The following is a 111,930-nucleotide window of genomic DNA, read 5'->3' as shown; positions in this document are numbered from 1 at the left end:
GCTCGCAACATATTCGGAACTGGCAACAAGCAGAAAGCGAAGTCCCCAAAACCTTCCAACAACAAGTCGCGAAGCGGCAAAGTTCAGAAAACAACCCTCGCGAACGTTGGGCGAGAGTTCAAACGCGATGTGGAAGAACTGTTCGGCAAACGCTCTCGTGTGAAACCCAAGGCCAGCGGAAAACGCTTAAACAAAGCCTATCGCAAAGCGTCCATTGCTCCGGTCGAATACTCCCCGCGACCGGTTGCCCGTTCGGACTATCGCACCAAGCGTTACGACGAACAAAACCCGGACAAGCGTAGATACCGCGATCCGCTTGTGGCTGCGATTACCGACCCGTATGGCTCGGACAAGTTGCGCAACCTGAACGCATCGAAAGCGGCGGCTCCGGCGTTTCGCAACGCGTCTCCCAACAGCAATGTCGGCAAGATCGCGACCTATCAGGCCGCTGCGGAAACCTACTATAACCTGCGCGGAGATCTCTATGACGCACGGCGCGAGCTACGTGATCTGAACGAAAGCTATGACGGCCGTAGCAGCGACGACATTGCGGACGACATTGCCGCGCTTGATCCCTCGGACCCCAATTACGAGGACGACCTGAACGCGCTAGAAGATGAACTGCGTGACGCCGAAACCTATGAAGAGGCACGTGACGACCTGCGCGCAGATGTCAGGGATTTGCGCCACGAAACCCGCGACGCCCTGCAGGACGCAGAGACCGCCTTCTTCGACGCGTCCAAAGGCCGGACAGTGACCAAAGGCACTTTGTCTCAGTTCCACGGTTACCTGGATCTGCCGCAGCCGCGGCATCGCTACAAGGATGGAGTAACAATCCAGCCCGTGCCCTACGATCCTGATCGTTACAGATACACCAAAGACGATGCGACCTACGAACTGTGGGATGAAAAGCGGGATGTTTATGACACCTATTCGCATCAAAAGAAGGATCGGTATCGCTATTACCGCGATCCGCTTGTGGCTGCGATTACCGACCCGTATGGCTCGGACAAGTTGCGCAATCTGAACGCATCGAAAGCGGCGGCTCCGGCGTTTCGCAACGCGTCTCCCAACAGCAATGTCGGCAAGATCGCGACCTATCAGGCCGCTGCGGAAACCTACTATGACCTGCGCGGGGATCTCTATGACGCCCGGCGCGAGCTGCGGGACCTGAATGAAAGCTACGACGGTCGTAGCAGCGACGACATTGCCGACGACATTGCCGCGCTTGATCCCTCGGACCCCAACTACGAAGACGACCTGAACGCGCTAGAAGACGAACTGCGTGACGCCGAAACCTATGAAGAGGCACGTGACGACCTGCGCGCAGATGTCAGGGATTTGAGAGTTGATGCATTGGTCGCTGAGAAAGAGGCAGAACATGCCTTTTTCGAGGCTTCAAAAGGTACCACGTTAACGAAACAGTCTCTCTCTGAATTCCATTCGAACTTGCAGCTTCCTCTGCCGGGTAGGTAGGTTCAGCATTCGGGGCATGTTTTGACCTAGGACTTAATTGCAATTGCGGCTTGCCTAGACTGGGTGAGCCGCCCATATCTATGTCATGCTTCGCTTAACTCCGATCCTTCTGGCGATTGCCTATGGCCTTGTGATGTACCGGATTTCCATCTGGCGCACCCATCGCGAGTTGGATCAGAAGTCGACCGAACTGGCTGACCCTGCCCTCAAACGGATGACGGACCGGCTGGCCGCCGCGTTAGAGATCGCGCGGGTGCCGGTCTATATCTACGAGATTGACCCGGTGAACGGCTTGGCGGCTCCGGACGGGCGGATATTCATCACACGCGGGTTTTATCGCAAGTTTCGCAACGGTGAGGTCTCGGCCGAGGAGATGGCGAGCGTGATTGCCCATGAGTTGGGTCATGTGGCCTTGGGGCATGCGAAGCGGAGGATGATTGATTTCTCAGGCCAGAACGCAATGCGGACCGCGTTGATCATGGTGTTGAACCGGTTCATTCCCTTCATCGGGGCCATGATTGCGAATGCGCTGACCTCCCTGTTGGCGTCGCGTTTGTCTCGGCAGGATGAGTATGAGGCCGACGAATATGCCGCCGCCTTGCTGACCAAGGCCGGGATTGGGATCGCGCCGCAGAAATCTCTGTTCCACAAGTTGGAAGACCTGACGCAGCAGCGTGCCGGAATTGTGCCTGCGTGGCTGATGAGCCATCCAAAGACGGATGAGCGGATTGCGGCGTTGGAGGCTTTGGAGCAGCGTTGGGCGCGTGGCTGAGGGTGTACAGCGAGAGGCCAGCCTCTCGCGCTCTCCGGGATATTTTTAGCCAGATGAAGGGGGATCCCGTTTAGGTGGTCAGGGCTTTGCCCAGGCGCGGCAGGCGGGCTTTTTTCATGAGCGCGCGTAGGGTCCATTGATCGCCCGATAGGCGGTTGGCTTCGGACAGGACCGCCTTGGCCGCGTTCGTCATGCCCGTAGGGTCGGTTTGCCAGAAGCTGTGGAGCAGATTGTCTGGGTCACGGCGCTCAAGGCCCTCTTCGGACAGGATGTTTCTGGGGAAGTCCTTGGCGTTGACGGTGACGATGACATCCGCCGAGGCCTCGATGGCCGTGGCCAGAACGTGGATATCGGCCTTGTCGGGCAGCCAGAGACGTTGTTCGATACCCATTGCTACCTTGCGTTCGGCTTTGGGCCAGTGCGCTTGGGCTAGTGCGATCTCGGCGCGGGCCTGTGCTTCGCCTTCGGGGCCGAGTTTACGGGCGGCGCGGGCCCATTCTTCGAGGATGCGCGCGGACCAGATGGGGGTGAAATGGCCCAGTTTTGCCGCGCCCAGCAGCATCTCACGCATCACCGTGGGGTAGATGACGCAGGTATCCAGAACCGCCTTCACAGCCGGTAGAATACGGCTTTGAGGTAACCGCTTTCAGCCAATTGCGGCAATTGTGGATGATCGGGTCCGGCAAAGCCTGTGTGGATCAATTGCGCCTGCCGTCCGGCCCGTCCGATCCCGCGAGAGGAGGCATCGCGGAAGCGGCCCAGATCTGCGGCATGAGAGCAGGAGCAGAGGCCCAAATAGCCGCCTTGTTTCACAAGTGGGGCGGCGAGGCGAGCGATGCGTTCATAGGCGCGCAGGCCGGCGTCGAGGGCTTGTTTCGAAGGCGCAAAGGCGGGCGGGTCGCAGATGACGACGTCGAACTGTGCGCCCTCTTCACCCAGTTGTGTCAGCACATCGAAAGCGTCGCCTTGGCGGGTCTGGAACCGGTCAGCACATCCGCTTGCTTCGGCCCCTTTTGTGGCAAGATCCAATGCAGCGGCAGACCCATCGACGGATAGTGCCCGTGCCGCCCCACCTGCCAACATGGCGAGGCCGAAGCCGCCCACATGGCTGAACACGTCCAAAACCTGAGCATCGGGATGCATCAAACGCGCGGCAAAAGCGTGGTTTGGGCGCTGGTCGTAGAACAAGCCGGTTTTCTGGCCGCCGGTCAGATCGGCCATGTAGGTCGCTCCGTTCATGGGCACAGGCAGAGGCGTGACTGGCGCGGTTCCGCGCAGAGTTTGGTTGACGTCGTCCAAACCCTCCAACCCGCGGGTCCGGCCCGAGGCGTTTTTCAGAACGGTTGCCACGCCGGTCACCTTGACCAGCGCGTCGGTTAGCACCTCCAGATGCGCCTCGGCCCAGGCGGCGTTGGGCTGGATTGCGCAGGCATCGCCAAAACGGTCAATGATCACACCGGGAAAACCATCGGCCTCGGCGTGGATCAGACGGTAGTATGGCGCGTCAAACAGGCATTCGCGCATCTCAAGCGCGCGGCGCAGGAGGGTCTCGAACCAGTCCGCGTTCAGATCGGCCTCAATATTGCGATCCAGAACGCGACACATGATTTTCGACTCCGGGTTGACCGCGACCAGAGCGATCGGCGCGCGTTTGTCATCCTCAAGCACGGCCAGCGCCCCAGCGGGGATTTTACGCGTGCGCCGGTCGGTGACGATGTCGTTGGCATAGACCCAAGGAAAACCATGACGCAGCCCGCGCGCATTGGCTTTGGGTTTCAGGCGGATACGGGGGCGGTCAGCGGCTTGGGTCATGACCGCCTCATAGTCGCGAATAGCCCGAAGGAAAACCCCCTAGCGCGGCCGAGAGCGCCAGCCGCCGCGCCGCTTGGGCGCTTGGGCGGCCTGAAGCCCTTCGGTCATCACTTGCGTCATGGGATGGTCGGCCTCCCGCGCGGAATAGGCCGCGTGCAGTTGGGCCAGAGCCTGTTTCTGATCTACGCCATCGGGCAGGCTGAGCGCCCAGTCCAGAAAGATGCTGCGGCATTCAGGCATGGCGATGCCTTCGATGTTATACGCCTCGCGGATCAGGCCCTTGGGGTCGTTTGGGTCAGTGCTGCGCGCCATCTTCATCCTCTTTGATTACGCTGCCGATGATTTCGGCGGCGGTGGAGTAGCTGTCCTGCAATGCGGATTGCAGCGATTCGACCTGTTCGTACCCGGTAGCGCGGCACAGGAAGGCCGCTCCGCCCTCGCCGATTTTGTCCGCCTCAATCACCTTGCCCGAAAGCAGCCGCGCCGCGCATTGTACCGACCAGCATAGATCGTAGCTGTCCTTCAATGTTTGTGCCTGCGCGACATCCAACAAACCGGCAGCGACCGCCCCGTCGAGGCCAGACACTACATCCCGGTTTGCGAGGCCTGCCATCAGCGCTCCGGTCTCGGCCATCAACTCGATATCCATCATCCGGCCCGGGCCGTTCTTGGCATCCCAAACGCCCGCCGGGGCCTTGGCAGCCGCCAGACGTGTTCGCATTTCAGCCACTTCGCGCAGAACTTTGTCTGCCTCCCGAGGCCGCGACAAAAGCTCGGTTCGGAAGGCTTCGATGTCCTGAGCCAAGCCCGCGTCTCCGGCGACGACATGCGCGCGAGACAGGGCGAGATGTTCCCACACCCAGGCCTCTTCCTGCTGGTAATGCGTGAAACTGGCCCAACTGGTGGCCACCGGCCCCTGATTGCCTGAGGGGCGCAGGCGCATGTCGACCTCATACAACCGCCCCTGAGACATCGGCGCCGAAAGCGCCGTGATCAGCGCCTGCGTAAACCTTGCGTAGTAGGTGCGCGTGGCCAGTGGGCGGGGACCGTCGGACATGTCCTGATCAAGCGGATCGTAGATTACGATCATATCCAGATCGGATTGCGAGTTGATCCGCCCTGCCCCCAGTGACCCCATGCCCAGAATGGCCGCTCCGCGCCCCGGTGCCGGGCCGTGTTTGTGGGCGAAGGTGTCGGTCACGTAAGGAAGGATCGCGGCGATAACGGCTTGCGCCAGCTCGGCATATTGCCGACCCGCCTGCGCCCCGTCGATCAGGCCGCGCAGGTGGTGAACGCCAATGCGGAAATGCCATTCCTTGCACCAGCGCCGCGCCAGATCCAGTTGCGTTTCATAGTCGGCTTCCTGCGCCAGTGCTTCCACCAACTCGGCTTGCAAAACCTCCATACCAGGCCAATCGCTGAAGAAACTGCCCCCAATCACCGCGTCAAACACAGAGGCGTTGCGCGACAGATGTGACGCCAGCGCATGCGAGGTGCCAACAATGTCGATCAAAAGGTCGATCAGATGTGGGTTGGCCTCAAAGAGCGAGAACAACTGAACACCCGCTGGCAGGCCTGCGAGAAAGCCATCCAAAGCCAACAGGGCCTCATCGGGTTGCGCGGTTTTGGCAAGGCGCGAGAGGAGCTCGGGCTTCAACCGGTCGAAGATACGTCGCCCGCGCTGAGACCTCAGGGCCGGATATGTGGCCCAGCGGGCGAGGATATTTTGGTCGAACGTCACCTCAGGCGCGGGCGTCGGCGTAGGCCCTGCGCCCGGTGCAAAGAAGCCTTCGGTCAGCTCATGCACTTCGGTCAGGCGGCGCATCAGGTCCTTGGTCAGATCGCTACTACTGAGACCCATCAGACAGGCGACCCGTTCGATCCCGTCTTCAGATTGAGGGACCTTGTGGGTCTGAGCGTCATGGATCATCTGAATGCGATGTTCGACCTCGCGATGCGCGCGATAGTGATCGGTCAGCTTTTCCGCAACCTCTTCCGGCACCCAGCCCTTCTGCGCCAGAGCCGCCAGCCCAGGCACCGTGCCGCGCACGCGCAGATCGGGGTCGCGCCCCCCTGCAATCAACTGCCGGGTCTGGGTGAAAAACTCGATCTCTCGGATGCCGCCCTGCCCCAGTTTCATGTCATGACCGGGGATCGAGAGGCTGCCGCCCGTTCCTTTGTTCTCGCGGATACGCAGGCGCATGTCATGGGCGTCCTGAATGGCGGCAAAGTCCAGATGCCTGCGCCAGACAAAGGGTTTCAGGGTGTCCAGAAACCGCTCTCCGGCCGCAAGATCCCCCGCGCAGGCGCGCGCTTTGATATAGGCGGCCCGCTCCCAAGTGCGGCCGAGGCTTTCATAGTAGCGCTCTGCCGCCTCCGTCGCCATGCAGACCGGGGTCACTGCGGGGTCCGGTCGCAGGCGCAGATCGGTACGGAATACATACCCGTCGGCGGTTTTGTCGCTGAGCGTGGCGCAGAAATTGCGCGTGGCTCGCACCATTCCGTGACGGGCTTCGTAGAAATCATCCGGGTCAAAGCGCGTTTCATCAAACAGAACGATCAGGTCGATGTCCGAGCTGTAGTTCAGCTCATGCGCGCCCATCTTGCCCATCGCGAGAATGACCATCCCGGCAGCGGTTTCGACATCATCCTCGGTCTTTCCAGGCAGCTTCTTGCGGCGGATCAAGGCAGCAATCTCGGCCTTTGCAGCCACATCCGCCGCCAGTGCGCCAAAATCAGTCAGCGCTGCCGTTACCTTTTCCAATGGCCAAGCACCCGCGATATCCGCCAAAGCGGTCAGAACAGCCATCCGCCGCTTGGCCAGCCTTAACCCCGGCTTGAGCTGATCAGGCGCGAGGGTACGCGCGGCCTCCATCACCTCTGCCAAGGCGTTGTCTGGCTGGTGCATGGCCTGCGGCAGCCACACTTTCTCTTGCTCGATCAGCCCCTTCAGATACGGGCTGGACCCGGCGGTTCCGGCGATCAGATCGCCTTGCTCAGTCGTCAGGTCGGCAAGCAAAGCGCGGGTTTCGTCGCCCAAGGATTGGTCGAACGCGCGCGGCAGACGGTTGATGGTCAAACTCTCAGTCATACCCGGACCCTGCGCACCGCTGGGCGGCAAGGTCAATGCGGCAGACGCATTATTCCTGTTCGACCGGAGTGTCCTGACTGAAACTGTTGATCCAAGCGCCTGCCCGACGCTCCCAAAGGGAAGATATGAGCATCGCCTCCCACTCCTCCGCGCCTGGTCGCACATAGTCAGCCCGATAGGACAGCAATACGATATCCGGGGTCAAAATCCGCAAGCGTTCTTCGCTCAACTTGAATTCCGCCATTGTCGGAGCTTCAGCGAACTGCCCGACATGGTCGTCCCGATTTGCAAAACCCGAGGGGTAGACACCCAGGAAATCAGCACTCAGAAGCGCCCTGTCAGCATGGGCATCGCCTGTCACCAAAGCAGACCATACCTGCTTTTCCAGCTCCAAGATCTCTACAAGCGTTGGCGCATTTATGTTCTCAGTCATCATGCCCGCACCCTGCTGCCCGAGGCCTGCGTCGTCAACCAAATCTGAAAATGTAAATCTTTTTCACATATACCCCTTGCAACGCCGCAAGCGCTACCCATCTAGATCATGTGAAAGGAATTTACATCAACCCCAGGAGAGACTACATGACCGCATTGTCCGAACCCGCCGCACCCGCAAATCCGGGGTGGCTCTATCGTGCCGAGGCTTGGATGGACGACAAAGGCAAAGGCGCCTGGATCGCCGCCATGGTTCTTGGGTTCATCTTCTTCTGGCCCGTGGGCCTCGCCCTTCTGGCCTATATGATCTGGAGCAAACGCATGTTCAGCAAGTCCTGCACCCGCCGCAAATCCTGGCACAGTCACATGAGCGCAATGAAGCCATCAGGCAACAGCGCCTTCGACGCCTACAAGGCCGACACCCTAGCCCGTCTGGAGCGTGAACAGCAGGATTTCGAAGCCTTCCTGCGCCGCCTGCGCGAAGCCAAGGACAAAGCCGAGTTCGACCAGTTCATGGATGAACGCGCCCGTGAAAACCACGAAGACGATGGCAAAGGCGAACCGGCCTGAATTGACTTGCCCTGTCCCGACCATTCGGGACAGGGTAGCACGACCCTCCCTTTCGGAAACCTGACCATGAACCACCTGCCCGATCCCGATACTCAACCCGAGTTCTACCAGTCCGTCGCAACCAAGCGCTTTGTCGCATGGTTGTTCGACATCGCCTTTATCTCACTTCTGTGCATCGTCCCCGTCTTCCTGACACTTGGGACCGGGCTGTTCTTCCTGCCGCTGATCTATGCCGTGATCAGCTTTGTCTACCGGGTCATCACGATCTCGAACGGGTCTGCCACGCTTGGCATGCGGTTCATGGGGATCGAGCTGCGCGACGCATTCGGCGAACGGATGGATATGGGCAAAGCGGTGGCCCACACGGCCGGATACTTCCTCAGCATGGCGTTCTTCGTGGTTCAGATCGTGTCTGTCATCATGATGCTGACCAGCGCGCGGTGCCAGGGCCTGACGGATGCCTTCCTTGGCACAGTCATGATCAACCAGCGGGCCTGAACGCAACACACTTGAATCACTTGGCGGCTTGAAAATCCGTTGCTATCATCCGGTGCGAGGCTACATGGGACCTTCATGCGACACACGCTGCCAATTGCGCCACAATTCTATGTGACGGCCCCCCAGCCCTGCCCTTACCTTGAGGGCAGGATGGAGCGCAAACTCTTCACCGCTCTGCAAGGCGCAGGCGCGGATCAGTTGAACAATTCGCTGTCCCAACAAGGGTTTCGCCGGTCGCAGAACGTTCTCTATCGACCATCCTGCACCGATTGCGCCGCCTGCCTTTCCGCCCGGATCGACGTCTCGGCCTTCCGCCCGACCAAAAGCCAGAAACGCGCGGCCAAACGCAATGGATATCTAGAGCGCCGCGCAACCTCGCCTTGGGCCACCGACGATCAGTACGAGCTGTTCCGTCGCTACCTCGATACCCGCCACGCTGATGGCGGCATGGCCGATATGGACGTTTTCGAGTTCGCCGCGATGATCGAGGAAACCCCGATCCGCAGCCGCGTTGTGGAATATGCCGATCCTGAAACCGGAAACCTGATCGCCGTCAGTCTGACCGATGTTCTGGATGACGGCCTCAGCATGGTTTATTCCTTCTACGATCCAAACCAGCCGCAGAACTCCTTAGGCACCTACATGATCCTCGACCATATCGAGATCGCGCGTGAGGCTGGCCTGCCCTATATCTACTTGGGCTATTGGGTCCCCGGCAGTCCGAAAATGGGCTACAAAGCCAAGTTTTCGGGGCTGGAGGCCTATGTTCAGGGGCGCTGGGAGAAAATCTCCAACCCCGAGGCTTTCGCAGATGCCTCGCACCACCCTCTCGCCTCGGCCCCGATAGCTGAGCAAGTGGCAAACATCCAACTGCCCGACCGCCACCCCACCAAAGGCTGATCCTTTCATGAAACAGAGCCTGCACGCTGTCACCCTTGTGGTGCCTGACTACGATGCTGCGATCAATTTCTACACTGCAACGCTGGACTTCACCCTTTCCAAAGACATTGATTTGGGAGGCGGGAAACGCTGGGTCCTCGTCACGCCGCCGGGTTCGGGCGAGGCCTCTCTATTGCTCGCCAAGGCCGACGGGGCCGAACAAGAGGCCGCTATCGGCAACCAAACCGGAGGTCGTGTTGGGTTCTTTCTGGAAACCGATGACTTCCAACGCGATCACGCAGCAATGCGGGCAAAGGGTGTCCATTTCGAAGAAGAGCTTCGTGTTGAACCCTATGGCACAGTCGCGGTTTGGCAGGACCCTTTCGGCAATCGTTGGGACCTCATCCAGTTCGCCTGATCCTGTTCATCCGGCTGAAGAGAACTCTTTTAAAGTCCGCGAAAGCGCTTCGCCTTAAACCCTAAACAAGAAAGCAAAAAGGGGGGCCGCAGGCCCCCTATTTCTTTTGGATTAGACTTAGCGGATCAATTCGGGATCAGATCCGGCACGATGGTCACAATGGTCGGGAAGAACCATAGGATCGCAATACCGACGACCTGAATGATCACGAACGGTACGACGCCGCGATAGATATGGCCCGTCGTCACCTCTTTCGGCGCAACCCCTCGCAGGTAGAACAAGGCGAACCCGAACGGAGGCGTTAGGAACGAGGTCTGCAGGTTCACCGCCACCATGATGGTCACCCATTTCGGATCGAACGACCCGCCATAGATCACCGGCCCAACAATCGGGATCACGATGTAGATGATCTCGAGGAAGTCCAGCACAAAGCCCAGAATGAACAAGACCAGCATCACGATAAGGAAGACCGTGAACTCGTTGTCAAAGCTGCGCAGGAACTGCTGGATGTAATGCTCACCCCCGAAGGAGATCACCACAAGGTTCAGCAGCTGCGACCCGATCAGGATGGTAAACACCATCGAGGTCACCTTCGCCGTCTCGCGCACCACGGGCGTCAGAACCCCGCTGGAGAAAAGGACCCAGCAGCCGAACAACAGACCGAACAGCGCGTAGAGATACGTCGCATAAGCCAGGATGAAGGCGATCCAGGTCTCAACCGGGACATTGCCCTGATTGATCCGCAGATCGAAATTCACGCCCATCAGCAGACAGATGATGACTGCAAAGGTCGACCAGATGATCACACTACCGGACCGGCCCTGATCCTGCAGCTTGCGGTAAGCAGCCAACATGATCGCACCACCGGCACCCAGTGCCGCAGCAGGTGTCGGATTGGTAACACCGCCAAGGATCGAACCCAGCACCGCGATGATCAGAACCAGCGGCGGGAACACTACTCGGATCAGATCGTTGGTGGCACAGCGGGCGGCGGCCTCTTTACAGCCGTAGATCGCGATGGCGAAGGGGATTGCCAGCAAAACGAATGTCGCCCCGGATGAGGTCGTCGGCTGGATGAAGAGAATATCCACCAACAGCATCAACAACAGGCCAATCGCCCCAACTATCAGAGGTTGCGGCGAGCGCGAAGGCGCGATGCCACGACCCAGAACCAAGGTCAGCGCCAGCAGCACCACCACAATCGAAACGCCCGTTCCGATCGGAGCCGCATTGGCGATCTTGGCGTCACGGGCTGCAGCGAGTTCCTCCTCGCTCAGGCGCTCGGCGCTGGCAACACCACCGGCGGCGTCGATTGCCTCTTGCTCGGCCACGGCCTGATCCCAGGCGGATTGGCCATGCAGCTCGATCATCGAGGCCTGACACTCAGCCGAGACATTCGTGCGCAAAGACGCACCCTGCCCCACATCCGAGAAGGCCGAGACCGAGATGTTCTGGCTGCCGATCACACCCGCGCTGCCCAGAAGCACCGCACCGACGATGATCGCAACCGGCGCACCCAGCAGCCAGGTCAGACCCTCAGAGCGGGTGATCGTCTCACCAGAGCCACCCGACAGCTCAACGGCCGGAGCCTTGTCCGGATTCAGCAGCGCATAGCCAAAGGCATAGAGCGCGTAGAGCAACGCCAGCATGATCCCCGGCAACAAAGCCGCTTGGAACAAGGTTCCAACCGAGACCACCGCAGGTTCCCCCAAAAAGGTCAGCGCATCGGTACAGCCCGCCTCGACCGCACGCTCTTCCTGTGCCGTCGAATAAAGGTCACCCGCCAGCGTACCCAGAAGAACAATCACGATCGAGGGTGGGATGATTTGCCCAAGTGTCCCCGAGGCCGCGATCACACCTGTCGCCAACTCGGGCGAGTAGTTGTTTCGCAACATCGTCGGCAGCGCCAAAAGGCCCATGGTCACCACGGTCGCACCAACAATCCCGGTCGAGGCGGCCAGAAACGCACCCACGACAACAATCGACACTGCCAGACCACCGGGCAGCGGTCCAAAGACACGCGCCATCGTTGTCAGCAGGTCATTGGCGATCTTGGAACGCTCCAGCGTGATTCCCATCAGAACGAACATCAACACGGCCAGAAGGGTTTCAATCGACTGACCGGCCAGAACCCGTTCGTTCATGCGGTTGACGATGAAGGAAACGTTCCGGTCCAGCGCGGTTTCCCAACCTGAGGGGAAGACCGGCTCGCCTATCCTTGGTAAGTCCGGGTATCGGAAAACCGAGACCGTATCGGGTTTCACCCCGGAATTCACTAGGTCTCGGTAAGCTTGTGAGCCAGTGTCAATCGCCTGGTGGATCAGCAGTCCGGCGCTGTCCAGCGCGGCGATGATCCCGAAGGAGATCACACCTGCCCCACCGATGGCGAAGGCCACCGGGAAGCCTGAAAGAATGCCTCCGAAAAGGCAAAAGAATACGATAATGAGGCCTATCTCGACGCCATCAAGTCCGAATAGCATTGTCTTGGTCTCCGTCCTTAATGTGCGCCTTCGTAGGCTTCTTCACCCTCACCAAGGCTATCCTTGTCGAGGTATTTTCCGGCGCTTTCCGGCCCTTCCACGTATTCCAGATACGACCGCCACAGGAAGGCAACCGCGTGCAGGAACACCATGCCCGCAAAGATCACGAGCAGGATTTTGAACAGGAAATACGCGTTGAAACCGTTCGGGCTGAAGCCGATGGTTTCCACGTTCCAGCGCAGGGCGCGCGACTTGGCCACCAGCCTGTCCAGCGTGTCACTGGCCGAGGGTTTCGGCACGATCAGGTGCCGCCACATGAAATACCAGCCATACATCCAGGTCAGCACGGCCATTGGCATCATGAACAGAACGGCGCCACACATATCAACGACGCGCTTGGCACGGTGGCTAATACCGGCATAGATCAGGTCAACCCGCACATGCCCGCCCTGCACGAAGGTGTAAGTGCAGCACAGGCAGACGACCATCGCGTTATAAAGCTTCAGTTCTTCGGCAAACCAGCTGATGTCCTGATTGAAGGGAATACCCAGACCAAAGGACATATCAGGCCGGGCAAAGACACGCTGCATGAACACGATAACGATCTGCTGGATCACCATCAGCAAACCCGCCCAGGCAAAGAACCGCCCGGTTGTGTTGGCGAATGCCTCGAGCCCGCGCACCATGCCCCACATCACGTTTCGGTAGTAGAGGCCGATGGCTGTCAGCACCAGAAACAGCGTGAAAACCACGAAGAAGAACTCGACCGAGCCTCCGTAGTAGACAAAGCGCATGATGGATTCTTTGTCGGACCAATCCAGCCACAGCTGCGGATGCGTGATCGCATATCCAAAATTATAGAAGGCTTCGGCAATGTTCTGAATGAACCAGATCAGTCCATTCCACAGGGCGCCGAAAAACGAGATACCGTTATCGTCCTGCATGTTGTCCCCGGGTCACGTCAGTTGCACTGCAAATTATAGCGGCATGATGGGTCCGCGCATATGCAACAAGAAAGGCTCCCCCGCGATTGCGGGGAAACCGTTTGGTCAGTTCACTTGGGATTAGCCGCGAACGCGGTCGCGCTGAGCGGTGTAGGCACCCGACGACAGGTTCAGCCAGCCCGAGGACGATGCCATCGACGCCATTGCGCTGTCGTGGATCTTCTTGAACAGCTCGTCGCCCATGTTCTCGTCCAGAACCTCTTGCGAAGCCTGACCGAACGCATCCCAAACGCTGTCTGGGAATTCCATGACCTTCACGCCACCCGACTGCAGACGCTGCAGAGCTGCACCGTTGTTGGCCAGGAACTGCGCCAGGTTCCACTGGTGCGCTTCGGCAGCTGCGATCTCGATGATCTTCTGCTGGGCCGGTGTCAGTTCGTCGAACACGTCGCGGTTGGTTGCCAGCGACAGACCTGCGCCCGGCTCGTGGAAGCCCGCGGTGTAGTAGGTCTTGGTGATTTCCTGGAAGCCCGCTTTTTCGTCCGCCCAGGGGCCGATCCACTCGGTGCCGTCAATCGCACCCGAGGACAGCGCCTGATACACTTCCGAACCCGGAATGTTCTGAACCGATGCGCCCAGTTTGCCCAGCGCCTGGCCACCCAGACCCGGCATACGGAACTTCAGACCCTGGAAATCCTCGGGGCCGTTGATCTCTTTCGAGTACCAGCCGCCTGCCTGCGCACCGGTGTTACCTGCCAGGAAGGATTTCAGACCGAAGATCGAGCCCAGCTCGTCATGCAGCTCCATGCCGCCGTCGTGGTAGTACCAGTTCACCAGTTCCTGCGCGGTCATGCCGAACGGAACAGCGGTGAAGAAGGCATAGCCCGGGTGCTGACCCACAAAGTAGTAGTCCGCCGCGTGGTACATGTCGGCCTGACCCGACGAAACGGCGTCGAACACTTCGAACGCGCCAACCAGCTCGCCTGCAGCTTTGATTTCTACGTTCAGGCTGCCATCGGACATCGCATTGATGCTGTCGGCGCAGCGCTGCGCGCTGTCGAACACGCCGGCAAGACCACGACCCCACGAGGTCACCATGGTCAGGGTCCGCTGACCCTGCGCATAAGCCGGTGCCGCCAGTGCGGTTGCCGCAGCAGCCGAGCCGCCAAGAGCAGATTTCTTCAGAAATGAACGACGATCCATATGAGTGTTCCTCCCCTTCATAAGTCATCACCCGGAGGTGTCCGGGCCTGTCGCTTTCAATGGATCGGAGCCTAGAGGCAGGGATATGAAAGGGAATACCTACTACTGCGTAGAAACCCGAATTTCTGCCCGTTTTTCGCAGATAAAACCGGCAAAAAAGCCAGCCATCCCACGTTCCCGAGGGCATTTACACCCAGAAACGCTCAATCTTTTTGCATTTTCGCCGCCGCTTGCGTATCGATTCGACCATGCAAAGACTCCGACATCTGGTTTCGCTGACTTATGCGCAGAAACTGTCTTTGGTTGCGGCCATCCCTTTGGTCGTTGCCGTCGCGGCCATTGCCTTTCTGGTCGCCTATCAGGCACGCGCAACATCCGAGCGCGAAATACAGGCGCTGGAGCTACGCCTGATCGAAGCCAAGAAGGAAGAACTGAAGAACTATGTCACACAGGCGCGCAACGGGTTTGCCTATATCTACGGGCGCGCTGAACCTGACGATGATGTCGCCAAAACGCTGGTCACGCAGATCCTTTCGGCGATGATCTACGGACAGGACGGGTTCTTCTTTGTCTATGACTATGACGGTACGAACCTGGTAAGCCCCCGCCAGACACAGTTCATCAACCGCAATTGGGACGGTCTGACCGACAGCGACGGTACTCCGGTCGTGGATGAGTTCATCCGTCTCGCACGCCAAGGTGCAGGCTGGCACAGTTTCATGTGGGAAAAGCCCTCGACCGGGGAAGAGGCGCAGATGATCGCCTATGTTGTGGGCCTGCAGGATTGGCGTTGGGCCGTGGGCACCGGTGTTTTCATCGACGACATATTGGCGACCGTCGCCAATGCCCGCGCCGAGGTCGAGGACCGGGTCCAGCGCACCTTTATGTATATCGGTGCCATCGTTGTGGCCTCGGTTCTGATCGTGTTTGCCTCGGGCATGTTGCTGAACATACGCGAGCGTCGGCTGGCGGATGCCAAGCTGAAAGAGTTGACCCAGCGGGTCTTCGACGCCCAGGAAGAAGAACGCGGCCGCGTCGCGCGCGAACTGCATGACGGGATCAGCCAGATCCTTGTCGGAGTCCGCTATGCGCTGGACAATGCGCGAAGGCGCTTGTCCCGAGGCGACGACGCGGGCGCGCAGGCCCCATTGGACAAGGGCATAGATCACCTTGGCACGGCGATCACCGAAGTGCGCCGCATCAGCCGCGACCTGCGCCCCGGCGTGCTGGATGATCTGGGCCTCGGCCCGGCCCTCAAGGCGCTGACAGATGACTTCCGCGAACGCACAGGGATCGAAACCGAGTTTTCGACCGTCGTTTTCCGCAACCGGCTGGATCAGGACAGCAAGATCGCCCTCTACCGCATCGCTCAAGAAGCTTTGACCAATATTGAGCGCCACGCAGACGCCTCGCATGTTACAATCGATCTGCGCGGGCACAAGAAAGGCGCGACCATGCGGATCACCGATGACGGGCGCGGGCTGCGCTCTGAACCGGATCAGAGCGGCACCGGCATCGGGCTACGCAACATGCAGGAACGGATCGAACAGCTTGACGGCACGTTGCGTATTCTGTCATCACGCGGCCCGCACGGGGGCACGGTGATCGAAGTCAGCCTGCCCCTCAGCCACCTGTTGCCGCCGCAGGAAGACGCAACACCGAACCGAAAGGCCGGGACATGACCATCCGAGTCCTCATTGTCGACGATCACCCCATGGTGGCCGAGGGCATCCAGTCGATCCTCGAAAGCTATGATGAGATTGAGGTCGTCGGCACTCTGGGCAGCGGTCAGGCCGCCGTTGATCACGCGGCCGAGTTGGCACCAGACGTGATCCTGATGGACCTGAACATGCCCGGCCTTGGCGGCCTGAGCGCGACCGAACTGATCCTCGAACGCCTGCCCGAAACCCGCATTTTGATCCTGTCGATGCATGACAGCCCCGAATACATCTCGACCGCTCTCAGCCATGGGGCCAAAGGATACGTGCTGAAAGACGTCCCCACGGACGAGATCAAAGAGGCGATTGATGCCGTGATGAAGGGCGAGCAATATCTATGCACCGGCGCCAGTGGGTCCTTGAAACCCAAAGGCGACAGCGCCCGCGAAGCCCTGACCGGGCGCGAACAGACCATCCTTCTGGAACTGGCGCAGGGCAAATCCAACAAGGAAGTCGCCCAAACGCTCGATATCTCGGTCCGGACGGTCGAGACCCACCGCAAGAACATCAAACGTAAACTGGGCATTTCCTCAACAGCGGGCCTCACCCGCTATGCGCTGGAACATGGCGTGTTACAGGGCACCGGCGTCGGCTTCTGAGCCTCCCGCAGCGCGGCACACGCTGCCCGGCCCAACTAGAGGAGGCGCGCCGCAGGCGCGTTGACGATGGGCGGGAGGGTTACCCGCGCGGCCTGATATCCTCGCCGAAAAAGATCAACGTCCCATCCTCGTCAATAACGTGAAATTCGCGTTGCTGATACGGCTGATCAAACGGAGGGCGCACACGTCCGTCGGGCAGATCTTCCAACCTCGGTTTGAGGCTATCATACAGCGCATCAAGCCCCTCGACATCTATGTAAAAGGACTGCTCTTCACCCAGCAGCTTGCCATCGTCTCGCGGCGGGCATTCCAGCAGCCGAATAGCCACCGGTCCGCGCGAAAGAAAAGCATAATTGTCCTGTCGAAACCCGCAGCTGAATCCCAAGCGCTCACAATAGAAATCAATCTGGTTCTGCAACGACGAACACAAAACAAATGGAGTGAGTTGCAATATACGCGCCATGCCAAAGCCCTCCCTGAATGGGCCCTAACCTACCTGTGTCGGCAACTCAGTCCAACAATTCATCAGCCCGGCGGCCCTCACGTGCGTAGTGATGCGGCAGAACCCGGCCATAGAGCTGCCGCGTCCTCTCAACCCCGCCACACATACCTTCGGTGTCCACAAACGAGAAGATGCCAACGTAGCGCTTGCGCGCGCCTTCAACCGGCGCAACTCGGTGCAGGGCATAGCGACCCTTAAAAATTTGCAGATCACCGGGCTGCAAGTCGATCCGGTGAACGGCCTGCATATTGCCGTCCAGAACAGCCCTTACCGCCGAAAAATTCTCGTCGTCTGAACTGCGCAGATCCGGGGCATATTCAAACGCACCGCCTGTTTCGGCATTCTGAATAGCCAAAGTGACAGTGTAGTTGTTGGTGTCGAAATGCCAGGGAAACCCCTGCCCCTCTTCCACGACGTTGATGATGACATCCGCCAGCGGATCATCATAGCGAAAGAACCGATCCTCAGGCTCATCCAGCGCATCGCGAATGAAGGGCAGAAAGCCGTTGAACTCGTAGATGCGCCGCAGAGGACCTGACCTAGGGAAATTGTCCGCGGGCACAAACGCATTCGACCGGTCATAGAAACGACGTACCGGATGCCCGATCCCATAGCTGGTGTCATCCTTGGTGAAATAAACATTCGTACGGTTGAAAGACCGATGAGCCTTGGGCGCGACGGCATCTGCCTCTACCAGTAACTGCTCCAACCCGCCCTTATGCACAAAGCCCGGCAGAACCGCGCATCCGTCATGTTCTAGCTCTCGGCGCAGATCACCGATCAATTGGCGGTACGCGGTCGAGTCCGGACGATCAATCGGATAGCGCCCCAAATCCACGAGTTCCTGCAGCAAGGCCGACCTCCTTATTTGCCCCTCTTAGCAATTAGCCTGCCGCAGCACATGGCGCGCTTCTGGTTCATTTCAGACATCGCGTTGGCGGATTTAGACAAGTCAGAAATCCGTCAAAACACCACGTGACCCCTTCTGCTTTACCGGAAATTCCCGACATGCGTCATTTTGCGCAACAAAATGTCGCAAAATTCATCAATCCGGTCATGAAATTCATACGATTGACTGTTGACGCTCCGTCGTGCCGAACATAATGTCCCCTGCAAGCTGATAAGGAGCCTCTGGCGATGAACACGCTAGTCGTAATCGTAGGAAACACGCGTATGGGCCGGTAACGGAAAACCACAATCGAACCCATGCGCCTCCGAAAAACTCGGGGGCTTTTTTTTGGCAAACGCAAGACACATGTCGCGAACGGAGCAAAGCAGATGACACGTGAGATGACCGGCGCAAAGATGGTGGTTCAGGCCCTCAAGGATCAGGGCGTGGACACAGTATTCGGATACCCCGGTGGCGCCGTCCTACCGATCTATGACGAGATCTTTCTGCAAAACGACATTCGCCACGTCCTGGTGCGGCATGAGCAAGGCGCGGTCCACGCGGCCGAAGGCTATGCCCGGTCGACTGGCAAACCCGGCGTTGCGCTGGTGACATCCGGCCCCGGCGCGACCAACGCGGTCACCGGTTTGACGGATGCGTTGCTGGACTCGATCCCGATTGTTGTTCTGACCGGTCAGGTTCCGACCTTCATGATCGGCTCGGACGCGTTCCAAGAGGCCGACACCGTTGGCATCACCCGCCCCTGCACCAAGCATAACTGGCTTGTGAAGGACACGGATTCTCTGTCTGAGACCATGCACGAGGCGTTCCACGTCGCCACCTCGGGCCGTCCGGGTCCGGTGCTGATCGACATTCCCAAGGACGTACAGTTTGCGTCCGGAGACTATACCGGCCCCAAGGCCTCGACCTCTCGCTATCAGCCTGTTCTGAAGGGCGATCTGGAAGAGATCACCGAACTGGTCGCCGCGATGGAAACCGCCAAGAAACCCGTTTTCTACACCGGCGGCGGCGTTATCAACTCGGGCCCCGCAGCCAGCCAATTGCTGCGTGAACTGGTGGATGCGACCGGTTTCCCGATCACTTCGACCCTGATGGGCCTTGGCGCTTATCCGGCGTCAGGTGAGAACTGGTTGGGCATGCTGGGTATGCATGGTCTCTACGAGGCCAACCTGGCGATGCATGATTGCGACCTGATGATCAACATCGGCGCGCGGTTCGACGACCGGATCACCGGGCGGATCGACGCGTTCTCGCCGAACTCAAAGAAGGCGCATATCGACATCGATCCTTCGTCGATCAATAAGGTGATCCGCGTCGACATCCCGATCGTCGGCGACGTCGCCCATGTGCTGGAAGATATCCTGAAGGTCTGGAAATCGCGCGGACGTAAGACCGATGCGGCCTCCGTCGCCAAGTGGCAGGAGCAGATTGCCGACTGGCGCAAGGTCAACTGCCTCGCCTACACCAACAGCGAGAAGACGATCAAACCGCAATACGCGCTGCAACGCCTTGAAGAGCTGACGAAAAACCACGACCGCTATATCACGACCGAGGTTGGTCAACACCAGATGTGGGCCGCGCAGTACCTTGGGTTCGAGGACCCCAACCGCTGGATGACCTCAGGCGGTCTGGGCACGATGGGTTATGGCACTCCGGCCTCAATCGGTGTGCAGATGGCCCATCCGGATGCGCTGGTGATTAACGTGGCGGGCGAGGCCTCGTGGCTGATGAACATGCAGGAAATGGGCACCGCCGTTCAGTACCGTCTGCCGGTGAAACAGTTCATTCTGAACAACGAACGCCTCGGCATGGTCCGCCAATGGCAGGAGCTGCTGCATGGTGAGCGGTACTCGCATTCGTGGTCCGAGGCCCTGCCCGATTTCGTCAAGCTCGCCGAGGCCTTCGGGGCCAAGGGCATCCTGTGCTCCGACCCAGCCGATCTGGACGACGCGATCATGGAGATGATCAACTACGACGGTCCGGTAATCTTTGATTGCCTTGTTGAAAAGCACGAGAACTGCTTCCCCATGATCCCGTCGGGCAAAGCCCATAACGAGATGCTGCTGGGCGAGGCCGAAACGCAGGGCGTGATCGACTCCAAAGGTTCGGTTCTGGTTTAACAACATTCGTCGGAATTGACCGGGCGCCCGACGCCCGATTTTCGCAAGATGATGAAAGGGACGTAAATGTCTGCCCTACATATCAAAAAAGGCTCTACCCGCCATTCGGCCTATAACCTACGCCCGACCTTTTCGGACGTGCAGGAGCGCCATACGATTGCGGTTCTGGTTGAGAACGAGCCGGGCGTTCTAGCCCGCGTGATCGGCCTGTTCTCGGGCCGTGGCTACAACATCGAAAGCCTGACCGTGGCCGAGGTCGACCACACTGGGCACCTTAGCCGCATCACCATCGTGACCACCGGCACCCCGCAGGTGATCGAACAGATCAAAACACAGCTGGGCCGTATCGTGCCGGTTCACGAGGTCCATGACCTGACTGTCGAAGGCCCCTCGGTCGAGCGGGAACTGGCGATCATCAAGGTCGTTGGCGAAGGCGACAAGCGGGTCGAGGCGCTGCGTCTGGCCGATATCTTCCGCGCCAATGTGGTCGACAGCACGTTGAACTCGTTCATATTTGAGATCACGGGCGCTCCCGACAAGATCGATGCTTTTGCTGACCTCATGCGCCCGTTGGGGCTCGTCGAAATCGCCAGAACTGGCGTTGCTGCCCTGTTGCGCGGCGACTGACAACTGCAAGGTCCCGGCAGGGCATCGCCGGGACCCTTCGCTTTTTTCGGCAAATGTCTATTTGATACTTCGCGCAAAAAAGCCTGCAAATAAACTGTAAAGGTCACCCCCAGTAGACAAATACCTATTGCCTTTACCCAACGTCGGATTAGCATCTCTGGTGCAACGCGGCGTGGGGAAACGTTGCTTTGGGGTCATCTTTACGATTTCGGTCACACATCCGGTCTGCCGATCTGCACCGCTGTTTTCACGACTGAAACCGCCGATGCAGGGGGAACCGATGCCAGAGGATACGCGCAGCCCGGACGAACTTCGCGCCATGTTCGGCGCGAACCTCAGACGCTTGGCGCGAAACTACCCTTCGATTTCTGCATTGTGCCGCGAACTAGGCATCAACCGAACGCAGTTCAACAGGTATCTTGCGGGCGAGAGCTTTCCGCGCGCGGATGTTCTGGACCGGATATGCCGCTTCTTTGATGTGGATGCCCGTATCGTTCTGACCCCGCTTGACGACATCCCGGATGCCAATACGCATCATGTGAACGCCACTCTGACGCAATTCCTCGGCTCGGGCGCTCAGGCCACCCACGACTGCACCTTTCCGCCGGGGTTTTATGCGGCGACGGACACCCGGACGTCCATTGTTTTGCACGCCAAACGGCTGCCACAATGCACGTTGATCCGTGGCTTCACACCGCGCAGCGTGATGCCCGGCAGCCCATCCATGGCACGAGAGGTGCGCGGTATAGCGAGCTGTTCCGGCGATTATGTCTACATGCTGATTTCCGGTCGTAACGGCCAAAACAGCCGGGTCTATGTGGTCAGCAAGAAAGATACCCTCTGGCAAGGTACAAGCTACACGCGCCCGGACAAAGACGACGCGCGCCCCGTGACCCTGACCCGGCTGGGGCAGGATGCAACAGATGCGCTCGGCGCCGCGCGCAAGCTGATAAAGGCCCACAGGCCCGACTAGCGCTAGCTCGGGTCATCCTCGCAGATCAGGCGATACAGGTGCCAGCTTGCGTGACCTAAAAGCGGCAGCACCAGCAGCAATCCCAGGAACCACGGCACCATCGCGACAAACGTCAGCACGGCGATGAAAATGCCCCACCCGATCATGACCGGAAAGTTGGCCTTCACGTAAGAGAAGCTCTCGATCATTGCCGTCACGAAATCCAGCTCGCGGTCCAGCAGCATCGGGATGGACAGCACGGTGATCATGTAGAGGATGGTGGCAAAGACCGCCCCGACGGCCGACCCTACGGCCAGCATCATCAACCCGTTCGACGTCAGATATACCTCGAGCGACGAAGACACGTTCGTCAGCGTCGACAGCCCCATGAACAGGGCAAAGATCATATGACCCAGAAAGAACCAGAACAGAAACATCACCACGATGATCGCGGAGATTGAGGGCAACTGGCGGCGGCTCTGTTGTAAAACGACTCCGAATATCGCCTTGAAATCAAGCTCCTCCCCCGCCTCCAAGCGACGTGAGACCTCATAAAGCCCGACCGCCGCAAACGGTCCGATCAGAGGGAACCCGATCGCGGCGAGGACCAGCCAATAGCTTGTTCCCGTCCGAAGGGTCACCCAGGCGATCGCCCAGCCCGCCAGCACATAAAACCCCGCAAATATCAAGCCGAACAGCGGCGCCCTGCGGAGGTCAACCCACGCCCGCCGCATCGCCTGTTTCAGCATCCCACTGTCAACAGGGCGCATCTGAGGCGCTCCGAAAGGTCTTTCCATCTGTTTCTCCTCCCCGTCTGGCCCTATCTCATCGCGGGTCTTTTCTGCGGCCATGTCGTTGCGTCGTGATACACGGCACCCATGGACAGTAGCCGCGCATCCGACCCCTTGGGCCCAAATAGCTGAAAGCCCATTGGCAGGCCTTCCGCTCCGAACCCGGCAGGCGCAGCCAGACAGGGCAAACCAATCAGGCTGACCGGCACCGTCACCTGCATCCAGCGATGATAGGTATCCATCGCCTGCCCCATAATCTTACGCGGATACGGCGGCTCGACATCGAACGGCCAGACCTGTGCGGCCGGCAAAACCAAAGCATCATAGTTCTGAAACAGCTCAGCCGCCCGCCGGAACCACTCCGACCGGGTAACGCTGGCCTCATGCACCTGCATCGCGGATAACGCCAAGCCCCGCTCTAACTCCCACTGTGCGCTGTCCTTCAAGGCCTCTGAATTGCCCCGCAACGGCTGCAGTCCCGCTGCCACCGCCCAGGACCGCAGGGTAACCCAACTGTCCCACATCATTTCGGCACCGAAGGGTGGAGACACATCTTCAACCACTGCGCCCTGGTCTTCGAAAACACCTAGGGCATCGCGGCAAAGGTCCAGAATCCCGTCCTCAATCGGAAACGCGCCGCCCCAATCTCCCAACCACCCAATCCGCGCCCCGCGCAGATCAGCGGCTTCAACGGGACTCACGTGCCCGGCATCTGTGACCAAAGATGACCGGGGATCAGCGCCTGAGATCACGTCGAGCAAAAGCCCCAGATCCTCAGGGCTGCGCGCCATCGGACCCAGAGTCGATAACTGATGCAGAAACCCATCTCCAACTGGTTCCGCCGGTACCCGCCCCCAACTGGGGCGAAATCCGTAAATGTTGTTCCACGCGGCCGGGTTTCGCAGGCTTCCCATCATATCCGAGCCATCGGCCAACGCGACCATCCCAGTCGCCAACGCAACCGCCGCGCCGCCAGACGACCCGCCACAGGTACGCGCGCCGTCATAGGGGTTCCGAGTCGCGCCATAGACCGGGTTGAACGTGTGCGACCCCAGCCCGAACTCGGGTGAGTTGGTCTTACCAATCAAGATCGCCCCCGCCGCGCGCATCCGCGCCGCAATCAGATCGTCCTGTTCGGGCACAAAATCGCGAAACAGCGGCGATCCCTGCGATGACACTATCCCGGCGACATTGACCAGATCCTTCACCGCAATCGGCACCCCATGCAATGGCCCCCGCTTGGGACCCGCATCCAGCGCCACCGCCTCGGCCATCAGATCATCCGCATCGCGCAGCGCCACAATCGCATTGACCGCTCCATTCACGGCCTCGATCCGCGCCAAAGTCGCAGCCATCACCTCGACCGCCGAAACAGCACTAGATGACAGCCGACCGATCAGCGCCTTTGCGGAAAGCTGAGTGACATCCATCCGGGTTGCAATCGCCTCGATCCGTTGAATTCATATCCAGCCTAGCCGCGCACCCCGACCAATAAAACCCATTGTTTAAATACATCTTTTCCCGAATGGCTAAGCACCACCCGGATCCCCTTCATCTGGCTAAAAATATCTCGGGGGAGTCGCGGCTTGCCGCGGCGGGGGCAGCGCCCCCTGCGCAGACTTAGTCGCCCTGCGCCTCGGACCGGCTTTTGCCCGCTACGTTCAACGCCAGCGTCGCCGCCATGAACCCATCCAGATCTCCGTCCAAAACACCTTTGGTATCCGAAGTCTCATGATTGGTCCGCAGATCCTTCACCATCTGATAAGGCTGCAAGACGTAAGACCGGATCTGGTTGCCCCAGCCCGCATCTCCCTTGGCCTCATGCGCCGCGTTGATATCGGCGTTCCGGCGGTCCAGCTCTTGTTGGTAGAGGCGCGATTTCAGCGCCTTCATGGCGATATCGCGGTTCTGGTGCTGCGACTTCTCGGACGACGTCACAACGATCCCGGTCGGGATGTGAGTGATCCGCACAGCCGAGTCCGTGGTGTTCACGTGCTGTCCACCCGCGCCCGAGGACCGATAGGTATCAATACGAATATCGGCTGGGTTCACCTCAATCTCGATATTGTCATCGACCACGGGGTAGACCCAGACCGAGCTGAACGAGGTATGCCGCTTGGCTGCCGAGTCATAAGGCGAGATTCGCACCAGACGATGCACGCCGCTTTCCGACTTTAGCCAGCCATAGGCATTGTGACCGGAAATCTTGTAGGCCGCCGACTTGATCCCGGCTTCTTCACCCGCTGTTTCGGATTGCAGCTCGACCGTATAGCCCTTCTTTTCCGCCCAACGCACATACATCCGCGCCAGCATCGAGGCCCAGTCGCAGCTCTCGGTCCCGCCCGCGCCCGAGTTGATCTCGAGGAAGGTATCGTTGCTGTCAGCCTCGCCATCGAGCAGAGCCTCCAGCTCTTTCTTGGCGGCTTTGTCCTTCAGAGACTTGATCGAGGCTTCGGCGTCCTGAACAACCTCTTCATCCTCTTCCATCTCGCCCAGCTCGATCAGCTCGATATTGTCGCTGAGATCAGTTTTGATGGACTCGTAGGTCTCGATCGCGTCGACCAGCATCTGCCGTTCGCGCATGAGTTTCTGTGCGTTCTCGGGGCTGTCCCACAGGTTCGGATCCTCGACCCGCGCATTGAATTCCTCAAGCCGATGGGGCGCGGTTTCATAGTCCATACGCTGCGCCAGCAGCTCTAGCGACTTTTCGATTTCCGCCACGATATTCTGGGTTTCGGCGCGCATGGTCTTGCCCCAACTTGGTCAAACAGGACTGCGTGATAGCAAGAGCAGAAGGCCACCACAAGACGGGCCAGACGGGATTGCACGTCTGGCCGTCAGAGATTTTGCAAAGCGATCAGTAAAGGCCGCCGGTACTCAAGTCCCCTTGCGAGGCTTTGGGGCCAACAGTGACGGTGCTACCTGTCGAGGTCTGGACCTGAACGCCTGCGCGTTGCGCCTCTTCGAACAGCGGAAGGTCCGATCCGATGGCAAAGCCGCCGTCATAAACGCGGTCGATAAACCCATCCACACCATCCCGGAAGAACTCGGCCACGACATATTCGCCGGATGCGTCATCAGGCAGGCGCGCGCCACTGAAACGGTCGATCTTGATGAAATGACCACCCTCGGGCACTTCGAACGGACCACCGCCGTATTTCTCAACGGCTTTTTCCATGAAGCTCTGGAAAACCGGCCCACACATGGTGCCGCCATAGGCCCCCCGGCCCATCGGGCGCGGACGGTCATAACCGATATAGCAACCGGCCACGATGTTCGAGGTGAAGCCGATGAACCAAGCATCCTTGGATTCGTTGGTCGTTCCGGTCTTGCCCGCCGTCGGCACCGGCAGGTTGACATAGCGCGACGCTGTCCCACGATCCACAACGCCCTTCATCATTGAGGTCAGCTGATAGGCGGTAATCGCATCCATGACCTGAGAGCGATTGGTTTCAATGGTCGGCGACTCGTTTGGCTCCAACCAGGTAGAGTTACAATCGAGACACTGGCGATCGTCATGGCGATAGATCGTCTTGCCAAAGCGGTCCTGAATCCGGTCGACCAGAGTAGGTTCGACCCGCTCACCGCCATTGGCGAACATCGCGTAGGCCGCAACCATTTTATACAGTGTAGTTTCCTCGGACCCCAGCGAGTTGGCCAGAAACGAACCCATCCGATCATAGACACCAAAACGTTCCGCATAGCCCGCAACAACGGGCATCGTGACCTCTTGCGCCAGACGGATGGTCATCAGGTTCCGCGACTGTTCGATTCCGGTGCGCAGTGGCGTCGGGCCGTAGAACTTGTTCGACGAGTTCTTCGGGCGCCACAAACCTTGCGGCGTGTTCACCTCAATCGGCGCGTCCACAACGATGGTCGCCGGGCTATAGCCGCTGTCCAGCGCGGCGGCGTATACGAAGGGTTTAAAGCTCGACCCCGGCTGGCGCTGCGCCTGCGTGGCGCGGTTGAACACGGTGTCCTGATACGAGAACCCGCCTTGCATCGCCAGAACGCGGCCCGAGTTCACGTCCATCGCGACAAAGCCGCCCTGCACTTCGGGCACCTGACGGGCGGACCATTGGCCCTCTTCCCCGGCCATGACAAGAATCACATCGCCGCGTTTGAAATTATCAAAGAAGTTGCCCTGCATCCATTTGATGTCAGAGCGTGGGATGGTGCCATCGGCAGGGCCATCCTCAATACCGACGGTCAATTGTTGCTCGGCCACGTCCAGCACAACGGCGGGATACCATTGGGTCGGCAGTACAACGTCACGGGGGATTTCCATCTGCGCCAGTGCATCGCGCCATTGGGCCTCATCCGCCAGCTGTTCCTCCGGGATCTCTTCGCCGGTCCCACGCCATCTGCCACGTGACAGGTCGTATTTCTGCAACGCCTCGCGCAGCGCACGCGCGGCCTCGACCTGCATTTCTTCGTCGACCGAGGCGCGAACGGTAAAGCCGCCGGTAAAGAACTCACCCTCGCCAAAGTCTTCGCTCAGCTGACGGCGGATTTCATCGGTGAAGTAATCGCGCGGCGGCAAGGCAGTGCGGAAGCTTTCGAAATCCCCGTTCTGGACCGAACGCAGAGGCATCTCGACCTCGGTTTCATAGGTCGCCTGATCGATGTATCCGTTCTGGTTCATTTCCCGCAGCACATAGTTGCGGCGAGCCAGCAGGCGTTCCTCTTGGCGGACCGGGTGGTAGTCCGACGGCGCCTTGGGCATCGCGGCCAGCATCGCGGCCTCATGCGGAGCCAGTTCCTGCAGGGTTTTGTTAAAATAGGTCTGCGCCGCAGCGGTCACGCCATAGGAATTCTGACCCAGAAAGATCTCGTTCATATAAAGCTCGAGGATCTGTTCCTTGTCGAGCGTATCCTCAAGCCGGGTGGCGAGGATGATTTCCTTGATCTTGCGCTCAGCCCGGCGGTCGCCTGACAGAAGGAAGTTCTTCATCACCTGCTGCGTGATGGTCGAGGCACCGCGAACAGTTTCACCTTTGGTGCGTACAGCTTCGACACCAGCAGCGATGATGCCGCGTGGATCATAGCCCTGATGGGTGTAGAAATTCTTGTCTTCCGCAGAAATGAAGGCCTGTTTCACCAGGTCGGGGATTTCCTCGGACGGGGTGAACAGACGACGTTCCTGAGCGAACTCGTCGATCAACTGACCCTCACCGGAATAGATCCGGCTGATCGTGGGCGGCTTGTACTGAGCCAGCGACTCGTGGCTGGGCAGGTCGCGGCCATACATCCAAAAGACCGCGCCGATCACCAGCGCAACCATGAAGATACCCAAAGTCACGAGGCTGAAAACTGCCCCGAAAATCGATAGAATGAACCGGATCACGTCACTGCCTTTTTTTCGCGCTGCCGCCTATATAGGGATGCCAAGCCCGAGGGTCAAAACCACAAGCGCATTCTAGCCGTTTTGCGTCGTCAGGTCACTGTCCAATCAAGGACCGCCTGATCACATCTTGCTGCCGCCAGTCCTCGAGCCCCTGATAAATCCCCAGCGCCATTTTGGCGCGCCATTCGGGATCTTTGATGTTTTTCAAGTCTCTGGGGCTGGAAAGAAACCCAAGTTCGACCAGAACGGACGGTATGTCTGCCGCCTTCAGCACCGAAAACGATGCGGTGCGCAGCGGTTTACGATTCATCGGCCCGCCCTGTTGCGCCATGCCATTGGCAATCGCGCCAGCAAGTGATGTGGTGCGGGGTTTGGTCTCCTGCCGCGCCATATCCAGCAGCACATCGGTGACCTGATCATCTGCCCCGTTCAGATCGACCCCAGACAAAAGATCGCCCCGATCATGGCGCTCGGCCAGTTTGACGCTGGCCACGTCCGAGGCATCCTCGGACAAGGTATAGACCGCCGCGCCGTGGGCCTGCCCGTCGGAGAGGGAATCGGCATGCAGCGAGATAAACACATCTGCACCCGCCCTGTGTGCCAGAGCGATACGACGCTCTAGTGAGACGAACTGATCCTCTACCCGCGTCAGCACCACCTCGTAACCACCTGACCTTAATAGTAATTCACGTAGTTCACGCGCGAAGGTCAGCATCATGGTTTTCTCGTCAATGCCACCGAATTCGGCGCCCGGGTCGATACCGCCATGGCCGGGGTCCAGCATCACCCGCATGACCTGCGCCACATTGCGCGGGACCTCGGACGTGGTGACGGCGGGTTCTGGAAGATCCCAGCCGTGGTTCTGCGGCACGCCAGCGGACGCGTTGAACGTGTCAAAATCGGTACCGACCAATTGAAGGGTCAACAGCGCCGCGCCCGAGGCCTCATCCAAACGCAACTCGGCCGTGTCCACCGCCATCGGTGCGCCCAGTTCCAGCACCATACGGGACCAGCCGGGGACATAGGCCCCGAACTGCACGCCGCTTATCCGGTCGGTTTGCAGAAATTCTTCGGCGTTGAGGCCAGTCCAGTCGACCTCCTGAAAGTCGAGAACCATGCGGTAGGGATCGCGCAGCGTGAAAATGCGGTAAGGCACACCCTGACTGACGCCAAGGTCGACCTGAACCGCCGTGCGACCGGAATCGATGATGCGGCTTTGGTCCGGCTGCACGCGCGCCAACGCAGTGAAGTCCTGCGCCAATGCGGCACCGGACAGCGCCCAGATCAGCGCGATGCAATAGAAAATCCTGCTCATGGCCTCAAGTTTTCCCGAGATCGTTTGAGCGTGACCCTAGCGCATCCGCCCCCTCTTGTGAACGCTTTACACCGGCTGCAACGCGCCGCGTTCGGCCATGAAGCTGCGCAGACGCTCTAACCCGTCCTGAATATCGGCAGTGGCCCTTGCGTAGGAGAATCGCAGGGTCGTATGTCCGCGCTCAGGATCGAAGTCCAAACCTGGCGTGACGGCGACACCGGCCTTTTCCAGAATCTCGGCTGCAAAGGCGCGGCTGTCATCTGTCAGGTCAGAGACATCGGCATAGACGTAGAATGCCCCGTCAGGTGGCGCGATATTCGTGAAACCGGCTTTTGGCAGCCCTACAAGCATCAGCTCGCGGTTGCGGCGGTAGACGTCGAGATTGGCCTGCAGCTCCTCGTCGCAATCCATCGCGGCCAAGGCGGCCACCTGGCTGGCATGGGGCGCGCAGATAAACATGTTCTGGGCAATCCGTTCAACCACGCGAACCTGATCCTCGGGCACGACCATCCAACCGACCCGCCAACCGGTCATCGAGAAATACTTCGAGAACGAGTTGATCACATAGCACTCATCCGTCAGCTCCAGCGCAGTGACGGCTTTGGCCTCATATTCCAGCCCGTGGTAGATCTCATCACTGATGAACGAGGCACCCTGCCGCTGCGCGGCGTCGATCAACGCGCCCATCGACGCGTGATCCAACATAGTGCCGGTCGGATTGGCGGGGGACGCGACCATCAGGCCCTGAAGATCAAGCCCGGCAAAATCCGAAGGCACCGGTTGCAGCCGATTCTCGGGCAAGGTCGGCAGGTCGACGGGCACCAGCCCAAGCGCCTTGAGGATCTGACGGTAGGACGGATAGCCCGGCGCGCCGATCCCCACGCGATCCCCGCTGTCGAACAGCGCGGTAAAGGCCAGCAAAAACCCGCCGGAAGACCCCGGTGTCACCACCACCCGTTCGGGGTTCAGATCGACATTGTACCACTCGCCATACATCTGCGCGATCCGCTGGCGCAGAGCGGGCAGCCCAAGCGCGACGGTATAACCTAACGGGCCTTGCTCCATTGCCTTGGCGAGGGCTTCGGTCGCTCCTTTCGGGGCGCCGGTTCCGGGCTGGCCGACCTCCATATGAATGATGTGGCGTCCGGCCTCTTCGGCTTTGCGCGCGGCCTCCATCACGTCCATCACAATAAACGGATCGACCCCGGACCGGGTTGAGTTTCTCATGCCCATCTCCCATGTTGCAGCCATGGCTTTTGAACGCGTATCCCGGCTGGCGTCAATCCCGGCCCTGATACTTGCGGCTGTCCTCTGGCTGACGGCGGCAGCGCAGAGCCACGCCCAAAGCCTGATCCGCGACCCCGATATCGAGTTCGGCCTGCGCGAACTGGCCTTTCCGGTGCTGCGCGCAGCCGGGCTAAGCACCAATCAGGTGCGTATTCTTGTAGTCAACGACAACACCTTCAACGCCTTCGTGATCGACTACAACGCGATCTACCTGAACTACGGCCTGATCCTGTCGGTCGACAGCCCCGAAATGCTGCAAGCCGTCATCGCCCACGAGGCCGCCCATATCGCCAACGGTCATCTGGCCCGCCGTCACCAAAACCTACAAGACGCACAGCGTAAGGCGAGCCTTGGCACGGCGCTTGCTCTGATCGCAGCCGCGGCGGGCGGAGGGGAAGCCGCTGCCGGGATTGCAGCCGGGACGCAAGGCGCGGCCATTCGCGGCTTTTTGGGGCACACACGGGCCGAGGAAGCCTCAGCCGATCGCAGCGCGGCCAGCTATCTGCGGTGGGCCGGAATCTCACCCAAGGGGATGGTCGCGATCCACCGCAAATTCGCAGGTCAGGAGTTGCTGAGCACGGCCAATCAAGACCCCTATATGCGCTCGCACCCCACCAGCCGGGACCGCTTGCGCGCGGCTGAGGCGTTTCTGGACGAGTTCGGCGATCAGACCCAACCCAATGAAACCGCCGACTATTGGTTTGCACGGGTGAAGGGCAAGCTCTCGGCCTTTCTGCGCTCTCCGAGTTGGACAATGCGCCGCGCGAAAGAGGAAACGGCTTACGACATCAGAATGATGCGCGAGGCGTCGGCCCATCACCAGAATCGCGATCTGGCCCGTGCGCGCGCAGCGATAGATGAAGCCTTGAAAATTCGACCCGAAGATCCCTTCTACTATGAACTGAAAGGGCAAATCCTTCTGGAAAACAGGCAATTATCCGAGGCTGTTAATTCATATGCCCAAGCGGTTGAAATGGCGCCGCACGACGCGCTGATCCTTGCCGGATACGGACGAGCGCTGCTGCTACAAGGCCAGACCGACACGGCGTTAGAAGCGCTTGAGAAAGCCCGCGCCCGCGACTACCGCAACGCGCGGCTGATGCGAGATTTGGGAGTGGCTTATTCCAAAGTGGGCAATAACGGGATGGCCTCGACCGTCACCGCAGAACGATACGCCTTGCAGGGCCGACTGGCCGATGCAGGCATACACGCAAGACGGGCCATCGGGCAACTTCCCGAAGGCTCACCGGGTTGGCAAAGGGCACAAGATGTGTTGATTGCCTCGAAACGCGCAGAGAAAGCGAAAAGGAAACGCAAATGATCCTGAAACATGCAGCCCCCGCCCTTTTGGGGCTTTCCCTGATATCGACTTCGGCGCAGGCGCTAGACCTCAACGCGCTCAGCGACGCCGAAAAGGCCGAGTTCGGAGCGCAGGTGCGCGAGTATCTGCTGGAAAATCCCGAAGTGATCATCGAAGCGATCACAATCCTAGAGGAGCGCAACGCTGCGACTCAGGAACAGGCAGATCGCGATCTGGTCGCCTCGAACGCGGATGAGCTGTTCAATGACGGCTATAGCTGGGTGGGCGGCAATCCGGATGGCGACATCACCCTGGTCGAGTTCATGGACTACCGCTGCGGCTATTGCCGCCGTGCCGTGCCCGAGGTGGCCAGCCTTTTGGCCGAGGACGGCAATATCCGTCTTGTGATCAAAGAGTTCCCGATCCTGGGCGATGCCTCGGTTCTGTCCTCGCGCTTCGCCGTGGCAACCAAACATGTCGCCGGGGATGACGCCTATAAACAGGTCCACGACGCCCTGATGGAATTCAGCGGAGAACCCAGCGAAGTGACCCTGCGCCGCATCTCGGACGGGCTTGGTCTGGACAGTGACGCCATCATCGCAGCGATGGACAGCAACCAGGTCACCGAAGAGATCACCCGCACCCGAGAGCTGGCACAACGCATGCAGATCACCGGCACGCCCTCTTTCGTTCTAGGCACCGAAATGCTGCGCGGCTTCCTACCAGCGGATCAGATGCAGCAGATCGCAGACGGCGTGCGAGCTGAACAAGGGTAAGTCTTTGGGGCGGCCCTGCCGCCCCATACGCACGGGCGCGATATTTCGGGAAACACAAAAGATCTCAAAGCATTACTGCCGCAAAAGTCGGCTTTGAGCCCAAAGCAGAAAAAACGTCATTTGGCGTCAGAACGGTGTGTCCCGTTCGTGTCCGACAGTACATCTGCTTCGGCAGCTGGAGCATTTTTACCTAAGCCTTCATACATTCAAAATTAAAGATGCATTTCGCTGGACGTTTCGAACAGACTTGTGAATTAATAGTCTCAACAGCTTCGTAATGCTGAACAGTTTGTCAAATTGGGCGTGTGAAGGGGAACACAATGCTACGCAGAAACGTACTAACGACGCTTGCCTCGGTTTTGCTAGTCTCGGCTTGCGGAACTACACCGCCGTCCACGAATACTGCCGCAGGCGCGCCCGGACGAACCATTCCGCAACCGCAAGCGGGTCAAGGTCTGATCGTCTTTTTCCGACCGAGTAGTGCGGCAGGTAGTGCGCTCAGGCTGCCACTCACATTGAACGGGAATTCTGTTGGAAACCTAGCGAACGGATCGATGATCACGCAGAACGTATCCCCTGGGCAATACACAATCGTGGCCACGGCGCCTTCCGTATCAGGCACTTCTCAAATCAACACAAACGTGGCTGCAGGGCAAACCGTGTTCATTAAGGGTGAAACCCTTTGGGGCTGGCCCGCTGGACGCGCAAGCGTCGCAATCGTTGGTGAGGAGCAGGCAAGAGGCGAAATTGCAAGAATGTAAATCGCTTAGCTCAAGGCGTTTGCCCGCATTGTCAGGTTTTCCGGGGTAAAGCTCTGTATCATTTGCTTTGTCCGCAGAGCGGCCCAATCGAACTCAGCGCGTCACGTTTGTATTCTGCTGACGCTACTCCGCCGCATCCAGTTCAGAGGCCTTTTTCTCGACCTCTTCCACGATATGATCGATCATCTGATCGTTCGACATCTTATGGCTGGCTTTACCCGCCAGATAGACCATGCCCGACCCTGCTCCGCCGCCGGTGAAACCGACATCGGTCATCAATGCCTCGCCCGGTCCGTTGACGACGCAACCGATGATCGACAGGGACATCGGCGTTTTGATGTGTTCCAGGCGGTGCTCCAGCGCCTCGACGGTTTTGATCACGTCGAATCCCTGACGCGCGCAGGACGGGCATGAGATGATGTTGACGCCGCGATGGCGTAGGCCCAGGGATTTCAGGATTTCAAAACCAACCTTGACCTCTTCGACCGGGTCGGCGGACAAGCTGACGCGGATCGTATCTCCGATCCCCATCCACAGCAGGTTGCCCAGCCCGATAGCCGATTTGATGGTGCCGCTGACCAGCCCTCCGGCCTCGGTGATGCCAAGGTGAATGGGGGCATCGGTGGCCTCGGCAATGCCTTGGTAGGCCGCCGCCGATAGGAAGACGTCGCTGGCCTTCACGCTGATCTTGAATTCGTGGAAATCATTGTCCTGCAGAATGCGGATATGTTCCAACCCGCTCTCGACCATCGCCTCGGGACAGGGCTCGCCGTATTTCTCAAGTAGGTGCCGCTCTAACGAGCCCGCATTTACCCCGATCCGGATCGAACAATTGTGGTCTCTTGCGGCCTTGATGACCTCTTTCACGCGCTGTTCGTTGCCGATATTGCCCGGGTTGATCCGCAGGCAAGCCGCGCCGGCCTCGGCCGCCTCGATGCCTCGGCGGTAGTGAAAGTGAATGTCAGCCACGATGGGAACCGGGCTTTCGCGCACGATCTCTTTCAGTGCCTTGGCTGAGTCTTCATCCGGGACGGAAACCCGCACGATATCGGCGCCAGCCTCAACCGCCGCCTGAACCTGCGCGACTGTTGCCGCCACATCAGTGGTTAGGGTGTTGGTCATGGTTTGAACAGCAATCGGAGCATCGCCTCCGACCGGCACGTTGCCGACCATGATCTGGCGGGATTTGCGGCGGTAAATATCGCGCCAGGGACGTACGTGGTTGAGCGACATGAAGAGAGGTCCGCATCTGCCTAGGTTGCCTCATAGATAGTTCGGCAACCGCAGTTGAGCAATGGCAAGACTATTCGGCAGGCTCGTCCGCTGCTTGCGTCTGAAGCTCGGCCACCAATTGCTTGAGGGCGCTGTTTTGCTCGGCCTCGAGATCGGCGACGGCATAAGTCTCAGCCACTGCGTCCTTGGACAGGACGACGCCCTTCGCGACAGTGCCCGGCGCACCAACCGGTCCGAAATGTTCGCCATTCATTGAAAAGAACACAGAACCCGACGCCCCTGCCCGCAACAGCGGAGGTTCTTCGGTCAGCGGCACTTCGAACACGCTGCCCTGTTCAACCGTGCCCAGCGTACCTTCGAAGATCACGCTGCCATCGGCGGCCGTGACGCGCATCCATGCTGGGTTCACGGCGACAATTTTCAACGTCGTATCCAGCTGCTCGACCACCTGCGGCAAGGCCGGGCGTTCAACTGTGTGCAATTCGGCCACCTGAACCTCGGGCAGTTCCGGCGGACGGAACGTGCCGACGGTCCGTGGGTCAAGCGTGGAAATCGGAGCATCCCGCGCGACCATCACCGGAACATCCAGCGCTTGCGGGCGATAGAGGCGATCCAGCGCTTCGGTCGAAGCGGTCTCGACGGTCTCAGTGCTACGCGCCGCATCAAGGGGGTCGAGATCCGACAGAACCACGGGGGCTTGCTCAACCGGGCTGACCTGCACCTGCTGGATCTTGTTCAGCACGGCCCAGCCGCCATAGCCAATGCCGCCGATGACGGCCAGCAAGACTAGGGACGAGCCAATAGCGCGCGGTTCAACCTGACTGACGAAGGATTCTTTGCCGGGGATATATGGCGTGTTCGGAGACACAAAAGGATCCCGCCCCATCGGGCCACGGGCCGGAAGATCTCCGGTCGGTTTGCGCACGACCGATGCCTCGGCGGACATGCCATGCGCGACCTCAAAGCCGCTTTCCTTGCAGAAGGCGGCAAAGGTTTCATCCGGGTTCATGCCCAGATAACGGGCGTAAGAACGCACATACCCGGCGATGAAGCCGGGTGTATCGAACGCATCAGGATCGGCGTTTTCAATGGCAGCGATGTAGTTGGCTTTGATCCGAAGCTCGCGCTGAACATCCAGAAGGGATTTGCCCATGGTGGCGCGCTCGCCGCGCATCTGATCACCAAGCCGTACTTCGTAGTCGTCAAACCCCTTTGGTCTGACTTCCACACCTTCTTCGGAATCGCGCTGTGATCTGCGCCCAATCATTCCTGCCGCCCCATTTTGCCTGTCGCGTGTTTCACGCTAATGGCGAATCGTCCCCATAACGATTCGTCCATTTATTTTGTTAGCGTAAGCTTAACACGCGGCAAACACGTTGCACACTTTAGCGTGAGGTTAACCGGCAAGTTCGGCGCGATTTAGCGCACAATGTGACCAAAGTTCGTCCATCGCCTGAACCAGACGGTTCATCTCACCGGGTCCATGGACCGGAGATGGGGTGAAGCGCAGGCGCTCTGTACCACGTGGAACGGTAGGGAAATTGATCGGTTGCACATAGATACCGTGATCGTCCAGCAACCGGTCGCTCAGGATTTTGGTATGGACTGGGTTACCGACGATAACAGGCACGATGTGGCTGCCATGGTCGATCAGCGGCAGGCCCAAGCCTTTCAGGCGTAGCTTGAGGATTTTGGCCTGAGTCTGATGCTGCTCGCGCAGTTCCGGCGTCACTTTCAGATGCGCGACCGAGGCCGCCGCACCAGCCGCGACAGCGGGCGGTAGAGACGTGGTAAAGATGAACCCCGGCGCGTAAGAGCGGACGGCGTCACACATCTTTTCGCTGGCTGCGATATAGCCCCCCATCACGCCATAGGCTTTGGCCAGAGTACCATTGATGATGTCGATGCGATGCGCCAGATGGTCACGCTCGGTCACACCACCACCGCGCGGGCCGTACATGCCAACCGCATGGACCTCGTCGATATAGGTCAAAGCACCGAATTCATCGGCCAGATCGCAAATCTCTTCGATCGGGCCAAAGTCACCATCCATTGAGTAGACCGACTCAAAGGCGATCAGCTTGGGGGCTTTGGGGTCGTCGGCCTCAAGCAGCTCACGCAGGTGGGCGACATCATTGTGGCGGAAGATGCGCTTGGCGCCGCCATTGCGCCGCACGCCCTCGATCATCGAGGCATGGTTCAGCGCGTCCGAATAGATGATCAGACCGGGGAACAGTTTCGGCAAGGTCGAAAGCGTCGCGTCATTGGCTATATAAGCGCTGGTGAACAGCAGAGCGGACTCTTTGCCATGCAGATCGGCAAGCTCAGCCTCAAGGCGCTTGTGATATACAGTCGTGCCCGAGATGTTGCGTGTTCCGCCCGAGCCTGCACCCGCCGCATCGACGGCTTCGTGCATTGCGTTCAGAACAACCGGGTGCTGGCCCATGCCAAGATAGTCGTTGCCGCACCACACGGTAATGTTCTGTTGTGTTCCATCGGGACGGGTCCGAACGGCATGCGGGAAGTGCCCGTTGCGGCGTTCGATATCGATAAAGGTCCGGTAACGTCCTTCGTCATGCAGCCTGGCAATCGCTGAATCGAGCTGAGCAGTATAGTCCAACGGACCCTCCTTGATCGCCTCGGGCAAACCCCTCACCCAAAGCCTGTATTCCGCCATCTGTTGGATCGAAGCCCTTGGACAGCTTTGTGTTCGCACGTTCGACCTTTCTAATGCCGCTCGTTAGAACCCAACTTTGATTTGCATCAAATATAAGCTTCATAGCCGGGCAGCAAGTAAACTTACGTCTAAAAGACGCGGGGAAACGACGCAGGTACAGAAGCTTAACTTCGGCCACTCACTATGGGGCGTCGCTGCGCACTCTGCTCTGGACGGCAGCGCCAACACTGATAGGGTTCGCGCAAATCATTCCCAAGCAGGAGCCCTGTTATGTCGCTAGACGCCGTGCTGAGCCGGATCGATTCTGATCTGCAAACCTCGATCGACCGGCTGATGGAGCTGTTGCGCATCCAATCGATCTCAACCGATCCCGCCTACAAAGCGGATGTCGACAAGGCCGCAGACTGGCTGGTCTCGGACCTGCAGAGCATTGGTATTGCAGCAGAAAAGCGCGAAACACCCGGTCACCCGATGGTCGTGGGCCATGTGGGTGAGGGTTCCGAAGGCCCACATGTGCTGTTCTATGGGCATTATGATGTGCAGCCCGTCGACCCTCTGAACCTATGGAACCGTGATCCGTTCGACCCCGCCATCGAGGAGACTGAAAATGGGCCCGTCATTCGAGGCCGCGGATCATCCGACGACAAGGGCCAGCTGATGACCTTTGTCGAAGCCTGCCGCGCCTGGAAAGCCGTCCACGGCACCCTGCCCTGCCGCATCACCTTTTTCTTCGAAGGTGAAGAGGAATCAGGCTCGCCCTCGCTGGTTCCGTTCCTCGAAGCGAACAAAGACGAATTGCAGGCCGATCTGGCCCTTGTTTGCGACACCTCAATGGTGTCACGCGGAGTGCCTTCCATCGCGTCGCAACTGCGCGGCATGCTGAAGGATGAGTTCACCATCATCGGCCCCCGCATCGACCTGCATTCCGGCCACTACGGCGGCCCCGGTCTGAACCCGCTGCGCGAATTGTCCAAGATCGTGGCTTCCTTCTATGACGACAAGACCGGACGGGTCGCTGTTGAAGGTTTCTACGAGGGCGTTCGCGAGGTCCCTGCAGATCAGCTGCGCCAGTGGGAAAACTGCGGTTTCGACGAAGCAGAGTACCTGAACTCGGTCGGCTACAGCCAACCGCATGGTGAAAAAGGCTATTCCACGCTGGAACAGCAATGGGCACGCCCCACGCTTGAGGTCAACGGTCTTTGGGGAGGCTATAACGGCGCCGGATCAAAAACGGTGATCCCATCAGAGGCCCACTGCAAAATCACCTGCCGCTTAGTCGGTGACATGGACCCCGACGCATTGCGCGAGAAAATCCGCAAGCACGTAGAAGAACGCCTGTCGCCGGACGCCAAAGTTGTCTGGGACAATGACCTCGAAGGGTCCCCAGCCTCGGTCATGAATCTCGATCGCCCTGAATTCGAAGCGGCACGTGCTGCGCTGTCTGACGAATGGGGCCGCGAAGCCGTGTTCACCGGAATGGGCGGCTCAATCCCGGTCGTTGGTTACTTCGACACCGTTCTGGGCCTGGATTCGATGTTGGTCGGCTACGCCAATGACGACGATGCCATCCACTCTCCGAATGAGAAATACGATGTCAAAAGCTTCCATAAGGGCATCCGCTCTTGGGCCCGCATTCTGGATGCTTTGAATTCGTAGCAGTTTTTTGCGAGGCTCTGCCTCGCGCTCCGAGGTATTTTCGGTCAGATGAAGAACGGATCCCATGCTTCATCTGGCTGTAATTTTCCCGGAGGAGTCGCGGCTTGCCGCCGCGGGGGCAGAGCCCCCCAACCCTTTACATATGGATCACGCGATCATACGCATCCAGAACACTTTCATGCATCATTTCTGACAGTGTCGGATGCGGGAAGACGGTGTTCATCAGGTCTTCTTCCGTCGTCTCCAATTGACGACCGACCACGTAGCCCTGAATCATCTCGGTCACTTCTGCGCCAATCATATGTGCGCCCAGCAGCTCGCCGGTCTTGGCGTCGAAGATCGTTTTGATCATGCCCTCAGGTTCTCCTAGCGCAATCGCCTTACCGTTCCCGATGAAGGGGAAGCGGCCGACCTTGATGTCGTAGCCAAGCTCTTTAGCTTTGGCTTCGGTATAGCCGACCGAGGCCACTTGTGGGTGACAATAGGTGCAACCTGCGATGCTCTCGGGTTTGACCGGATGCGCGTGTTTGCCTGCGATCAGGTCTGCTACCATGACGCCTTCGTGGCTGGCTTTATGAGCCAACCAAGGCGCGCCGGCGATATCGCCAATCGCATAGAGACCATCAACGCCGGTGCGGCAGAACTCATCCGTCACAACATGAGTACGGTCGATTTTCACGCCGAGTGCTTCCAGTCCCAGATTCTCGACATTGCCGACAATGCCAACGGCCGAGATTACCGTATCGAACTCGTGCTTCTCGACCTTACCTTTGACCTCGATATGCGCGGTAACCTTACCCTTGCCGCGATCAAGCTGCTTGACCATCGCTTTTTCCATGATGGTCATGCCTTGCTTGGTGAAGGCTTTCTTCGCGAAGGCGCTGATTTCGGCGTCTTCAACCGGAAGCACGCGGTCCATCACCTCAACCACGGTCGTATCCGCGCCCAGCGTGTTGTAGAAGCTGGCGAATTCGATCCCGATGGCGCCCGAGCCGATGACAAGCAGTTTCTTCGGCATCCGCGGCGGCTGCAGTGCGTGTTTGTAGGTCCAGACCAGATCGCCATCTGCTTCCAACCCTGGAAGCTCACGCGCACGTGCGCCGGTGGCGAGGACGATGTTCTTGGCGGTCAGCTCTTCGGTGCCCTTCTCGGTTTTGACTGAGACTTTGCCTTTTGCGGTAATCGTCGCCTCGCCCATCACGACACTGACTTTGTTCTTCTTGAGCAAGTGGCCGATCCCACCCGACAACTGGCCGGCAACGCTACGTGAGCGTTTGACCACCGCGTCCAGATCGTAACCGAACTTGTCCGCCGTCAGACCAAAGTCCTTTGCGCGCTCCATCAGGTGGAAGACCTCCGAAGACCGCAGCATAGCCTTGGTGGGAATGCAGCCCCAATTCAGGCAGATGCCGCCCAGATGCTCTCGCTCGACCACGACGGTCTTGAGGCCCAGTTGTGCCGCGCGGATTGCGGCCACATAGCCGCCCGGACCAGCACCGATTACGATCAGATCAAAAGATTTTTCAGCCATGTGTCCCTCTCGGCCCAGGTCGGTTTGAAATTTAGTTTAGCATTAAACTATTTTTCACAGCGCATCAATATAGACATACCGCGACAAAAGCGACGTCGGTATGTTATGGTCGATACGTGCAGTTTTCAGCCTATACCCAAGCTTTTTCAAAGGCTAGAAAAGAACAGCCAGGGCCTCCGCCCGTCTTATATTCACAAAGCATTCGAAAGACTTATCATGGCCAAGACCCTCAAAGACCTTCTCCTTGCACTTCTGAATGCAACGCTGATCCTTGTCGCGCTTTGCCTGTTTTTAGGGTGGAAACTGGCCTCGACCGTCGAGGATGTCACCTCGGGCCTGTCGGAAAAACTGCAAGTTGTCACCCCGTTGCGGGACGAGGCGCAGGGTATTCGCGAGCAGCTTTCCGGACTGCGCAGTGATTTGGCCCGCATTCAAGAGGACGGTCTGGTGAGCAACACCGTCGTTTCTCTGCGAATGTCCAATACGCTGGACAAGCTGGAAACGATAGAAACCAAGCTGCAGACCGTTCAGACCCGGTTTGCAGAGTTGGCGGAATCACCTGACCAATTAATTGACCATGCAATTGAGACCTCGGCCGACGTGGTAGCCGACCGGATCATTGCTATCCGCGGATGCGGGCCCGAAAGTTAACCGGCTGCTTGCAACTCGCGCACAGTGGCGCCATAGCCGCCCATGTCGACATAGGCGGTCTCATGCACGGTTGGGGTACGTGACAGGGCCTCATTCCGATAGGGGAAGCGTCCGAATTTTCGGATTACCTCACGATGCGCGCGCGCGTGCAGCAGGTTGCTGGAATCTTCGCTGCTGAGGTTCTGGCAAATCAGACGCACACAGCGTTCCTGATCACACAGGTTCTCGGAATGCATCATCGGCAGATAAAAGAACTGCCGCGCGGGTTCGTCGATTTTCATATCCCAGCCCTTGTCCACCGCACATTTCGCTGCGGCCAGAGCCGCCCGATCCGACGAAAAGGCCCGTGCCTCACCCCGGAACATGTTACGCGGGAATTGGTCTGTTAGGATGATATAGGCCAGCGACCCGCTAGGATATGTCAGCCAGAGCGAAAACTTGCCCTCTGCCGCGGCTTCCCAAGTGGTCAGGAAACGGTCGCGGATCTGCTGATCCAGCGCGTCGTCCTGCATGTACCACCCCTTGGGGCCGACCTCATCCAACCAAAAACTCAATACGTCTTCAGGACCAACCATTGCCCTTAACTCCGTGTGTTGTCCTCCCCAGGGACGTAAGGTCATTTAAGGCTGTTTTACAGATTTGTAACAGTAAAATATTACTACATTTCGGACATATTTAGGCGTTAGCGGAAACATCTTGTGCGTCCTCCTCGGCCTCGGCGGCTTCGATGGCCACTTCCTGGGCCACCTCAAGCGCAACGGGGGATGCGGACGGGTACAGAGGCGACATGGTGCCGGTTTCGTCGACTGGGATCGCCGCGCGCTGCGTCATGCGATACATTGCGTAGCCGGCCATCGCGAACAGCAACGCCGCGATGAACAGGAAAAAGCCAGGAGGTCCAAAGATCCCGTCCCCCATCAACCAACCTGTAATCAGCGGGCCAGCAATCGCGCCCAAACCGTTGATGAAAAGCAAACCACCAGATGCAGCGGCCATGTCCTCACGATCCAGAAAATCGTTCGTATGGGCGATTAGCAGGGAATAGAGCGGGTTTGACATACCACCAATAAAGAAAGCGGTAACCAGAAGGATCGGGAAATTCACCCCGAATAGCATGCCAGCTACGGCACTGGCCCCCCCCATGGCTGCCGCCAGCAGGATCAGAAAACGCCGATCCATCCGATCCGAGAACCATCCCAGCGGGTATTGCAGCACGATAGCGCCGATGTAGAAGGCGGCCACGAAGGTCGAAATCTCGATCAGGCTCAGCCCAGCACGCGCGCCATAGACTGCCGCCATGCCGAACTGCGCCGAGAACACCCCGCCCAACAGAAACATACCGACACAGCCCAAGGGGGATTTGCCCATCAGCTCGCGCAGGGTCATGGGTTTGGTGGTGTCGAATGCAGGGGTCGGAGAAATCGACAAAAGGATCGGCGCGAACGAAACGGAAACGAGGATCGACGCGATCACAAACGTCTCATACCCTGCGGGATCGCCCAGCAAGACCAATCCCTGAGCCGAAATGATCCCCAGCATCTGCACAATCATATAGAGCGACAGTGCCTGCCCCCGGTTCTCATTACTGGCCGCGTTGTTGAGCCAGCTTTCAGCGGTCACGTACACGCCCGAGAAACAGAAGCCGATCACGGCACGCCCCAGGAACCACGCGATCGGGTCGGTCAGCATCGGATACATGATCATGACCGCGGAAATGAACGAGGCCAGGGCTGCGAAGACACGCACATGGCCGACCCTACGGATCATCTCGGGCGCGAGGCGCGATCCGCCTAGAAACCCCATGAAATAGGCCGACATCACAAAGGACATCTCGAGGGTCGAGAAACCTTCGATTTCACCGCGAACACCCAGAATCGTGCCTTGCAGGCCGTTGCCGACCATCAGCAGACCCATGCCGAGAAGAAGCGCCCAAGCGGTGGACAGAACCTGAATCATTTGGGCCTCCGGGATGTGCCAAGCTGAATTGCGAGTCGTTATGTGATCAAAACAAATGCAGATCGCGCCTGTCTACGACATTCCCTGTCTGACAGTGTCGCGGCTGAGGGTTTTAGGGGATCAGAAGGGATGAATCCCCATATGAGAAGAAGCGATATTTCTGTTCAATCGCATGGGCATAGACGGACCGCATACGCTCCTGCCCCATCAGAGCCGAAACCAGCATCAGCAGGGTCGACTTGGGCAGGTGGAAATTGGTCATCAGTGCGTCCGTCACGTGGAACTGAAAGCCCGGATAGATGAAGATGTCGGTTTCCCCTTCCCAAGGCGCGATCTGCCCACTGCGCGCGGCGCTTTCGATCAGGCGCAGTGCGGTGGTACCGACCGGGATCACCCGGCCCCCTGCCGCCTTGGTGGCGCGGATCTCATCAGCAGCCTGCTGGCTGACCCGGCCCCACTCGGCATGCATCTTGTGGGTTGTCACGTCCTCCACCTTGACCGGCAGAAAGGTTCCCGCGCCCACATGCAGGGTCACGTGGCTGAATTCCACCCCACGCTCTGCCAGCGCAGCCATCAACGCATCATCGAAATGCAGCGACGCGGTTGGTGCGGCCACAGCGCCCGAGTTGCGCGCCCAGATGGTTTGGTAATCCGTCTTGTCCTGCTCGTCCGCTGGACGTTTGGCGGCGATGTAGGGTGGCAAGGGCATTGCACCGGCCTGTTCAAGGGCGGCGTCAAAATCCTCACCACTGAGGTTGAACTGCAGATAGGCCTGCCCGTCCTCTACCCGGTCCAGCGTCGCACTGAGATCGTCCGAGAATACGATCTCTTCGCCCGGCTTGACCTTTTTCAACGGCTTGATCAGCGCGGTCCAGGATCCATTCGCCTGAGGCTCCAGCAACGTCGCCTCGATCGCAGCGGAAACCAGCCCCTGCGCGCTGTCGCGGTGCCGCCGCCCGCTGAGCCTCGCCGGGATCACGCGCGTATCGTTCAACACAAGCCGATCGCCGGGGCGCAGCCAGTTGGGCAGATCGAACACATGGCTGTCCGAGATCGCCTCTCGCTCGGCCACCAGCAAACGCGCGGACGAGCGCGGGTTGGCGGGCCGGGTGGCAATCAGGTCTTCGGGCAGGTGGAAATCAAAATCGCTGAGTCTCATGGCCGCGCCATACAAGGCCGCAAGAGATTCGGCCATATCCCCTAGCGATCGCTTTTCGGGGCGCCGTAAGTACGCTTGGGTTCGTCAGGTTTGCGCGGTTGGGCATTCGGCCCATCTGAAACCGTAGGGGCCGGGGGACGCAGAAGGTTGCGCAGGAACAGCGGCGCAAGGCCCGATAGCGGGTTCACCGAGACCTTCGGGTCCGCCAATGGCCCCGTAAGAGAATAGTTGAACCCGATGACCCCCTCCCCCTTTTTGGTAAAGACGCTGCCGACCGCATTTAGAAGGTAGATCGGGGAAATGGCACCCCGCAGGTTCAGCGTCCCGGCCACCGTATTCACCGTTCCATCAAAAGACAGGCCCATGGACGGGCCGACCGCACTGCCGCTGAGAATCTTTACCTCGGTCGGGGTGATCCGCATCCGGCTGTCGATGGACGAGAAGAAAATGCCCTGGCCAGCCATCTCATCCAGCAACCCGACCAGACTGATTGCGTTCAGCAGCGCAGCCATCGCAGGCGCATCCTGAATACGGGTGCTGACGATACTAAGGATCACATCATAGCTGCCTGCGGCTGCGACCGGTTCCAACTGCACGTCCAACGTTCCGCCCCTTGCTTGTGTCAGCAAACCCGCCGAGCGCAAGACGGCGCCGGCATCGTTCGAGGTCAGCTCTACCGCGCTCCGCGCGCCCCGCGGGGTGAGGCGGCCTTGCATGGCAGCCCCACCGTTGACACGGGCGTTGAAGGTACCGTTGACCCCTCCGGTCGTTTGAAACGTGCCCTTGAAGCCGGTCAGCGCCACGCCCTCAGTGACTTGGAGGCGGTCAAGCGTTACGTCGAGATTTGGGCCAGCGCCCGACCCGCTGCCGCCACCCTCGGACCCGCCAAATGTGGCGCGGCCCAGGTTCAGCACCCCGCCAAGAACGCGAATGTCGGGTGCGGCGTTGCCCCGCCCGATCAGCTCGGCCGGAACAGCCAGCCAGTTGCCCAGATCGAAGGAACTGAAGGAAACACGGTCAAACTCTCCCTGCCGGAAGGTGATCGACGCCGCGGTCCGCAACCCCGCCGCCTGCAGGTTCAATGCATCAACCTTCAGCCCATCGCCCAGCGTTGCATCAGCAGTCAGCGTGCCGCTGGTCGACGCGGATTTGCGCCATCCCAGTTCGGGTATGGCCAGCGTGACGCCCACCAGATCGGATGAGGCTGATAGTTGCGGCGGCGCGCCCGCACCGATGCCCAGCGTAAAATCAGCCGTTCCAGATCCGCTGAGGAAGCTTTGCGGCAACCCAGCCTTCAATTCGGCCATCAGACGTTGGGACAGTTCGATTTGCCCGGTCACGGTGCTGCGCTGCGCCGTCTCGCCATCAATCGGCTGTTGCCATTTGGCCTGCACAGGCACATCGCCGAACAGACCCTGCCCTTCGATCTGCACGCCGGTCTGGTCTCCGGACAGCTCTAGCATCGGTGCGCTGACGGAAAATCCCGGCACCAGACGATCACTGCGAAGATCTCCAAGGGTGCCTTCAAAGTGAAACTGCGTGTCCTGAAACTTGAGGCCCTTAATCAGCGGCAAGGACAACGTACCCGCTAGCGCAACGTTCCCCTCGGCAATATCGACCGGCAGTCCTGCCTTGCTGAGCAAGCTGAGAGGTGGGCGATCCAGTAGGGATAGCGCGGCAGTGACACCCCCCGTGGCACTTATCCGTGCAATACCCGGCGTGTTTTTTTTGATTTCGGTATCGGGAATGATGAAGGACGTCCCCGAAGCATCCACAACCCCGCCCTGATCGGCCATCACCACACCCTGCTGCGCGGTTGCGGTAAAGCGGTCGTCAATCAGACTGGCCTGCCCCTGCGCGCCTTCGACCGTAGGCAGGGTCTTGGCAAAACGGATGGTGGCATCCTCGAATCCGAAATCCAGATAGATATCGGGTTTGTTGTCGGGTCGCAGACGCAGCGCGAAATCCATATCCGACAAGGCGCCTTTGGAAAGGTTTTTGGTCACCCACTCCCGCGGCTTCGGCGCCAGACGTTCAGGCCAATAGTTTAGGACATCTTCAGAGTCCATCTGGTTCAGATGCGCATCCAGATCGGCCGACCAGCCATCGGCCAGCCCGACCAGCAGACCCGAGGCCCGCACGCGGTGGCCGCCATCCTCGATCGTCATCTGACCTACGCGCAGCCGGAAGGGGGCGAATTTCATCTGAACGTCCAGATCGGCCCTCTTCAGGTTCAGAGGCTCGGGGAAGAGGTTGGCCGGGTTGACGTTGATCCCCGTCAGGCTCCACTGCCCATCCAGACTGTCGAGCGTCCCGTTTTCCACCCCTTGCAGATAGGCTTTGCCCGCGGCCTGCACCGATCCCCAGGCGGAATCGATCGAGACCTCGTTGAAGTCCAGCTCCTGCCGGTTGGGATCATAGGTGAAGTAGGTGCGCGCGGAGTCGAACGGGATGGCACGTGTCTCCGGATTCGGCTGCACCGCCCCGGCCCCCAGATTGAGAGTTGCGAAAACAGGGCCAAACGCCCCTGAGCCATCCACGCTGCCCCGCACCGCGCCCGAGATCGGCGTTTTCAAAACCTGTAACCACGCCAATGCCGGGCTTTGGCCGTAGATGTCTTCGGCCGGCAGGTCGGTGATCGTCACGCCAAAGCGCGCCTCCGGCGTGCCCAGAATGCTGGTGTAATTGGCCTCAATCTGGCTGACATAGTCGCGCCCGGACAGGACCGAGAATCCGGTGGCCAGCCGCATGTCATCGTCATTGCGGGTCAGCTGAATATGGCCACCGTCCAGAATCCAGGACCGCCCAAGCCGCAGATCGCGATAGTCCAGCGTGATCGCATCCAACTGCACCGAGGTCAGCGCCGACAGGAATGGAGACAGGAACACCTCATCCCCGGCCTCGATCAATTCGGCCAGGTTCGATGCGCTTTGCACGGGCGCGCTGCCAGTGCCCACTGTCAGGGTCAGCGCGCCGTCCTCGCCACGGGTCAGGGCGATCTGCGCTCCGCTGAGTATGATCCGCTTGGGCCGCACATGACCGCGCAGCAAAGGCCGCATCGCCAGACTGGCCCGCATATCCGACACTTGGGCGATCTGTTGTCCGGCCTGATCACTGATTGACACATCCGTCAGACGCAAACGGGGCCGCCAGCCTTCGTGAATGATAAAGCTGACATCGCCAAAGCGGATCTGGAGACCGCCCAGATTTTCCTCCAGCCGCGCCTCAACGTGACTGCGCAGCCAGGCCGGGGCGTGCATACGTTGGCCCAGCACCATGAACCCCGTGACCACAGCCAGAACGACCAGCAAAACAACGCCGCGCAACGTCCAGATGCCCGCCGTCCGACGGCGCGAGCGGCGGCGTTTCGGTTGACCCGCCTCTTCGCTATTGTCCTGATCCTGCTGCACCAATTTGCTTTCCACGCCTTTCAACCCGTCCGCGTTGCCCTATGATATCGGGCAGCGTTTAAAAACCTTTAGCGGAGTTTCCAATGCCCGACGTTTCAGACATGGCCCCTGATTTCACCCTTCCCCGAGACGGCGGCGGTGAGGTATCCCTCGCGGATCTGCGCGGCAGTGCCGTCGTTTTATTCTTTTATCCCCGCGATGATACGCCGGGCTGCACCAAGGAATCCATCGGTTTTTCGGAGCAGCTTCAGGCCTTTGCCGATGCGGGCGCTCAGGTCTTCGGCATCTCGCGCGACAGCGTTGCCAAACATGACAAGTTCGTCGCCAAACACGACCTGACCACGCCTTTGCTGTCGGATGAAAACTCGACCGTCTGCGAGGATTACGGCGTCTGGGTCGAAAAGAACATGTATGGCCGCAAATCCATGGGCATCGAACGCTCGACCTTCCTGATCGACGCCGAGGGCCGCATCGCACAGGTCTGGCGCAAGGTCAAAGTGCCGGGCCACGTGGATGCAGTGCTTGAAGCCGTTAAGGCGATGTAGCCCCCCTCGACCTCGAGCGCCATCCGGTCTATCCCCAGCCTCGATACGACAAGGTGGAGCGTACCAGTGCCCAAAACACTGACCCAGATGGCAACCGAGGTTCTGACAACAGCGGACGGGCGGGAGAAAACCGCCCTGTCCAAACGCCATGCCGCCGCTTGGTTCGCGTCACGCAAGGGCGAGGCTGAAGCGATTGAAATCGGCACCGCCACCCCGCCTTTGACCCCTGCACGCCCTGAAAAGCCCGAGCTGCTCTCACCGCGCGAAGTGCCAAAGCGCAAACCGGGGTCCGATGCCGGGCGGATCGCGCTTTTGCACGCCGTTGCGCATATAGAGCTGAACGCGGTGGATCTGCATTGGGACATTATTGCCCGCTTCGGTCACGTGCCCATGCCGATCGGTTTTTATGATGACTGGGTCAAATGCGCAGAAGAAGAATCGCGTCATTTTGAGATGGTCTGCGACTGTCTTGAACAGATGGGCAGCTTTTACGGTGCCCTGCCTGCCCATGCAGGCATGTGGCGCGCCGCCGAAGACACCGCCGAGGATCTGATGGGCCGCCTTGCTGTGGTCCCCATGGTGCTAGAAGCACGCGGGCTGGACGTCACACCCGGCATGATCGATATCTTTCGCAAGGCAAAGGCCGAACAGGCCATCGCTGCACTCGAGGTGATCTATGCGGAAGAGGTCGGCCATGTCGCCTATGGTTCAAAGTGGTTCCATTTTTTGTGCGGACGCGAAAACGCTGACCCCAAGGACGTCTTCCACCAATTGGTTCGGCGCTATTTCCACGGTGCCTTGAAACCGCCCTTTAACGAAGAGAAGCGCGCCGAGGCAGGATTGCCGCCGGACTTCTACTGGCCACTCACCGAGGATATGCCCGCGCCGGGTCAGGTCTCAGACTGAGGTTAAAGGTTAATTTCGGCAGGTTTTCGCCGATCCGTAGGGGGAAATCTGCACCTTCGACGACAAATTGGTCAACAAACTTGCCCGAATGCTGAGACCCTATTAAGCATCCCGTCCAAGGGACGGCTATTGCACCACGACCGGTCCCGATCTTGGGGATGAGAGGTAAGACGCGTGAGAACACGTCTGGCAATTAAATTTCACTCGCTGCTAGAACGGCACTTCCCGGAACGCCGGGTTTTTCTGAAATCTGACAAAGACACGCGGTACATCCGTCTCAGCTCGGAAACGCAGATCGCTGCGGTGGCCGGTGTTGCAGTCATGGTTGGCTGGACCGCCGTCGCCACTGCGATTCTGCTGATGGACAGCATCGGATCTGGCAACTTCCGCGAACAAGCCAAACGCGATCAGGCCACCTATCAAGAACGTCTCAACATCCTGTCCGTTGAGCGTGACGCCCGCGCGCAGGAAGCCTTGGCCGCGCAGGACCGGTTCAACGCTGCACTGGCGCAGGTCTCGGCGATGCAGTCCGAGCTTTTGGCCTCGGAAAACCGTCGGCGCGAGTTGGAAACTGGGATTGAGGTGATCCAGACCACGCTGCGCGCAACGATGAAGCAACGCGAAGAGGCCCGTGGCGAACTGGCGAAACTGCAACAGGATGCGGATACAACGGACGCCTATGTCGTGGCAGCATCGGCCCCGGTGCAGATGGAATTCATGACCGACGCGCTGGCTCGCACCGCGGAAGAGCGGGATCAGATCGCAGCCGACGCGCGTGATGCTCTGGACCAGCGCGATGACCTGGAGCTGGAAATCCGGCTGATGCAGGAACGCAGTGACGAGATTTTCCGCCAGTTGGAAGAGGCAATGGTGATCTCGGTCGAGCCTCTGGACAAGATGTTCCGCCAGGCGGGTATGCCCACAGACCGCATCCTCGAAGAGGTGCGACGCGGATATAGCGGTATGGGCGGTCCGCTGACCCCTTTATCCCTGAGCACCCGCGGCGAGGAGAGTGACATCTCCGCCGACGAGGTGCGCGCAAACCAGCTTCTACAACAAATGGATCAGTTGAACCTGTATCGTCTGGCGGCCGAAAAAGCGCCCTTTGCGAACCCGGTTCATTCCGCTGTGCGGTTTACCAGCGGCTACGGCTCTCGCCGCGACCCCAAAACGGGCGGACGTCGGATGCATAACGGCGTCGATTTTGCAGGGCCCCAGGGCACCGATATCTTTGCAACCGCAGATGGCGTGGTCACCCATGCCGGTTGGCAATCCGGCTTTGGACGCCTTGTGAGGATCAAACACGCCTTCGGGATTGAGACACTTTACGCTCATAACACCAAGATCAACGTCAAGGTCGGCCAAAGGGTCTCGCGCGGGGATCATATTGCTGATATGGGTAGCACCGGACGGTCCACCGGCACGCATTTGCACTATGAGGTGCGCGTGAACGGAAAACCTGTAAACCCAATGACTTACATCAAGGCTGCGAGAAATGTTTTCTAAGAGCAAAATCAACGAGCCCGCATCCAAGGATTCTGAGGCGGCAAAACCTGCTGCTCCGGCGACTCCGGCGGCCCCTGCCCCTTCCGAACCCAAGGCCAGCACGGCGCCCAAGCCCAAGCCGCCCGCATCGGTCCTGTCTTCGGACCTGCATATCACCGGCAACATCAAGACAACCGGTGACATTCAGGTTGAAGGCACTGTCGAAGGCGATATCCGCGCGCATCTGCTGACCATCGGCGAAACCGCGACCATCAAAGGCGAAGTCACTGCAGACGACGTCGTGGTCAACGGCCGCATCGTGGGTCGCGTGCGTGGCCTGAAAGTCCGACTGACCTCGACAGCACGGGTCGAAGGCGACATCATCCACAAGACAATCGCCATCGAAAGCGGCGCGCATTTCGAGGGCTCGGTTCAGCGTCAGGACGATCCCCTGAACCCTGGCCGCGGCGCAAAACCGGGTGCCAACCCGGCAGCGGAAGTCAAACAGTAAAGCAAATCCAACCCGGATTTTTGAAACGCCGCAGGTCATCCTGCGGCGTTTTAGATTCAATTGTGGGCCTTACTCTGAATCCAGTTCCAAGCTTGAACTGATACGGCTAAACTCTGCCTATGTGGATGTTTTTTGCTCTTGTCGCAGCCGTCGCAGGCGCGTTTCTGTATTGGTCCTGGTCCAAGAAAAAGGCGCGCGCAGCACTTCTGGCCGAGCCGCTCAGCGAAGACGACCGGCGCATCATCGCGGCACAGGTCCCCATCCTCCAGCGCGTTCCCGCCAGCCTGCGTGAGAAACTGGATGGCAAGATCAACCTGTTTCTGGAACAGGTGAGGTTTTATGGCTGCGACGGGCTGGAAGTCACCGATGAGATGCAATTGTCCATTGCCGCGCAAGCCTGTCTGCTCGTGGTGAACGCGGATACCTGGTACGACAATCTGACAACCGTTCTGATCTACCCCAACGCCTTCAAGTCTCGGCAACAAAGGCGCAGCGGTTATGTGATCACTGAGAAAGAGATCATCCGAACCGGCGAAAGCTGGGACCGTGGCCCGGTGATCCTGTCATGGGCCCATAGCAAGCAAGGTGCTCTGAACGACCATGACGGGCACAACGTGGTGTTCCATGAGTTCGCGCACCAGATAGACGACCTGTCGGGTGGCACCAACGGCATTCCGGTCCTTGCAAAGGGACAGAGCTATGCAGAGTGGGAAAAGGTTTTCCTAACGGCCTATTCCGACCATGTCGCGGCAGTAGAGGCCGGTCATCGCACCGTCATCGACCCTTACGGTGCCGAAGGCCATGAGGAGTTCTTTGCCGTCTCGGTCGAGGTGTTTTTTGAGCGCCCTCACGATCTGCAAAAGGCGGCACCTCATGTCTATGAACAGCTTGCCGCGTTGTTCAATCTCGATCCTGCGACATGGGGCGAAAGGCCTAACTGACGCGCAGGCCGTGAAAATTCCCCCAAACGCAAGTTTCACAAATCACGGTTTTTGAATTACTCTGGTCCTCATTGATTAACGGAGGACTATTCATGTCATCAAAACTCATGGCCGAATTCTTCGGCACGTTCTGGCTGGTTCTGGGCGGCTGCGGCAGCGCAGTTCTGGCTGCAGGGGTCGCTGATGTCGGCATAGGATGGCTTGGTGTATCCTTCGCCTTCGGCCTGACCGTTTTGACCATGGCTTATACGGTGGGCCATATCTCGGGCGGGCATTTCAACCCCGCGGTCAGCCTCGGCCTGATGATCGGAGGGCGCTTCCCCGCCAAAGACCTACTGCCTTATTGGGTCGCTCAGGTGCTGGGTGCAATTGCGGCAGCGGTGGTACTGTACGTGATCGTCAGCGGCGCGCCCGGTTTTGAAGGCGTGGGCGGGTTTGCCTCAAACGGGTATGGCGAGGCGTCACCCGAAGGGTACTCCATGATGTCCGCGCTGGTGATCGAGATCGTACTGACCGCGTTCTTCATCGTCATCATTCTGGGCGCGACCTCAAGCGGAGCGCCTGCGGGCTTTGCCCCGATTGCCATCGGTCTAGCGCTTACCCTTATCCACCTGATCTCAATTCCTGTCACCAACACGTCGGTCAACCCGGCTCGGTCCACAGGCGTGGCCCTGTTTGCGGATGGCCCCGCCCTTGCACAGCTTTGGCTGTTCTGGGTCGCCCCACTGATCGGGGGGGCTATCGGTGCGTTGATCTGGAAAGCAATGGGCGACGACTGATTTCAATCCCTAGCCCACAAGAAAACCCCGGCGCATGACTTGCGCCGGGGTTTTTCGCTACTCGGTCACAGTGACCTTTTTCATCGCGTCAGGCTGGCCGACAACGGCACCGTTCTGACCTGCACCGCGTTTGATCGCGTCGACCACGTCCATCCCGTCCGTGACCTGACCGACAACGGTGTACTGGCCATCCAGAAACGGTCCCGGCTCGAACATGATGAAGAATTGCGAGTTCGCGCTGTTGGGGTTCTGAGACCGCGCCATGCCGACTACACCGCGATCAAAGGTGATGTCCGAGAATTCGGCCGGCAGATCAGGACGGTCCGAGCCACCACGACCTGCATTGGCAGCGTTGAAGCTGCCCTTGGTCTGGTTGCCGAACTGAACATCTCCGGTCTGGGCCATGAACCCCTCGATCACGCGGTGGAAGACGACCCCGTCATACTCACCTGCGTTGGCGAGCGCGGTGATCTGCTCCACGTGCTTGGGTGCGACATCTTCAAATAGGTCAACGGTGATGGTGCCATTGGCCTCACCCTCAACCTCGATCTGCAGCCCGGTGGCCAGCGCGGGGCTGGCCAGCAGGACAAAAGCGGCGGCGAGCTTATGCATCTGCCGCTACCTTGACGCTGATCATGCGGTCCGGGCTCGCAGGCGGCTCGCCCCGTACAATAGCGTCTACATGCTCCATCCCGTCGATCACGCGGCCATAGACCGTATACTGACCGTTCAGGAAGTGGTTATCTTTGAAGTTGATGAAAAACTGCGAGTTTGCCGAATCCGGGTTCTGCGAGCGCGCAGCGCCCAGAGTTCCACGGTCATGCGGCAGTTTCGAGAATTCCGCCGGAACGTTCGGAAGAGACGACCCGCCTGTGCCCGCCATGCGGATGTTGAACCCGTCTTCCATGTCGCCGTGCTGGACGTCGCCGGTCTGGGCCATGAAGCCGTCAATCACACGGTGGAAGGCCACGTTGTCATACTCGCCTCCACGGGCCAGTTCCTTCATCCGAGCGCTGTGCAGAGGTGCCACGTCGGGCAGCAGCTCGATGACGACATTGCCGTCTTTCAGCTCGATGATGATTGTGTTTTCGGGATCCTTGATCTCGGCCATCTGGCCCTCCTGTCGTTTGTCTTGCGCAAATACCTATGCGCCAAGCGCCTGAATGCCAAGTGACGCATTGACCTGAGGGCAAAATGCAGGAAAAGAACCGCCCAAAGGGTATCAAAACACGAGGATTGCGCGATGGGCTGGAAAACACTGGACGATATGGACCTGAACGGCAAACGCGTGCTGGTGCGCGTGGATATCAACGTGCCGGTCGTTGACGATGTTGTGACCGACGCCACCCGTATTCAGCGTATTGTTCCCACGGTGCAGCACATCCTTGCATCTGGCGGCAAACCCATCCTGCTGGCCCATTTCGGCCGTCCCGGCGGTGAGCGACGTGAAAGCCTGTCGCTGAACCAACTTGTCCCGACCCTGGAGACTGCTTTTGGCGCGAAGGTCCTGTTCGCCGCCGATTGCGTGGGAACTGAGGCTGAACTGGCCGCCGACGCCCTGCAGCCCGGTGAGGTTCTGCTGCTGGAAAACACCCGCTTTCACGCAGCAGAAACCAAGAACGATCCCGATCTGGCCGCTGGCATGGCGCGTCTGGGCGATATCTACTGCAATGACGCGTTCTCGGCCGCGCACCGCGCCCACAGCTCGACCGAGGCGCTGGCCCGTTTGCTGCCCGCCTGCGCTGGTCGCCTGATGCAGGCCGAGCTTGAAGCGCTGGAGGGCGCTCTGGGCGCGCCTAAACGCCCGGTGACCGCTGTTGTTGGTGGCGCGAAAGTGTCCACCAAGCTGGAGCTGTTGGGCAACCTGATCGACAAGGTCGACTATCTGGTCATCGGCGGCGGCATGGCGAACACGTTCCTTGTCGCCAAGGGCTTTGATGTCGGAAAATCGCTGGCCGAAACCGCGATGAAAGACACCGCCGCAGAGATTCTGGCCAAGGCCGAAACTTCCGGCTGCACCATCGTACTGCCCGTTGATGTGGTCGTCGCCGAGAAATTCGAAGCAAACGCGCCGCATCAGGTTCTGCCCGCCGATCAATGCCCCGCGGACAGCATGATCCTTGACGCAGGCCCTGAAAGCGTCGCCGCCATCACCGAGATCTTCGGCAAAAGCCAGACCCTGATCTGGAACGGCCCGCTCGGCGCGTTCGAGTTGGAGCCGTTTGACGCCGCCACCAACGCCGCCGCCCTCAAAGCCGCTGCGCTGACACGCGCGGGTCAGTTGATCTCAGTCGCAGGTGGTGGGGATACCGTTGCCGCCCTGAATGCATCCGGCGCGGCCAAGGATTTCTCGTATATCTCAACCGCAGGCGGAGCTTTCCTGGAATGGATGGAGGGCAAAACCCTGCCCGGCGTCGCAGCGTTGGACCAGTGATCGTCACGACACGTTCCAACCCGTGCCGAGAGACAATCTGACTCATCCAAGAAATTTTTGCGAAGCAGGGGATTCACATCCCGAATCACCTGTGACATAGTGAAATCAGAGGCCCACAAAGGGCCCGTTATTGAGGCAGACTTCATACGGCGGTCAACAGAGTGTCCCGTTCCCATCGGCCCGGTTTGGGCGCAGTGTTTTTCTTTTCAGTGGCTTTTATGCTAGGTGTATATTTCACCTTCGCCGCCGTGCAAGGAGACTATGGCCTGTTCCGACGGGTCGAGATTTCGGCGGAACGGGACGCCCTTTCACGCGACCTCGCGGCGCTCAAAGCTGAGATTTCCGAGATGGAAAACCTCACCCGTCGTCTTTCAGACAATTACCTTGATCTCGACTTGCTGGATCAACAGGCTCGATCCGTACTGGGCATGATCCGCGCGGATGAAATCGTCATCCGCTAACCCCTTTCTTCCCTTGTATGAATTGCGCAAAGCTACGCTGCGTCATATTTACGCTCGCCAGATCGCAAGAAATGCTCTAAAAGATAGTTTAACGCTAAACTATCTGTCCGAAAGGGGGAGATCGCCACAATGGCTGCGCGAAAAACCACAAAGAAACCAAACGTTTCTGCGGAAGAGCTGAAAACCTACTACCGCGAAATGCTGTTGATCCGTCGATTCGAAGAAAAGGCGGGGCAACTTTACGGTATGGGTCTGATTGGTGGTTTCTGCCACCTCTACATCGGACAGGAAGCGGTTGTTGTCGGCCTTGAGGCTGCTGCGAAAGAAGGCGACAAACGCATCACATCCTATCGTGACCACGGCCACATGCTGGCCTGCGGCATGGATCCGGGCGGCGTGATGGCCGAACTGACCGGGCGCGAGGGCGGCCTGTCCAAAGGCAAAGGCGGCTCGATGCACATGTTCTCGAAAGAGAAGCATTTCTACGGCGGCCACGGCATCGTTGGCGCTCAGGTCCCGCTAGGCGCGGGTCTGGCCTTTGCAGACAAGTATAAAGAAAACGGCGGCGTGACCTTCACCTATTTTGGTGACGGTGCTGCCAACCAGGGTCAGGTCTACGAGACATTCAACATGGCCGCCCTCTGGGATCTGCCAGTCGTCTTCGTGATCGAGAACAACCAATATGCGATGGGCACGGCGCAAGCGCGCTCGACTTCTTCGGCGGATATCTACCACCGCGGTCAGGCTTTCGGGATTCCGGGCGAAATGGTCAACGGTATGGATGTGCTGGCCGTCAAAGCCGCCGGCGAAAAGGCCGTCGCCCACTGCCGCGCAGGCAAAGGCCCCTACATCCTTGAGGTCAAGACCTACCGCTACCGTGGCCACTCGATGTCCGACCCGGCCAAGTACCGCACCCGCGAAGAAGTTCAGAAGGTCCGCGAACAAAGCGACCCGATCGAACATGTGCGCGAGCTGCTGCTGACCGGCAAACACGCGACCGAGGATGACCTGAAGGCGATCGACAAAGAGATCAAAGAGGTCGTCAACCAGGCCGCCGAATTCTCGAAAGAAAGCCCCGAGCCGTCGCTGGACGAGCTCTGGACAGATATTTACGCCTGAGAGGACGAATAAGACATGGCAACCGAAATTCTCATGCCCGCCCTTTCGCCCACAATGGAAGAGGGCACGCTGGCCAAATGGCTGGTCAAGGAAGGCGACACCGTATCTTCCGGCGACATCATGGCCGAGATCGAAACCGACAAGGCCACGATGGAGTTCGAGGCCGTTGACGAAGGCATCGTCGGCAAAATCCTGATCAGCGAGGGCACCGAAGGGGTCAAGGTCAACACCCCCATCGCGATCCTTGTTGAAGAAGGCGAAGATGCCTCCGCCCTGCCCGCGGCTGCCCCCGCAGCCGCAGCGGTGACCGAGGCCGCCCCTGCGGCGGTTGAGGCCCCCGCTCCAGCAGCTGCCGCCCCGGCCGCTCCGGTTGTGGACCTGTCCCCCGATTGGCCAGCCGACGCGGAAATGAAAACCGAGACCGTCCGCGAAGCGCTTCGCGACGCGATGGCCGAGGAAATGCGCGGCGACGAAGACGTCTACCTGATGGGCGAAGAAGTCGCCGAATATCAGGGCGCCTATAAAATCAGCCAAGGTCTGCTGGACGAGTTTGGCCCCAAACGCGTGATCGACACCCCAATCACTGAGCATGGCTTTGCAGGTATCGCGGTTGGTTCAGCCTTCGGTGGACTGAAACCCATTGTCGAGTTCATGACCTTCAATTTCGCCATGCAGGCGATCGACCAGATCATCAACTCCGCCGCCAAGACGCTCTATATGTCCGGCGGTCAGATGGGCTGCCCCATCGTGTTCCGTGGCCCCAACGGTGCCGCCGCACGCGTGGCCGCGCAGCACTCTCAGGACTACGCCGCATGGTACATGCAGATCCCTGGTTTGAAAGTCGTGATGCCATACTCGGCCGCCGACGCAAAAGGCCTGCTGAAATCGGCGATCCGCGACCCCAACCCGGTGATCTTCCTGGAAAACGAAATCCTCTACGGACGCACTTTCGACGTGCCGCAAGTGGATGACCTAGCCATTCCTCTGGGCAAGGCCCGCATCTGGCGCGAAGGCTCGGACGTGACCATCGTCAGCTTCGGCATCGGCATGCAGTATGCCCTCGAAGCCGCCGACAAACTGGCCGAAGAGGGCATCAGCGCCGAGGTCATCGACCTGCGCACTATCCGACCGATGGACACAGGCGCGATCATCAACTCGGTGATGAAGACCAACCGTCTCGTGACTGTGGAAGAAGGTTGGCCGCAAGGATCGGTCGGTAGCTACATCAGCTCGGTCGTGATGCAGGAAGCGTTCGACTATCTCGATGCGCCGGTCATCAACTGCACGGGCAAGGATGTTCCGATGCCCTATGCCGCGAACCTCGAAAAACTGGCCCTGATCACCACGGATGAGGTGATCGCTGCCGTCAAACAGGTGACCTACCGGTAATGGAGATCAGGGGCCGCGATCCAGCAACCGAATGCTACCGTGTCGAGATTGACATCGACAACCGTATCGTACGGGCGCTTGTGCCCGAGCGACTGGCGGCGGATATGCGGTTGATAGGCGCGCGCCCCTCGCACCAGACCGCCTATGTCTGGATGGCAGAGAACAAAGAAAAAATCGAGGCTGCGATTGCGACGCTCGCACGCGGCACCGGGCGCCCCAAGGCGCCCTTTGACCAAATTACTCTGATTGAGGAGCGCTGAGATGCCCACCGAAATCCTAATGCCCGCCCTGTCTCCGACCATGGAGGAAGGCACCCTTGCCAAATGGCTGGTCAAAGAGGGCGACACCGTCTCCTCCGGCGACCTGCTGGCCGAGATCGAAACCGACAAAGCCACGATGGAGTTCGAGGCTGTTGACGAAGGCACCATCGGCAAGATTCTGATCCCGGAAGGCTCCGAAGGGGTAAAGGTCAACACTGCCATCGCAGTCCTGCTGGAAGATGGCGAAAGCGTAGATGACATCGGCACCGCACCGGCCGCGGCCCCAGCGGCTGCGCCTGCAGCCGCCGCGGGCAACGAGGTTGCCGCGCCAGCGGCATCCGAGGCGCCCGCCCCTGCCCCGGCAGCACCGGCCAAAGCCGATGGCGGTCGTATCTTCGCCTCACCTCTGGCCCGACGCATCGCAGCGCAAAAAGGTCTTGATCTGGCACAGATCACCGGCTCCGGCCCGCATGGTCGCATCGTCAAAGCCGATGTGGAAAGCGCCACAGCCGCACCTGCAGCGGCGCCTGCGCCTGCTGCTGCAGCCGCCCCAACCGCCGCCGCTCCCGCAGGTCCATCGGCGGACGCCGTGGCCAAGATGTACGAAACTCGCGAATACGAAGAGATCAAACTCGATGGCATGCGCAAGACCATCGCCGCGCGTCTGTCTGAGGCCAAAAAGACCATCCCACATTTCTACCTGCGCCGCGATATCAAACTGGACGCGCTTCTCAAGTTCCGCAGCCAGTTGAACAAGCAGCTAGAGGCTCGTGGCGTGAAGCTGAGCGTCAATGACTTCATCATCAAAGCCGTCGCCAACGCGCTGCAGCAGGTCCCCGAATGCAACGCCGTTTGGGCGGGCGACCGGGTGCTGCAGCTGAAACCTTCGGACGTGGCGGTTGCGGTTGCGATCGAAGGCGGTCTGTTCACGCCGGTCCTGCAGGATGCCGACACCAAGTCTCTGTCTGCCCTGTCGACCGAGATGAAGGACCTTGCCGGTCGCGCCCGCGAACGCAAGCTGGCCCCGCATGAGTACCAGGGCGGCACGTTTGCAGTCTCGAACCTCGGCATGTTCGGGATCGACAATTTCGACGCCATCGTGAACCCGCCGCATGCAGGCATTCTTGCGGTCGGCACAGGCCTGAAAAAGCCCGTTGTCGGCGAAGACGGGGAGCTGACGGTCGCCACCGTGATGTCCGTCACGATGTCTGTGGATCACCGGGTCATCGACGGCGCGCTTGGGGCTCAGCTGCTGCAAGCCATCGTCGAAAACCTGGAGAATCCGATGGTCATGCTGGCCTGATAAAACTCTACCCGCCGGGGTCCGACCTCGGCGGGTGCTCTCACGATCGCGGCCACGATGTGAGCACGCGTGATCACTCCAAAGGTTGCCTCAGCAATCGCGCTCTCCCACCTTAAAAACAGACGGTTTTGAAAGCCAAAGGTGGTCCATGCGCTTTTTTGATTTGACCAAGATATTGCTTGTCGTTGCCGCGTCCGCAACTGCGGCAGACATGGCATTCGCAAAACCCAACAGCTATCCGGGCGAAAACTCCAGGTTCAAATCCAGTGATCCAGCCGTCATCGCCCAGCAAAAGGCTGAGCGCCAGCAACGCATCGACAAGCGTAAGGAACGCAGGGAACGAAGACGGCAGGAGCGGTTGAACAGAAAGAACAACCGCTCAAACTGATTTTTACTGGTCCTTGCCCAGCATGTGGTCCATCGAGATCGAGGGCTGATCGCACCCCGCCTCGCCCACGATTTTGGCCGGGATGCCGGCAACTGTCTTGCAAGCGGGAACCTCTTGTAGCACCACCGATCCGGCGGCGATCCGGCTGCAGTGGCCGACCTCAATGTTGCCAAGAACCTTGGCCCCGGCACCAATCAGAACTCCATCACCGATCTTTGGGTGGCGCTGCTCTTCTTCCTTGCCGGTTCCGCCCAAAGTCACAGAATGCAGCATCGAGACATTGTCACCAACCACAGCAGTCTCACCAATCACGATGGAATGGGCGTGGTCGATCATGATCCCTTTGCCGATCCTGGCGGCGGGGTGAATGTCGATGCCGAAAATCTCAGACGACCGCATCTGGAAGAAATAGGCCAAATCATGCCGTCCCTTGCGCCACAACCAGTGGGCCACACGATAGGCCTGCATCGCCTGATAGCCTTTAAAATAGAGGATCGGCTGCAGTAGTCGGTGGCAGGCCGGGTCGCGTTCGTACACGGCCATCAGGTCCGCGCGCGCAGCCTCAATCAAGCTAGGGTCGTCGGCATAGGCCTCGTCCACGATCTCACGCAGGACCATCATCGACATCTCGTTCGAACACAGCTTGGCCGCCACTCGGTACGACAATGCCCGCTCAAGGCTGCGGTGATGCAGAATACAGGCATGCACCAGCCCGCCCATCAGCGGCTCTTGCTCAACGGCGGTATGGGCCTCGGTCGTGATCCGGTTCCAGACCGGGTCGACGGGGGTCACGTGGCTGCGCTTTTCAAACATGGCTTTGATCCTTTGCTGCGCCTAGCATGCCATTTAGTGGTAAAAACGCCAAACGCAAACCCGTGATCCGTAACTTAACCAAAATGAATGTGTTCTAAGAGGGGGCTTGCGCCTCTCGGTGCTTTAAGAAGTCAGCCCAACGCCCGCCGGGTCTGAAATCGTATCAGCTGGCGCAAAACCATCTCAAAACACTGGCAATAGTTCGGATCATCAAAGCTCGGTTCATCCGCCAGTACCCGCGTGCGGGCGGCTGTCATTAGGGATCCGTTGCCATAGGCCGGGTGCAGCCGCCCGGTGCGCTGGACATGGCGGTCGGCCAGTTCGGCCTCGGCCACCATCTTGATACAAAGCGATCGGCGGCTGCGCTGCGGCACGGCCAACAAGGCGCGTGCCGCAGCACTGACATCTCCGTGGAGGACGGGGCGCAAAGGTCTTACCCGACCTGAATGCGCGCGGCCGGACCAGCACCATATGTGGCCGAGATTTGCGCGATCTCGACCGCATATCCACCTGTCAGGCCATCAGCGGACTTCACGGCTGCGGTATAGGCCCAGCGCGGTTCAGGCACGATCTCTTCGCGGATCAAAGCCCCATTTGCCCGCACACGGATGAGGTAGGATTCGCTTTCCTCACCCAGTGGGACGTCCAGCCCCGCCCAGTCGTCCCCTTCGATCCGCGTTCGCCTGATCCAATCGAACGCATCCTCATCCGACTTGGTCTGCACAGAAACATGCACCGGCGCATAGGGGCGCAAGCCGTTCCCGTCGAAAGCCTCGACCAGATACTCGTAGGATGGGTCGTCATACCCGCGCAAGGCCGGACCGATCCGAAAGTGCCGGGCCACACGCCGTTCGCTCGGCAACAGGCTGGTTTGCGCAACGCGTTCATCCAGCAGGACAAAAGTTGACCCCTCGGGCCAGACGTCTGGCATCAGGGCGTCCGTTCCCAGCTGGCCGCGTAGACGTCCGGACAAGGCATAGACGCCCGGCTCTTGCAGGGCGGCGTCAGAGAACTGGAACACCTCCCAATTGCCCGGTGTTCCGTCACCGATGGCCGCCAAATTGGCCCCGTTCAGCAAGGATGTCCGCGGACGGGATTCCAGAATGCCGTCGATCAGCTTGACCCGCAGAGGCGCGCCCTCATCCCAGATCCCGGCTGAGGCGCGATGCAGCGGCGTTTCGGTAAAGCCCATCACCGCCTGGTCCGAAATGACATCACGCAACGCGTAATCCTCATCCCTAGCCGAGGCATGAACGGCGACGCTACCGGGCCAAGGATCGGCCGATACGGCCAGATACGGCGCGTGCGGAGCCTCTGCCCCCGTCAACAGCGGCAGGTCCATGAACACGGGCACCACCGGCACCGGGGCGACAAAAGGCCGGACCGCGACCGGATCATCCTGCAAGCCATTGGCGGTATAGACGCCGCGCTCGATCCGCACCGCCTCAGCTAGTTGTAGGTTGGCTTTCTCCAACCGGTCGATACGGTAGAGCGCACTGCCGTCCTGTTCAGACAGGCGAACCACATCACCTGCGCCCAGATGCAGCATGGACGGGGGCAAAGCAAAACGGGCGGTATCGCGGGAGGCGCGGGCCTCGCTGAGCCAGCGTTCGGCGGTCTGGCGACCCTCGGCACGGGTCATGGACAAGGGCATCTCGTTTACCGCAACCGCATGGGTCTGCGCGTCGGGCAGCACGGCCTCTTCTGCGACCAGATCGTGATCGGCATCCGATTGAACAAAGCGCAGGCGGACACGTCCGGTCATCTCCGCCTCGGCCTCGCGACGGTATTCCACGGTGCCGTCGAGATCGGAGCTGACAGCCAGATGATCCGGGTCCAACGCCACAGCACCAAAGCCATCACGTGTCTGGAACCGCAGAACACCGTCCCGTTCGATCGCGTCAAACCCATAACGCAGCATCAACGGCTGCAACGCCGAACGTGCGTCCGAGACATCCTCGACCGCATAGCCCCGGACCACGCCGTAAAGCTGCGAGACATCAATGTCCGTAACCCCCGCCCCATGGCAGATCTCGGTCACTACCGAGGCCAGCGTGCGCGCGCCGGATCGACCGTTCAGCCAATGCCCTCGGGCGTAGTTTTCGCCATCGTCCCATTGGCTTCGCAGGTTTGGAAAGGTGGGATAGGGCCGCGCGTCCCAGGCCCAGACATAGGCGTTGGAAAGGTCCAGCATCGGGCCGTCATAGATCTCGGATACCGGGTTGTTCTGCGGCTCGGACCAGTAGCCCAGTGTTGCCGTCAGATACTGAAACTGAATGAAGTCATCCCTGAGGCCGTTGGAATGCGGCGGCAGGCTCGATTCCGAGGATTTGGGATCGAGGAACTTGTTCGGCTGGTTGGTACCTTTATCCACGGCCGCACAGCCCAGCTCCGTGAACCAGATCGGCTTGGACCCCGGAACCCAATCGGTCGGATCATTCTGGCGCACGCCGCCAATCCGTTCGTGATGCCAGTTCGACCACCAGTTGCGCAGGTCCTTGTAGCGCCAGATCCACGGCTCATCATGGGTGCTGTCTTCGATCGGAGTGCGAATCTGCGCCTCGGCCTCCTCGGGCGAGGCGTAGTACCAGTCATAGCCCTCGCCACCTTCGACATTGGAGCGCAGGTAATCCAAATTGTAGATCGACCCGGCGGCGGCATCCTGATGATCTTCGCCATCCCGCCAATCGGACAGAGGCATATAGTTGTCGATCCCGACGAAATCGATATTGTCATCCGCCCAAAGGGGATCGAGGTGAAAGAACCTGTCTCGTGTGCCCGAGGGTTGATAGCCGAAGTATTCGCTCCAATCTGCTGCATAGCCGATCTTGGTCTCAGGCCCCAGAATTTGGCGCACGTCCGCAGCCAGCTGGCGCAGCTGCTCGACGGCAGGAAAGCCGTTTTCTCCGCGGATCTGGGTCAAGCCCCGCATTTCGGAACTGATGCAGAAGGAACTTACGCCGCCTGCAATCTGGCAGAGGGTGGCGTAGTGCAGGATAAAGCGACGCAGCCCCCATTCCTCCGGGCCGGAATAGGTCACCTGCCCTGCGTTGATGCCAAAGTCACTGACCTGAGCCGCCCCGAAAAACGTGGCCACTTGTGCATCGGCGTCGGCTGTCTGGTCCGGCGACCCGTCGCGCCCCGGAGCCACGTCCAGCGTGATCCGTCCACGCCAGGGCAGATGCGGCTGCTCTCCGTCCGACCATGGATCAGGCAAGCCGTTTTGCTGCAACTGATCCATCAGGATGAACGGGTAGAACATCACATCCTTGCCGGTCTCTTTCAGATGCTGGATCGCCTGCACAACCGCGCCATCCGCCGGAGTGCCACCATAAACGGGTCGGTCATCCTGATGCTGGACCACTTGGGCCGTATTGCGCCGCAGGCCCGACACGACCCAGGGCATGTTCACACCATCTATGTCATCGCGCACCACCTTGGGTGTGATCTGACACTCACCGCAGCGCAGGTCATTTCCGAACCACGACACAATCAGGGAGGCCGCTTCGCAGCCCGGCAACTCACGCGCCAGCGCTTTGGTCGAGGTGATCAGATCCGGCTCACCCGAGGCCGAGTTGACATTGGCCGCCCAACTGCGTCCGCGTCCTTGGGAATAGTTCACCTGAGTGCTGGCCAGTGCATATTCGCCAGTGCCCGGCATCAGGGCCACGCCCTTGACGATCTGGCCCAGCGCGGACACGTGATCCGGCATTTCGGGCTGTGTGGGGCGCACCACTTCGAACGAGAACTGAGGCACCCGGTTGCCAAAGGACGCCAGCTGGAAATCCTCGATCACCACATAGGCCGTACCGCGATAGGCCGGGACATTGCCGGTGCCCTCGACGGCCTCGATCAGGGGATCGGGGAGTTGATCCTGCGTCCCGTAATACACACGGATATTCAGGCTCGCGCGCTCTTGCTCCTCACCGTCGGCCCAGACGCGCGTGACATCGGCGATCTCGCCCGCACCGACCGCAATCGCCAGAGAGATCGAATAGCTGTAGGTCGTTGTCGTCACTTTGGGCGGTTTCGGTGAGCCCTTGCCGCCTCCGCCTGAGGATTGCGTACTTGTGGTTCGGGTCTCCAGAAAGTCCGAGGCCCAGATCACCTGACCACCCACGCGCATACGGCCAAAGACCGTGGCCACGGGGGCGCCCTCGGCTGTTTCGGTCAGACGGAATCGGTCCATGCGGCCGGTCTCGACCACTTCGCTGCCGCTGCCCATGACCGATTGGCTCATCATGCGTTGGTCAATCACGCGGCCCAGCGTGGCCCCAACTGCCCGGCCGACGATGGCGGTGGACAGACCGGCCACCGTGCCGCCGATCGAGCCGCCCAGCGCAGCCCCTGCTGCGGAAAGAAGAATAGTAGCCATCAGCGACCCTCCAACGGGAATTCGAAACAGGCGACCACCCGGCGGCTCCAGGGGTCGCTCAGGGCGTTTTCGACTACGCCATGTCCGGAATAGGCATGGATGAAACGCGGCACCTCGCCGATGCTGCTGACAATGCCCAGATGTTTTGCAACGCCGCTGTCCCGCAACCGGAACAGCAGCACATCTCCGGCGGCCATTTCAGCTGAGGGCTTTTCGCTCAGGTGCCTGCGCGCAGCTGCCCACAAGCGTTCTTCACCCTGCGGTTCGGACCAGTCCATGCTGTAGATGGGAACTGCCTCGGGTTCGTGCCCGATCACCTCGCGCCAGACACCGCGCAGCAGGCCCAGACAATCCGTTCCCGCCCCGCGAACCGAGGCCTGATGCACATAAGGCGTGCCAAGCCATGCGCTTGCAGTGTCCACGATCTCTTGCTTGCTTTTCGTCATCGTCTGCTTCCGCCTGTATTCGCGTTGCCTTTCTTTGGCACGGCCATCACCCAGTCTTCGCCCGGAAGATCCGGAAAGCCCTGAAAGTTCAGAAAATTGTTGAATTTCAACCGGCAGGACTCCATCCGCTTGTCGCAGCCAGCGGTCAGGCGCACCTGGTCTCCAACGGCCAATCCACCACCGATGCTGGCCCACAGGGTGATCTCGCGCCCGTCTTCCGTCCGACGGTCCTGCTTGATCGACCCCCATAGCCCATTTGCCGTGCCTGAGATCACATCCAGCCGCCCCCGTTCAAACCAGGCTTCGTCGGAGGAGGTCCCGCCGAGCAGCCGAAGCGACGTGCCTCCGTCAAAACCGGAGACCTCAGCCTCGACCTGATAACCGGGCTGGCTTACGGCAAATCGGCAGGCGGAATCCCCTAATACAGCCGTGCAGGGCTTTTGGTAGATCCGTCCCAGCGGGCGGTTCAGCAGGTCAGTCAGCCCGCGCAGCTCTGCATGAAAGGCTCCGCCCGCCCGCCGCAGCTCACCAATCGAGCCGCGAAACTGCGGCACACGCTGCTCTGGCGCGGCCCAATTGACCAGCCAGGCGCGCACCTCGGCCCCGTCGAAACGACCGGCCTCGATATCATCCTCTCGGACCGAGGCATTGGACAGCGCGCCCATCGCCTCGGAATTGTCAATTGACAGCCCGGTGGCCTGCTCGATGGCGGCTGCGGTCAGGCCGGTGCTGGCGCGAAAGGTCAGCCCGTCGAACCGCAGCTCCATGTCATGATCGGTGAAGCCAAAGACCTGACCATCCTTGCGGGTGATCGCCCAGCAACGGCACACAGTGGTCAGACCGCTTTGCAGATGGGCCTGAAGTGCCTGAGTATCCCCGCTCATCAGACGCGCACCTCGACCACGGGAACATTCGGCACATCCCCGGCCTGAAAGCTGGCCACGCTGGTCTGAATCTTGTTGGTGTCGAACCGCACCGGCACGTCAAACTCGAACCCCGCCGTGATCTCGACCTGTTCGGGCGGAGGGGCCACGAATGTGACCACCCCACGGGCCAGATCAACCTCATAGTCGACACCTTCACGCATGGCATCCTGATCCAGACCCAAACGCACCGTACCGAGGACGGGTTTGGTGATCGGTCGCACATAGCTGACCCCGCCCGAGCTATAGGTTTTCACCAGTTGAAACTCGGTACGCTCTCCGTCGCCGCGCGCGATGACCTGATCGCCGTGATCGACGTCAGCCGTGGCCGAGCCGGACTTGTAGTCCGACCAGTCCTTCCAGCGGAACCCGAACATCTGGCCCTGACGCGCCTCGAAGAAGGAGATCATCGTTTCGATGTCATCCAACGACCGCATCCCCAGCCCGGCATCATAGCGCCTGCGCGAATGCGCCCAGGGCGTGTTGCGTTCCTCGAACCCGTTGGCCAGCGTCACGATATCCGTTCGCCGTTCCGGACCGCCGACCGAGCCGAAACTCAGACTGGCGGGAAATCTCACCTCGTGGAAATTCATCTTCTGCTCCCCTTATCTGTTGCGATTGCCGCGACCCAAAGCGCGGCTCATCTGCGCCGCGATCTGGACTTGCGACCGGCGGAACCCCTGCACATCGGGCGTGGAGATATTCATCACCACATTCACGGCACGCCCGCCGCCCTGCGTCCGCACGCCCAGCTTGCCGTCCGCGCCGCGCGCCAGAGGCATGATCGCCTCAGGCCCAGCCTCACCCATGAGGCCGGTGCCACCGCGCATCGGAAACATCGTCGGGCTGCTGACCACGCCGCCATTGGCAAAAGGCATCACCCGGCCCTGGCTGAAGCTGCCACCATCCGCAAAGGGCAGAATGCCCTGCACCAGACTGCCAACCCCATTGGCCAGCATCCCCCCGAAATGATCCGTCACGGGCTTGATCGCCGCTGAATAGGCCGTGCGGATCATCGAGTTCTTCAACACATCCAGCGCATCCGACAGGTTCATCCCGTCCAGCACCACGCCGTCAAACGCCTTGCGCAAACCGCCGGACAGACCCCGTTCCAGCGTGGCAACGTCCTTGCCAGTCTCTTCAAAGGAGGCCCTGACCCGCTGCAGGTGACCATCAAACGCCGCCGCCATGCTGGCCGCGTCACCCAGCGCGTCGCCCAGCGACTCGCCCCGTTCCTGCAGGTCGTCAAAACCTTCACGATCCGTCATCACGCTCTCCTTGTTCCTTGTCCGGATAGGCCGCCAGCAAAGCGTCGAGGCCCTTCCGGTTCATCACTGGCATCCCTGCGCCCTGCCCCAGCAGCAGCCGCAACTCAGCCGGGGTCAGACGCCAGAATTGATCCGGCGTCAGTCGCAGGCCGAGGATCCCGGCCCGCATCAGCGCGGGCCAGTCGAACCCGCTCACTGCTCCGGCACCATGAAGGCGCGGGCCAGCAATTCAGCCGCCGCTTTGGCCCCTGCCATAGGACCACCTGCGATTTCGGCATGCAGAAGGTCATCGCGGGTGACCTGTGCACCGCCACCACGCAACCCCGCGACCAAAAGCGTCAGCACATCGCCGCTGGAATACGCACCGCCCTCAAAGCGCTGCACCAATTCAACCAGAGATCCTGCCCCCAGTTCCTGTTCCAATTCCGCTAAGGCGCCCAATGTCAGCTTGAGCACCCGCTGCTCCCCGTCGATGGTCAACGCCACCTCGCCCGTCCACGGATTGGCCATCAGAGCGCCGTGAAGCTCAGCGCACCGGCGCTTGCCATGCTCATCTCATAGGTCGCCTCACCGTTATGCGAGCCCGCATATTCGATGCTGCTGACCTGAAACGGCCCTTCGACGATGCCGAAATCGGGGATGATCACCTGAAAACCGGGCGTCTCGCCATCAAAGAACAGCTGACGCGCCCGTTCATCCGTGCCTTCGTCCTTGAACACCCCCGAGCCCGAGATCGAGGCCGACTTGACCCCCGCCCCTGACAGCAGCTCGCGCCACCCGCCCTGGCTTTCCAGGCTGGTGACATCGACGCTTTCCGCGTTGAAACTGATCCGCGTGGCGCGCAGGCCCGCGATGGTTTCGAACAGGCCCGTGCCGTTCATATCCACTTTGACCAACAGGTCTTTTCCATTCTGGGCAGCCATATGCTCTCTCCGTTGATTGCTTAGTCGTCTTCCACGCGGGCGCGGAATCTCAGGTCGATCTGGCGGATCGCGCCGCCAGTTCCCGTGCGTCGGGCGCTGGCCCGTTCGAACCACAGCCCCACCAGATGGCCGCGGTCCAAACTCAGCGCGGCACCTTCCAGCGCGTCACAAACCGCGCCGGCCAGCGCCTTGGCGGCACCAAAACCTGCCGCCTCGGACACAACCGAGACCGTGAAGCGATGCACAGCCCCCGCGTTCGCGCGGTCCGAGGCCTCTCGCACCTCTTCCGGGCCCAAAGTCACGTAGGTCTGCGGCATGGTCCCCGCAGGAACCGCGTCATAGATCGCACCGCCCGACAGCGTGCTGACCTGCCCGTCGCCTGACAGCTGTTGAAACACCGCCGCCTGCAAAGCGGCTGAAACGCCATAGCTCATGCCGCCACCTCTTCATCTGCAAAACAGGTCAGGTACTGGCCGCGCGGGTCCCGCTCGGCTACAGCGCGGATCACGAACCGACGGGCACCTTCGCGGAACCGCTGGTCCGGAGCGGGCCGCATGCTCGAACCCTCGGGCGCGCCCCGTACAACGATCCGGTAGCCAACGCGCGAGACCGAAGCCCCACCGACCGCTCGTTCCGCCCCGCTACGCGCGGTCACCTCGGCCCAGAGCGAGCCCAAAGCGGCCCAGGTTTCAGTATAGCCCCCAGCGCCGTCAGCTGTGCGAACCGGCGCCTCCAGCTCCAGCTTGCGGTTCAATCGCGGCGCGTTCATTGCATCACCCCAGCGCCGAAGCGCACCGTGCGATAGCGTTGGATCAGGCTGGTCACACCGAAAGGCATACACCCTGCGCCCAAGGCCATTTCGTCGCGATATTCGTAGTAATGCGCCGCCAACAGCAGCACCGCCTGTCCCAGATCGGCGGGCAATCCGCCCCAATCTGCGGCCATGCCAGCTGTAAAGGCGATCTTTACCGATCCGCCGGTCTGGATTCTCGGCAAACAAGACCCCGCCGCCCGCACCCGAGGGCGCTGCGCATCCCTCTCCAACCGGTACGTCGCGCTGTCTGCCACGGTCTCAGCGCCCAGCGCATCCGTCAGCGTCACAGCACCAACTGAAACCACCGGCGCCACCGGCAGAACTTCGCTTTCCGGATCGCGCCAGCCGTTCAGGCTCCACGAAAACTCGCGCTCGATCAGCACCTTGCCGGTGCGTGCCTCGATCGCTGCAATCGCTGCACGCAGAAAACCGGTCAGAACCTCATCCTGCGTATCACCCTCGGCAAACCCCATGCCCAGCCGCAGATGCGCCTTGAACTGATCCACCGGCAGCGCCGCATCCGCGATAGCGGTTTCTTCGATCAACATCATCCATTCACTCCGCAATCTCGGACCCCTCCGGGGCCGTATCCTTGAAAATGACGGGCACGCGCCGCCCCACGTTGCTCGGACGGAGGGGAGCAGCTAGACAACGCGGGGGATCTCACCCCGGCCCGCGCCCGCCGCCCGAAGGGCCCAAAGGCCCCTCGGATTCAGCCCGCTTTAGGCGGTGCCGAATTTCACCAGCTTGATCGCAGCAAAGTCGCTGACATCACCGCCCACACGCTTGGTCGCATAGAACAGGACATGCGGCTTGGCGCTGAACGGATCGCGCAGCACGCGCAGATCGGGGCGCTCGGCAATGGTGTAGCCCGCCTGGAAGTCACCAAAGGCAATCGAGAAACTGTCCGAGGCCGCATCCGGCATGTCCTCGGCAATCAGCACCGGATACCCCATCAGACGCGCAGGCTCACCTGCGGCCAGACCATCGGACCACAAGAAGCGGCCGTCGCTGTCCTTCAGCTTGCGGATCAGACCGGCGGTTTTCGAATTCATCACGAAGGTGCCGTTCACGCGGTACTGCGCACCCAGCGCATAGACCACGTCCACAATCGCATCCGCGTCGATGCCGCCGTCGATGCCCGTGGCGACATAGCCCAGGCTACCCCACGACCAGACATCATTGTCCACAGCGCGGTGGATCATCAGGCCCTTGGGCTTGTCGATGCCGTCACCGTTGATAAAGGCCGACGCTTCGGCGCGGGCAAACTTGTCCGCGATACGACCGGCCAGCCAGCCTTCGACGTCAAACGCACTGTCATCCAGCAATCGCTGCGACGCTTTGGGCAGCGCGCTCAGCTCATGCAGCGGGATCGAAATGCGGTCGATCACCGGCGTGGCCGTCTCGGCCGTTGCCGAGGTCTCATCGGCCCAGCCCGCACCCACATCGGTGTGGTCTACCAGCACGTCGAACGAGTTCGCCTCGACATTCACCACCGACGCAATCGACCGGATCGAAGCGGTGGAATTCAGCACCGATTTGATCGCCTCAGCGGTCTGCGGATCGACCAGGTAACCGCCATCGCTGTTCACAGCGGTCGACAGCGACTTGGCCTCCATCTCCAGCCCGCGCAGGCCATCGTCTTCGCCCGAACGCACATAGGCGTCAAAGGCCTTTTGATGCGGTGCGCCGTCTTCGATGGACGCCGCAAGATTCGGGCGCGCCGCGATGGTTGATTTACGATCCAGCATGGTCAGTCGCTCTTCTGTCTGTTGCAGTTTGGTTTTAACTTCGGCCTTGAGGCCCTTGAATTCATTCACGAAGCCAGCCATCGCCTGCTTCACCTCCTGAACCAGGGGCGCACCCTCTCCGGTCAAGGCCGGGGTTTCGGTCTTGCTCATCAGCACTTCCTTTTTGGGTGGGATTGAGGCGCGCTAGGTCCGCGCCAGCTCCTGCCGGGCGTCGTCGAACACCTCGGCAATACTGCGCCAGGTGTTCTCGGCCTCAGGCTCCACGCCCTTTGCCGCCACCCGCGCACTGGGCAGCATCGGGAACGTCACCAAGGACACTTCCCAAAGCTCCAGTTCCGTCAGGACCCGCTGGCCCTTGTCATTCTTCACGGCCCGCTTGGTGCGGTAACCAATCGAGAGACCATCCATCGCGCCCGCTCGGATCAGTTCCGCCGCCTCACGGCCCTTTTGCGTGGCCTCCAGCAGACGCCCTTTGACCCAAAGGCCACGGTCGTCCTCGCGGACCTCGTCCCAGACACCGATGGGCTGCGCCGGATCGTGCTGCCATAGCATCTTGACCCGCTGCCCAGCCTTTGCCAGCCCGTCGAGCGAGCCGCGATACGCCCCGCGCTGCACCACATCGCTGCCCTGATCGACCTGTCCGAACAGGCTGGCATAGCCTTCGATCACGGCGTCATCGGTGACGGACAACCCGTCTCCGAACCGGGCGAATTTATGCTCTAAATCCATGAACTTCTCCATGTAACTTACTGAACTCATGGCGTTACCACCAAGATGGATTGAAACGCCTGCGCCAGGATCACCGCGACCACACCATAGACCGTCAGCCACAACCGGCGTTCCAGCCGCTCCATCATCTCTTCGATCTGATCCAACCGTCTGCACAGATGCGCATGCTGGATCTCGGCCACCCGCTCATGCGCGGCCAGACGCAGGCCCGGCGCGCATTCGAACGGAGGATATCCGTCAGACATCCGCACGCTCCGGCAGCCCCAGCAACGCGCGCTTTTCAGCATCCGTCAGGAAATCGGCCGCGTTGACTCGCGCCCATTGCGCATCGCGCTCTGCCGATAGCGCCGGCACCTGATCCAGATCGGGCTTCATCACCAGATCCTCACCGGTATAGCCCGACAGCCATTCCGACAGCGCCGCCGCCACCCGCGTCACCAGGGGCAGCACGGTCAGGCGATAAAACGCCCGGTTAGCCTCCTGATAGTTCGAATAAGTCGCGTCTCCCTGGATTCCCAGCAGCATCGGCGGGACCCCAAAGGCCAACGCGATCTCGCGGGCGGCGGCTTCCTTGGTCTTTTGAAACTCCATATCGGACGGCGAGAACCCCATCGGCTTCCAATCCAGCCCCCCTTCCAGAACCATCGGCCGACCGGCATTGCGCGCCCCGCGATAGTTCTGCTCGATCTCGTCGCTTAGGCGCCGGAACTGATCCTCGGCCATCACCCCATGGCCATCGCCTTTCCATACCAGCGCTCCCGAAGGCCGCGCCGCATTGTCGAGCAGCGATTTTGACCACCGCGACGCGCTGTTATGCACATCAATCGCCATCGCCGCCGCCTGCATAGGCGAGAACCCATAGTGATCATCCTGAGGGTGGAACGACTTGATATGACAGATATTTTCCGCTGCAAACCGATGCTTCTTACCACCGACCGCATAGTCATACGCCTTGGGCCATCCATCCGCGCCCGGCACCACGCTCATCCGGTCCGAGCGCAAGACATGCAGTTCAACCGGCAGGCTTTCAGCGGCCTGAACAGCCTCAACATAGGCATTGCCCGACAGCAGCAATTGCCCGAACAGAGCCTCCATCAACTCCGCCCGCCCCTGCGCCGCATTCGGACGGCGCATCAGCGACAGGATCGGATGGGTATCAAACCGCTGCGCCTGATCCTGCAGGACCAGAGGCAGCGCCGCCGCCGCCTCGGCAATCAGCTTGACCGAGCGAAACCCCACCGGGTTCCCCGAAAACCCCGTCCGTGTCAGCGACACCGCATCCCGAGGGCTCCACGCCACGCGCCCGCCCGTCTGCCACGCCACCACGGGGCCTGCCGCGCTGGTCTTCGCCTCGGGCGCTTCCCCGGCCGCTCCACGACGCAAGAAATCGAATACCATCTGTGCTCCTTTCTTTCGCCGCTGTGTTCGGCTTGTTGAAAGGAGTTATTACGGAAAGAAGTTTAAACCTCGGGAATGGGGCGCGCGGAGAGTGAGCAACACAAGCACCCAAGATCATCTGTGGTCTGAGTAGTAGACAGAATTGGTGATGAGCCTGATACTCTATTGAGGCAACCTTTGTTATTTTTGGATGACCATTTCAAGTTTGCGCAGGTTTATGGATCGGGAAGGAACGCAAAATGTTCAACGAGGCAGTGAAACGTGGTGGCGTTGCGGTTGTTACCGGGGCAGCAAGTGGGGTCGGGCGCGCTGCGGCACTACGGTTCGCTCAAGCGGGTTTGGGTGTCGTTCTGGCAGACCTACCCGGCGCACAACTTGACGCAACGGTTCAAGAAGCACGCCAATTGGCGTACGCTAACGCGCCTGTTGAAGGCATACCGACTGATGTGACATCAAATGAAGAGGTAAACAGACTTGCCGATCTCGCATTTGAGATCGGTCCAATTGCTGCTTTGATGAACAACGCGGGGATAAGTCTGCCGACAACCGCTTGGTCGGAAATGGAAAACTGGCAGCGGCTTTTGCAAGTAAACTTTTTCGGCGTTCTGCGAGGCGTGCAGGCCTTTATGCCTCGCATGATCGAAGCTAACCGCCCTGCTGTAGTCATAAATACCGGCTCAAAACAGGGTATTACAACACCACCGGGCAACCCGGGCTATAATGTCACCAAGGCCGCGGTCAAAGTGCTCAGCGAACAATTGGCTCATGAGTTGCGTGAAGCCGGAGCGCCAATTTCTGTTCACTTGTTTGTGCCAGGTTTTACATACACTGGTATGATTGCGTCTTTCCTCCCGGAAAAACCGCCCGCGGCTTGGACTAGTGAACAAACAGTTGATCACTTGTTCAGTCGAATGGCCAATGGTGATTTTTATATCCTTTGCCCGGACAACGATGTCGACGAGACACGCGACCGACGTCGAGCACAATGGGCTATTCAAGACATTACCGAAAACCGCCCTCCACTCTCTCGCTGGCACCCCGACTACGCGGAAGCGTTTGCCAAATTCGAGAAAACTGGTGAGCAATAACTGAAGGCCTCGCGCCCGAGGCCGCCGATACGCCCCCACGGGCCCAACCATCAACTCGTGCAGCGCCCTGTCCGACGCGTCGACTAGGTCGGGCGAACCTTGCCTGAGTCCAACATGGCCAACTTTAAGAGTTAGCCGCTCGTTGAAGTTTGAACCAAATTCCTTTTCGGTCGCAGCCAAAGTCTTTTGAATTCATGCCAGAGATGTTGTTTGCGTCTCATTTGCCCCCCACGTGCGCTTCGAATGCAAGAGGCCACACGATGAATGAAAATGACCCTGTCCCGCCCATCTACTACGATGCGCACGATATCTGGACAAACGAACCTACCGCTGCTGACAAACACGTCTACGAGGCGTTTGCGTCAAGTGTAGTCAATCTCGTGCAGGTGCTTGATGACTACAAAACAATGATGTCACCGGATGTCTATGCAAGGCTGTTTTCTTCGCTGTTGGCGTTGTCCCGATTGCTCGGTGAATATGAGGATAGTTGGAGCCAAGGGAAGCCGATGTCCTGAACCTAAGTGCTTCCAACAAGCGATCAGTCCGCTATGCAAAATGTGATTGATGGCAAGCACAACTCTTGGAGCTCACAAACTCCGCACCCTTGGCCGCTGATATGTTCCCGCAGGCCCCACAATCAACTCATGCAGCGCCCATACCAAAGCGTCGACCCGGTCGGGCGAGCCCTGCCCGTCGAACCCGCGCGCGGTCATCTGGCACATCTGCTCCTCGAGCGCGTCCAAACCAGCCACATGGGCCACTCGCCCCTGCTCGTACAACGCCGCTACAGGCTCGGCCCGCGCGACCTTGCCGCGTGAAGCCCGTACCGCGCGGAACGGGACCAGAGCGTCCACCTGCCGCACGACTTCCTCCACCAGTTGCCCGCCCTGATTGACCTCAGCCACCAACCGCTCGGCCCCAAATTCATCCATCGCGTCAATCGCCGCCTGCGCCCAGCCCGCCGGGCCGACGCCCTGCACCGTCCGGTCGGCCAGCACATAGGCGCGCCAGTCCTCGGGCGATCCTTGCAACTGAGCGCCCGCGACCACGATCCCGCAAGCATCCGCATCTGAGCCCGCCGTCACTGCGGGATCCAGTGCTACGACCACCCGGTCCAGTTCGGGCAGATGCGCGCAACGCGCCGTCTCCAGCATCGAGCCAGTCCAAAACGCCCCCTCGGCATCCGACAGCAGCACCCCATCTAACTCCTGCCGCCCCAGCCGTGTGCCTGCGTAGCGTGCGCGCACCTCCTCGAGGAAGGACGCAGCCAGATTGGCCCGGTTCGCCTCGGTTGGCGCGTGGGTTTGAACGGTGGAAGGAGACGCCAGCAACTCTTTCAGAACCTTCACATTGCGCGGCGTGGTCGTCACGCAAACCCGAGGCTGATCCCCCAAACGCAAAGCAAATTGCAGCATATCCCAGGTCTCACCGGCCTTCTTCCATTTGGCCAACTCATCCACCCAGGCCGCATCGAACTGAGGGCCGCGCAACCCCTCGGGATCATGCGCTGAAAACGCCTGCGCCTCGGCCCTGTTGGGCCAGATCAGCTTGCGTTCCGAGGCTTTCCACAAGGGCCGTCGATCGGACGGCGAACATTGCAAAATACCGCTATCGCCAAAAATCATCACATCACGCACCTGATCAAAGGTCTCACCCACCAGAGCCACACGAGACGCAGCGCCCTTGTCCAAAGGCTTGGGCCCTTCGACCATCGACCGCACCCATTCGGACCCCGCCCGCGTCTTGCCAGCCCCGCGCCCGCCTATGATCACCCAGGACCGCCAATCCCCTTCAGGCGGCAACTGATGCGGCAGCGCCCAGAACTCGAAAAGGAAAGGGAGGGCACACAGCCCCCCCTCCCCGATCTCACTCAGAAATCTGTCCTGCACCGCAGCAGGCGCGGAGGCGAGCCAGCCTGCACCCGATCTCAGATCGTGCCCGATCAAGGTCGAGCGCATAGCCCCCTTGGGCAATTCCGGCTTGTCTGTGATGTTGTTCGACAAAGCTTGTCTCCACTTTCTGGCAACTGCGGATCAGCCCCTCTATCTGGCCGAGTTGCTTGCCTGTTCCGGCAAGGTCTGCATCCTCCCCGGCTCCGATCTTGTGGCGCAGTTCTTCCGCTGCATGGCGCAGATCGCGAATGGACCTCTCGAGCGACTGCAACAAGTCAGCCGTTTGGGAAATCCGCTCTTCCGGGGTAATCAAAGTCATGTTTGCCTGTGACCTCATGCGTGAGTTTTCTCCGCACGAGAGAAACGAAAAAACGGCCACCGGGTTGCCCCGGGACCGTTACCCACTTCTTCTAGCATGGCACAACTTATACGAGACTAAGTGCGTAGTGTCAAGTTAGGCAGCAACGGACTGCAACGCCTAAGCCGTTCTTTAAATTAAATTTTTCACAACCTTTTGCGAGCGCCCTCCTGCGCGAACCACCCTATCGACAGAAAAACCCCACCAATACAGCTCGCATATGCAAATTAAACACAGACTTATTTCCCAATTACGTTTCCTTTTTTGAGAAAAAGAAGGAAATTGGGCCTCATTTGTGCTATTTTGTCCATTATGCTCATCATTTTGTGAGCATGATTCAACCTAGAACGAAGTTGTTTATTTTTTGGAGTAGTTATGTCACGCCAACCCCATGGGCTTAGCCGATATGAAACGCTGGTAAAAGAATGCGCGGATACCCCACGCCCACCGCTGCCGGATACGTTTGGACGAATTGGGCATCGTAATCCTCTCTCAGGTATCGCCCCAGGCGGTGAGCCCTTTGATACCGCTGACGTCCTCGCCGCGTTTGATGCAGCGGTTGACTCAATGAAAGATACCAATGACCCACAGGGGCATGACGTCGCCGCCGGTATGACCTTCTTCGGTCAATTCGTCGACCACGATGTAACGCTGGACGCAACCTCGGCCATTGGGACAGTTATTGATCCAGCTACCATTCGTAATATCCGCACCCCGACACTGGACCTCGATTGCGTTTACGGCGATGGCCCAGAAGCATCGCCGCACCTCTATCACCCGGACCATCACGGTTTCCTTCTTTTTGGCAACGCTGACAATCATCTCGATCTTGCCCGAACCAAACAAGGTACAGCGCTGATTGGCGACCCTCGTAACGACGAAAACCAGATCGTTTCGCAATTGCAGGGCGCTTTCATTTGCTTGCACAACATCGTCATGACAGCTTTGGAAGCAGACAGTGGCATGGCGCGCAAAGCCTTGTCCGGCATTTCAGCGGCAGCCATGCATACCTTCAAGAAAAGCGAGGAGCCTTTCCAGGTTGCGCGCCGAATTTGTCGGCTGCACTATCAGTATCTCGTGGCCCATGATTTGCTTCAGGCATTCGTCGACGCCCACATTCTGAAACATGTGCGCGATCATCTCGAAGGTGGGACACTTCCGAAGCCTTTCAAAGATGACTCTCCGGTTATGCCGATAGAGTTCTCCGGCGCTGCTTACCGCTTCGGGCACGCTACAGTGCAGTCCAAATACCAGCTCAATCATGGCAATCTGGATTTCGACCTGTTCAAGCTAGGACGGCCCGAGTTCTCCTTCCGACCGTCAGACCTGAACATTCACTTCGAGAAACTGTTCGACTATCCCGGTCAAACTGCAGGCACGCGTGCGCGCCCTATTGGGCGCAAAATGGCGCAATCCATTTTCGCGCTCCCATTCATCAGCGGTACAGCCGATATCGGCGGCGCGACAATGACCGAAGATCAGAACCGCAAGCTTCCCTTGCGCAACTTGCTGCGCGACCGCCTCACGTTGGAGCTTGCCTCAGGTCAACAAATGGCGCGCAAGATGCATGTGCCCGAACTTGCCGCTCCGCCTGAGCTGTCGGACCACGGCGTCACCAAAACACCGCTGTGGTACTACTGTCTACAAGAGGCCGAAGGTCATAGCGGGCGACTTGGTCCGGTGGGCGGCACGATCGTCGCGACGGTGTTGCTGCGGCTTCTGTATCTTGACCCGGAAAGCCTTGTCTGCTCGACCCACGACTTTAAGCCGTGGAAAGAGCTTGGTGCAGATGATGACGGCACATACTCAATGGGTCATATGCTGAAATTCGTAGAAGACAATCGCGATAGCATCGCCCATGCGGGGGATCTTCGTACCTAAACCTACCATGCCCTGATCCGGTAAGTCGGATCAGGGTTTTCGCACGACCAAGGAACCATCACTCACAAGCCTTGACATTTCAGTCGCCACGCATCATGTGCCTATGACCAGCGCTGACGCGTGAGCCTCGGCGGGCACCATCTGCCCCACAGCGCCACAGATTTCTCCAGTTCCCCATCACGCAGGGTTCTTAACGCGACGACCAGATAGCGCAGGAACCGCCTGCCTGTCCCGAGGTCCCGCTTGACCCTACCGGTCGCGAATGCGGCCCATCACGACTTGCCCGTTGGTGAATGCTGCGGGCGGCAAAGGATAAATATTGTTCGACTTCGATATGCTGGGCCTTGCACCAGCGCTCAACGATGCACTCAAAAGTGCGAATTTCTCACAGCCCACTCCGATCCAGAACCAGGCGATCCCGCTGGCTCTGAATGGGCATGATATTCTGGGGCTGGCGCAGACCGGTACCGGCAAAACGCTGGCCTTTGGCCTGCCTTTGATTGATCACTTGCTAAACCAACCCGGCAAACCTGCGCCCAAAACGGCCAAGGCTCTGATCCTCGCGCCCACGCGCGAGCTTGTGAACCAGATTGCAGACAGCCTGCGGGTTCTAACCGGCAAGACCAAACTGCGCGTGGCAACTGTTGTTGGTGGTCAGTCCATCAACAAACAGATCGCCTTTCTGGGCCGCGGCACAGATATTCTGGTGGCCACACCGGGGCGTCTGATCGACCTGATGGAGCGGAAGGCCGTCGACCTAGGGTCGGTTCGCCATCTTGTTCTGGACGAAGCCGACCAGATGCTGGATCTGGGCTTCATCCACGCTTTGCGCAAAATCGCGCCTGCCTTGGGCACACCGCGTCAGACCATGCTGTTCTCGGCCACAATGCCAAAACAGATGGAGGAGATCAGCCGCGCCTATCTGACCAATCCCCAGCGGGTGCAGGTCTCGCCTCCGGGTAAAGCGGCAGACAAGATCACGCAATCAGTTCACTTCGTGACCAAACCCGAGAAGCCCGGCAAACTGCGTGAGATTCTGTCGCAGGACACCGGCGCACTGACCCTTGTCTTCTCGCGCACCAAACACGGGGCTGAAAAGCTGATGAAGGGGCTTGTCGCCGATGGCTACAACGCCGCCTCGATCCACGGCAACAAAAGCCAGGGACAGCGTGACCGCGCCATTAAGGCCTTCCGCGCCGGAGAGATCAACGTGCTAGTCGCGACCGACGTAGCCGCGCGTGGGATCGACATTCCCGGTGTGGCCTATGTGATCAACTACGACCTGCCCGAGGTGCCCGACAACTATGTCCACCGCATTGGCCGTACGGCCCGCGCCGGTCGCGAAGGCGAGGCGATTGCGTTCTGCTCGGCGGAAGAGGTCGATCTGCTGCGTCAAATCCAAAGACTGATGAAGATCGACATCCCGGTTGCCAGCGGCACACAGCCCGAACCTGTTGAGGCGGAACGTGGCGGGCGCCGCCAGAACAACCGGCGTTTCAAGCCGAGACCGGCGAACGGAGGTGCGAAGCCCGGGCAAAACAAGCGCCGGCGCCCCCGTCGCAAACCCGCAGCCTGATCAAAAAAACAGCGCCGAAAGCGGCGCTGTTTTTCGTTTTAACTTAGTTGCCCGAGTTTCGTTCGGCCTCAATCTCGCGCCATTTCGCGACATTGCGGTTATGTTCCTGCAACGTCTCGGCAAAGGCATGACCTCCAGTGCCATCCGCAACAAAGAACACATAGTTCGTGTTGTCGGGCGCAACCGCGGCTTCGAGGCTCGCCAGACCCGGGTTCGCGATCGGCGTCGGTGGAAGCCCGTCGATCTGATAGGTATTCCAAGGTGTTGGCCGGTTCAGCTCGCTGCGCCGTAGGCCACGTCCCAAGGTGCCCTGGCCTTTGGTAACGCCGTAGATAACCGTCGGGTCGGTCTGCAGGCGCATGCCTTGATTCAGACGGTTCACAAAGACGCTGGCGACCTGGCCCCGCTCTCCGGGAACGCCCGTTTCTTTTTCGATGATCGAGGCAAGGATCAGCATTTCCTCAGGGCTTTCCAGCGGCAAACCCTCTTGGCGGTTTTCCCAGGCAGCATTGACCCGAAGCTGTTGTTTGTCCTGCATCGCTTTCAGGATGTCGTTACGGTCCTGACCGGCAGCGACATCGTAGCTGTCTGGCGCCAGCGAGCCTTCTGCGGGGATTTCGGAAATCTCACCGCTCAGCGCTTCAAAACTCTTCAATGCCTCAACCACCTGCCATGAGGTCACGCCTTCTGCGAGTGAAACACGATAGCGTGTGTCTGCCTCTTGGCGCTTCTCCTGATAGGCCGCCGGGGTTTCTTCCTCGGCCATGTCAAACTCGGCGATTTCGTCGAATTCCAGCGTGGCTGGGTTTAATTCGCGCACGCGTGTCTGGGCGCGGGTCACGCCGATGCGATATTCGATCTCCGAGCCGCAGGTGCTCGCGCCACTGCTGGTGATCTCGTAGATGATCTGCTCCATCGACGCGCCTTCACGCACCAAAAAGCTGCCTGCTTTCAACTGCTGCGCCCGGTCGGTGTAGTCGGCGGCCATGCGAAAGATCGTGGCGTTGGTGATCGCGCCCTGATCCTCAAGCTCGCGGCTGACCCGCGTCATGTTCGAACCGCTTTCCACCCGCAGGCAGATCGCGGTTTTCAGCGGGCCTTCTGACTGATACTGGGTCTGGCCCCAAAGGATCAGACCGCCCACCAGAAACAGGCCGACCACCAGGATGGTCAGCGCGTTCGATGCAATGGCCCGCCACATTTAACTGGCCTTTCCGAAGATCACGCTGGCATTGGTGCCGCCGAACCCGAACGAGTTCGACAGGGCCACGTTGATCTCTCGCTCTCGTTTTTCGTTCGGAGCCAGATCAATCGGCGTTTCAACCGCCGGATTGTCGAGGTTGATAGTTGGAGGAGCCACCTGATCGCGGATCGCAAGGATCGAAAAGATCGCCTCAATCGCGCCCGCAGCCCCCAGCAAGTGGCCGGTGGCAGACTTGGTCGAAGTCATGGTGGCATTCGCTGCATGGTCACCCAACAGACGCTCAACAGCACCCAATTCGATTGTATCCGCCATGGTCGAGGTGCCATGCGCGTTGATGTAATCCAGATCTTTCGGCTCCAGCCCAGCGCTGCGCATAGCGGCTTTCATCGAACGCTCAGCCCCGTCGCCATCTTCCGACGGTGCGGTGATGTGATACGCGTCGCCCGACATTCCGTAGCCCAGAACCTCGGCATAGATCTTCGCGCCACGTGCTTTGGCGTGTTCGTATTCTTCCAGAATGACGATGCCTGCGCCTTCACCCATGACAAAACCATCGCGGTCAACGTCGTAGGGGCGGCTGGCTTTCTTCGGATCGTCTGCATACTTAGTCGACAACGCCTTACAGGCGTTGAAACCCGCGATGCCGATCTCGCAGATGCAGCCCTCACCGCCACCGGCCACCATGACATCGGCGTCGCCTGCGCGGATGATGCGGCTGGCGTCCCCAATCGCATGGGCACCAGTCGAACACGCAGTCACGACCGAGTGGTTCGGTCCCTTGAACCCAAACCGGATCGACACCTGACCGGACGCCAGGTTGATCAGTGCGCCGGGAATAAAGAAGGGCGACACGCGGCGCGGACCCTTGTCACGGATCAGATTGGCCGTATCCGCAATCGAGCCCAGCCCACCAATGCCCGAGCCGATCAAAACGCCAGTGCGCAGGCGATCTTCCTCACCCTCAGGGGTCCAGCCCGCATCCTTGCACGCCATCTCCGCTGCGGCGATCGAGTACAGGATGAAGTCTTCGATCTTGCGCTGTTCTTTCGGAGGCATCCAGTCATCGGGGTTGAACGTTCCGTTTGTTCCGTCCCCACGCGGCACCTCGCAGGCATAGGTCGTGGTGACCCCGCTTGCCTCGGCATCGAAATGTGTGATTGGCCCTGCGCCGGACTCTCCGTCCAGCAGACGCGACCAGGTTTCCTCGACTCCGCTGGCCAAAGGAGTGACCAACCCCAGACCGGTTACGACGACTCTGCGCATGAAGTGCCTCTTGCCTGCTTACTGTTATGCGAACCGCTCATACCCCGGCCCGGGGTGCGGGGGCAAGGGCCACGCTCCATTCCCCGTCTGCATCTTGCGGTTTCAGCTTGATTTTGGGAGATCCCACGCCTGCAAATCCCCCTCGCCCTGCTGACATCGCAGGGAGAGAGAGTTTCATTTTCGGTTCCGTTACTGGAACTGCGCCACTGGCTCATGCGCGCCAGCTGCTACGCCCAGAGCGTCGGAAAGATCGACTGTTTTCCGGAACAAAGCTCTACCAACAATCGCGCCCGCAATGTTCGGGATGTAGGACAGACGCGAGATATCGTCCGCAGTACGCACCACGCCACTGGCAATGACCGGCGTCCGCGAATGCTGCGCCAGGCCGGAGATCAGGCCCAGCTGCGCCTCGACATCTTCCATGTCACTGTCGATATCGGTCACGACGATGGCTGCAAAAGGCGTGCCGTCAAAGGCATCAATAAACGCCTCGGGTGTGAACGCGCTTTGGCTCCGCCAACCGTCTGTCATGACAAACCCCTGCCAGACATCGACCGCAAGAACGATCTGATCCGGGTAGAGCTTGGCCAGCTCTTTCACCAAATGGGGGTCCCGCGCCGCAAGTGTCCCGATCACAACGCGACCCGCGCCCTTGTCGATCCAGTATTCGACCTGCTCACGCGTGCGCATACCCCCAGCCAATTGCACGGGGATCTCGGCAGATCGAATGATCTCTTCCACCAGTTCCGAGTTGGTATCACGGCCTTCTACGGCATCGAAGTCAGTCAGATGCATCCACTCGGCCCCAGCCTCGGCCCAACCCCGCGCGGTTTCGACCGGGTTCACATGCCAGATCATCGCATCCTCCAGACGCCCTTTGTCCAAGGTGACGCAGCGACCGTTCTGAAGTTCCATTGTGGGGTAGATTCTCATGAGCTTTCTCCTCCGCCCAAGCGCCCTAAAGTCTCATAGTAACATACACGCTCACCTCAGAGCCTGCTGCGACCAGGATCGGCATTGTTTGCGCTGTTTGCGGCATTGCTGTGTGTTGGCGGTATTACGCCCGCGCCGGGGGACCATTGCGGCGAAGAAGATGAACAGGGGTGCCGTTGTACTCGGCCTCCCGCATCACGACATAGCCCAGTTTTTTCGCAAGCTTCTGCGACGAAGCGTTGGCAGCGTTAACCATCGCCACCAATCGACCCGGCATAATCCGGTCGAACCAATCATGGGCGGCCTGCGCGGCTTCATATCCCAGACCCAGCCCCTGTGCTTCGGGGGCCAGAACCCAACCGGCTTCGGGATAAGTGTCAAAATCTTCGCCCATCGCACGGTTTCCATAGAAAAAACCGGCCTGACCGATCAGCTTGCGATTCGATTGCTGCAGCACACCCCATTGCCCGAACCCGGCCATCTGCCAATGCCCTGCATTGCGCAGAAACGAGTCCCAAGCCTCACCGCGCGACCGCGGGGTGCCACCGATATGGCGCGTTACACAAGGGTCGCGCCAGATCTCGGCGAACCGTTCAAAATCCTCAGGGCGCATCGCACAGAGTGTCAGACGCGCCGTGTTTATCATCGGGGTGGATCTTATCATGTCCTGCCCACCTTGAATTGTGCCTCAGTGGAAACAGTGCGAATCGAAATCGCCTTGTGCAACCCTGAATTTAAAGCGGGCACAAAAAAGCGGCGCCTCCGTTGCCCGGAAGCGCCGCTTTTCTATCAGTACGATACGCCTAGGACGCTTCGCTGATGAATTTGACGGCGTCGCCAAAGGTCTGGATGGTCTCGGCTGCGTCATCGGGAATCTCGATGCCGAACTCTTCTTCGAAGGCCATGACCAGTTCAACGGTGTCCAGGCTGTCTGCGCCCAGGTCGTCGATGAACGAAGCGTTTTCCGCTACTTTGTCTTCTTCAACACCTAGGTGTTCAACAACGATCTTCTTCACGCGATCTGCGACGTCGCTCATGTCTATTCCTCATTCTTTCTTCAGGGCGATCCGCCCGGTTCTGCCCTTGCCCGCTCGGGATGGACTTGTTTTGCCCGTTCCGGGCGGTTTGGCTCCCGGCTGTCCGGGAAAGTCGAGGGCCGACCGAAACGACCGGCCCCAGCATAGATGCGCCGCCTATAACATAGTCGACGCGCAAGGCAAACGCTTTCGCACCGCCTTGGTTGCGGTCACAACATGGCCATGCCGCCGTTCACATGCAAGGTTGTTCCGGTCACGTATCCGGCCTCGGGGCTGGACAGGTACAGAACGGCGGCCGCGATTTCCTCGGGGTCACCCATGCGACCAGCCGGAACTTTCAGCAACAGACCTTTTTTCTGCTCGTCCGTCAGCTTTTCCGTCATCGCCGTCGTGATAAAGCCAGGGGCCACTGCGTTCACCGTAATCCCACGCGTTGCGACCTCATGCGCCAACGCTTTCGAGAACCCGATCATCCCCGCCTTTGAGGCCGCGTAGTTCGCCTGCCCCGGATTGCCGATCGCCGCAACCACGGATGAGACATTCACGATCCGGCCCCAGCGCGCCTTCATCATGCCCCGGATAACTCCTTTGCACAGCTTCATGGTCGAGGTCATGTTGACGTCAATCACGCTCTGCCATTCCTCGTCGGACATGCGCATGAACAGGTTGTCACGTGTGATACCTGCGTTGTTGACCAGGATATCGACCGAGCCCATCGCCTCGGCTGCCTGTTTCGGCAGGGCCTCGACGGCTTCGGAGTCGCTCAGGTTGCACGGCAGCACGTGGGCGCGTTCGCCCAGTTCGTCGGCCAGTTTCTGCAGCGGTTCAACCCGCGTGCCGGACAGACCGACCGAGGCACCCGCGCCGTGCAGAGCCCGTGCGATATCGCCTCCGATACCACCCGAAGCACCAGTGATCAGCGCGTTCTTACCTGTCAAATCAAACATTCTATTTCCCTCGTGAGGCGCCCCGAAGGCCGCGTTCTATGCTTACGATTCGGCCTGAACGGCCTTTTGAACATCCTCGGGCGTACCAACGGCCTTGCCCGCAATTGCCCGGTCAATCTTGCGGATCATACCAGACAGAGCCTTGCCCGCGCCAATTTCCCATGTCTCGGTGACCCCCTGCGCCGCCATGTATTGCACGCTTTCCCGCCACCGGACCGAGCCTGTGACCTGCTCTACCAGCAATTGGCGGATCATATCCGGATCTGTGACCGCCTCGGCCCGCACATTGGCGATCAGAGGAACAGCTGGCGCCTTGATCTCAACCGCGGCCAGTGCCTCGGCCATCGCATCCGCAGCGGGTTGCATCAGCGCGCAGTGGAACGGAGCGCTGACTGGCAGCATAACCGCGCGCTTTGCGCCTTTTTCCTTGGCAATCTCAGCCGCGCGTTCCACGGCAGCTTTTGCGCCGGACACCACAACCTGAGTCGGATCGTTGTCATTGGCCGCCTGACAAACCTCACCCTGCGCGGCTTCTTCGGCAACGGCGCGCACGGCCTCAAGGTCCAGCCCAAGGATAGCGGCCATCGCACCTTCGCCCACCGGCACGGCGCTTTGCATGGCTTGCCCACGGGTCCGCAACAGGCGAGCGGTATCAGCCACCGTCAACGCACCAGCTGCAGCCAGCGCGGAATACTCACCCAATGAATGCCCGGCCACAAAAGCGGCATCGGTGACCGAGACGCCTTCGGCCTCAAGCGCGCGCATCGCCGCCATCGAGGTCGCCATCAGCGCTGGTTGCGCGTTCTGTGTCAGGGTCAGATCGGCAATATCGCCTTCCCAGATCAACTGGCTCAGCTTTTCGCCAAGCGCGTCGTCCACCTCGTCAAAGATGGCCTGAGCTGCCGGGTATGCCTCGGCCAGAGCCTTGCCCATGCCGATGGTCTGGGCACCCTGCCCTGGGAAAACGAACGCGCGTGTCATTGCAACCTCTTGGATGACGTTAGGTTGCGGCGGGGTGTAAACCGTGTGAGGACGCGGCACAAGTAGGGCCTGCGCTCTGCATTCGGGCACCATATCTGTGCGCGGGTCGGGCTTGTGCCGAATCCTTCTGGCTTTAGGTTCAAGACAGCCAATCGAATCCGGAGCGTGCGAGAGATGCCCTCGACCAATACCTTTTCCACCTATGGCAGCGTGACCAAGACTTTCCACTGGTTGACCGCCCTGCTGATCCTGACCGCCCTGCCTTTGGGCTGGTTTGCCAATGATTTGGCGCATGCCATCTACGACCCGAACATCCCGACCAGCGAATCCGATATCGCGCGGGCCGCAACACTGTTCTCCCTTCACAAAACGATAGGGGTCACCGTGTTCTTCGTGGCTCTGGCGCGTATCCTTTGGGCGCTGACCCAAACCAAACCCGGCCTGCTTAATGCCGACAACAAGCCCGAGGCCTTCGCAGCTGAGACCGTTCACTGGATGCTCTACGCATCGCTTGTTCTGGTGCCCCTGACCGGCTGGATACACCACGCCGCGACCGAAGGCTTTGCGCCCATCTGGTGGCCCTTCGGCCAAAACCTGCCCTTCGTGCCCAAATCCCTCTATTTGTCCGAGTTGACGGCAAACCTGCATTGGCTGTTCATCTGGGTTCTTGCCGGTTCGCTGGCGCTGCACATCGCGGGCGCGCTGAAACATCATGTCGTGGACAAGGACAGCACCCTGCGGCGGATGCTGCCGGGAAGAACTGACGCGCCCGAGCCTCCAACGCAACACCACTCACCCGTACCTGCATTTGCAGCGTTGGCCATCTGGGGCGCCGTTCTGGTCGGTGGCTGGTCCATCGGAGTGTTCGAGGATCACGCAAAAGGCGCCGTGGACGCCGCCGAGCTTGGCGATGTGCAATCCGACTGGAACGTCGAAGAAGGCACCCTGTCGATCACCATCTCGCAGTTGGGCAGCCCCGTCACCGGCAGTTTCAACGAATGGACGGCGGCAATCGCGTTTGAAGAACCCGCCCAACCGGGCCCTGCGGGATCGGTGGATGTGACCATCGCCATCGCGTCGCTCAGCCTCGGGACAGTCACGGACCAAGCCATGGGCGCTGATTTCTTCGACAGCGCGCAATTCCCAACGGCCCAGTTCAAAGCTGACCTGTTCAAGACAGATACAGGCTACGAGGCCCGAGGCCCCCTGACCATCCGAGACAAATCGGTGGACGTCATACTGCCCTTCTCCCTGCTACTCGAGGACGACACGGCAAGCATGTCCGGCACATTAGAACTGAACCGCATGGCGTTCGATGTCGGCACATCCCAACCGACCGAGGAGTCTCTGGGCTTCAACGTTACGGTCTCCGTTGACCTGACGGCGAAACGTTCTGAATAAAAAAGAAACCGCCGGGGGTTTTGGTCCCCGGCGGTTGTGATCCAAAGGATCAGCGCAGATTTACTCGGCTTTCTGAGCCTCGACAGAGATCTGCACCTGAACTTCATCGCTGACGAAGGGCGCGAACTGACCCAGGTCGAACTCGCTGCGCACCAGCGTCGTCGTGGCGTCGAAGCCGGCCCAAGGCTTGTTTGCCATCGGGTGGTTGTCAGCCTTGTTCAACTTGGCGTCCAGAACGACCGATTTGGTAACGCCGTTCATGGTCAGGTCACCGGTGATGTTTGCGGTGTTTTCGCCGGTCACTTCGATCGAGGTCGAGGTGAACGTAATCAGGTCCCCTTCGGCGGCGCCAAAGAAATCCTCGGTCATGAAGTGATCTTCACGCGGCTTCCAGCCTGTGAACATCTCCAGAACCGGCATAGAGACCGAAACGCTCGACGCGGCGGGGTCTTCCTGATCGAACATGATCTCGCCTTCAAAGCCCGAGAACATGCCGTAAGTGGTCGAGAAACCAAGGTGATCGTAGCTGAAAAGCACCTGGCTATGGCTAGAGTCCAGAACGTATTTTTCGGCGCTGGCGAAAGCAGTGGTTGCCGTAAGGGCAAGCGCGGCAGCAAGGAGGGTGGATTTCATGACTGTCTCCGGGTTTGTGGACTATACGCAAACATAGTGCGTTTGCTCGGAAACAAAAATGTGCTGCCCAAGGGCAGCACACAAGTCTTTTTGATTCACAATTTCTGTGCTTGGTTGAACAGAATAAATCTCAGGCGAAAATTGTTACACTTTGGCTGAGTTGCCCTTTCAGCGCTCGGCTGACATCCGCCGATTGCAGTGGCAGTTTCATCAGCAGGCTGCCGTCAACATCGAACAACTGCACCTCGTCATCCTCGAACTTTGCACCACCCAGGCTGTCATAGCTGCGACGAAGAACGGTCTGAGGGCGTCCGTTTTCATTCTTCTGCAGCACGCGTACCTCGCGGCGGATCGGATCAAAATAGGCATCCGGGCGGCTGTCCATCACTTCGATCGTCAACAGGCTTACGCCAACGATCAAAAACACCATCGAGGCCACCATTTTGATCGGCCAAACCTCGGCTCCCAACATCGAACCGGGCATCAGCCACATCGAAAAGGCGGAAACGATCAGGAAGGCTCCGACGGCGCGCGCCAGAACCAGCCGTGCTTGCCAGTTCGCTTTGAACGTGATCATGACCGGAACGGAATGCTCAAAGCTCGTACCCGTAGTTTTATTGTCGAGCGTATTTGTCTGAATCGCGGTCATAACATCCATACCCTTATTAAGGTTACCGTCGTAAGTCTGTGCTATCCGGTTATTTCCGGGTTGCTTATCAACTTCGGGGTGAAAAGCGTCAGGAATTGGGCGCAGCAGTGGAAATTGGGCGACTTCACAGAGGCATATGTGGCAGGGCTTGCCCCGCCCGCTCAAACGTGTATACGAGGCCATCCTTCGCAGGAGATATGAATCGCGCAGCCTCTCGTGGCAGGGTCGCGAAGGACCAGATGGCCCCGCCTTTGAAATGCGCCTTGATATAAACAGGAGTGCACATGCCACTGTATGAGCATGTAATGATCGCGCGTCAGGATCTGTCCAACGCGCAGGCAGAAAGCCTTGTCGAACATTTCGGCACCGTTCTGGCTGACAACGGCGGCAACGTCGTCGAAAGCGAGTACTGGGGCGTCAAGACGATGGCTTACAAGATCAACAAGAACCGCAAAGGCCACTACGCCTTCTTGAAAACCGATGCCCCCTCGGGTGCGGTTCAGGAAATGGAACGCCTGATGCGCCTGCATGACGACGTTATGCGCGTTCTGACCATCAAGGTCGACGAGCATGCCGAGGGCCCCTCGGTCCAAATGCAGAAGCGCGATGAGCGCGAAGGCCGCCGCGAGCGCCGCTGATCAACGCCTGACGAAAGGACATAAACCATGGCCGCAAAACCATTTTTCCGCCGCCGCAAGGTCTGCCCGTTCTCGGGTGAGAACGCGCCGAAAATCGACTACAAAGACACCCGTCTGCTGCAGCGCTACATCTCTGAGCGTGGCAAGATTGTACCTTCGCGCATCACCGCCGTTTCGGCGAAAAAGCAGCGTGAACTGGCCCGTGCTATCAAGCGCGCCCGCTTCCTCGCCCTGCTGCCCTACGCTGTGAAGTAAGGAGAGACTGACATGCAAGTTATCCTTCTGGAACGCGTTGCGAAACTGGGTCAGATGGGCGACGTCGTTGACGTTAAGCCTGGCTACGCCCGCAACTTCCTGCTGCCCCAAGGCAAAGCCCTGAGCGCATCGAACGCCAACATCGCGTCGTTTGAAGCCCAGAAAGCACAGCTGGAAGCGCGCAACCTGGAAACCAAGAAAGAAGCTGAAGCCCTGGCTGAAAAGCTGGACGGTCAGCAGTTCATCGTGATTCGCTCGGCATCGGATGCTGGCGCTCTGTACGGTTCGGTCACGCCTCGTGACGCCGCAGACGCTGCGACCGAAGCAGGCTTCACTGTCGACAAGAAACAGGTCGTTCTGGTCGCTCCGATCAAAGAACTGGGCCTGCACGTGGTTGCAGTTCGCCTGCACCCTGAGGTTGAAGTCGAGATCAAGATGAACGTTGCTCGTTCGGAAGAAGAAGCCGAACTGCAGGCATCGGGCAAATCGATTCAGGAACTGGCTGCTGAAGAAGAAGCCGCTGCTGAATTCGAAATCGCCGAACTGTTTGACGACATCGGCTCGGCCGCGTCGGAAGACGAAGATCTGGCGCCCGAGGCCGCTCCGGCGGACGAAGACGAAGCCAAAGCCTGATCTGGCTGACGCAACAAGATTCAAGGGCTGCGCCACTCGCGCGGCCCTTTTTCGTATCGGAACCAGCAAAATTCAGCCAAATTTTAAAGCTAAGGTTGCGACAAGACCCGTGATCCATATGATCGCCGCCTGAAGTTCGGAGTAGTTTGATGGCCCTATTCTCTCGTCGCAGCATCATCGCTTTCCTTGCCCTGTCTGCCCTCGCCGCGTGCAGCGGTGCCGAGGTTTCACGCGGTGACGCCGATCCCTTCGATCCGCCGCTCTACCCCAACGAAACGCCCGAGCTGAGGGCCTCAATCAACAAATGGGCCGATCACTACGAACTCCCCAGAGAGCTGGTCCACAAACTTGCGATACGCGAAAGCACGCACAGGCCATGGGCTGTAAACCGGCCGTATTACGGGCTTTTGCAGATCCTACCCGCTACCGCACGTTCGATGGGATACAAGGGAAATGCCCAAGGTTTGCTGAATGCAGACACAAATCTTGAATATGCAGGCAAGTACCTGAAAGGTGCCTGGATGCTGGCGGACGGAGATCAACAACGCGCGATTTTCCTTTACGCCAAAGGGTTTTACCCCGAAGCAAAGGCGCGCGGAATGCTCGTAGAAACAGGGCTACGACCCGCGCCCTAGACCCTAGACGCTGTTAGCAGTTTGGGCAAAATAGTGACAAAAATGCTCTATAGCTTGAAACAACACGCCAAAAGCTTAGACATTTCCTGCATTGACTTGTCATGTTTTGAATTATGTGATGTCCTGATTGCCGTGAGGTAAGTTGGGTTCCACTCTAGGTAAATTGCAAGTCCGGCCACACCACTGGACTTCAAGATAAGCCGCAGGTCGTAGGCGAAAGATGGAGATCGTTGATCTGAGCACTCTGCCGGACTCAGAAACTCGGTACACCGAGTTTCTGAAGCAAGTGTGCGAAAAACACGATATGGATCACGCCGCCTACGCTGGGATGAACCCCGCTGCGGGCAAAGTTGCTGGCTTTGTGACCTATGATGATGCCTGGAACGAGCATTACCAGAAACAGGGTCTGGTCATGATTGACCCGACACTTCACATGGCAAAACGCAGCATCGCCCCCGTTGATTGGAGCCGCCTGGAACGCAGCCCCGACTTCCAACGCGTATTCCGCGATGCACATGATTTTGGCTTGTCCAATCAAGGCGTTACGATACCGGTTCGCGGCCCATACGGGGATATCGGGTTCCTGAGCGCGACGCGGGATTGCTCCAAGGAAGAATGGCGTAAGCTGTATACCCATGTGATCAGCGATCTGCAGTCCATGGCCGTGCATATCCATGACAACGTGGTGACCTCGGATGAGCTGACAGGTGCGCTTTATCACCCGAACCTCTCGACCCGCGAGGCCGAGATCCTGCAATGGGTGGCGGCAGGGAAATCTCAGCAGGATATCGGCGACATTCTGTCGATCTCGCACCGCACGGTTGAGGTTCATCTGCGCTCCAGCCGCGAAAAACTCAGCGCTTTGACGACGCCTCAGGCCGTTGGGCGGGCGATCGCGATCGGGCTTATCACCCCGGGATAAACACAAAAATCACACAATTCGGCCAAAATACGGGAAACCCCCAATAGAAATCTCCCTTCAAACGAGTAACGATCGGTTTACCGAACAACCACTCGAAGGGGGAAACCATGATCATCGTAGTAGATGGGCTGAACAGACACCAATTCAGCGACGTTCTTGACGAAATGTTTGAACTGCGCGCGCGCGTATTCGGCGAGCGCTTGGGCTGGGACGTCAAAATCGAAGACGGCAAAGAAATCGATGAATTCGATCATCTTGATCCTGCATACGTAATCGGACTCGACGACGGGGGGAATGTCGTCGCAGCCGTGCGCGCCCTGCAGACCACCGGACCGCACATGTTGTCGGACGTATTCTCGGCCATCCTTGACGGCGAACCTCCGATCCGCAGCGCGACAATGTGGGAATCCACCCGCTTCTGCGTCGACACCCAACGGCTGAACCGCGGCAAAGACAAGAACTCGGTTTCTTACGCAACCTGTGAGCTAATGATCGGTTCGCTGGAATATGCAAAGAACGCCGGTATTCAGGACATCATCACCGTGATTGACCCGATCATGGATCGGGTTCTGAAACGGTCGAACTGTGCGCCCTATGACTATGTGGGTAAAACCGTGCCGATGGGCAAAGTCTCGGCCCTTGCCGCCCTTCTGGATTGCACCGATGAGCGCATCGACGCCATTCGGGACTTTGCAGGCATCAAAACCGACGTTTTCCTGGAAGAAGACAAGGCGCTCGAGCTGTTCAACAGAAAGAAGCAGGTTGAACAGAACCCTGCAAATCGCGACCACAAGCCGCTCACAGAGCTTGAGAAGTACTTTGTGGAGCAGATGAACGCAGCGCGGAATGAGGCCGAACGGCAAGATGTTCTGAGGCTCATCGAGACGCTCTCCAACACCTTGACGCCAGAGCAGAAGACTGCTCTGCTACATACCCCCCGTGCTTTTGCTCATGAGGCCTGACCCCCTCACCTCATAGTACAAAGCCACCCTAGCGGAGTCGCCCTGATCAGGCGGCTCCGCTTCTTTTTTGGCGCCCCGAAAGGGGGGAAGAGGATTATTCCTCTTCCAATGCCTCAACGGCTTTTTGCAGGTCGTCCTTGCTGACTTCTTTGTCAGATACCTGAGCCAGTTCGAACACGTAGTCGACGACCTTGTCTTCGAAGATCGGCGCGCGCAGCTGCTGCTGCATCTGTGCGTTCTGCTGAACGAACTCAAAGAACTGACGCTCTTGCCCCGGGTACTGACGCGCCTGGTTCATGATCGCCTGAGTCATCTCAGCATCGGTAACTTCTACCTCGGCCTTCTGACCCAGCTCTGCCAGCAGCAGGCCCAGACGCACGCGGCGTTCGGCCAGTTTGTTGTGCTCATCCGAAGGCTCGATCTCGCCGTGGTCGTGACCTTCCACATCCGGGTTTTCCTCGTGGAACAGCTGGTGTGCGATTTGCTTGGCTTCGGCTTCAACCAGCGACGGAGGCAGATCGAACGACACTTTGGTGTCCAGCGCGTCGAGCAGACCACGCTTCATGACAGCGCGTGCGGCACCGGCATATTCGGCTTCCAGACGCTCGGAGATCTGGCCCTTCAAAGCTTCCAGATCCTCGGCACCGAATTTGGTTGCCAGCTCGTCGTTGATCTCGGCTGCAACCGGCTCTTTCACTTCTTTGATGGTACAGGTGAAGACAGCGTCTTTACCGGCCAGATGCTCGGCACCGTATTCCTCGGGGAAGGTAACGTTGACGTCTTTTTCTTCCTCGGCTTTCACACCAACCAGTTGCTCTTCGAAACCAGGGATGAAGCTGTTGGAGCCCAGAACCAGCGGGTAGTCTTCGGCCGAGCCACCTTCGAATTCTTCGCCATCAACCTTGCCGACAAAGTCGAACACGATCTGGTCGCCGTCTTTGGCTTTCGAACCCTTGCGGCGCGCTTTGAAGTCCTGCGCGGTTTCGGCCAAGTTGTTCAGCGCTTCTTCAACGGCTGCGTCGTCCGCTTTGACGACCAGCTTTTCCAGCTCAACCGATTTCAGGTCGACCTCGGGGATTTCAGGCAGCGCCTCATAGGACATTGCGACCTCGACATCGTCGCCTTCTTTCCAGTCCTCGTTGGTCATCTTGACTTCAGGCTGCAGCGCAGGGCGGTCGCCGCTGTCTTCGAAGTGCTTGTTCATCGCACCGTCGATGGTTTCCTGCATGGCTTCGCCCAGCAGACGCTGGCCGAACTGCTTTTTCAGCAGCGCCATCGGCACCTTGCCTTTGCGGAAACCCTTCATTTCGACCTCGGGCTGCGCTTCGGTCAGTTTCTCGTTGACCTTGTCGTCCAGCTCGGCTGCGGTCACAACGATGTTGTAGCCGCGTTTCAGACCTTCGTTCAGCGTCTCGGTAACCTGCATTATGGTAGTCCCCATAGGATTCGGGGCGCGCAAAACGGCGCGCCGGGCAAATTTGACGCCTTCTATTTGCCCAGCCGCCCACGTGCAAGGGGGCAATGCCCGGATCACCCCGGTTTTACCATCTTCAACAGCAAAAAAAACGCCCCAGCTGGAACCGGAGCGTTTTGTGAAACATCTATCGCTGATCAGAACTGCCAGCGCGCGCCCAAGACCCAGGCTTCGTTCTTGTCGAACGACGTCCCATCTTCGAAATCGTGGTTGCGGTATTTCAGGTAGGCATCCGTGTTGATCGAGTCGATCCGCTGCACAACAGCGATACCCCATGCTTTGGTGTCCGACCCATCATTGTTGAAGTCTGACCCATCGTAGTAGTCGATGCCCACACCGGTTTTACCCCAGGCCACCCAGTCGCCCTCGTAGGCAATTTTTGCGTACCAGAAGCTTGGATCCGATGCGCCACTTGCGGTGTCGTGCCGCGACCCTGCAGCAGCTGTGAAGCTGAACCCGCTGGGCAGCAGAACCGATGCAGATCCTATGGTATCCTTGCGCTCTCCCGATACATTGTCGAAGTCTCGCACTGCATAGGCCACGCTGGCAGCAAACTCGACGCCACCGGCAAAGGTGTTGTTATACGCGATCGCAAAGTCGTAATACGTGTCATCGTCACTGCTGGAGAGCGCGTTTTCACCATAGGCGACAGCTGCACTGAACCCGTTGAAGTCAGGCGTATCGTACCTCACGCGCGTCCGGCGGCCACCGTCAAAGTTGCTGCTGGAGTCACCGACCGTAATGTCGCTGAGTACCCCATCGGTTCCGCGATAGAAGAAGCCCGAGTTTTCATCGTTGGTGAAGGAATAGAGGGCCGTTCCAACATAAGACAGGTCCGTCTCAGCCGCCCCGTCCGAAGCCATGCTGCCCTGCCCCGCTGAGAACTTGCCGTAGCCGCCCTTCAGCGCAAAATCCACGTGACGGATGTCTTCCCGCGTCCAGCCGCTGAAATCCGTACCCAGCTGGTTCCATTCGCTCGAGTTTGGCAGTCCTAGTCCGGTTTCGAGCCGAAACGTAAACTCGTTGTCGCCGTAGGGCTGCATAAGGCGCAAGCCAACACGGCTGTTGGACAGGTCGTTGTCCAGCAAACGTGTCTCGGTGTCTTGTCCGTCGTCAACTGAGATCAGCGCGGGGTTGAACTGCCCATAGAGCTCTACATATCCGCCGCTATTGTTTTCGTATTTCAGCTCAGCCGCTGCTGGAATGGCCGTGGTCGCCGCCAAAAGCGCCGCAACAGACGAGGTTTTCAGGTTAAGGGTCATGTCACTCACCTTGAAAGGGTTTGTTATTAGGTCTTGCTCACATGCTCACCACACCGAGCCGTTCCAATGGGGCGCGCCTTACACCGAAAGAAGGTGACGAATCTGCAACAGAATACCTTGGCGCAATCAAGATAAGTTGTTTTAATTCAATCATCTAACTGCCTTCCCGCAAAAAGAACGGGCTGCCCTCAAGAAAAATCTGACGGCTTCTCATGAGCGCAGCAAATAGCCGCTATGCGCATAGGGAAACTCCTGTAACGAACGCGCGATCAGATGTGATTTTCGCATCCCGATCCCGCAAGACGCACTTACATATTCATACACTTAAAAACATCAGGCAAGACCTCAGGCAGATCTTCAGCGATTAATCCGGGACCGAACTGGCGCGCGCATTCCACATGAAGCCACGCCGCCGTCTCCGCCGCGCCCATCGCGTCGAACCCCCGAGCCAATAATCCGGTGATGAAACCGGCTAACACATCCCCGGACCCAGCTGTCGCCAGCCAAGGGGCCGCGCGCTCATACTGCGCCGAATGAACCGAACACCGCCCGTCCGGGGCGGCGATCACTGTATCTGGCCCTTTGAACAGCACCACACAGCCCGCACGCTTTGCAGCCTCACGCGTTGCATCCACCTTAGAAAAGGCAGGACCTCGGGTCGATCGGGCCGAGAGCTTCTCGGCAATATCAGGAAACAGCCGCGCAAACTCGCCGCCGTGAGGCGTCAGAACACACGCCTCACGCAGCTGAGCGAACAAGGCCGAGGGGTCTTCGGCAAATGCCGTCAGCGAGTCCGCGTCCAACACCGTCGCGCGCTTCGCCGCGAGGGCAACAGGTACTAGATCCACCGCCCGCTCAACGCCCAGTCCAGGGCCAAGACACAAAGCGTTAAGTCGATGATCCTTTAGAATGTCGCGCAGGTCGTCGCCCACTTCGACCCGCTTCATCATAAGGGCCGTGATCTGAGAGGCCACCTCCACCTGCGCTGAGGGCGGCACACCCAGTGTCACCAAACCTGCCCCAATCCGTAACGCCCCCCGTCCCGAAAGTCGCGCGGCTCCGGTTTTTCCAAACCCACCCGTCAGAATCAAAGCATGCCCATGCGCGTATTTGTGGCCTGGCGCTCCCTTCCCTAACTCCTCGCCAGACGGCTGCTGAACCGCCGTCACCACCTCGGGCGCGCTCGGCTCACCCTTAAGCCCGATATCCTTGACGACCAGCTTCCCGCAATAGGACGCCCCATCCTCCAGCACATGCCCAAGTTTGCGCGAATGAAACGTGACCGTCAGGGCAGAGCGGGCACAGCGCCGGCCATGTGCCGGAAACGCACCCCCCAAAACCATTCCTGAGTCTGAACAAAGCCCCGAGGGCAGATCAATCGCAACCGTCCGCGGCGGCACGATTTCTGTACCGCGCCCCTGTCGCCGCAAAGCCCAGGCATCTGCTGCATCATCATGCGACCAAAGGCGTTCCCAAAGCGCAGCATCGTCGATTGGCCGCGCCAACCCTGTCCCAAACAGCGCATCAATCGACACATCCGGATGGCGCAAGTCCTCATCCCCCAAATCCGCAGCCGCGCGTGTTGTTCCACCCCACCGCTCATAATTCGTCCGCGCGTCCTCAGGCAGTTTTGACGGGTCGCCAAACAAGACCACCTCAACCGCCCACCCCCGTTGTCGAAGCAGCCGCGCCACCACAAACCCGTCGCCCCCATTGTTCCCAGGCCCGCACAGCACCATGGCTCGCAAGGGATCCCCTTTATCTGGCCTTAAATATCCCGGGGAGCTCGAGGGGCTGGCCCCTCGATCCCTCAGCTCTGGCCATTCCTCGAAGATCGCGTCCACAACGCCCTGACCCGCGCGCTCCATCAGCTCCAGCCCGGTCACCTCGCCCGAGTCGATGGCCGCCCGTTCCAGCGCACCCATCTGCGCAGCCGTCAGCAAATCAACCATCTCAATTCCTCACGCGATTCAATTTCGATTACTTTTTGTGCAAACCGATCAAAATTTGACCATGCGCCTTTTTTCAATGCACCAGATCACGCCGAAGCGCGCAATCGGATTGCTGCATCCCTTTAGACGTGATCACTGCACCTCAGACAACCATGCAAGGTGAGCCGGAATGAAAAAGATCGAAGCGATCATCAAGCCGTTCAAACTGGACGAAGTGAAAGAGGCACTGCAGGACGTTGGTGTCCAGGGTCTCAGCGTGATCGAAGTCAAAGGCTTTGGCCGCCAGAAGGGTCACACCGAGCTGTATCGCGGCGCGGAATATGTCGTCGACTTTCTGCCCAAAGTAAAAGTTGAGGTCGTATTGGACGACGATCAGGTTGACGCCGCGATCGAAGCCATCGTCTCGGCCGCGAAAACCGACAAGATCGGTGACGGCAAGATCTTTGTCTCGCCTGTCGAGCAAGCCATTCGCATTCGTACCGGCGAGACCGGTTCGGAAGCCCTGTAACACACCCATCTTCAACTCAGAGGAAACAAGAGAATGAGCAAGGACGCAGTTCTTCAGCTGATCAAGGAAGAAGGCGCAGAGTACGTCGACATCCGGTTCACCGACCCGCGCGGCAAGCTTCAGCACGTAACCATCATGGCCGACCAAGTCGATGAAGACTTTCTGGAAGAAGGCTTCATGTTCGACGGTTCGTCCATTGCGGGCTGGAAGTCGATCGAAGCATCGGACATGAAACTGATGCCTGACACCGAAAGCGCCTATGTCGACCCGTTCTATGCGGAAAAGACCATCTGCTTGCACTGCTCGATTGTTGAGCCCGACACCGGCGAAGCCTATGAGCGTGACCCGCGCGGCACCGCTCAGAAAGCTGAAGCTTACCTGAAATCCTCGGGCATCGGTGATGCAGCCTACATGGGCCCAGAAGCCGAATTCTTCCTGTTCGACGACGTCCGTTTCTCGAACAGTATCAACAAGGTATCCTACGAAGTTGATGCAACCGACGCGTCGTGGAACACCGACACCGAGTACGAGATGGGCAACATGGGCCATCGTCCGGGCGTCAAGGGCGGTTACTTCCCTGTGAACCCCGTTGACGAAGCGCAAGACCTGCGCTCGGAAATGCTGTCGACCATGAAGCGTCTGGGCATGAAAGTGGACAAGCACCACCACGAGGTTGCGTCCTGTCAGCACGAGCTGGGCCTGATCTTTGACAGCCTGACTAAGCAAGCCGACGAGCTGCAGAAGTACAAATACGTCATCCACAACGTTGCACACGCCTACGGCAAATCGGCCACCTTCATGCCGAAGCCAATCGCTGGTGACAACGGCACCGGCATGCACGTGAACATGTCGATCTGGAAAGACGGCAAGCCTCTGTTCGCTGGCGACAAATACGCCGACCTGTCAGACGAAGCACTGTACTTCATTGGCGGTGTTTTGAAGCACGCGAAAACCCTGAACGCCTTCACCAACCCTTCGACCAACAGCTACAAGCGTCTGATCCCGGGCTTCGAAGCACCTGTTCTGCGCGCCTACTCGGCTCGTAACCGTTCGGGTTGTGTCCGTATTCCGTGGACCGAAAGCCCGAAAGCCAAGCGCGTCGAGGCTCGCTTCCCTGACCCAGCTGCGAACCCCTACCTGGCGTTTGCTGCACTGCTTATGGCTGGTCTGGACGGCATCAAGAACAAGATCGATCCGGGCGAAGCCATGGACAAGAACCTGTACGATCTGCCTGCTGAAGAACTGGCCGACATCCCGACCGTTTGCGGCTCGCTGCGTGAGGCTCTGGAAGCTCTGGCATCCGATCACGACTTCCTGCTGCAGGGCGACGTGTTCACCAAAGACCAGATCGACGGCTACATCGCACTGAAGATGGAAGAGGTCGAAACCTACGAGCACACTCCGCACCCGGTAGAATACGGCATGTACTACAGCTGCTAAGCCGGTTGCAGACCTACCATTCCAAGGGCGTCCATTCGGGCGCCCTTGTCTCATATGGCGTGATCTTTCAAACTGGCCGTCAAAACAGGTTGGGAGAGAGCGCATGTCACCCGATGACCCGTTCGCGCAATTCACCGAATATGTGACCTCGGCTGAACAGCTGGAAGGCATCACCGGCGCGCCATTGCCTCAGATCATCGCAAAGGAACTTTCGGCTCTGGATCAGATGTGCCGGGACTTCATCGACAGGTCCACCTTCTGCCTGATCGCGTCAGCCAACCCGGACGGGTATCTCGATATCTCTCCGCGTGGCGACCCCGAAGGGTTCGTGCGTGTCATCTCGGACCAGATGCTCGCCATTCCAGACCGACCCGGCAACAAACGCGTCGACACTTTTCACAACGTTCTGAAGGACCCACGCGTCAGTGTGATCTTCTTCGTCCCCGGCAAGATGGAGACGCTGCGCCTTCGCGGTACGGCGCGTATCTGTGCCGATGAAACGCTCTTGAGGACCATGGCTATCAAAGGCAAAGCGCCCAAGCTGGCGCTGCTGGTCCATGTCGAAACCGCCTTTGCCCACTGCCCCAAATGCGTCATCCGCTCCAACCTCTGGCAGCCGGAGAACTGGCCTGACTCCTCGGACCTGCCGAATATGAACGCGATGATGGTAAAACACGCCAAGATCGACAGAACGCCCGATGAATGGTTCGAAGACCTCAAGCAGGCAGGTGAGTTGGACCTGTATTAAGCCCTTTGCGAAGCAAGGGCTGGCGGTTAGCCTTGGTGCAGATTGTATGAAGGAATTGACCTGATGTTGCGCATTCTAACCCTGACGCTCGCCCTGTCTGCACCGACGCTTGGTCTCGCAGCCCCCTGTGGGAACACCAGTGCCGGGTTCGAGGCCTGGAAAGCTGATTTTGCCAGGCAGGCCAAGAAATCCGGGGTAAAGAAGAATGGTCTGCAAGCCCTAGCACAGACGCAATATGCGACCGGAACCATTGCCGCGGATCGCAACCAGAAAAGCTTCAAATACTCGCTGGACAAATTCATGCGCGTGCGCGGGGCCGATACCATCGTTGCGCAGGGACGCAAACGTAAGGCCAGAAACCCGGAATTCTATGCCGCGTTGGAACGCCAATATGGAGTTCCCGCCGGGGTTTTGATCGCCATCCACGGTATGGAAACCGGCTTTGGGGGTTTTATGGGCGACAGTCAGGTTGTGTCAGCAATAACTACTCTGGCGTATGATTGTCGCCGATCTGAGTTCTTTATTCCCCATGCAATTGGGGCACTAAAACTGGTCGATCAGGGTAGTATCACCATGGCGACAAAGGGGGCAAAACATGGCGAACTGGGTCATACGCAGTTTCTGCCCGGCAACGCGCTGACCTATGGTGTCGATGCCACGGGGGACCGACGTGTGGACTTCTACAACATGACGGATGCGCTGGCCTCAACCGCCAATTTTCTGCGCAAGAAGGGCTGGAAACCCGGTCGCGGCTACCAGCCGGGGCAGCCAAATTTCAAGGTTATCCAGCAGTGGAACGCCGCCTCGGTCTACCAGCAATCTATCGCGATAATGGCTGCCCGAATCGATGGATAGCCCGGCCGCGATCCCGCCGCGCACCCCTCACAGTTCAGCCACAATATCGCCATAGTTGCACGGAAAAAGCCTCAATCGCTTGGTTTCCAAAGCGTAGTCAATCCATCTGAATTTCGATTTTTTTGTAATTTCGTCAAATTCTGCCCCACATCGCGCTTTAGAATGATGCCCAAGACGGTTTGCGACAAAGGAATGCGCAGTGACCAAAAAGCACAGCTATCATGGCGGCTTGCAGTTTGCAGGCGACACCGACGGCGCGGTCGAGCGTTTCGGAACCATTGTCGCTGCGACCCTGGAAGATTACGGTCACCTCGTTGAGCGCAAGGCCCTGCTAAGCAACACAGAGGCCAGCATCGTCTGCAGCCAGTATCTCGTTCGTTTGACGCTCGAGACCGAGGAGCTGCAGCCCGACGACCGGCATGAGCGCCTGGACCGTGCCGCCGGCCTGAAAACCTTGGTCAGGCCGTCTGCGTCGCGTCCTCGCAACCGTTTGGTTATCAACATCTCCCCAGTGTCCCCCTTGCTGGATGATTCCGAAATCTCGGAGTTGATGCTGGTGGTTATCCTGTATCGCATGGTCGACATCTGCTCATCCCAGCGGGTGGAGTGGCTGTCGCCTCATACGGTTCTGACAGTCGAGCAGTTCATGAGCGCCTTTGACACGCTCGCACCGACCAAACCCAGAAATCGCAAACAGATCTTTCAGTCGGTCAGCGGACAGTTTGCAGGGTTGAACTATCCGGAACCCGAAGAGTCCGAGATTGCCAAACCTGCCCCCCGCCCCATCCAACTGACCGATGAGCAATTGCTGAGCATCGCCTTTCGCACCGAAGATGACCCGATGGCGCAGGCCACGCCTGATCCGCAAGAGGACACATCCGACCGCCCTAGCGACGCCCTACGGCTGAGTAGCTGGTGCCTGACGGGTGTCGTCGCCAGCATGTCGGCTCCGATTGCTGTGTCGATGGCCGCAGTCAACCTGATCCGGGGCGAGGATTTCCGCCTGAACACGCAAGTTCTGGTCTTTACCATTGCGATCGTAGCGCTGAACACCAGCAATGCATTTGCCGATGTCGCCACCGTGCTTGGCATGTAACCCAACTACCGAAGACCCTCCTTGGAGGCCCCGCCATCAGGCGGGGTTTTCCATTTCTGGCATCTGGTTTGCTGCCAAAACATAGGTATGGATCGAAAACACCACTGCGCGCGTTTCCGGCAGGCGCAGAAGGGTCTGACGTTCGCTACGCAAATATGGGGCGCGACCATGATCGCGGATTTCACGCCGATCACTGGCGCTACGGGGCTGGTGCAGCTCGGGGTCGTCGTACCATAGGGCATTGAACCGCCAGAGTGGTCGCCCCGGTTGTATCCCGTCAAACAGACGCTGCACGCGACGAGCGATATTGTCATCATAGCTGTCCACGGGCACATGAATTCCAACCAACGGCCGCATGAACTTTTCACGCAAGAGCCAACTGGCCGGAAAGCACAGGATCGCACCGGTCAGAACATGCTCATCCCCGTGTTTCTGGAGGATGCAGAAATCCTCTTGCACCAGATTGCACAGCGTATCCAACGGGTTTGCAAAATCAATCGGCACACGCACGCCATCCGGGCGCAATGCGCAGTCAGTCGCCTCTGGGTAGGTTTGACGTAGAACAAGCTGCATCAACTCCTGCGCGGCTGGCTCCGCCTCGGGGGACAGGGTCAGAACATCGTCCCGCCGGTTTTTCAACAGGGCGGCACGGTGCGCCATCTGCGCAGCGAATGCATCGTCCTGGTGCAACCATTCCGACATATCGGTGGGCTGAATGCCTGGCAAGGCACGGGTTTGGCTAGGATCGTATGGGATACTGGACTGTAAAATGGCAACCATGCCATCCACTTATCATTGGCCTGACCGACTGTCGGCAAAAAAGCGACCAAGAATCCGTCGTATTCTTCTGGGACACCCCAGACCGAAGTTTGATACCTCTCGGGTGAACCAGCAGAGGCCAGTCATGAACCAGCATTACCGCGACACGCGTAAAATTGACCCGACCCGAGGCGCAACGCTCGGCGATGGTACGCCGAATGACAATGACCGAATCGAAATCGGGCCCACCCAGCTTGCCTTTGAGGAATGGGCCGCGGCCGGGCTGGCCCTGCCCAACCTGGAGCGTATGCGTGAGCATCGCTGGAAGCGTCTGACCCAAGCCATTGTGGATCGTGGATATGGCGGGTTGCTGATTTTTGACCCGCTCAATATCCGCTATGCAACCGACAGTACGAACATGCAGCTGTGGAACACCCACAACCCATTCCGGGCCGTTTTGCTTTGCGCTGACGGGTATATGGTGATCTGGGACTACAAGAACTCACCCTTCCTGTCCGAATTCAACCCGCTTGTGCGCGAGCAGCGCTCGGGAGCGGACCTGTTCTATTTCGACCGAGGCGACAAGGTGGATGTCGCAGCCGATGTGTTCTCGAACGAGGTGCGGATCCTGATCGAGGAACATAGCGGCGGCAACAAGCGTCTGGCCGTAGACAAGATTATGCTGCACGGTCTGCGCGCACTTGAGGCGCAGGGTTTCGCGGTAATGGAAGGCGAAGAGCTAACCGAGAAGACCCGCGCCATCAAAGGCCCGGATGAGATTCTGGCCATGCGCTGCGCCAGCCACGCCTGCGAAACCGCCGTGGCCGAAATGGAGAAATTCGCCCGCGCCAATGTTGGAGATGGCAAGACCTCGGAAGATGACATCTGGGCGGTTTTGCACGCCGAGAACATCCGTCGCGGTGGCGAGTGGATTGAAACCCGCCTGCTGGCTTCGGGTCAGCGCACCAATCCGTGGTTCCAGGAGTGCGGCCCGCGTATCACGCAACAGAACGAGATCATCGCCTTTGATACCGATCTGGTCGGATCCTACGGGATCTGCATCGATATCTCTCGCACATGGTGGATCGGTGACCAGAAGCCGCGCCCGGACATGGTCTATGCCATGCAGCACGCGCATGAGCATATCATGACCAACATGGAAATGCTGAAACCCGGCGTCATGATCCCTGAGCTTACCGCCAAAGCACACAAGCTGGATGACAAGTTCCAGGCCCAGAAATACGGCTGCCTGATGCATGGAGTCGGCTTGTGCGATGAATGGCCTCTGGTCGCGTACCCGGACAAAGCGGTCGAGGGCGCTTATGACTACCCGCTCGAACCCGGCATGGTCCTGTGCGTCGAGGCCGCTGTTGGTGAGGTCGGTGGGGACTTTTCGATCAAGCTGGAGGATCAGGTTCTGATCACCGAAGACGGCTATGAGAACCTGACCAGATACCCGTTTGACGCCCGCTTGATGGGGCTGGAGTAAGCACTCAGTCCGGCCAGGTCGAGCGCCGGACATTCCCGTGCCAATCCTCGGATGGAAGGGCGGCTTCGACACTGGTCGGGGTCGCCCTTTCCCAATTCTGGCCCAGTGAAAAGCCCAATACAGCGCTGAGCGCGATGAGGATCAGCAGATCAGCGCGGAGGTTAGGCTGGCGCGGCGTGCATGCCGTATGTGTCATCTCGGTCTCCTTGTCTTGCTTGGTGTGACGGCTGCAAGATGGGGGGAAGAGATCAATTATTAAAACGAATATTTGATGTGTGTATCATCACATTTTGTGAATACCGAAATATTCACTGGTTTTTGCTCACCTTCCCGTGACGCTTCCTACAATGGGGTTGAGACATCCGGCACAACTGCACACTATTGATCCCATACCGAAATCCAAGGAACTGCCATGCCCACCGAACGCATCACTTTTGCCGGTCACGACGGCGGCCGTCTGGCCGCGCGACTCGACCTGCCGGAAGGACCCGTCCTGGCGACCGCTCTGTTTGCGCATTGCTTCACCTGCTCAAAGGACATTCCTGCCGCGCGTCGGATCTCGGCCCGTTTGGCGGCAATGGGCATTGCCGTTTTGCGTTTTGATTTCACAGGGCTGGGCCATTCCGAGGGCGAGTTCGCAAATACAACCTTCACCTCGAATGTCGAAGACCTGATCGCGGCCGCGCACTACCTTGTGGACCGAGACATGGCCCCTGCATTGCTGATCGGGCATTCGCTGGGGGGCGCTGCGGTTCTACGCGCGCGGGCGGGCATTCCTTCGGTCAAGGCGGTGGTAACGCTTGGGGCACCAGCCGATCCGGGACACGTCTCGCACCATTTCGAACAGGCTCTGCCCGAGATCGAACAAGAAGGCAGCGCCGAGGTTTCTCTGGGCGGTCGCCCCTTCCGCATCGGCAAGGCCTTTGTCGATGATATTTCGGAGGCTGCGCTGACCCCCTCGGTTGCCGACCTCAAGGCCGCGCTTTTGATCCTGCACGCGCCGCGGGATGAAACGGTAAGCATCGACAACGCCAGCACGCTCTTTTTGGCCGCCAAACACCCCAAGAGCTTCGTGACACTCGACGATGCCGATCACCTGATCACGCGGGCCAAAGACGCCGAATATGCCGCTGACGTCATTTCAGCATGGGTTTCGCGCTATATCGAACTCCGCCCACCTGCCCCGCCACCAGGCGCGCCCGAAGGTGTTGTCCGAGTGACCGAGGCCGATCCCAATGGCTTCCTGCAGGATATCCAAGCCGGACCGCGCCATCACGTCGTCGCGGATGAGCCCGTATCATACGGCGGCACGGATCGCGGTATGTCGCCCTACGGCTTTGTCTCGTCGGGGCTTGGGGCTTGCACGTCAATGACGATCCGCATGTATGCTCGGCGCAAGAAGTGGCCGCTGACCAGTGTTTCGGTCGATGTGTGTCACAATAAGGTCCACGCGCAGGATGCAGGGCTGAACGGGGACGCCAAAGTCGATCTGTTCCGCCGCAAGATTCGGCTTGAAGGGCCACTGGATCAGGCCCAGCGCGACCGCCTTTTGGAAATCGCCGACAAATGCCCGGTGCATCGCACGTTGGAGGGTTCGGCGCATATCACGACCGAACTCCTCCCCTGAGCGTTGCGTTTCTCAGCCCCTGCGAGGCGCGGGCCGATGGATCGGAGGCCGCGCTGCTGGCGGTCGCGCAACCGGAGGCCGTGGCCGCGCCGGAGGCTTTGCGATCGGCGGCGTCGGACGTGCCGGAGGTCTGTTGACCGGCGGTCGATCCGGCCTGTCCGGACGGTCGATATCGATATCCACATCCACGTCGTGGTAGTAGTCGTTCCACAGCATCGAGTCGTAGAAGGGATCATACCCATATCCGACCCCTACCCCGACGCTGACGCCATCACAGGCCGCCAACGTCAGGCTTGAAATCCCCAGACCCAACACAACAACGGATCGCTTCATCAGTTTACGTGTCATCTGAGCCTCCTATTGCAACGACCGGAACGACGCGAACACGGCGTTCAGATCATCCACATAGGCAGGATCGGCCCCATTCCGCAGGATCGTAACGGCGATCGCAACGCGCCCACGGGGCATATCAATGATGGTGGCGGTGAAACTCACGCCTCCATTTCGCGTGCCTGTGCCCCGGATCACCTTGGCGGGTAGCCCTGCAATCCGAGTGTCGCTGGTGCTGGTCACCGTAGGATCATTCACCAGAAACTTGTCGATATCATCCAGATAACGCAGCCCATCCTGAATACTGGTCACTCCGGCCGGCGAGACAAAGCCCATCCAGACCGTGTCATCCGTGACCGGCTTGAACCCCATCACACGCGCCACAGCGCGGGGGTCGCCCAGCTCGGTGTCTTCAATGTCGCGTGGACCGCCTGTGCGCAGCACCCAGAAATCCGGCACCGCAAAGCTGAAGAGCGCACGCCCGGCGTCGGTATAAGTCACCGGGGTATCTGCGGCAGCTGGCACAGCCGCCCCGACCCAAAGGGCCGCGCAGGCCGCCAGAGCCGTCTTTAAACGAATACGCATATCTCAATTGCCTAATTATTTCACTGAACGCAGATTGGCCCGTCGCGGCTGGTCTTGTCCAGCACCGCCTTGCCTAGAAAAGAAAAACCCGCGCCTCGGATCTCGGGGCGCGGGCTAGGATTTCAGCAGGCTCAGGCGCTTAGCTGCGCGCGTCTCCGACCAGTTTCCAAACGGCGGGGATCAGCAGGGCCGCCAGACCCAGCTTGATGGCGTCGCCCAGCAGGAACGGTGTCAGGCCCCATTCCAGGATCGGCTTGTCCCAACCGTAGAGCTGACCCAGCCACAGCAGGCCCGGTACGTAGATCAGAACGTTGGCCAGCAACAGCGCCAGTGCCAGTTTGGCAATCGAGCGGTCCCAGCCGCGGGCGGCCAGAGCGCCCAGCAAAACGGTCGCCATCAGGTAGCCGACCAGATAGCCGCCGGTGCCGCCCATCATGTAGGTCAGACCGAATTTCTCGGCCGTGGAACCTGCGAACACGTCAAAGCCCAGCGCGCCGACCAGCAGGTAGCCCAGCATGGTGATCAGACCCAGACGTGCGCCATAGGCGGTGCCGATGGTCAGAACGGCAAAGGTGCCCATGGTGATCGGAACAGGCCACATCGGCACTTTGATTTTCGCGGCAACCGCCAGGGCCACGATGCCCAGAGCGACCAGTACAACCTGCTTTACAAGCAGCGCCGTCCCTTCACGCGGGCCAAACGCATTGGCCAGAACGTTTACATTCATCTTAACTTCTCCCAATTCGGACCAAGATTTCTGCACCAGCAATGCCTTGTCAGCGCTCAAACTGCAACATGATTACGCTATCGCAGCATAGTCTGTGGTCATTTCGTAGGATTTTCGCGGCCCATTCACCGTCCATTGCACCGACCAGCGGGGCCAGTCGTGGAAATCATAGACCGCATCGTAACTGTCAGGCGCACAATCATGGTGGTCCGACGCGTTTTGCTCGCCCAGCGTCAAGGCATGGAAAAACCGCCCGTCGTCGAAATGGATCAACACGCGATGTCCACCGTCGCGCCATAAATACTTGCGGGTTCCTTTCATCGGAGGCTGGCCGGGGATGCTGAGCGTCACCTCTTCGGTGTAGATCAGCCCGTCCTCGGATCGCAGCAGCTGGGCCTCTCCCTCTGCCTGCACGACCTGCCCGGCCCGCGCATCGTGGATCGTGCGCGTCAGGCGCCAGCGCCCTTCGAAATCGGACAATGTTGTCGGTGCAGTCGTCATTTTCAATATCCCGGCCAGATCGCCGCAATCGGGCACTCATGCCTTGTTCCCATACGCCTGCGGCGTTAAACCCCGCCGCAACGCTCTCTGCCAAATCACAATAAGGTCCTGCTGCCAATGATTCCTCGTTATTCCCGCCCCGAGATGGTTGCCATCTGGTCGCCCGAAACCAAGTTCCGCATCTGGTACGAGATCGAGGCGCATGCCTGCGAAGCCATGGCTGATCTGGGCGTGATCCCGCGTGAAAACGCCGACGCGGTGTGGAAAGCTAAGGACGTGGAATTCGACGTGGCCCGCATTGATGAAATCGAGGCCGTCACCAAGCACGACGTCATCGCCTTCCTGACTCACCTGGCCGAGCATGTGGGCAGCGAAGAAGCCCGCTTTGTGCATCAAGGCATGACCAGCTCAGACGTTCTGGACACGTGCTTCAACGTGCAGCTGACCCGCGCCGCCGATATTCTGATCGCAGACCTCGAAGGGTTGCTGGCCGCTCTGAAACGCCGCGCCATCGAACACAAAGACACGGTTCGCATCGGCCGCAGCCACGGCATCCACGCCGAGCCCACAACGATGGGCCTGACCTTTGCCCGCTTCTACGCCGAGATGGATCGCAACCTGTCTCGTATGCGTGACGCGCGCGCAGAAATCGCCACCGGCGCGATCAGCGGCGCGGTCGGCACCTTCGCCAATATCGACCCCCGCGTTGAAGAGCATGTCTGCGACCAGTTGGGCCTGGTGCCCGAACCGATCAGCACTCAGGTCATCCCACGCGACCGCCACGCGGCCTTCTTTGCCACTCTGGGCGTCATCGCCAGCAGCATCGAGAACATCGCCATCGAAATCCGCCACATGCAGCGGACCGAGGTTCTTGAAGCCGAAGAGTTCTTCTCGAAAGGCCAAAAGGGCTCCTCGGCGATGCCGCACAAGCGCAACCCGGTTCTGACTGAAAACCTGACCGGTCTGGCCCGTCTGGTCCGGATGGCCGTCGTGCCCGCGATGGAGAACGTGGCCCTGTGGCATGAGCGTGACATCTCGCACTCGTCGGTCGAGCGGAATATTGGCCCTGATACCACCGTGACGCTAGACTTCGCGCTGTCGCGTCTGACCAGCGTGGTCGACAAGCTGGTCGTTTACCCGGAAAACATGCTGGCCAACATGAACAAATTCCGTGGTTTGGTCATGAGCCAGCGCGTGCTGCTGGCCCTTACCCAAGCCGGTGTCAGCCGCGAAGATGCCTACCGTCTGGTGCAGCGTAACGCGATGAAGGTTTGGGAAGAAGGCAAGGACTTCAAAACCGAACTTCTGGGCGATGCCGAGGTGACCGCTGCCCTCAGCGTGGAAGAGATCGAAGAGAAATTCGATCTGGGCTACCACACCAAGCATGTCGACACGATTTTCGAGCGTGTCTTCGGCGAATAAACCATCCCAGAAAAGCGCTCGGCCCCTCATCGACCGGGCGCTTTTCGCATCATCACGCACTTCGTGAACAAAAATTCTGTCTGCTTTGTGAATAAATCGAAAAGCTCCGGTGTTAGCTTTTTTGAAGATCACACTATGATTTCAATGAGCAGACCTGACCACGGAGTTAAAACTATGCGCATTCTTCTTGCATCCGCGATTGCACTGACCTCTTTCGCCTTTTCCCCCATAGTAGCCCACGCGGCCGGTGGCGGCGGTGCCAATCCCCCCAAGCCCACCAACACGACCAAGAAATGCCTGTTCGGTCGGGTCTGGAGCGAAGACCGCGGGCGCTGCGTCAAACCAAGTGCTACGAATTTCACCGATGAGGACCTCTATGAGGCCGTTCGTGAGCTGGCCTATGATGGTCAGTTGGAAAACGCCCAGAACATCCTGCGCGTCATGAGCGATCAAAGCGATGACCGCGTTCTGACCTACTGGGGCTTCACGCACCGCAAGATGGGCAACATTGAGCTGGCGAATGCCTACTACGAGCAAGCCATCGCCACAAACCCCGATAACCTTCTGGCGCGCAGCTATATGGCTCAGGGCTTTGTGGCCGAAGGGAAAACCGATCTAGCCATTGCCCAATGGCGCGAAATCAAGGCCCGTGGCGGCGAAGGCACCTGGGCAGAGGCGTCTCTGCGCGAGGCCATCAAGACCGGGCTGACCTATAACTACTGAGGTTCAACCTTTCTTTACCTGATTCCCGCTAACCTGCCTGTGGAACGCAACTATGGCACCGCAGGCAGATGCAGGACATGAATACTTTGGTTCAGGTGGCACCGGGGGCTCAGCACTCGGGCGCAGGTCAGGCGGGCGAAGCGCCCCGCGTCGTCCCACGCACACTTAGCAATCGCCAAAAGGCCGCTATCGTGGTGCGTCTGTTGCTGAATGAAGGAGCGGACATTCCACTAGAGGAACTGCCCGACGAATTGCAGGAAACACTCACGCATCAACTGGGTCAGATGGGTCTTGTAGACCGTGTGACGCTGGATGCAGTGGCGCAGGAGTTTGGCGACGCGCTGGATAGCGTGGGCCTGTCCTTCCCCCATGGCCTCGCCGGTGCGCTGGATGCGGTAAACGGCAAGATTGCCCCCGCCACCGCAGCGAGATTGCGCAAGATCGCCGGCGTGCGTCAGATTGGTGATCCGTGGCAAAGACTGCGAGAAATTTCGGCCGAGGATCTGGCCCAGATGGCGCAGGCAGAAAGCACTGAGGTGGCCGCCGTGATGCTGTCCAAGCTCGACACGGCCAAAGCCGCGCAATTGCTGGGGCACCTGCCCGGCCCCATTGCGCGACGCATCACCTATGCTATCTCCAAAACGGCCAATGTGACCCCTGAAGCGGTGGAACGGATCGGCTGGTCGCTGGCTGCTCAACTGGATCAACGCCCGTCGCAGGCGTTTTCCGA

At 59.3% G+C, this 111,930-nt stretch carries 113 protein-coding genes (1 of these 113 running past the window's edge); 51 read left to right on the top strand and 62 right to left on the bottom strand.

What is annotated here, in order from left to right; translation table 11 throughout:
* Nucleotides 1-129: 129 nt before the first annotated feature.
* Entirely contained in the window at nt 130-1,476 is a 1,347-nt protein-coding gene (locus ACR0IP_RS01385) for a hypothetical protein (RefSeq protein WP_480523364.1), read from the top strand.
* 85 nt (nt 1,477-1,561) lie between these two features.
* Nucleotides 1,562-2,248, top strand: a complete 687-nt coding sequence (locus ACR0IP_RS01380; protein ID WP_170688817.1) for a M48 family metallopeptidase — start codon at nt 1,562-1,564, stop codon at nt 2,246-2,248.
* A 70-nt stretch (nt 2,249-2,318) separates the two neighbouring features.
* Here the strand turns inward: ACR0IP_RS01380 and ACR0IP_RS01375 are convergent, their stop codons facing one another.
* From ACR0IP_RS01375 to ACR0IP_RS01355, 5 genes are read right to left on the bottom strand one after another with little or no spacing between them, the layout of a single operon-like run.
* Nucleotides 2,319-2,861, bottom strand: a complete 543-nt coding sequence (locus ACR0IP_RS01375; RefSeq protein WP_170373963.1) for an RSP_2648 family PIN domain-containing protein — start codon at nt 2,859-2,861, stop codon at nt 2,319-2,321.
* A complete protein-coding gene (locus ACR0IP_RS01370) occupies nt 2,858-4,060 on the bottom strand; it encodes an RSP_2647 family RNA methyltransferase (RefSeq protein ID WP_480523361.1) in 1,203 nt (400 codons plus the stop codon). Before ACR0IP_RS01370 ends, ACR0IP_RS01375 begins: the two co-directional genes overlap by 4 nt.
* A 39-nt stretch (nt 4,061-4,099) precedes the next feature.
* Nucleotides 4,100-4,372, bottom strand: coding sequence for a hypothetical protein (locus ACR0IP_RS01365; protein WP_480523359.1), 273 nt, complete (start codon nt 4,370-4,372; stop codon nt 4,100-4,102).
* Complete coding sequence (locus tag ACR0IP_RS01360) at nt 4,356-7,151, bottom strand: [protein-PII] uridylyltransferase family protein (RefSeq protein WP_480523358.1); 2,796 nt, start codon at nt 7,149-7,151, stop codon at nt 4,356-4,358. Before ACR0IP_RS01360 ends, ACR0IP_RS01365 begins: the two co-directional genes overlap by 17 nt.
* Before the next feature lie 49 nt (nt 7,152-7,200).
* Entirely contained in the window at nt 7,201-7,587 is a 387-nt protein-coding gene (locus ACR0IP_RS01355) for a DUF4440 domain-containing protein (RefSeq protein ID WP_480523356.1), read from the bottom strand.
* A gap of 143 nt (nt 7,588-7,730) precedes the next feature.
* Here ACR0IP_RS01355 and ACR0IP_RS01350 point away from each other — a divergent pair, with 143 nt between their 5' ends.
* The 4 genes from ACR0IP_RS01350 to ACR0IP_RS01335 all read left to right on the top strand — a co-directional run bounded on the left by ACR0IP_RS01350 (nt 7,731) and on the right by ACR0IP_RS01335 (nt 9,948).
* The gene (locus tag ACR0IP_RS01350; RefSeq protein WP_480523354.1) at nt 7,731-8,153 is read left to right on the top strand and encodes a DUF2852 domain-containing protein; all 423 of its coding nucleotides are present in this window, start codon (nt 7,731-7,733) and stop codon (nt 8,151-8,153) included.
* A gap of 66 nt (nt 8,154-8,219) precedes the next feature.
* The gene (locus ACR0IP_RS01345; protein ID WP_480523352.1) at nt 8,220-8,651 is read left to right on the top strand and encodes an RDD family protein; all 432 of its coding nucleotides are present in this window, start codon (nt 8,220-8,222) and stop codon (nt 8,649-8,651) included.
* Between the two features lie 75 nt (nt 8,652-8,726).
* Nucleotides 8,727-9,551 (top strand): arginyltransferase, encoded by an 825-nt coding sequence (locus ACR0IP_RS01340; protein ID WP_170373969.1) that lies wholly within the window; start codon nt 8,727-8,729, stop codon nt 9,549-9,551.
* Between the two features lie 7 nt (nt 9,552-9,558).
* Nucleotides 9,559-9,948 carry a VOC family protein gene (locus tag ACR0IP_RS01335; protein WP_170373970.1) on the top strand — a complete coding sequence of 130 codons (390 nt, stop codon included), beginning with the start codon at nt 9,559-9,561 and terminating at the stop codon, nt 9,946-9,948.
* A 125-nt stretch (nt 9,949-10,073) separates the two neighbouring features.
* Here the strand turns inward: ACR0IP_RS01335 and ACR0IP_RS01330 are convergent, their stop codons facing one another.
* The 3 genes from ACR0IP_RS01330 to ACR0IP_RS01320 form a co-directional block, all read right to left on the bottom strand.
* The gene (locus ACR0IP_RS01330; protein ID WP_170553241.1) at nt 10,074-12,428 is read right to left on the bottom strand and encodes a TRAP transporter large permease subunit; all 2,355 of its coding nucleotides are present in this window, start codon (nt 12,426-12,428) and stop codon (nt 10,074-10,076) included.
* 17 nt (nt 12,429-12,445) lie between these two features.
* On the bottom strand, nt 12,446-13,372 hold the full coding sequence (locus tag ACR0IP_RS01325; protein ID WP_170466343.1) for a TRAP transporter small permease subunit: 927 nt from the start codon (nt 13,370-13,372) through the stop codon (nt 12,446-12,448).
* Between the two features lie 120 nt (nt 13,373-13,492).
* Nucleotides 13,493-14,575, bottom strand: coding sequence for a TRAP transporter substrate-binding protein (locus tag ACR0IP_RS01320; RefSeq protein ID WP_170373973.1), 1,083 nt, complete (start codon nt 14,573-14,575; stop codon nt 13,493-13,495).
* 248 nt (nt 14,576-14,823) lie between these two features.
* Between ACR0IP_RS01320 and ACR0IP_RS01315 the strand changes: the two genes are divergently transcribed.
* The gene (locus tag ACR0IP_RS01315; RefSeq protein WP_170466340.1) at nt 14,824-16,257 is read left to right on the top strand and encodes a cache domain-containing protein; all 1,434 of its coding nucleotides are present in this window, start codon (nt 14,824-14,826) and stop codon (nt 16,255-16,257) included.
* The gene (locus ACR0IP_RS01310; RefSeq protein ID WP_480523348.1) at nt 16,254-16,892 is read left to right on the top strand and encodes a response regulator transcription factor; all 639 of its coding nucleotides are present in this window, start codon (nt 16,254-16,256) and stop codon (nt 16,890-16,892) included. Before ACR0IP_RS01315 ends, ACR0IP_RS01310 begins: the two co-directional genes overlap by 4 nt.
* A 79-nt stretch (nt 16,893-16,971) precedes the next feature.
* On the opposite strand, the gene ACR0IP_RS01305 is transcribed toward ACR0IP_RS01310, so the two are convergent.
* The gene (locus tag ACR0IP_RS01305) at nt 16,972-17,355 is read right to left on the bottom strand and encodes a bleomycin resistance protein (protein ID WP_480523347.1); all 384 of its coding nucleotides are present in this window, start codon (nt 17,353-17,355) and stop codon (nt 16,972-16,974) included.
* Nucleotides 17,356-17,401: 46 nt separating this feature from the next.
* Nucleotides 17,402-18,247 (bottom strand): HalD/BesD family halogenase, encoded by an 846-nt coding sequence (locus tag ACR0IP_RS01300; protein WP_480523345.1) that lies wholly within the window; start codon nt 18,245-18,247, stop codon nt 17,402-17,404.
* 425 nt (nt 18,248-18,672) lie between these two features.
* On the opposite strand from ACR0IP_RS01300, the gene ACR0IP_RS01295 reads away from it, so the two are divergent.
* From ACR0IP_RS01295 to ACR0IP_RS01285, 3 genes are all read left to right on the top strand, one after another.
* Complete coding sequence (locus tag ACR0IP_RS01295) at nt 18,673-20,424, top strand: acetolactate synthase 3 large subunit (RefSeq protein ID WP_480523343.1); 1,752 nt, start codon at nt 18,673-18,675, stop codon at nt 20,422-20,424.
* Nucleotides 20,425-20,490: 66 nt separating this feature from the next.
* A complete protein-coding gene (ilvN, locus tag ACR0IP_RS01290) occupies nt 20,491-21,051 on the top strand; it encodes an acetolactate synthase small subunit (RefSeq protein ID WP_170373979.1) in 561 nt (186 codons plus the stop codon).
* A gap of 280 nt (nt 21,052-21,331) precedes the next feature.
* Entirely contained in the window at nt 21,332-22,024 is a 693-nt protein-coding gene (locus ACR0IP_RS01285) for a helix-turn-helix domain-containing protein (protein WP_480523341.1), read from the top strand.
* 2 nt (nt 22,025-22,026) lie between these two features.
* Here the strand turns inward: ACR0IP_RS01285 and ACR0IP_RS01280 are convergent, their stop codons facing one another.
* The 6 genes from ACR0IP_RS01280 to ACR0IP_RS01255 all read right to left on the bottom strand — a co-directional run bounded on the left by ACR0IP_RS01280 (nt 22,027) and on the right by ACR0IP_RS01255 (nt 30,683).
* A complete protein-coding gene (locus ACR0IP_RS01280; protein ID WP_170688831.1) occupies nt 22,027-22,800 on the bottom strand; it encodes a DUF2189 domain-containing protein in 774 nt (257 codons plus the stop codon).
* A gap of 23 nt (nt 22,801-22,823) precedes the next feature.
* Nucleotides 22,824-24,224: an amidase gene (locus tag ACR0IP_RS01275; RefSeq protein ID WP_480523338.1), complete on the bottom strand. Its 1,401-nt coding sequence runs from the start codon at nt 24,222-24,224 to the stop codon at nt 22,824-22,826.
* 190 nt (nt 24,225-24,414) lie between these two features.
* The gene (gene prfB, locus ACR0IP_RS01270) at nt 24,415-25,539 is read right to left on the bottom strand and encodes a peptide chain release factor 2 (protein ID WP_170373982.1); all 1,125 of its coding nucleotides are present in this window, start codon (nt 25,537-25,539) and stop codon (nt 24,415-24,417) included.
* Nucleotides 25,540-25,651: 112 nt separating this feature from the next.
* Nucleotides 25,652-28,141 carry a penicillin-binding protein 1A gene (locus ACR0IP_RS01265; protein WP_480523336.1) on the bottom strand — a complete coding sequence of 830 codons (2,490 nt, stop codon included), beginning with the start codon at nt 28,139-28,141 and terminating at the stop codon, nt 25,652-25,654.
* Nucleotides 28,142-28,235: 94 nt separating this feature from the next.
* Nucleotides 28,236-29,456, bottom strand: coding sequence for an N-acetylmuramoyl-L-alanine amidase (locus ACR0IP_RS01260; RefSeq protein ID WP_170373984.1), 1,221 nt, complete (start codon nt 29,454-29,456; stop codon nt 28,236-28,238).
* A gap of 66 nt (nt 29,457-29,522) precedes the next feature.
* Nucleotides 29,523-30,683 carry an aminotransferase class I/II-fold pyridoxal phosphate-dependent enzyme gene (locus ACR0IP_RS01255; protein WP_170373985.1) on the bottom strand — a complete coding sequence of 387 codons (1,161 nt, stop codon included), beginning with the start codon at nt 30,681-30,683 and terminating at the stop codon, nt 29,523-29,525.
* Between ACR0IP_RS01255 and ACR0IP_RS01250 the strand changes: the two genes are divergently transcribed.
* The 3 genes from ACR0IP_RS01250 (at nt 30,682) to ACR0IP_RS01240 (ending at nt 33,580) form a co-directional block, all read left to right on the top strand.
* Entirely contained in the window at nt 30,682-32,064 is a 1,383-nt protein-coding gene (locus tag ACR0IP_RS01250) for a M48 family metalloprotease (RefSeq protein WP_170688835.1), read from the top strand. The genes ACR0IP_RS01255 and ACR0IP_RS01250 overlap by 2 nt on opposite strands.
* Nucleotides 32,061-32,819 carry a DsbA family protein gene (locus tag ACR0IP_RS01245; protein WP_170373987.1) on the top strand — a complete coding sequence of 253 codons (759 nt, stop codon included), beginning with the start codon at nt 32,061-32,063 and terminating at the stop codon, nt 32,817-32,819. The genes ACR0IP_RS01250 and ACR0IP_RS01245 overlap by 4 nt, the downstream gene beginning before the upstream one ends.
* A 320-nt stretch (nt 32,820-33,139) precedes the next feature.
* Nucleotides 33,140-33,580 (top strand): DUF2846 domain-containing protein, encoded by a 441-nt coding sequence (locus ACR0IP_RS01240; RefSeq protein WP_480523334.1) that lies wholly within the window; start codon nt 33,140-33,142, stop codon nt 33,578-33,580.
* 123 nt (nt 33,581-33,703) lie between these two features.
* Here ACR0IP_RS01240 and ispG read toward each other — a convergent pair whose 3' ends face one another.
* From ispG to hemA, 3 genes are all read right to left on the bottom strand, one after another.
* Nucleotides 33,704-34,813 carry a flavodoxin-dependent (E)-4-hydroxy-3-methylbut-2-enyl-diphosphate synthase gene (ispG, locus tag ACR0IP_RS01235; RefSeq protein ID WP_170373989.1) on the bottom strand — a complete coding sequence of 370 codons (1,110 nt, stop codon included), beginning with the start codon at nt 34,811-34,813 and terminating at the stop codon, nt 33,704-33,706.
* A 70-nt stretch (nt 34,814-34,883) separates the two neighbouring features.
* Nucleotides 34,884-36,080 (bottom strand): helix-turn-helix domain-containing protein, encoded by a 1,197-nt coding sequence (locus tag ACR0IP_RS01230; protein WP_170373990.1) that lies wholly within the window; start codon nt 36,078-36,080, stop codon nt 34,884-34,886.
* A gap of 129 nt (nt 36,081-36,209) precedes the next feature.
* Nucleotides 36,210-37,433: a 5-aminolevulinate synthase gene (hemA, locus tag ACR0IP_RS01225; protein WP_170373991.1), complete on the bottom strand. Its 1,224-nt coding sequence runs from the start codon at nt 37,431-37,433 to the stop codon at nt 36,210-36,212.
* Nucleotides 37,434-37,760: 327 nt separating this feature from the next.
* On the opposite strand from hemA, the gene ACR0IP_RS01220 reads away from it, so the two are divergent.
* The gene (locus tag ACR0IP_RS01220) at nt 37,761-39,146 is read left to right on the top strand and encodes a dipeptidase (protein ID WP_480523331.1); all 1,386 of its coding nucleotides are present in this window, start codon (nt 37,761-37,763) and stop codon (nt 39,144-39,146) included.
* 136 nt (nt 39,147-39,282) lie between these two features.
* Here the strand turns inward: ACR0IP_RS01220 and lpdA are convergent, their stop codons facing one another.
* Complete coding sequence (gene lpdA, locus ACR0IP_RS01215; protein ID WP_170640746.1) at nt 39,283-40,677, bottom strand: dihydrolipoyl dehydrogenase; 1,395 nt, start codon at nt 40,675-40,677, stop codon at nt 39,283-39,285.
* A 216-nt stretch (nt 40,678-40,893) separates the two neighbouring features.
* Between lpdA and ACR0IP_RS01210 the strand changes: the two genes are divergently transcribed.
* A complete protein-coding gene (locus tag ACR0IP_RS01210) occupies nt 40,894-41,328 on the top strand; it encodes a hypothetical protein (RefSeq protein ID WP_170688840.1) in 435 nt (144 codons plus the stop codon).
* Here ACR0IP_RS01210 and ACR0IP_RS01205 read toward each other — a convergent pair.
* From ACR0IP_RS01205 to ACR0IP_RS01190, 4 genes are all read right to left on the bottom strand, one after another.
* Nucleotides 41,325-41,903 carry a DUF924 family protein gene (locus ACR0IP_RS01205; RefSeq protein ID WP_170373995.1) on the bottom strand — a complete coding sequence of 193 codons (579 nt, stop codon included), beginning with the start codon at nt 41,901-41,903 and terminating at the stop codon, nt 41,325-41,327. The two genes, ACR0IP_RS01210 and ACR0IP_RS01205, sit on opposite strands and share 4 nt — an antisense overlap.
* Before the next feature lie 100 nt (nt 41,904-42,003).
* Nucleotides 42,004-43,284, bottom strand: a complete 1,281-nt coding sequence (locus ACR0IP_RS01200; protein WP_170688841.1) for an MFS transporter — start codon at nt 43,282-43,284, stop codon at nt 42,004-42,006.
* 112 nt (nt 43,285-43,396) lie between these two features.
* Nucleotides 43,397-44,443 carry a tRNA preQ1(34) S-adenosylmethionine ribosyltransferase-isomerase QueA gene (gene queA / locus ACR0IP_RS01195; RefSeq protein ID WP_170688988.1) on the bottom strand — a complete coding sequence of 349 codons (1,047 nt, stop codon included), beginning with the start codon at nt 44,441-44,443 and terminating at the stop codon, nt 43,397-43,399.
* 41 nt (nt 44,444-44,484) lie between these two features.
* Complete coding sequence (locus tag ACR0IP_RS01190; RefSeq protein WP_480523329.1) at nt 44,485-47,868, bottom strand: YhdP family protein; 3,384 nt, start codon at nt 47,866-47,868, stop codon at nt 44,485-44,487.
* A 68-nt stretch (nt 47,869-47,936) separates the two neighbouring features.
* On the opposite strand from ACR0IP_RS01190, the gene ACR0IP_RS01185 reads away from it, so the two are divergent.
* The 6 genes from ACR0IP_RS01185 (at nt 47,937) to aqpZ (ending at nt 53,020) form a co-directional block, all read left to right on the top strand.
* Nucleotides 47,937-48,398 (top strand): peroxiredoxin, encoded by a 462-nt coding sequence (locus ACR0IP_RS01185; RefSeq protein WP_170373998.1) that lies wholly within the window; start codon nt 47,937-47,939, stop codon nt 48,396-48,398.
* Nucleotides 48,399-48,485: 87 nt separating this feature from the next.
* Nucleotides 48,486-49,304 (top strand): ferritin-like domain-containing protein, encoded by an 819-nt coding sequence (locus ACR0IP_RS01180; RefSeq protein ID WP_480523851.1) that lies wholly within the window; start codon nt 48,486-48,488, stop codon nt 49,302-49,304.
* Between the two features lie 174 nt (nt 49,305-49,478).
* Nucleotides 49,479-50,810, top strand: coding sequence for a DUF5930 domain-containing protein (locus tag ACR0IP_RS01175; RefSeq protein WP_480523327.1), 1,332 nt, complete (start codon nt 49,479-49,481; stop codon nt 50,808-50,810).
* Nucleotides 50,800-51,300, top strand: coding sequence for a bactofilin family protein (locus ACR0IP_RS01170; protein WP_170374000.1), 501 nt, complete (start codon nt 50,800-50,802; stop codon nt 51,298-51,300). Before ACR0IP_RS01175 ends, ACR0IP_RS01170 begins: the two co-directional genes overlap by 11 nt.
* 125 nt (nt 51,301-51,425) lie before the next feature.
* Entirely contained in the window at nt 51,426-52,241 is an 816-nt protein-coding gene (locus tag ACR0IP_RS01165) for a M90 family metallopeptidase (protein ID WP_480523324.1), read from the top strand.
* Between the two features lie 92 nt (nt 52,242-52,333).
* Nucleotides 52,334-53,020, top strand: a complete 687-nt coding sequence (gene aqpZ, locus ACR0IP_RS01160) for an aquaporin Z (RefSeq protein WP_170458789.1) — start codon at nt 52,334-52,336, stop codon at nt 53,018-53,020.
* Nucleotides 53,021-53,077: 57 nt separating this feature from the next.
* Here the strand turns inward: aqpZ and ACR0IP_RS01155 are convergent, their stop codons facing one another.
* Together ACR0IP_RS01155 and ACR0IP_RS01150 are read right to left on the bottom strand one after the other, a co-directional pair.
* A complete protein-coding gene (locus ACR0IP_RS01155) occupies nt 53,078-53,632 on the bottom strand; it encodes a peptidylprolyl isomerase (RefSeq protein ID WP_170374003.1) in 555 nt (184 codons plus the stop codon).
* The gene (locus ACR0IP_RS01150) at nt 53,625-54,131 is read right to left on the bottom strand and encodes a peptidylprolyl isomerase (protein WP_170374004.1); all 507 of its coding nucleotides are present in this window, start codon (nt 54,129-54,131) and stop codon (nt 53,625-53,627) included. The genes ACR0IP_RS01155 and ACR0IP_RS01150 overlap by 8 nt, the downstream gene beginning before the upstream one ends.
* Before the next feature lie 132 nt (nt 54,132-54,263).
* Between ACR0IP_RS01150 and ACR0IP_RS01145 the strand changes: the two genes are divergently transcribed.
* The 7 genes from ACR0IP_RS01145 to ACR0IP_RS01115 all read left to right on the top strand — a co-directional run bounded on the left by ACR0IP_RS01145 (nt 54,264) and on the right by ACR0IP_RS01115 (nt 60,374).
* Nucleotides 54,264-55,454: a phosphoglycerate kinase gene (locus ACR0IP_RS01145; protein ID WP_480523322.1), complete on the top strand. Its 1,191-nt coding sequence runs from the start codon at nt 54,264-54,266 to the stop codon at nt 55,452-55,454.
* Nucleotides 55,455-55,615: 161 nt separating this feature from the next.
* Complete coding sequence (locus ACR0IP_RS01140) at nt 55,616-55,915, top strand: septum formation initiator family protein (RefSeq protein WP_170374006.1); 300 nt, start codon at nt 55,616-55,618, stop codon at nt 55,913-55,915.
* Between the two features lie 129 nt (nt 55,916-56,044).
* Nucleotides 56,045-57,034: a pyruvate dehydrogenase (acetyl-transferring) E1 component subunit alpha gene (gene pdhA, locus ACR0IP_RS01135; protein WP_170374007.1), complete on the top strand. Its 990-nt coding sequence runs from the start codon at nt 56,045-56,047 to the stop codon at nt 57,032-57,034.
* Between the two features lie 15 nt (nt 57,035-57,049).
* Nucleotides 57,050-58,423 (top strand): pyruvate dehydrogenase complex E1 component subunit beta, encoded by a 1,374-nt coding sequence (locus ACR0IP_RS01130; protein WP_480523319.1) that lies wholly within the window; start codon nt 57,050-57,052, stop codon nt 58,421-58,423.
* Nucleotides 58,423-58,683: a hypothetical protein gene (locus ACR0IP_RS01125; protein ID WP_170374009.1), complete on the top strand. Its 261-nt coding sequence runs from the start codon at nt 58,423-58,425 to the stop codon at nt 58,681-58,683. The genes ACR0IP_RS01130 and ACR0IP_RS01125 overlap by 1 nt, the downstream gene beginning before the upstream one ends.
* A gap of 1 nt (nt 58,684) precedes the next feature.
* A complete protein-coding gene (locus ACR0IP_RS01120) occupies nt 58,685-59,986 on the top strand; it encodes a pyruvate dehydrogenase complex dihydrolipoamide acetyltransferase (protein WP_480523317.1) in 1,302 nt (433 codons plus the stop codon).
* Nucleotides 59,987-60,134: 148 nt separating this feature from the next.
* Entirely contained in the window at nt 60,135-60,374 is a 240-nt protein-coding gene (locus ACR0IP_RS01115; protein WP_170374011.1) for a hypothetical protein, read from the top strand.
* Nucleotides 60,375-60,377: 3 nt separating this feature from the next.
* Here the strand turns inward: ACR0IP_RS01115 and cysE are convergent, their stop codons facing one another.
* From cysE to ACR0IP_RS01030, 17 genes are all read right to left on the bottom strand, one after another.
* Nucleotides 60,378-61,187, bottom strand: coding sequence for a serine O-acetyltransferase (gene cysE, locus ACR0IP_RS01110; protein ID WP_170374012.1), 810 nt, complete (start codon nt 61,185-61,187; stop codon nt 60,378-60,380).
* A 131-nt stretch (nt 61,188-61,318) separates the two neighbouring features.
* The gene (locus tag ACR0IP_RS01105) at nt 61,319-61,615 is read right to left on the bottom strand and encodes a DUF7742 family protein (RefSeq protein ID WP_170374013.1); all 297 of its coding nucleotides are present in this window, start codon (nt 61,613-61,615) and stop codon (nt 61,319-61,321) included.
* Between the two features lie 5 nt (nt 61,616-61,620).
* Complete coding sequence (locus tag ACR0IP_RS01100; RefSeq protein ID WP_480523314.1) at nt 61,621-65,562, bottom strand: baseplate multidomain protein megatron; 3,942 nt, start codon at nt 65,560-65,562, stop codon at nt 61,621-61,623.
* Nucleotides 65,562-66,008, bottom strand: a complete 447-nt coding sequence (locus ACR0IP_RS01095) for an NlpC/P60 family protein (protein ID WP_480523312.1) — start codon at nt 66,006-66,008, stop codon at nt 65,562-65,564. The genes ACR0IP_RS01100 and ACR0IP_RS01095 overlap by 1 nt, the downstream gene beginning before the upstream one ends.
* Nucleotides 66,005-66,892: a DUF2163 domain-containing protein gene (locus ACR0IP_RS01090; protein WP_480523310.1), complete on the bottom strand. Its 888-nt coding sequence runs from the start codon at nt 66,890-66,892 to the stop codon at nt 66,005-66,007. Before ACR0IP_RS01090 ends, ACR0IP_RS01095 begins: the two co-directional genes overlap by 4 nt.
* The gene (locus ACR0IP_RS01085; RefSeq protein ID WP_170374017.1) at nt 66,892-67,524 is read right to left on the bottom strand and encodes a DUF2460 domain-containing protein; all 633 of its coding nucleotides are present in this window, start codon (nt 67,522-67,524) and stop codon (nt 66,892-66,894) included. The genes ACR0IP_RS01090 and ACR0IP_RS01085 overlap by 1 nt, the downstream gene beginning before the upstream one ends.
* A gap of 12 nt (nt 67,525-67,536) precedes the next feature.
* Entirely contained in the window at nt 67,537-68,199 is a 663-nt protein-coding gene (locus tag ACR0IP_RS01080) for a phage tail tape measure protein (RefSeq protein WP_480523308.1), read from the bottom strand.
* Nucleotides 68,186-68,395 (bottom strand): rcc01693 family protein, encoded by a 210-nt coding sequence (locus ACR0IP_RS01075; RefSeq protein WP_480523306.1) that lies wholly within the window; start codon nt 68,393-68,395, stop codon nt 68,186-68,188. The genes ACR0IP_RS01080 and ACR0IP_RS01075 overlap by 14 nt, the downstream gene beginning before the upstream one ends.
* Nucleotides 68,392-68,709, bottom strand: a complete 318-nt coding sequence (locus ACR0IP_RS01070) for a gene transfer agent family protein (protein WP_425083009.1) — start codon at nt 68,707-68,709, stop codon at nt 68,392-68,394. The genes ACR0IP_RS01075 and ACR0IP_RS01070 overlap by 4 nt, the downstream gene beginning before the upstream one ends.
* Nucleotides 68,709-69,122: a phage major tail protein, TP901-1 family gene (locus tag ACR0IP_RS01065; RefSeq protein ID WP_170374021.1), complete on the bottom strand. Its 414-nt coding sequence runs from the start codon at nt 69,120-69,122 to the stop codon at nt 68,709-68,711. Before ACR0IP_RS01065 ends, ACR0IP_RS01070 begins: the two co-directional genes overlap by 1 nt.
* 20 nt (nt 69,123-69,142) lie before the next feature.
* A complete protein-coding gene (locus tag ACR0IP_RS01060; RefSeq protein WP_480523303.1) occupies nt 69,143-69,556 on the bottom strand; it encodes a DUF3168 domain-containing protein in 414 nt (137 codons plus the stop codon).
* Entirely contained in the window at nt 69,553-69,891 is a 339-nt protein-coding gene (locus ACR0IP_RS01055; protein ID WP_170458826.1) for a phage head closure protein, read from the bottom strand. Before ACR0IP_RS01055 ends, ACR0IP_RS01060 begins: the two co-directional genes overlap by 4 nt.
* Nucleotides 69,888-70,487: a head-tail connector protein gene (locus ACR0IP_RS01050; protein ID WP_480523301.1), complete on the bottom strand. Its 600-nt coding sequence runs from the start codon at nt 70,485-70,487 to the stop codon at nt 69,888-69,890. The genes ACR0IP_RS01055 and ACR0IP_RS01050 overlap by 4 nt, the downstream gene beginning before the upstream one ends.
* 171 nt (nt 70,488-70,658) lie before the next feature.
* Nucleotides 70,659-71,837 (bottom strand): phage major capsid protein, encoded by a 1,179-nt coding sequence (locus ACR0IP_RS01045; RefSeq protein WP_480523299.1) that lies wholly within the window; start codon nt 71,835-71,837, stop codon nt 70,659-70,661.
* Between the two features lie 33 nt (nt 71,838-71,870).
* Complete coding sequence (locus ACR0IP_RS01040) at nt 71,871-72,428, bottom strand: HK97 family phage prohead protease (RefSeq protein WP_170374359.1); 558 nt, start codon at nt 72,426-72,428, stop codon at nt 71,871-71,873.
* A 14-nt stretch (nt 72,429-72,442) separates the two neighbouring features.
* Complete coding sequence (locus ACR0IP_RS01035) at nt 72,443-72,661, bottom strand: GTA head formation protein, RCAP_rcc01685 family (RefSeq protein ID WP_170458832.1); 219 nt, start codon at nt 72,659-72,661, stop codon at nt 72,443-72,445.
* Nucleotides 72,654-73,814 (bottom strand): phage portal protein, encoded by a 1,161-nt coding sequence (locus ACR0IP_RS01030; RefSeq protein WP_480523297.1) that lies wholly within the window; start codon nt 73,812-73,814, stop codon nt 72,654-72,656. The genes ACR0IP_RS01035 and ACR0IP_RS01030 overlap by 8 nt, the downstream gene beginning before the upstream one ends.
* A 239-nt stretch (nt 73,815-74,053) precedes the next feature.
* Between ACR0IP_RS01030 and ACR0IP_RS01025 the strand changes: the two genes are divergently transcribed.
* A complete protein-coding gene (locus tag ACR0IP_RS01025; RefSeq protein WP_170374028.1) occupies nt 74,054-74,902 on the top strand; it encodes an SDR family NAD(P)-dependent oxidoreductase in 849 nt (282 codons plus the stop codon).
* Between the two features lie 260 nt (nt 74,903-75,162).
* Entirely contained in the window at nt 75,163-75,417 is a 255-nt protein-coding gene (locus ACR0IP_RS01020; RefSeq protein ID WP_170374029.1) for a hypothetical protein, read from the top strand.
* A gap of 72 nt (nt 75,418-75,489) precedes the next feature.
* Here the strand turns inward: ACR0IP_RS01020 and ACR0IP_RS01015 are convergent, their stop codons facing one another.
* The gene (locus ACR0IP_RS01015; protein WP_480523849.1) at nt 75,490-76,860 is read right to left on the bottom strand and encodes a DNA-packaging protein; all 1,371 of its coding nucleotides are present in this window, start codon (nt 76,858-76,860) and stop codon (nt 75,490-75,492) included.
* 31 nt (nt 76,861-76,891) lie between these two features.
* Between ACR0IP_RS01015 and ACR0IP_RS01010 the strand changes: the two genes are divergently transcribed.
* From ACR0IP_RS01010 to ACR0IP_RS01000, 3 genes are all read left to right on the top strand, one after another.
* Entirely contained in the window at nt 76,892-77,125 is a 234-nt protein-coding gene (locus ACR0IP_RS01010) for a hypothetical protein (RefSeq protein ID WP_170374030.1), read from the top strand.
* 594 nt (nt 77,126-77,719) lie between these two features.
* Nucleotides 77,720-79,033, top strand: coding sequence for a peroxidase family protein (locus ACR0IP_RS01005; protein ID WP_480523295.1), 1,314 nt, complete (start codon nt 77,720-77,722; stop codon nt 79,031-79,033).
* Nucleotides 79,034-79,352: 319 nt separating this feature from the next.
* The gene (locus tag ACR0IP_RS01000; protein WP_170374032.1) at nt 79,353-80,609 is read left to right on the top strand and encodes a DEAD/DEAH box helicase; all 1,257 of its coding nucleotides are present in this window, start codon (nt 79,353-79,355) and stop codon (nt 80,607-80,609) included.
* A 43-nt stretch (nt 80,610-80,652) separates the two neighbouring features.
* Here the strand turns inward: ACR0IP_RS01000 and mltG are convergent, their stop codons facing one another.
* The 7 genes from mltG to fabD all read right to left on the bottom strand — a co-directional run bounded on the left by mltG (nt 80,653) and on the right by fabD (nt 86,974).
* The gene (gene mltG / locus ACR0IP_RS00995) at nt 80,653-81,810 is read right to left on the bottom strand and encodes an endolytic transglycosylase MltG (RefSeq protein ID WP_170688860.1); all 1,158 of its coding nucleotides are present in this window, start codon (nt 81,808-81,810) and stop codon (nt 80,653-80,655) included.
* Nucleotides 81,811-83,076, bottom strand: a complete 1,266-nt coding sequence (gene fabF / locus ACR0IP_RS00990) for a beta-ketoacyl-ACP synthase II (protein WP_480523292.1) — start codon at nt 83,074-83,076, stop codon at nt 81,811-81,813.
* Between the two features lie 189 nt (nt 83,077-83,265).
* Nucleotides 83,266-84,009: a 1-(5-phosphoribosyl)-5-[(5-phosphoribosylamino)methylideneamino]imidazole-4-carboxamide isomerase gene (locus tag ACR0IP_RS00985; protein WP_170374035.1), complete on the bottom strand. Its 744-nt coding sequence runs from the start codon at nt 84,007-84,009 to the stop codon at nt 83,266-83,268.
* Nucleotides 84,010-84,133: 124 nt separating this feature from the next.
* Nucleotides 84,134-84,673 carry a GNAT family N-acetyltransferase gene (locus ACR0IP_RS00980; RefSeq protein ID WP_170374036.1) on the bottom strand — a complete coding sequence of 180 codons (540 nt, stop codon included), beginning with the start codon at nt 84,671-84,673 and terminating at the stop codon, nt 84,134-84,136.
* A gap of 139 nt (nt 84,674-84,812) precedes the next feature.
* A complete protein-coding gene (locus tag ACR0IP_RS00975) occupies nt 84,813-85,046 on the bottom strand; it encodes an acyl carrier protein (RefSeq protein WP_008756330.1) in 234 nt (77 codons plus the stop codon).
* Between the two features lie 209 nt (nt 85,047-85,255).
* Complete coding sequence (gene fabG / locus ACR0IP_RS00970) at nt 85,256-85,993, bottom strand: 3-oxoacyl-[acyl-carrier-protein] reductase (RefSeq protein ID WP_170374037.1); 738 nt, start codon at nt 85,991-85,993, stop codon at nt 85,256-85,258.
* A gap of 42 nt (nt 85,994-86,035) precedes the next feature.
* On the bottom strand, nt 86,036-86,974 hold the full coding sequence (gene fabD, locus ACR0IP_RS00965; RefSeq protein ID WP_480523290.1) for an ACP S-malonyltransferase: 939 nt from the start codon (nt 86,972-86,974) through the stop codon (nt 86,036-86,038).
* A 174-nt stretch (nt 86,975-87,148) separates the two neighbouring features.
* Between fabD and ACR0IP_RS00960 the strand changes: the two genes are divergently transcribed.
* On the top strand, nt 87,149-88,375 hold the full coding sequence (locus ACR0IP_RS00960) for a cytochrome b/b6 domain-containing protein (RefSeq protein WP_480523288.1): 1,227 nt from the start codon (nt 87,149-87,151) through the stop codon (nt 88,373-88,375).
* A gap of 60 nt (nt 88,376-88,435) precedes the next feature.
* On the opposite strand, the gene ACR0IP_RS00955 is transcribed toward ACR0IP_RS00960, so the two are convergent.
* Nucleotides 88,436-89,008, bottom strand: coding sequence for a YceI family protein (locus ACR0IP_RS00955; protein WP_170374040.1), 573 nt, complete (start codon nt 89,006-89,008; stop codon nt 88,436-88,438).
* Nucleotides 89,009-89,138: 130 nt separating this feature from the next.
* Entirely contained in the window at nt 89,139-89,657 is a 519-nt protein-coding gene (locus ACR0IP_RS00950) for a hypothetical protein (protein WP_170374041.1), read from the bottom strand.
* Nucleotides 89,658-89,941: 284 nt separating this feature from the next.
* Here ACR0IP_RS00950 and rpsF point away from each other — a divergent pair, with 284 nt between their 5' ends.
* From rpsF to ACR0IP_RS00920, 6 genes are all read left to right on the top strand, one after another.
* The gene (rpsF, locus tag ACR0IP_RS00945) at nt 89,942-90,295 is read left to right on the top strand and encodes a 30S ribosomal protein S6 (RefSeq protein ID WP_068332653.1); all 354 of its coding nucleotides are present in this window, start codon (nt 89,942-89,944) and stop codon (nt 90,293-90,295) included.
* Nucleotides 90,296-90,322: 27 nt separating this feature from the next.
* On the top strand, nt 90,323-90,550 hold the full coding sequence (gene rpsR / locus ACR0IP_RS00940; protein ID WP_005608650.1) for a 30S ribosomal protein S18: 228 nt from the start codon (nt 90,323-90,325) through the stop codon (nt 90,548-90,550).
* A 12-nt stretch (nt 90,551-90,562) separates the two neighbouring features.
* Nucleotides 90,563-91,183 carry a 50S ribosomal protein L9 gene (gene rplI / locus ACR0IP_RS00935; RefSeq protein WP_170374042.1) on the top strand — a complete coding sequence of 207 codons (621 nt, stop codon included), beginning with the start codon at nt 90,563-90,565 and terminating at the stop codon, nt 91,181-91,183.
* A gap of 149 nt (nt 91,184-91,332) precedes the next feature.
* Nucleotides 91,333-91,818 (top strand): lytic transglycosylase domain-containing protein, encoded by a 486-nt coding sequence (locus tag ACR0IP_RS00930; RefSeq protein ID WP_170374043.1) that lies wholly within the window; start codon nt 91,333-91,335, stop codon nt 91,816-91,818.
* 220 nt (nt 91,819-92,038) lie between these two features.
* Nucleotides 92,039-92,740: an autoinducer binding domain-containing protein gene (locus tag ACR0IP_RS00925; protein ID WP_170374044.1), complete on the top strand. Its 702-nt coding sequence runs from the start codon at nt 92,039-92,041 to the stop codon at nt 92,738-92,740.
* Nucleotides 92,741-92,847: 107 nt separating this feature from the next.
* On the top strand, nt 92,848-93,702 hold the full coding sequence (locus ACR0IP_RS00920) for an acyl-homoserine-lactone synthase (protein ID WP_480523285.1): 855 nt from the start codon (nt 92,848-92,850) through the stop codon (nt 93,700-93,702).
* A 94-nt stretch (nt 93,703-93,796) separates the two neighbouring features.
* On the opposite strand, the gene tig is transcribed toward ACR0IP_RS00920, so the two are convergent.
* The 3 genes from tig to ACR0IP_RS00905 all read right to left on the bottom strand — a co-directional run bounded on the left by tig (nt 93,797) and on the right by ACR0IP_RS00905 (nt 98,390).
* Entirely contained in the window at nt 93,797-95,128 is a 1,332-nt protein-coding gene (tig, locus tag ACR0IP_RS00915) for a trigger factor (RefSeq protein ID WP_170660300.1), read from the bottom strand.
* A 185-nt stretch (nt 95,129-95,313) separates the two neighbouring features.
* Complete coding sequence (locus ACR0IP_RS00910) at nt 95,314-96,438, bottom strand: porin (protein WP_480523283.1); 1,125 nt, start codon at nt 96,436-96,438, stop codon at nt 95,314-95,316.
* Nucleotides 96,439-96,746: 308 nt separating this feature from the next.
* Nucleotides 96,747-98,390 carry an NAD(P)H-hydrate dehydratase gene (locus ACR0IP_RS00905; protein WP_480523281.1) on the bottom strand — a complete coding sequence of 548 codons (1,644 nt, stop codon included), beginning with the start codon at nt 98,388-98,390 and terminating at the stop codon, nt 96,747-96,749.
* Between the two features lie 169 nt (nt 98,391-98,559).
* On the opposite strand from ACR0IP_RS00905, the gene ACR0IP_RS00900 reads away from it, so the two are divergent.
* The 5 genes from ACR0IP_RS00900 to ACR0IP_RS00880 all read left to right on the top strand — a co-directional run bounded on the left by ACR0IP_RS00900 (nt 98,560) and on the right by ACR0IP_RS00880 (nt 103,037).
* Complete coding sequence (locus ACR0IP_RS00900) at nt 98,560-98,898, top strand: P-II family nitrogen regulator (protein ID WP_170325301.1); 339 nt, start codon at nt 98,560-98,562, stop codon at nt 98,896-98,898.
* A 33-nt stretch (nt 98,899-98,931) separates the two neighbouring features.
* Nucleotides 98,932-100,338 (top strand): type I glutamate--ammonia ligase, encoded by a 1,407-nt coding sequence (gene glnA / locus ACR0IP_RS00895; RefSeq protein WP_480523279.1) that lies wholly within the window; start codon nt 98,932-98,934, stop codon nt 100,336-100,338.
* 103 nt (nt 100,339-100,441) lie between these two features.
* A complete protein-coding gene (locus tag ACR0IP_RS00890; protein ID WP_480523277.1) occupies nt 100,442-101,086 on the top strand; it encodes an MSMEG_1061 family FMN-dependent PPOX-type flavoprotein in 645 nt (214 codons plus the stop codon).
* A gap of 63 nt (nt 101,087-101,149) precedes the next feature.
* A complete protein-coding gene (locus ACR0IP_RS00885; RefSeq protein WP_480523275.1) occupies nt 101,150-101,941 on the top strand; it encodes a lytic murein transglycosylase in 792 nt (263 codons plus the stop codon).
* A 199-nt stretch (nt 101,942-102,140) separates the two neighbouring features.
* Complete coding sequence (locus ACR0IP_RS00880; protein ID WP_480523273.1) at nt 102,141-103,037, top strand: hypothetical protein; 897 nt, start codon at nt 102,141-102,143, stop codon at nt 103,035-103,037.
* Between the two features lie 36 nt (nt 103,038-103,073).
* Here ACR0IP_RS00880 and ACR0IP_RS00875 read toward each other — a convergent pair whose 3' ends face one another.
* Nucleotides 103,074-103,817 carry a heme-dependent oxidative N-demethylase family protein gene (locus ACR0IP_RS00875; protein ID WP_170688869.1) on the bottom strand — a complete coding sequence of 248 codons (744 nt, stop codon included), beginning with the start codon at nt 103,815-103,817 and terminating at the stop codon, nt 103,074-103,076.
* 124 nt (nt 103,818-103,941) lie between these two features.
* Here ACR0IP_RS00875 and dddP point away from each other — a divergent pair, with 124 nt between their 5' ends.
* Complete coding sequence (gene dddP / locus ACR0IP_RS00870; RefSeq protein ID WP_480523271.1) at nt 103,942-105,285, top strand: dimethylsulfonioproprionate lyase DddP; 1,344 nt, start codon at nt 103,942-103,944, stop codon at nt 105,283-105,285.
* Nucleotides 105,286-105,289: 4 nt separating this feature from the next.
* On the opposite strand, the gene ACR0IP_RS00865 is transcribed toward dddP, so the two are convergent.
* Nucleotides 105,290-105,481 carry a hypothetical protein gene (locus ACR0IP_RS00865; protein ID WP_170688871.1) on the bottom strand — a complete coding sequence of 64 codons (192 nt, stop codon included), beginning with the start codon at nt 105,479-105,481 and terminating at the stop codon, nt 105,290-105,292.
* A 216-nt stretch (nt 105,482-105,697) separates the two neighbouring features.
* Between ACR0IP_RS00865 and ACR0IP_RS00860 the strand changes: the two genes are divergently transcribed.
* Entirely contained in the window at nt 105,698-106,912 is a 1,215-nt protein-coding gene (locus ACR0IP_RS00860) for a bifunctional alpha/beta hydrolase/OsmC family protein (protein ID WP_170688872.1), read from the top strand.
* 12 nt (nt 106,913-106,924) lie between these two features.
* Here the strand turns inward: ACR0IP_RS00860 and ACR0IP_RS00855 are convergent, their stop codons facing one another.
* The 4 genes from ACR0IP_RS00855 to ACR0IP_RS00840 form a co-directional block, all read right to left on the bottom strand.
* The gene (locus ACR0IP_RS00855; protein ID WP_170688873.1) at nt 106,925-107,260 is read right to left on the bottom strand and encodes a hypothetical protein; all 336 of its coding nucleotides are present in this window, start codon (nt 107,258-107,260) and stop codon (nt 106,925-106,927) included.
* Nucleotides 107,261-107,269: 9 nt separating this feature from the next.
* Nucleotides 107,270-107,827, bottom strand: coding sequence for a hypothetical protein (locus ACR0IP_RS00850; RefSeq protein ID WP_480523269.1), 558 nt, complete (start codon nt 107,825-107,827; stop codon nt 107,270-107,272).
* Nucleotides 107,828-107,966: 139 nt separating this feature from the next.
* On the bottom strand, nt 107,967-108,554 hold the full coding sequence (locus ACR0IP_RS00845) for a biotin transporter BioY (protein WP_170374059.1): 588 nt from the start codon (nt 108,552-108,554) through the stop codon (nt 107,967-107,969).
* Between the two features lie 72 nt (nt 108,555-108,626).
* Nucleotides 108,627-109,055, bottom strand: a complete 429-nt coding sequence (locus ACR0IP_RS00840; protein WP_170688875.1) for a DUF6314 family protein — start codon at nt 109,053-109,055, stop codon at nt 108,627-108,629.
* 117 nt (nt 109,056-109,172) lie between these two features.
* On the opposite strand from ACR0IP_RS00840, the gene purB reads away from it, so the two are divergent.
* The 3 genes from purB to ACR0IP_RS00825 all read left to right on the top strand — a co-directional run.
* Nucleotides 109,173-110,477 carry an adenylosuccinate lyase gene (gene purB / locus ACR0IP_RS00835; RefSeq protein WP_170458892.1) on the top strand — a complete coding sequence of 435 codons (1,305 nt, stop codon included), beginning with the start codon at nt 109,173-109,175 and terminating at the stop codon, nt 110,475-110,477.
* Nucleotides 110,478-110,651: 174 nt separating this feature from the next.
* The gene (locus ACR0IP_RS00830; RefSeq protein WP_170688876.1) at nt 110,652-111,200 is read left to right on the top strand and encodes a tetratricopeptide repeat protein; all 549 of its coding nucleotides are present in this window, start codon (nt 110,652-110,654) and stop codon (nt 111,198-111,200) included.
* A gap of 77 nt (nt 111,201-111,277) precedes the next feature.
* Nucleotides 111,278-111,930 carry the 5' portion of a flagellar motor switch protein FliG gene (locus tag ACR0IP_RS00825; RefSeq protein WP_480523266.1) on the top strand. 433 nt of this gene lie beyond the right edge of the window, so 653 of the gene's 1,086 nt are visible here — the first part of the coding sequence; it begins with the start codon at nt 111,278-111,280; the stop codon falls past the right edge of the window.

This window comes from Ruegeria sp. AL11 (genome assembly GCF_056540865.1).
The sequence above is the reverse complement of the archived record's forward strand: the minus strand, read 5'-3'. Positions and strand labels throughout refer to the sequence as shown.

What these genes read in the sequence shown, in the direction of transcription:
- ACR0IP_RS01380 (WP_170688817.1), top strand. Translation starts at nt 1,562, where the DNA reads ATGCTTCGCTTAACTCCGATCCTTCTGGCGATTGCCTATGGCCTTGTG.
- ACR0IP_RS01370 (WP_480523361.1), bottom strand. Translation starts at nt 4,060, where the DNA reads ATGACCCAAGCCGCTGACCGCCCCCGTATCCGCCTGAAACCCAAAGCC.
- ACR0IP_RS01365 (WP_480523359.1), bottom strand. Translation starts at nt 4,372, where the DNA reads ATGGCGCGCAGCACTGACCCAAACGACCCCAAGGGCCTGATCCGCGAG.
- ACR0IP_RS01360 (WP_480523358.1), bottom strand. Translation starts at nt 7,151, where the DNA reads ATGACTGAGAGTTTGACCATCAACCGTCTGCCGCGCGCGTTCGACCAA.
- ACR0IP_RS01355 (WP_480523356.1), bottom strand. Translation starts at nt 7,587, where the DNA reads ATGATGACTGAGAACATAAATGCGCCAACGCTTGTAGAGATCTTGGAG.
- ACR0IP_RS01350 (WP_480523354.1), top strand. Translation starts at nt 7,731, where the DNA reads ATGACCGCATTGTCCGAACCCGCCGCACCCGCAAATCCGGGGTGGCTC.
- ACR0IP_RS01345 (WP_480523352.1), top strand. Translation starts at nt 8,220, where the DNA reads ATGAACCACCTGCCCGATCCCGATACTCAACCCGAGTTCTACCAGTCC.
- ACR0IP_RS01340 (WP_170373969.1), top strand. Translation starts at nt 8,727, where the DNA reads ATGCGACACACGCTGCCAATTGCGCCACAATTCTATGTGACGGCCCCC.
- ACR0IP_RS01335 (WP_170373970.1), top strand. Translation starts at nt 9,559, where the DNA reads ATGAAACAGAGCCTGCACGCTGTCACCCTTGTGGTGCCTGACTACGAT.
- ACR0IP_RS01330 (WP_170553241.1), bottom strand. Translation starts at nt 12,428, where the DNA reads ATGCTATTCGGACTTGATGGCGTCGAGATAGGCCTCATTATCGTATTC.
- ACR0IP_RS01325 (WP_170466343.1), bottom strand. Translation starts at nt 13,372, where the DNA reads ATGCAGGACGATAACGGTATCTCGTTTTTCGGCGCCCTGTGGAATGGA.
- ACR0IP_RS01320 (WP_170373973.1), bottom strand. Translation starts at nt 14,575, where the DNA reads ATGGATCGTCGTTCATTTCTGAAGAAATCTGCTCTTGGCGGCTCGGCT.
- ACR0IP_RS01315 (WP_170466340.1), top strand. Translation starts at nt 14,824, where the DNA reads ATGCAAAGACTCCGACATCTGGTTTCGCTGACTTATGCGCAGAAACTG.
- ACR0IP_RS01310 (WP_480523348.1), top strand. Translation starts at nt 16,254, where the DNA reads ATGACCATCCGAGTCCTCATTGTCGACGATCACCCCATGGTGGCCGAG.
- ACR0IP_RS01305 (WP_480523347.1), bottom strand. Translation starts at nt 17,355, where the DNA reads ATGGCGCGTATATTGCAACTCACTCCATTTGTTTTGTGTTCGTCGTTG.
- ACR0IP_RS01295 (WP_480523343.1), top strand. Translation starts at nt 18,673, where the DNA reads ATGACACGTGAGATGACCGGCGCAAAGATGGTGGTTCAGGCCCTCAAG.
- ilvN (WP_170373979.1), top strand. Translation starts at nt 20,491, where the DNA reads ATGTCTGCCCTACATATCAAAAAAGGCTCTACCCGCCATTCGGCCTAT.
- ACR0IP_RS01285 (WP_480523341.1), top strand. Translation starts at nt 21,332, where the DNA reads ATGCCAGAGGATACGCGCAGCCCGGACGAACTTCGCGCCATGTTCGGC.
- ACR0IP_RS01280 (WP_170688831.1), bottom strand. Translation starts at nt 22,800, where the DNA reads ATGGAAAGACCTTTCGGAGCGCCTCAGATGCGCCCTGTTGACAGTGGG.
- ACR0IP_RS01275 (WP_480523338.1), bottom strand. Translation starts at nt 24,224, where the DNA reads ATGGATGTCACTCAGCTTTCCGCAAAGGCGCTGATCGGTCGGCTGTCA.
- prfB (WP_170373982.1), bottom strand. Translation starts at nt 25,539, where the DNA reads ATGCGCGCCGAAACCCAGAATATCGTGGCGGAAATCGAAAAGTCGCTA.
- ACR0IP_RS01260 (WP_170373984.1), bottom strand. Translation starts at nt 29,456, where the DNA reads ATGAGCAGGATTTTCTATTGCATCGCGCTGATCTGGGCGCTGTCCGGT.
- ACR0IP_RS01250 (WP_170688835.1), top strand. Translation starts at nt 30,682, where the DNA reads ATGCCCATCTCCCATGTTGCAGCCATGGCTTTTGAACGCGTATCCCGG.
- ACR0IP_RS01255 (WP_170373985.1), bottom strand. Translation starts at nt 30,683, where the DNA reads ATGAGAAACTCAACCCGGTCCGGGGTCGATCCGTTTATTGTGATGGAC.
- ACR0IP_RS01245 (WP_170373987.1), top strand. Translation starts at nt 32,061, where the DNA reads ATGATCCTGAAACATGCAGCCCCCGCCCTTTTGGGGCTTTCCCTGATA.
- ACR0IP_RS01240 (WP_480523334.1), top strand. Translation starts at nt 33,140, where the DNA reads ATGCTACGCAGAAACGTACTAACGACGCTTGCCTCGGTTTTGCTAGTC.
- ispG (WP_170373989.1), bottom strand. Translation starts at nt 34,813, where the DNA reads ATGTCGCTCAACCACGTACGTCCCTGGCGCGATATTTACCGCCGCAAA.
- ACR0IP_RS01230 (WP_170373990.1), bottom strand. Translation starts at nt 36,080, where the DNA reads ATGATTGGGCGCAGATCACAGCGCGATTCCGAAGAAGGTGTGGAAGTC.
- ACR0IP_RS01220 (WP_480523331.1), top strand. Translation starts at nt 37,761, where the DNA reads ATGTCGCTAGACGCCGTGCTGAGCCGGATCGATTCTGATCTGCAAACC.
- lpdA (WP_170640746.1), bottom strand. Translation starts at nt 40,677, where the DNA reads ATGGCTGAAAAATCTTTTGATCTGATCGTAATCGGTGCTGGTCCGGGC.
- ACR0IP_RS01210 (WP_170688840.1), top strand. Translation starts at nt 40,894, where the DNA reads ATGGCCAAGACCCTCAAAGACCTTCTCCTTGCACTTCTGAATGCAACG.
- ACR0IP_RS01205 (WP_170373995.1), bottom strand. Translation starts at nt 41,903, where the DNA reads ATGGTTGGTCCTGAAGACGTATTGAGTTTTTGGTTGGATGAGGTCGGC.
- ACR0IP_RS01200 (WP_170688841.1), bottom strand. Translation starts at nt 43,284, where the DNA reads ATGATTCAGGTTCTGTCCACCGCTTGGGCGCTTCTTCTCGGCATGGGT.
- queA (WP_170688988.1), bottom strand. Translation starts at nt 44,443, where the DNA reads ATGAGACTCAGCGATTTTGATTTCCACCTGCCCGAAGACCTGATTGCC.
- ACR0IP_RS01185 (WP_170373998.1), top strand. Translation starts at nt 47,937, where the DNA reads ATGCCCGACGTTTCAGACATGGCCCCTGATTTCACCCTTCCCCGAGAC.
- ACR0IP_RS01180 (WP_480523851.1), top strand. Translation starts at nt 48,486, where the DNA reads ATGGCAACCGAGGTTCTGACAACAGCGGACGGGCGGGAGAAAACCGCC.
- ACR0IP_RS01170 (WP_170374000.1), top strand. Translation starts at nt 50,800, where the DNA reads ATGTTTTCTAAGAGCAAAATCAACGAGCCCGCATCCAAGGATTCTGAG.
- ACR0IP_RS01165 (WP_480523324.1), top strand. Translation starts at nt 51,426, where the DNA reads ATGTTTTTTGCTCTTGTCGCAGCCGTCGCAGGCGCGTTTCTGTATTGG.
- aqpZ (WP_170458789.1), top strand. Translation starts at nt 52,334, where the DNA reads ATGTCATCAAAACTCATGGCCGAATTCTTCGGCACGTTCTGGCTGGTT.
- ACR0IP_RS01155 (WP_170374003.1), bottom strand. Translation starts at nt 53,632, where the DNA reads ATGCATAAGCTCGCCGCCGCTTTTGTCCTGCTGGCCAGCCCCGCGCTG.
- ACR0IP_RS01150 (WP_170374004.1), bottom strand. Translation starts at nt 54,131, where the DNA reads ATGGCCGAGATCAAGGATCCCGAAAACACAATCATCATCGAGCTGAAA.
- ACR0IP_RS01145 (WP_480523322.1), top strand. Translation starts at nt 54,264, where the DNA reads ATGGGCTGGAAAACACTGGACGATATGGACCTGAACGGCAAACGCGTG.
- pdhA (WP_170374007.1), top strand. Translation starts at nt 56,045, where the DNA reads ATGGCTGCGCGAAAAACCACAAAGAAACCAAACGTTTCTGCGGAAGAG.
- ACR0IP_RS01130 (WP_480523319.1), top strand. Translation starts at nt 57,050, where the DNA reads ATGGCAACCGAAATTCTCATGCCCGCCCTTTCGCCCACAATGGAAGAG.
- ACR0IP_RS01125 (WP_170374009.1), top strand. Translation starts at nt 58,423, where the DNA reads ATGGAGATCAGGGGCCGCGATCCAGCAACCGAATGCTACCGTGTCGAG.
- ACR0IP_RS01120 (WP_480523317.1), top strand. Translation starts at nt 58,685, where the DNA reads ATGCCCACCGAAATCCTAATGCCCGCCCTGTCTCCGACCATGGAGGAA.
- ACR0IP_RS01115 (WP_170374011.1), top strand. Translation starts at nt 60,135, where the DNA reads ATGCGCTTTTTTGATTTGACCAAGATATTGCTTGTCGTTGCCGCGTCC.
- cysE (WP_170374012.1), bottom strand. Translation starts at nt 61,187, where the DNA reads ATGTTTGAAAAGCGCAGCCACGTGACCCCCGTCGACCCGGTCTGGAAC.
- ACR0IP_RS01100 (WP_480523314.1), bottom strand. Translation starts at nt 65,562, where the DNA reads ATGGCTACTATTCTTCTTTCCGCAGCAGGGGCTGCGCTGGGCGGCTCG.
- ACR0IP_RS01095 (WP_480523312.1), bottom strand. Translation starts at nt 66,008, where the DNA reads ATGACGAAAAGCAAGCAAGAGATCGTGGACACTGCAAGCGCATGGCTT.
- ACR0IP_RS01090 (WP_480523310.1), bottom strand. Translation starts at nt 66,892, where the DNA reads ATGAGCGGGGATACTCAGGCACTTCAGGCCCATCTGCAAAGCGGTCTG.
- ACR0IP_RS01085 (WP_170374017.1), bottom strand. Translation starts at nt 67,524, where the DNA reads ATGAATTTCCACGAGGTGAGATTTCCCGCCAGTCTGAGTTTCGGCTCG.
- ACR0IP_RS01080 (WP_480523308.1), bottom strand. Translation starts at nt 68,199, where the DNA reads ATGACGGATCGTGAAGGTTTTGACGACCTGCAGGAACGGGGCGAGTCG.
- ACR0IP_RS01070 (WP_425083009.1), bottom strand. Translation starts at nt 68,709, where the DNA reads ATGGCCAATCCGTGGACGGGCGAGGTGGCGTTGACCATCGACGGGGAG.
- ACR0IP_RS01065 (WP_170374021.1), bottom strand. Translation starts at nt 69,122, where the DNA reads ATGGCTGCCCAGAATGGAAAAGACCTGTTGGTCAAAGTGGATATGAAC.
- ACR0IP_RS01060 (WP_480523303.1), bottom strand. Translation starts at nt 69,556, where the DNA reads ATGAGCTATGGCGTTTCAGCCGCTTTGCAGGCGGCGGTGTTTCAACAG.
- ACR0IP_RS01055 (WP_170458826.1), bottom strand. Translation starts at nt 69,891, where the DNA reads ATGAACGCGCCGCGATTGAACCGCAAGCTGGAGCTGGAGGCGCCGGTT.
- ACR0IP_RS01050 (WP_480523301.1), bottom strand. Translation starts at nt 70,487, where the DNA reads ATGATGTTGATCGAAGAAACCGCTATCGCGGATGCGGCGCTGCCGGTG.
- ACR0IP_RS01045 (WP_480523299.1), bottom strand. Translation starts at nt 71,837, where the DNA reads ATGAGCAAGACCGAAACCCCGGCCTTGACCGGAGAGGGTGCGCCCCTG.
- ACR0IP_RS01040 (WP_170374359.1), bottom strand. Translation starts at nt 72,428, where the DNA reads ATGGAGAAGTTCATGGATTTAGAGCATAAATTCGCCCGGTTCGGAGAC.
- ACR0IP_RS01035 (WP_170458832.1), bottom strand. Translation starts at nt 72,661, where the DNA reads ATGTCTGACGGATATCCTCCGTTCGAATGCGCGCCGGGCCTGCGTCTG.
- ACR0IP_RS01030 (WP_480523297.1), bottom strand. Translation starts at nt 73,814, where the DNA reads ATGGTATTCGATTTCTTGCGTCGTGGAGCGGCCGGGGAAGCGCCCGAG.
- ACR0IP_RS01025 (WP_170374028.1), top strand. Translation starts at nt 74,054, where the DNA reads ATGTTCAACGAGGCAGTGAAACGTGGTGGCGTTGCGGTTGTTACCGGG.
- ACR0IP_RS01020 (WP_170374029.1), top strand. Translation starts at nt 75,163, where the DNA reads ATGAATGAAAATGACCCTGTCCCGCCCATCTACTACGATGCGCACGAT.
- ACR0IP_RS01015 (WP_480523849.1), bottom strand. Translation starts at nt 76,860, where the DNA reads ATGCGCTCGACCTTGATCGGGCACGATCTGAGATCGGGTGCAGGCTGG.
- ACR0IP_RS01010 (WP_170374030.1), top strand. Translation starts at nt 76,892, where the DNA reads ATGTTGTTCGACAAAGCTTGTCTCCACTTTCTGGCAACTGCGGATCAG.
- ACR0IP_RS01005 (WP_480523295.1), top strand. Translation starts at nt 77,720, where the DNA reads ATGAAAGATACCAATGACCCACAGGGGCATGACGTCGCCGCCGGTATG.
- mltG (WP_170688860.1), bottom strand. Translation starts at nt 81,810, where the DNA reads ATGTGGCGGGCCATTGCATCGAACGCGCTGACCATCCTGGTGGTCGGC.
- fabF (WP_480523292.1), bottom strand. Translation starts at nt 83,076, where the DNA reads ATGCGCAGAGTCGTCGTAACCGGTCTGGGGTTGGTCACTCCTTTGGCC.
- ACR0IP_RS00985 (WP_170374035.1), bottom strand. Translation starts at nt 84,009, where the DNA reads ATGAGAATCTACCCCACAATGGAACTTCAGAACGGTCGCTGCGTCACC.
- ACR0IP_RS00980 (WP_170374036.1), bottom strand. Translation starts at nt 84,673, where the DNA reads ATGATAAGATCCACCCCGATGATAAACACGGCGCGTCTGACACTCTGT.
- ACR0IP_RS00975 (WP_008756330.1), bottom strand. Translation starts at nt 85,046, where the DNA reads ATGAGCGACGTCGCAGATCGCGTGAAGAAGATCGTTGTTGAACACCTA.
- fabG (WP_170374037.1), bottom strand. Translation starts at nt 85,993, where the DNA reads ATGTTTGATTTGACAGGTAAGAACGCGCTGATCACTGGTGCTTCGGGT.
- fabD (WP_480523290.1), bottom strand. Translation starts at nt 86,974, where the DNA reads ATGACACGCGCGTTCGTTTTCCCAGGGCAGGGTGCCCAGACCATCGGC.
- ACR0IP_RS00960 (WP_480523288.1), top strand. Translation starts at nt 87,149, where the DNA reads ATGCCCTCGACCAATACCTTTTCCACCTATGGCAGCGTGACCAAGACT.
- ACR0IP_RS00955 (WP_170374040.1), bottom strand. Translation starts at nt 89,008, where the DNA reads ATGAAATCCACCCTCCTTGCTGCCGCGCTTGCCCTTACGGCAACCACT.
- ACR0IP_RS00950 (WP_170374041.1), bottom strand. Translation starts at nt 89,657, where the DNA reads ATGACCGCGATTCAGACAAATACGCTCGACAATAAAACTACGGGTACG.
- rpsF (WP_068332653.1), top strand. Translation starts at nt 89,942, where the DNA reads ATGCCACTGTATGAGCATGTAATGATCGCGCGTCAGGATCTGTCCAAC.
- rpsR (WP_005608650.1), top strand. Translation starts at nt 90,323, where the DNA reads ATGGCCGCAAAACCATTTTTCCGCCGCCGCAAGGTCTGCCCGTTCTCG.
- rplI (WP_170374042.1), top strand. Translation starts at nt 90,563, where the DNA reads ATGCAAGTTATCCTTCTGGAACGCGTTGCGAAACTGGGTCAGATGGGC.
- ACR0IP_RS00930 (WP_170374043.1), top strand. Translation starts at nt 91,333, where the DNA reads ATGGCCCTATTCTCTCGTCGCAGCATCATCGCTTTCCTTGCCCTGTCT.
- ACR0IP_RS00925 (WP_170374044.1), top strand. Translation starts at nt 92,039, where the DNA reads ATGGAGATCGTTGATCTGAGCACTCTGCCGGACTCAGAAACTCGGTAC.
- ACR0IP_RS00920 (WP_480523285.1), top strand. Translation starts at nt 92,848, where the DNA reads ATGATCATCGTAGTAGATGGGCTGAACAGACACCAATTCAGCGACGTT.
- tig (WP_170660300.1), bottom strand. Translation starts at nt 95,128, where the DNA reads ATGCAGGTTACCGAGACGCTGAACGAAGGTCTGAAACGCGGCTACAAC.
- ACR0IP_RS00910 (WP_480523283.1), bottom strand. Translation starts at nt 96,438, where the DNA reads ATGACCCTTAACCTGAAAACCTCGTCTGTTGCGGCGCTTTTGGCGGCG.
- ACR0IP_RS00905 (WP_480523281.1), bottom strand. Translation starts at nt 98,390, where the DNA reads ATGGTTGATTTGCTGACGGCTGCGCAGATGGGTGCGCTGGAACGGGCG.
- ACR0IP_RS00900 (WP_170325301.1), top strand. Translation starts at nt 98,560, where the DNA reads ATGAAAAAGATCGAAGCGATCATCAAGCCGTTCAAACTGGACGAAGTG.
- glnA (WP_480523279.1), top strand. Translation starts at nt 98,932, where the DNA reads ATGAGCAAGGACGCAGTTCTTCAGCTGATCAAGGAAGAAGGCGCAGAG.
- ACR0IP_RS00890 (WP_480523277.1), top strand. Translation starts at nt 100,442, where the DNA reads ATGTCACCCGATGACCCGTTCGCGCAATTCACCGAATATGTGACCTCG.
- ACR0IP_RS00885 (WP_480523275.1), top strand. Translation starts at nt 101,150, where the DNA reads ATGTTGCGCATTCTAACCCTGACGCTCGCCCTGTCTGCACCGACGCTT.
- ACR0IP_RS00875 (WP_170688869.1), bottom strand. Translation starts at nt 103,817, where the DNA reads ATGGTTGCCATTTTACAGTCCAGTATCCCATACGATCCTAGCCAAACC.
- dddP (WP_480523271.1), top strand. Translation starts at nt 103,942, where the DNA reads ATGAACCAGCATTACCGCGACACGCGTAAAATTGACCCGACCCGAGGC.
- ACR0IP_RS00865 (WP_170688871.1), bottom strand. Translation starts at nt 105,481, where the DNA reads ATGACACATACGGCATGCACGCCGCGCCAGCCTAACCTCCGCGCTGAT.
- ACR0IP_RS00860 (WP_170688872.1), top strand. Translation starts at nt 105,698, where the DNA reads ATGCCCACCGAACGCATCACTTTTGCCGGTCACGACGGCGGCCGTCTG.
- ACR0IP_RS00855 (WP_170688873.1), bottom strand. Translation starts at nt 107,260, where the DNA reads ATGACACGTAAACTGATGAAGCGATCCGTTGTTGTGTTGGGTCTGGGG.
- ACR0IP_RS00850 (WP_480523269.1), bottom strand. Translation starts at nt 107,827, where the DNA reads ATGCGTATTCGTTTAAAGACGGCTCTGGCGGCCTGCGCGGCCCTTTGG.
- ACR0IP_RS00845 (WP_170374059.1), bottom strand. Translation starts at nt 108,554, where the DNA reads ATGAATGTAAACGTTCTGGCCAATGCGTTTGGCCCGCGTGAAGGGACG.
- ACR0IP_RS00840 (WP_170688875.1), bottom strand. Translation starts at nt 109,055, where the DNA reads ATGACGACTGCACCGACAACATTGTCCGATTTCGAAGGGCGCTGGCGC.
- purB (WP_170458892.1), top strand. Translation starts at nt 109,173, where the DNA reads ATGATTCCTCGTTATTCCCGCCCCGAGATGGTTGCCATCTGGTCGCCC.
- ACR0IP_RS00830 (WP_170688876.1), top strand. Translation starts at nt 110,652, where the DNA reads ATGCGCATTCTTCTTGCATCCGCGATTGCACTGACCTCTTTCGCCTTT.